The organism is Pseudomonas sp. zbq_18 (assembly GCF_043102245.1).
Lineage (GTDB): Bacteria > Pseudomonadota > Gammaproteobacteria > Pseudomonadales > Pseudomonadaceae > Aquipseudomonas.
Genome location: NZ_JBICIT010000005.1, coordinates 55,028 through 169,491 on the forward strand (window position 1 = coordinate 55,028; position 114,464 = coordinate 169,491).

Below are 114,464 nucleotides of genomic sequence, written 5' to 3' on the forward strand. Positions count from 1 at the left end.
AACTCCAAGCCGACCACCATCAGGCCGACTGAATAGATGCCTGCCAACGCCAACATGACCATCAGTTGGCCACGCATGAAAGCGCCCAGCACCTCATGACACTCACCGACCAACTGCACGATCAGTCGCTCGCGGGCACGTGGCAACAGGCTACGCAACCGGGCCATCATCAGGTCCCAATCGCGCAACAGATAGAAAGCCACCACGGGTATCAACAGCAGATTACCCAACCAGCCGAGCAGCGCCAGGCTCGAAGCCGTGGCTTGCGCCAGCAGGCCACCGACAATATCGGTGGTCTTGCCAAGCTGTCCGGAAAAGGCCTGCTTGAGCTGGTCGAAGCGCCAGAAACCCTCGGCCAGACCGAGCTGCGCCTGCATCCAGGGAAAAGCCTGGTGCTGCGCCCAGTCGAGCCCCTGTGGAACCAGTTCGTAGAGCCGCACCAGCTGCCGTCCCAGCATCGGGATCAGCACCAATAACAGAATCAGCAATAGCAGACTGAACACGGCGAACACCACGACCACGCCCCAGGTACGCGAGAGCCTGCGCCGCTCCAGGCGATCCACCAGCGGATCGCCCATGTAGGCCAGCAACATGGCGACCAAAAAGGGCGACAGGATCGGCATCAGCAGATAGATCAGCCAGCCACAGAGAAACAGCCCAGCCAGCCATAGCCAGCGCTGTGAATCGGTCATTTCAGGCACTCCGCCTAAAGGAAAGAGGCCGGGGCGTCACAACGCACCGGCAACAAGAGAGTAAACAGCAGCATTAGTGACAACGCGTCGACCGTTTGCTTACCAGCTGAAGCGCATCAGGTTGGCCGGAGCCTGAGCCGGCGTGGCCTGCAGCTCGCCAGTGGCATCCAGCGGAGCAGCCTCAACCGGTACTTCGCGCAAGCCTGCCAGCCCCAACTGGGCACGCAACTGCTCGGCGCTGGCATTGACCTGCCACACCAGCAGATCGCCGCTGACCCGCAGCAGGCGGGCACCAAACGGGTCGAGCAGACGCCCCAGCTCTGCGTAGCGCGACAGATCCGCGCCCTGCACTTCCAGCGTCATGGCTCCCGCCGCTCCCGGTTTCACCAGGAAACGCGGCGCCAAACGCTGGCTCACCGCCAACAGCACGGAATCGGCCAGGGCCTGCTGATCCGCGCCTTGTGCGCTGCCCTGCTCACGGGCATCGCCCAGCCACAGGCGCCAGTCGGCTTGCCACTGGCCATCCTGTTCGCGGGCATTGACCGCCAGCAGGGCATCGGCCGCATAACGCTCGGAGGCTGGCTGCAACGCATCCGGCTGGCTGGCACCAAGATTCTCGGGGGTGGCAACCAATTGCTCTTCAAGGTCAGCCAGCGGCAGGCGCAGCGGCAGACCACGATGCTGGGCGGCTTGACGCAGAGGTGTTGCAGCCTCCTGGCCATCGCCGATCAGGTTGCTGCTACCCTCGCTGTTATTCAGCCACCAGGTCAGGATCAACGGACGGTTGGCGCCCCAGATCGGCACACCGGCCTGACGCAACTTGTTCTCGGTGGTCAGCGGATCGAAATCCACCACCAGGCTATCGCCCTCGTACACGTACTGGCTGACCAGTTGCTGAGGATCCTTGCGCACACCCTCCAGCCCAGCACTCTGCACAGCCTTGGCATCGCCGGTCAGGCGCAGCATGAGGGTTTCCAGGGCGCGCCCGAGAGCGGCGCTGCGCTCTTCCGGCTGCTGGCTGGTAACGCTCTCGCGCACCTGATAAAGGTCGTCGACCTGAGCGGCCAGGGCCGGCAGGCTGAGCAGCGAAAGACAAACGGCGAACAGACGGGCGGACACGCGCATCGACAGACTCTCGGAAGGGGAAGCAAATGCCTGATCGGCCAGGCGAAGGGCTATACCTTAAACAGCCGTCTGTTCCCCGGCAACCGTCGGGGCTGGTGGCCGCTGCCGGGCAAGCCTGATAAAATCGCGCGCCTTCGCGCAGCGGCCCGCACAACGGCGCCCGCCCTCAGCATTCTCCCCTCTAAAGGCCTGATCCCATGAGCAAGCAACCCTCCATCAGCTACAAAGACGCCGGTGTAGACATCGACGCCGGTGAAGCCCTGGTCGAACGCATCAAAGGCGTGGCCAAGCGCACCGCGCGCCCGGAAGTCATGGGTGGCCTGGGGGGGTTCGGCGCCCTCTGTGAGATTCCTGCCGGCTACAAGCAGCCGGTTCTGGTCAGCGGCACCGACGGCGTCGGCACCAAGCTGCGCCTGGCGCTGAACCTGAACAAGCACGACAGCATCGGCCAGGACCTGGTCGCCATGTGCGTCAACGACCTGGTGGTGTGTGGCGCCGAGCCGCTGTTCTTCCTCGACTACTACGCCACCGGCAAACTCAACGTCGACGTAGCCGCCACCGTGGTTACCGGCATCGGCGCCGGTTGCGAGCTGGCCGGCTGCTCGCTGGTCGGCGGTGAAACCGCCGAGATGCCGGGCATGTACGAAGGCGAAGACTACGACCTGGCAGGCTTCTGCGTGGGCGTGGTGGAAAAGGCCGAGATCATCGACGGCTCCAAGGTCGCTACCGGCGATGCGCTGATCGCCCTGCCCTCCTCGGGCCCGCACTCCAACGGCTATTCGCTGATTCGCAAGATCATCGAAGTCTCCGGCGCCGATATCGAGGCCATCCAGCTCGATGGCAAGCCGCTGACCGAACTGCTGATGGCGCCGACCCGCATCTACGTCAAGCCGCTGCTCAAGCTGATCAAGGACACCGGCGCGGTAAAAGCCATGGCCCATATCACTGGCGGTGGCCTGCTCGACAATATCCCGCGCGTACTGCCGCAAGGCGCCCAGGCGGTGATCGATGTGGCCAGCTGGAACCGCCCGGCGGTCTTCGACTGGCTGCAGGAGAAAGGCAACGTCGACGAACACGAGATGCACCGCGTCCTCAACTGCGGTGTCGGCATGGTGATCTGCGTGGCCCAGGACCAGGTCGAAAGCGCCCTCGCCAACCTGCGCGCCTCCGGCGAAGCCCCGTGGGTCATCGGCAGCATCGCCCAGGCCGCCGAAGGCGCCGCCCAGGTTCAACTGAACAACCTGAAAGCCCACTGATGGCCGACTGCAATGTCGTGGTGCTGATCTCCGGCTCCGGCAGCAACCTGCAGGCGCTGATCGACAGCATCGCCCATGACGGCAATCCGGCCCGCATCGTCGCGGTGATTTCCAACCGCGCCGATGCCTACGGGCTGGAGCGGGCCAAGCAGGCCGGTATCGCCACCCGCGTGCTGGATCACAAGCAGTTCGACGGCCGTGAAGCGTTCGACGCCGCGCTGGTCGAAACCATCGACGGCTTCGATCCGCAACTGGTGGTACTCGCCGGCTTCATGCGCATCCTCACCGGCGGCTTCGTCCGCCACTACGAGGGACGCCTGCTGAACATCCATCCCTCGCTGCTGCCCAAGTACAAGGGCCTGCACACCCACCAGCGCGCGCTGGAGGCCGGTGACAGCGAGCATGGCTGCAGCGTGCACTTCGTCACCGAGGAACTCGATGGCGGCCCTCTGGTCGTACAGGCGGTAGTCCCGGTAGAGTCTGACGACACGCCGGAGTCACTGGCGCAACGGGTTCATGGCCAGGAGCACCACATCTATCCCCTGGCTATGCGCTGGTTCGCCGAAGGTCGCTTGCGCCTGGGCCAAACCGGCGCACAACTGGACGGCAAGGACCTGCCAGCCACCGGACACCTGATTCGCACATAGGAGATCACATGCCCCGCGCTCTGCTGATGTTGCTCGCCCTGCTGGCCCTGCCGGCACAGGCCCTGGAGATCAAGCCGTTCTCCGCCAGCTACACCGCCGACTGGAAGCAGGTACCGATCAGCGGCACCGCCGGCCGTAGCCTCAAGCAACTGGACAATGGCCGCTGGGAGCTGGATTTCGAAGCCTCCATGCTGGTCGCCAGCCTCAGCGAGAAAAGCACCTTCCGCGTGGAGAACGATGCCTTCCTGCCGCTGACCTATCGCTTCGACCGCAGCGGCCTGGGCAAAGGCAAGCAAATCGAGCTGGATTTCGACTGGACTGAAAAGCAGGTGATCGGCAACGACCGGGGCGATGCGGTGCGCGTACCGCTCAATCTCGGCCTGCAGGACAAGTCCACCTACCAGCTGGTCCTGCAGCACGATGTGGCCGCAGGCGAAAAAAGCATGAGCTACCAGGTGATCGACGGCGACGAGGTCGAAACCTACGACTTCCGTGTACTCGGCGAAGAGAACGTACGCACCAAAGCCGGCCTGCTCGCTGCGATCAAGGTCGAGCGCGTGCGCGATCCGACCCAGAGCAACCGCAAGACCGTGCTGTGGTTCGCCAAGGACTGGAACTACCTGCTGGTACGCCTGCACCAGGTCGAGAAGGACGGCAAGGAATACCAGATCATGCTCAAGGACGGCACAGTCGACGGCCGCACTGTCGAAGGCAAACGCGACTGAACGCAGATACCAACGGAAGCCGGGCGACGCCCGGCTTTTTCATGCCCGCAATTCGGCGCTAGGATAACTCTCTCCTCCCGGAGGGCCTTGCCATGAGTGACGCCTATCGCCCGCTGTCCTGCGACCTGTACGACTACCTGGAAATCGCCTGCATGCATCACTACCAGCTGCGCATCGAACTGGTCGGTGGCGGCGAGCTGACAGCCCAGGCCCTGACCACCCGTACCGAGAGCAGCAAGGAAGAGTTCTTTATCGTGCGCACCGAGAACGGCGAACAACCGCTACGCCTGGATCGCCTGCTGGCCATCACGCCACTCAACCACGGCGCCAGTTTCGGCCGGGTGCTGCTGGGCAATGCGCGCTGCTGAGCGCGCATGAAAAAGCCGGGCTTGGCCCGGCTTTTGTGCTTCACCACATCAGGTCGTCAGGCACCTGGTAGGCGGCATACGGATCATCCTCATCCGGCGCTTCGGTCGGCGTGTTGAGCAGCACGATGCGGCGCTCGTCACGCTCCTGGATCTTCAGCGCCGCTTCACGCGGGATCACCTCGTACCCACCACCATGACGGACAATGGCCAGCGAGCCACGGCTGAGCTTGTCGCGCATCAGGTTGTTCACCGACAGGCGCTTGACCTTCTTGTCGTCGACGAAGTTGTAGTAGTCCTCGGTGGTCAGCTTGGGCAGACGGGCGCTCTCGATCAGCTGCTTGATCTGAGCGGCGATGGCCTTCTGCTGTGCCTTCTCCTGCTGCTGGCGATTCAGCTCCTGATCCTTGGCAGCTTTCTCGGCCATGGCCTGCAGGGCGGCCTGCTTCTGCGAGTCATCCACCTCGGCCTGGCCCTTCTTTTCCAGGCGCTGCTGCTTCTGTTTCTGCTTGCCGGCCTGTTTAGCCTGCTTTTCATTGACCAGCCCGGCTTTCAGCAGCTGGTCACGGAGGGAAAGGCTCATCGGTACTCGCTCTCGTCGTCAGCAGCCCGGAGACTGCTTTTCCATCTTCTTGGCTTCGCCCCAGAGGGCATCCAGTTGTTCAAGGCTGCAATTCTCGATGGCTAGGCCGGCCTCGCGCAATGCCTGTTCGATATAACGGAAGCGTCGTTCGAACTTGCCATTGGCCGCGCGCAGGGCGGACTCCGGATCGACCTTGAGGTGCCGCGCCAGATTGGTGACGACGAACAGCAAATCGCCCACCTCCTCGGCAATCGCCTCAGGGTCGTTTTCGCTCATGGCCTCCAGCACCTCGTCCAGCTCCTCGCGCAGCTTGTCCACCACCGGCAGCGCCTCGGGCCAGTCGAAGCCTACCTGGGCCGCGCGTTTCTGTAGCTTCACCGCGCGGGACAACGCAGGCAGCGTGACGGGTACGTCATCGAGCAGGGACAGCTGCTCCGGCGCTGCGGCCTTTTCGGCGCGCTCCTCGGCCTTGATCTCTTCCCAGCGCTGCTTGATGGCGGCTTCTTCCAGGCGAGCCATATCCGGGGCGCCGTACAGATCGCCATCGGGAAACACATGGGGATGACGGCGCACCAGCTTGCGGGTGATGGCGTCGACCACCCTGGCGAAGTCGAAACGCCCCTCCTCACGCGCCAGCTGGCTGTAGTAGACGACCTGAAACAGCAGGTCACCCAGCTCGCCCGGCAGGTGGTCGAAGTCGCCCCGCTCGATGGCATCGGCCACCTCGTAGGCTTCCTCGAGGGTGTGCGGCACGATACTGGCGTAGTTCTGCTTGAGGTCCCACGGGCAGCCGTGTTGCGGATCACGCAGGCGGGCCATCAGGTAGAGCAGGTCGTCCAGGGTATAGATGTCTTTCATAGGCTCCAGCTTTCGCGTGGGAGCGGCTTCAGCCGCGAACAGCGGCGCTGAGATCATCGCGGCTGCAGCCACTCCCACGAACGCCCTTTGCGATATCTCACCTCAGCTGCCGTTGCGACTGCGACGCACCTCGATGATGTTGGGCAGCTGACTGATCCGCGCCAGCAAACGCGCCAGGGCGTCCAAGCCGGGAATTTCGACCGTCAGCAGCATGGAGGCGGTGTTGTCTTCCTTGTTCGAGTGGGTGTTCACCGCGAGCACATTGAGACGGTCGTTGAGCAGCACCTGGGAGACGTCACGCAGCAGACCGGAACGGTCGTAGGCCTTGATCACGATATCCACCGGATAGGTCTGCACCGGCACCGGGCCCCAGCTGACCTGGATGATACGCTCTGGCTCGCGGCCGGCCAGTTGCAGCACCGAGGCGCAATCCTGACGGTGAATGGACACGCCACGCCCCTGGGTGATGTAGCCGACGATGGGGTCGCCCGGTAGCGGCTGGCAGCAGCCAGCCATCTGCGTCAGCAGGTTGCCCACGCCCTCGATCTGGATATCGCCCCGCTTGCCCGGGCGCAGGCTCTGAGGCCGCCGCGGGATCAGCTCAAGCTGCTCGCTGCCGCGCTCCGGCTCCACCAGTTGCTGCGCCAGGTTGACCGCGTGGGCCAGGCGCAGGTCGCCGGCACCGAGGGCGGCATACATGTCCTCGGCGGTCTTCAGGTTGCACTTCTCGGCCAGCTTGGCGAAGTCCACCGAGGACAGCGCCAGGCGCGCCAAATCGCGCTCGAGCATGGCCTTGCCGGCGGCGACGTTCTGCTCGCGGTCCTGCAGCTTGAACCAGTGGACGATCTTGGCCCGCGAACGGCTGGTGGTGATGTAGCCGAGGTTGGGGTTGAGCCAGTCGCGGCTCGGCGCGCCCTGCTTGCTGGTGATGATTTCCACCTGCTCGCCGGTCTGCAGGCTGTAGGTCAGCGGCACGATGCGCCCGTTGACCTTGGCGCCGCGGCAGTTGTGGCCGATCTGGGTGTGCACGCGGTAGGCGAAGTCCAGCGGCGTGGCGCCCTTGGGCAGGTCGATGGCGTGGCCGTCCGGGGTGAACACGTAGACCCGGTCCGGCTCGATATCGACACGCAGCTGCTCGGCCAGGCCGCCGATATCGCCCAGTTCCTCGTGCCACTCGAGTACCTGGCGCAGCCAGGCCATCTTCTCTTCATAGTGGTCGGAACCACCCTTGACGTCGGTGCCCTTGTATTTCCAGTGGGCACACACGCCCAGCTCGGCTTCCTCGTGCATGGCGTGGGTGCGGATCTGCACTTCCAGCACCTTGCCGTCCGGGCCGATCACCGCCGTGTGCAGCGAGCGGTAACCATTCTCCTTGGGGTTGGCGATGTAGTCGTCGAACTCCTTGGGAATGTGCCTCCACAGGGTATGCACGATGCCGAGCGCGGTGTAGCAGTCGCGCACTTCCGGCACCAGCACGCGCACCGCGCGCACGTCATAGATCTGGCTGAACTGCAGGCCCTTGCGCTGCATCTTCCGCCAGATCGAATAGATATGTTTAGCCCGACCACTGATGTCCGGCTTGATGCCGGTGGCGGTGAGCTCGTCGCGCAGTTGCTGCATCACGTTGGCGATGTACTGCTCACGGTCCAGACGACGCTCGTGCAGCAACTTGGCGATCTGCTTGTACTGCTCAGGCTCCAGGTAGCGGAAGGACAAGTCCTCCAGCTCCCACTTGATATGACCGATGCCCAGGCGGTGAGCCAGCGGCGCGTAGATGTCGAACACCTCGCGAGCCACCCGATGGCGTTTCTCGTCATCCGCTTCCTTCACCGCGCGGATGGCGCAGGTGCGCTCGGCCAGTTTGATCAACGCCACACGTACGTCATCGACCATGGCCACCAGCATCTTGCGCAGGTTCTCCACCTGCGCCTGCGAGCCGAGCACCAGGGAGTCGCGCGGATTCAGCGAGGCGCTGATGGCCGCCATGCGCAGCACACCGTCGACCAGCTTGGCCACCACCGGGCCGAACCTGTCCTGTACCTCCTTGAGCGTGGTCTTGCCCTCGCGCACGGCGCGGTAGATCACCGCGGCCACCAGGCTGTCCTGATCCAGCTTGAGGTCGGCGAGGATCTCGGCGATCTCCAGGCCGGTCTGGAAGCTGGAGGCGCCCTCGACCCACAGGTTCTGCGCAGCGTTGGCCTGCTGTTCCACCTCACGGGCGAACTCGCAGGCCGCCTTGAGCGCCGCGCGATCCAGCGCCGGATCGACGCTGAGGGTGTGATCCAGCCAGGCCTCGAGGTTGATGCTGCCGTCGAGGTTGACGGGCTGGTGTGCTCTCACCTGTACCATCTTTCTGCCTTCCCTACGGCGGGCCGCAGCCCTGCCGGATGATCTCTGGCCTTCTATGGGCCAGTCGGATTAAGCGAGCGTCCTAGCTCGCCTCGAATAACGCCATCGCCTCCACATGTGCCGTCTGCGGGAACATGTCGAGAATCCCGGCCCGTTTCAACCGGTAACCCTGCGCCACCAGTTCGGCGGTATCGCGCGCCAAGGTTGCCGGGTTGCAGGACACATAGACCAGGCGCCGCGCACCCAGCCGATGAATCCCTTTGACCACCTCGAGCGCGCCGTCACGCGGCGGGTCGAGCAATATCGCGTCGAAGCCCCGGGATGCCCAGTGTGCCTCGGCCAGCGGCTTCGACAGATCGGCCTGGAAAAAGTGCGCATTGCCCAGACCATTATCCTCGGCGTTGGCCTGTGCCCGCTGCACCATGACCTCGACGCCCTCCACCGCCACCACTTCGGCCACCGTCTGCGCCAACGGCAGGGCGAAATTGCCCAGGCCGCAGAACAGATCCAGGACCCGCTCACCAGTGTGCGGCGCCATCCAGTCTAGCGCCTGTTCGACCATGGCCTGATTGACCTGCCCGTTGACCTGCACGAAATCCCCCGGCCGGTATTGCAGCTCCAGGTTCCAGGGCTCCAGGCGATAACCCAGTCTTTGCCCCTGCTGGTCGGCCTCCGGCTCACCACTCCCCTGCAGCCACAGCTGGGCGGCGTGCTCGCTGCAAAAGGCGCGCAGGCGCAGCAGATCGGCCTCGCCCAGCGACGCCGTATGGCGTACGAGCATGGCGGACCGGGTGCCGTGAAACAGTTCGACATGACCGATGGCCTGGGGCTTGTCCAAACCACGCAGCTGCGCCGGTAACGCGCGCAACAGTGTTTGCAAGGGCTGTACCAGTACCGGGCAGTCGCCAATAGCAACAATGTCCTGGCTGGAGGCGGCGCGGAAGCCAACGTCCAGATGCTTGTTCTTGACGTCCCAGCGCACGGCGATACGAGCGCGGCGGCGATAGGCGAATTCGGAACCGACCAGCGGCGCCGCCCATTCGTCGGGCTGCACACCGGCAACCCGCTGCAACTGCTCGGTCAGGCTGCGCTGTTTCAGGGCGAGCTGCTCGCCATGGGGCAGGTGCTGCAGGGTGCAACCGCCGCACTGGCCGGCATGGGCACAAGGCGGCTGACGGCGTTGTTCGACGGCGCGCAGCACGCGCTCGGTGCGCGCCTCCACGACCTGGGCGCGAGTAGCCAGTACGCGGGCCTCGACCTCTTCACCGGGCAACGCGCCAGCCACGAACCAGCTACGTCCATCGACGAAACCGATACCGCGGCCATCGTTAGCCAGGCGCTCGATGTCGAGCTTCTGCTTCTTGCCCACCGGCACCTGCGCCTTGCGTTCGCCACCACTGGGCTGGAAACGCAAACCGCCGCTGCGCTTGGCCATCTTCATTACCTATTTATCAGAGGGCGGCGGCTGCCATCCCGTACTTCATTATTGCTGCGGATCTTCGTAGACACCGGTAGACAGGTAGCGATCGCCACGGTCGCAGATGATCGCCACCAGCACCGCGTTCTCCACCTGCTGCGACAGCCGCAGCATGCCGGCCACCGAGCCACCCGAGGACACACCACAGAAGATGCCTTCCTCGCGCGCCAGGCGACGCATGACGTGCTCGGCCTCGGCCTGGGACATATCCATCACCTGGTCGACACGCTCGGCCTGGTAGATCTTCGGCAGGTATTCCTCCGGCCAGCGGCGGATACCCGGAATGGCCGAGCCTTCCTGTGGCTGCAGGCCGACGATCTGGATTGCCGGGTTCTGTTCCTTGAGGTAACGCGAGGTACCCATGATGGTGCCGGTGGTGCCCATCGAGCTGATGAAGTGGGTGATGCGCCCGCCGGTCTGCTGCCAGATTTCCGGGCCGGTGCCGTGATAGTGCGCCTCGGGGTTGTCGCCGTTGGCAAACTGGTCGAGCACCTTGCCCTTGCCCTCGGCCTGCATCTGCAGCGCCAGATCACGGGCGCCCTCCATGCCCTGCTCCTTGCTCACCAGGATCAGCTCGGCGCCGTAGGCGGTCATCGCCCACTTGCGTTCGGCGGTGGAGTTGTCCGGCATGATCAGGATCATCCGGTAGCCCTTGATCGCCGCTGCCATCGCCAGGGCGATGCCGGTGTTGCCACTGGTGGCCTCGATCAGGGTGTCGCCGGGCTGGATGTCCCCACGCAGTTCGGCACGGGTGATCATCGACAGTGCCGGGCGATCCTTCACCGAACCGGCCGGGTTGTTGCCCTCCAGCTTTACCAACAGGGTGTTGCTGGTGTTGCCGGGCAGGCGTTGCAGGCGAACCAGCGGGGTATTGCCGATGCAGTCGGCGATGGTGGGGAACTGCAAGGTCATGGCAAGGCGGCCATCCGTTCATCAAACAGGGCCGCCATGATACCGGCAAACCGCCGTCGACCATATCGGCACGGACACGCCGCTCAGCGGCGCCAACGTTCAGGCCACAGCCCGGCAACACCTGCCTCCACTGCTCCCCCAGCTCGCCGGCTGGGCATAGATAGTTTTTGCAGCCCCCGCACCCTACTGGCCAACCCGCCTCGATCAACACCAGAACCGTCACCGGCAGGCAGGCGTAAAGGGGCACGCAACGGCGAGCGCACCACACACCACTGCAGCTTCCCACTCGACTAATCGCTAAACTGCAGGCAACACCCGCAATGGAGAGTGCTGTGTTCAAGGATCTCGGCATCAAGGGCCGCGTGCTGCTGCTCACCCTGCTTCCCACCAGCCTGCTGGCACTGGTGCTTGGCGGCTACTTTACCTGGGTACAGCTGGCTGACCTGAATCACCAGCTGCAGGAGCGCGGCGAGCTGGCGGTACGCCATCTGGCCTCACTGGCGGCCCCTGCCCTGGCACGCAACGACGCCTCGCAGCTGGTGCGCCTGGCCAACGAGGCGCTGAACCAGCCAGACGTGCGTGCCGTCGGCTTTCTCTCGGCCAACCGCCAGCGCCTGGCCCAGGCCGGCCCGGACATGCTCAGCCCGCCGCCCCAGGCCACCGTGGAGCCGCTGACCAGCAGTAGCCTCGATGACACCACGCGCTTCCTGATGCCGGTCTTCGGTCGCCACCAGAGCCTGCCCGACACGGATCAGGCCGCCGGCGCCGACCGCCTACTGGGCTGGGTCGAGCTGGAGCTGTCGCATCATCGAACCCTGCTGCAGGGCTACCGCAACCTGCTGGTCAGCCTGCTGCTGATCCTCGCCGGCCTGACCATCACCGCCCTGCTCGCCCTGCGCCTGAGCCGCGCCATCAGCGACCCACTGCGCAGCATCCAGCAAGGCGTCAATCTATTGAAGGATGGCCAGCTGGAAACTCGTCTACCGGCCCTGGGCGACCACGAACTGGACGCCCTGGCCGCTGGCATCAACCGCATGGCCGAATCCCTGCAGAACGCCCAGGAAGAACTGCAGCACAGCATCGATCAGGCCACCGAGGACGTTCGCCAGAACCTGGAGACCATCGAAATCCAGAACATCGAGCTGGACATGGCGCGCAAGGAAGCCCTGGAGGCCAGCCGTATCAAGTCCGAGTTTCTGGCCAACATGAGCCACGAGATCCGCACCCCGCTCAACGGCATCATCGGCTTCACCGGTCTGTTGCAGAAGAGCGAGCTGACCTCGCGCCAGCGCGACTACCTGGGCACCATCGAGAACTCGGCGGAAAGCCTGCTGGGCATCATCAACGAGGTGCTCGACTTCTCCAAGATCGAGGCCGGCAAACTCATCCTGGAAAGCATCCCGTTCAACCTGCGCGACCTGATCCAGGATTGCCTGACCATCCTCGCCCCGGCCGCCCACGACAAACAGCTGGAGCTGGTCAGCCTGATCTACCGCGACACCCCGCTGAGCCTGCAGGGCGACCCGCTGCGCCTGCGCCAGGTGCTGACCAACCTGGTCAGCAATGCCATCAAGTTCACCCACGCAGGCAGCATCGTGGTGCGCGCCATGGTCGAGGACGAAAGTGCCGACCGCGCCCAGCTGCGCATCAGCGTGCAGGACACCGGCGTCGGCCTCTCCGACGAAGACCTGCGCGCGCTGTTCCAGGCCTTTAGTCAGGCCGACAACTCGCTGAGCCGCCAGGCCGGCGGCACCGGGCTCGGCCTGGTGATCTCCAAACGCCTGATCGAACAGATGGGCGGCGAGATCGGTGTCGACAGCACCCCGGACAGCGGCTCGGAGTTCTGGATCAGCCTGAGCCTGCCCAAGGCCCGTGACGATGGCGAAGATCTGCCCCGCGCCCCGCTGATGAACCGCCGCATTGCCCTGCTGGAGCCCCATGAACTGACCCGCCAGGCCCTGCGTCATCAGCTCGAAGACTGCGAACTGAAAGTGCTCGAATGCGCCGATCTCGAACAATTGCTGGAGCAGGTCAGCCAGGCCCGTCACACCGAGGCGATAGAGCTGGCAGTGATCTCCGCCAGCCTGGCGGAACTCCCCCCCCAACAGCTGGCGCCACGCCTGTGGGATCTCGAACGCCTGGGCTGCAAGGCCCTGGTGCTCTGCCCCACCACCGAGCAGGCGAGCTACCACGAAGCCTTACCGGGTAGTCATCTGCAACTGCAGGCCAAACCGGCCTGCACGCGCAAGTTGCTGCGCGGCCTTGCCGAGTTGCTCGGCCCGCGCCAGCCAACTGCCCAGTCCCAAGCCATACCGCCCAGCCGCGCACCGCAGATTCTCTGTGTCGACGACAACCCGGCCAACCTGCTGCTGGTCCGGACCCTGCTCGACGACCTGGGCGCCGAAGTACTGGCCGTCGACAGCGGCCAGGCGGCGGTCGACGCCGTCCAGCAGCAAGCCTTCGATCTGGTGTTCATGGACGTGCAGATGCCAGGCATGGACGGTCGCCAGGCCACCGAGGCGATTCGCCGCTGGGAACAGGAGCGCGAGCGCAGTCCGTTGCCGATCGTAGCCCTGACCGCCCATGCCCTGGCCAATGAAAAGCGCGCCCTGCTGCAAAGCGGCATGGATGACTACCTGACCAAACCGATCAACGAGCGCCAACTGGCCCAGGTGGTACTCAAGTGGACCGGTCTGCCGCTGCGCGACCAGCAACGTCCGGCTCGCCCCGTCCAGCCCATCAGCAGCAGCCTGCAGGTACTCGATCCCGAGGAAGGCCTGCGTTTGGCAGCCGGCAAGGCTGACCTGGCCGCCGACATGCTGAGCATGCTGCTGGCTGGTCTGCCGGCCGATCGCCAGGCCATCCGCCAGGCTCGGGAAAGCGGCGAGCGCAACGCCCTGATCGAGCGCGTGCACCGCCTGCACGGTGCTACCCGTTACTGTGGCGTGCCGCAGTTGCGGGCTGCCTGCCAGCGCAGCGAGACCCTGCTCAAGCAGGAAGATCCCGATGCCGCGGCGGCTCTCGACGAGCTGGACGCCGCCATCGCTCGTCTGGCCGAGCAGGCCTTGGTCGACGCCTGAAGGAGCCCCCATGCGCATCGTCCTGTTCAGCAGCAAGCCCTACGACCGCAGCAGCTTCCTCGCTCACCCCCTGGCTGAGGGCTGGCAACTGGAGTTTCAGGAGTGCCTGCTGCGCTACGACTCCGCCGCTCTGGCCGAAGGGGCCGAGGTAGTCTGCGCCTTTATCAACGACGACCTCTCCGCCCCCGTACTGGAGCGCCTGGCCGCCGCTGGCACGCGCCTGATCGCCCTGCGCTCGGCCGGCTACAACCACGTCGACCTGCAGGCCGCCGAACGCCTGGGTTTGTGCGTGGTACGCGTCCCCGCCTACTCGCCCTATGCCGTGGCCGAGCACGCCGTGGCGCTGATCCTGGCCCTCAACCGGCGCATCCACCGCGCCTTCAACCGTACCCGCGAAGGCGACTTCAGCCTGCACGGGCTGACCGGTTTCGACCTGCATGGCAAGATCGTCGGGATCATCGGCTGCGGGCAGATCGGCCAGGCCTTCGCCCGCATCATGACCGGCTTCGGCTGCCAGTTACGGGTATACGATCCGTACCCCCTGGGCGAGCTGCCAGGACTGACCATCCATCAGGTGCTCCTGGAGCAGTTGGTGAGCGAAAGCGACATCATCAGCCTGCACTGCCCCCTGAACGACGGCAGCCGCCACCTCATCAACACCCAGCGCCTGGCGCAGATGAAACGCGGCGCCATGCTGATCAACACCGGGCGCGGTGCCCTGGTCGATACGCCGGCGCTGATCGGCGCCCTGAAAAGCGGCCAGCTTGGCTACCTGGGCCTGGACGTCTATGAAGAGGAAGCCGAGCTGTTCTTCGAGGATCGCTCCGACCTGCCGCTGCAGGACGACGTACTGGCCCGCCTGCTGACCTTCCCCAATGTCATCGTCACCGCCCACCAGGCCTTCCTCACCCGGGAAGCCCTGGCTGCCATTGCCGCCACCACACTGAGCAACGTCGCCGCCTGGCTCGCCGGCACGCCGAGCTATCGGGTGAGCAGCAACGCGTGATAGCATCGCCGCCAACTCAGGAGGCTTCATGACCACCCACGATTTCCGCTACTCCCTGCTTAGCCCGCAGCACACCCTCACCGAATGCCGCGCCCTGGCTCCCGGTCGCTATCAGGTCACCGGCAACGGTGGCGCCATCCAGGCTGGCGACACCCTGTTGGTCACTCTCAAGGGCAGCCGCGACCTGTCGATGAGCCTGGCGGTGGAAAAAGTCCGCCACCTGATCAACCCACCAGGACAGTGGATGGCCGTGGCCAGCGGCCCGGCCTTCCGCGAGCTGGCCATCCTCAATTGGCAAGTGGCCTGCGATGGCTGCGACCAACGCATCGAACTGGAATTCGCCGCCGACGCCAGTCTGGGCGAAAAAGCCTACCCAGCCGCCGCCGAAGCCCGCCTGCAAGAGCTAGGCTGGGCAAGTCAGCGCGGCCAACACCTCTGCCCCGCGTGCAAGGAGCAAAGCGCATGAAACACCCCCTGATCGCCACCCTGCTACTGGCCGGCCTGAGCGCCTGCGCCAGCGGCCCGCAACTTGAAAGCGACAAGGCCTACCGAGTGGAATGGATCGGCGAGCGACCGTTGATCGACCGCAGCCACCTGACCATCACCCTCGGCGCGGACGGCCGTGCCTATGGTAGCGCCGGCTGCAACCACTGGTTCGCCGGCTACCAGCGCGACGGCGACACACTAAGGTTCGAGCAGGCCGGATCTACCCGCAAGATGTGCCCACCAGCGTTGATGGAGCAGGAGCAGCGCTTCCTCCAAGCCCTCGGCCAGGTACAGCGCTGGGACTTCTCCGCCACCGGCCAACTGCAACTCTGGCCCGCCAGCGGCAAACCGATCCGCCTGTGGCCGGAAGAAGGCTGAGAATCCCGCGTAACCACAAGCTGGGCTGAGCAAGGCGAAGCCCCGCGCGCAGAACAGCAGTAGCCCGCATGCAATCCGGGAAAGCCGGCAACCCGCCGATTACATCCGCGCTACTGCCCTACTCGAACAGCACCAACTGCTCCTGCCGGCCGCGCAGATCGAGCAGGCGAACCCCCACGCCCAGCAGCCGCACCGGCTTGTTGCCGCGCGCAAAGGCGGCGCTCAACAGCCGCCGATAGCTGTCCAGTTCACGACTGGCGCCGGCCTGTTCCAGGGTGGTCTGACTGAAGTCGTGGAACTTCACTTTGACGAACGGTTTGTCCGGCCGGTAGCTGCTATCCAGTCGCGACAGCCGTCCATTGAGCTCTTCCAGCAGCGTCGGGAGCTGTTCCAGGCAGGCCGCCAAATCCGGCAGATCCTGGTCGAATGTGTTCTCAACGCTCAGCGACTGGCGCCGGCTGTTGACCTGCACGGGACGCTCGTCCACGCCCCTTGCCAGACTCCACAGGCGCTCACCGAAACTGCCGAACTCGCGGGCCAGGGCCAGCTTGCTCCAATCCCGCAGATCCAGACAGGTGCCTATGCCCAGGCGCCCCAATTTGTCCGCGGTGACCTTGCCCACACCATGCAGCTTGCTCACGGGGAGCTCGGCGACGAACGCCTCGACCTGCTCCGGGGTGATCACGAACAGCCCATTGGGTTTGCGCCAGTCGCTGGCGATCTTGGCCAGGAATTTGTTTGGTGCCACCCCGGCGGACACGGTGATATGCAGCTCCTGCGACACCCGCCGGCGGATCTCCTGGGCAATGCGTGTAGCACTACCGGCGAAATGCGGGCTGGCGGAAACATCCAGATAGGCCTCGTCCAGCGATAGAGGCTCAATGATCTCGGTGTAATCGCGGAAGATTGCGTGAATATCCCGGGAGGCCGCCTTGTAGGCATCGAACCTCGGCCTGACCACCAGCAGATCCGGGCAGAGCTTAAGCGCCTGCCCGGTGGGCATCGCCGAACGCACCCCCCAGGCCCGCGCCTCGTAGTTGCAGGTGGCGATCACCCCACGCCGGTCTGCCGCCCCGCCAACCGCCAGCGGCTTGCCGGCCAGGCGCGGATCGTCGCGCATTTCGATGGCGGCGTAAAAACAGTCGCAGTCGATGTGGATGATCTTGCGCACGAATGCCGCAAAGCCCCGTGTGGCATGCCCTGAAAGCCTGGAGTCTATCACCCGCCACGCGCTAAGCATCTGAACGAAAAACACTTTTTCTGAAAAACCGGTTGACATGAAGTCGTTCGACAGTAGAATGGCGGCCGCGGGATGGAGCAGTCTGGTAGCTCGTCGGGCTCATAACCCGAAGGTCGTCGGTTCAAATCCGGCTCCCGCAACCAGCTACCAAAAGGCCACTCAACTGAGTGGCCTTTTTCTTTGCCTGCGATTTAACGTTTTGATTAAAAAGCAGAAATTGATTGACACAGCCTTCCAAATACATAGAATGGCGGCCGCGGGATGGAGCAGTCTGGTAGCTCGTCGGGCTCATAACCCGAAGGTCGTCGGTTCAAATCCGGCTCCCGCAACCAGCTACCAAACGCCCTGATCAGACAACTGATCGGGGCGTTTTCTTTTGCGTCGAGAAAAGTGTCCTCAGCCTTTCTTAAGAAAGGCTGCCTATGCTGCACACATCAAAGCCACCCTCGAGGACGCAGCATGAGCTGGAAGAATACCGAACACCGCTATGGCAGCCTGTCCATTGCCCTGCACTGGCTGATGCTGGTACTGATCGTCGCCGTGTACTGCACCATGGAATTCCGCAGCCTCTTCCCGAAGGGCAGTGACGGACGCACCTTGATGGTACAAGCCCACTTCATGTTTGGCCTGACCGTCTTTGCCCTGGTCTGGCTGCGTCTTCTGGCCCGCGTGATCGCGCCCACACCGCAGATAGTGCCGGCTGTACCGCTGTGGCAAGCCATCCCGGCCAAGCTCATGCACCTGGCGCTGTATGCACTGATGATCGGTCTACCCCTGGCCGGCTGGCTGATCCTCAGTGCCAAGGGCAAGCCCATTCCTTTCTATGGTCTGGAACTGCCGGCATTGATCGGCAAGAACCCCGACCTGGCCGAGCAGATCGAGCACTGGCACGTACTGATCGCCGAAGCCGGCTACTGGCTGATCGGCCTGCATGCGGCGGCAGCGCTGTTCCACCACTACATCAGCCGTGACAACACCCTGACCCGCATGCTGCCGCGTCGCTCCTAAGCGCAATGCCGAGCGGCAGCCACTGGCCAGCCGCTCAATCCGCTACCATGCGCGGACAGCCCGTCATGCGTATCCCTATGTCGTACTCCGTCAATCCCATCGGTTTCATGCGCTCCTGCTTCAAGGAGAAATTCGCCATTCCCCGCCAGCCGCAGCTGGCTCCTGCCGCCCGCGGCGTATTGGAGCTGGTTGCACCCTTTGACCGGGCGGAGGCAGTACAAGGGCTGGAGCAGGTCAGCCATGTCTGGCTGCTGTTTCTCTTCCACCAGGCGCTGGAGGACAAGCCGCGCCTCAAGGTGCGTCCGCCGCGCCTGGGCGGCAATGCCTCGCTGGGGGTGTTCGCCAGCCGGGCCACCCATCGCCCGAACGGCATCGGCCAGTCGGTGGTGAAGCTGGAGCGCGTCGAGCCGGGCCGCCTGTGGTTATCCGGCATCGACTTGCTGGACGGCACCCCGGTGCTGGATATCAAGCCCTACGTACCCTACGCCGACTACGTTGCCACCGCGCACAACGCCATTGCCGACAGCGCCCCTCCGCTGGTCGCGGTGAGCTGGGACGATACGGCGCTGCAACAAGCGCAGCAGCACGCCCAGCGTCTGGGCGAGCCACTGGTCGAGCTGATCGAGCAGTGTCTGGCTCAGGACCCGCGCCCGGCCTACCAGCAGCCAGAGCCGCAGCGACGCTACGGCGTGCAGCTATGGGATGTGCAGGTGCGCTGGCACTATCCGACGCCGGAGCAGATTCACATCCTGGAAGTCGCCCCGGCCTGAGCCACTAGCGCCGCTCGCGACCGACAAACGCCTGCAGTTCGGGATAGAAGGCACGAAAATCCTCACCCAGCGGTTCGTATAGCGACTCCAGCTCGGCCATGGCGCCGTCCAGCAACGCGGGGCGCGACAGGCGCCGCCCCATGCCGAGCAAGACCTGCTCCAGCACGGCGAAGTCCCGATAACTGCCCAGCCAGTCCTGCGCCGCCATGCGCGGGGCAATGAAGGCCAGGCGCTGCGGCAGATCCGGCTGTACCGTCAGCAGCCGATAGACCCGCTCGGTGAACAGCGACAGCGGCTCGTGCGCGTAATCCGCCCAGTCCCGCGCCAGGCAGTGGTCGAAGAACAGATCCAGCAGAATCCCCGATGTGCGCCGGCGCTCACGGGGAAAGCGCGCCCGCGCGCGTTCGACCAGAGGATGTTGATCGGTAAAGGCATCGATGCGCCGGTGCAGACGAATTGCCGCCTCGACCTGCGCCGGGAAGCGCCCGTCCAGGCGCCCTTTGACGAAATCGCCATACAGGCTGCCGAGCAGCTGCGCCGGTGCAGGGCCGCCCAGGTGCAGGTGGGCCAGGTAGTTCACGCCGCCCCCTGGCGCCAGGCCCTGGGCGTGACGCCCAGCCAGCGACGGAAGATGCGACTGAAATTGCTGCTGTCCTGATAGCCGACCCGCTCAGCAATCGCCTCCACGCTCATGGGGGTGTTCTGCAGCAACCAGCAGGCCAGCTCCTGGCGCACCTCGTCGAGCAGTTGCTGGTAGTGCACGCCCTCCTCGCGCAAACGGCGGATCAGGGTGCGTTCCGACAGATTGAGCTCACCGGCCAGCTGCTCCAGGGTCGGATAACGGCCCTCGCACGCCAGCAGACGCAGCTGTACCCGCCGCGTCCATTCGCCACCGCGCTGCGCACCCTGCAGTAATTGTTCGCAATCGCGCAGCGCCGTACGCGCGGCCAGCGGATCGGCACTCAGGCTGGGGCGATCCAGCCACTGCAGTGGCAGGCTGACGCCATAGGCGGGCGCGGCGAAGGTCACCTGCCCCAGACGTTCACGGTAGCGCTCGGCCCAGGGCGGCTCGGCGAAGGGAAAGCTGAATTCCAGCTCCGCCAGCGCCAGCCCACCGCATACGGCATCCAGCAGACGCAGCGCGGTGCCGGCCATGGTAGCCAGGATGTGTTCGCGGGCATCGCCCAGATCGAACGCCTCATCACCGGTCATGCAGTAGCGCCCGTCCCGCGCCTGCCCGGTCAGGCGTATTCCGCTCATGCGCAACACACTGAAGCGCTCGACCACCTGCAGCACCCCGCGCAAATCAGCGCAGGCCACCGCCGCGTAGCCCACCGGACCATGGGCCGAGACCTGGGTGGCGCAGCCGATCTCCAAGCCCAGCCAAGGGCAGTCGGTCAGCTGAATGGCGCGCCGGATCAGGCGCTGTATCTGGGCAAAGCACAGGCTGCGGTTGTCGCCGTGCAGCTGCGACCAGTCCAGCCCGGTGCCGGCAAGAATCTGCTCAGGGGTGAAACCGCGCTGCTGCAACGCGGCGCACAGCATGCGCGCGTAGATCGGGTGCAGGCAGGGTTGCAGGGAATCTTCGGTCGAGGGCATGGCAGCCTCCGCATCCAGCAAGGCTGTCACCATAAGACGATTTATTGCCCACCTCAACGGTTACCACACCCGCCGAGGCGGCGCATGCTGGCATCAGGTCGAAGAACCGAGGAGAGAACAACAATGGATGCCCAAGCTGCTGCCCTGCCCTACCGTGATCGCAAACGCCCGCTGTGGCTGCTGTCACTGTTCGTCCCCACGCTGGGTCTGGTCGGCCCGGCGTTATACCTGCTGGTGTCGCCCAATGAACTGTGGCTGTGGCTGTCGCCGCTGTTCTTCTACTTCGGCATTCCGCTGCTCGATGCGCTGATCGGCGAGGACCCGAGCAACCCGCCAGAGTCCGAAGTGCCGCAGCTGGAGGCCGATCCCTACTACCGCTGGATCACCTACCTGCTGGTTCCGGTGCTGTGGCTGTCGTTCATCGCGGTGGTCACGTTCGTTGCCAGCCAGCCACTGAGCTGGAGCGGCGTGCTGGCGATGATCATCAATACCGGCGGCGGCCTGGGCTTCGCCATCAACCTCGGCCATGAGATGGGCCACAAGAAGCCGCCACTGGAGCGCTGGCTGGGCAAGCTGGCGCTGGCCCTGAGCTGCTATGGGCACTTCTACATCGAACACAACCGCGGCCACCACCGCGACGTCGCCACCCCTGAAGACAGCGCCTCATCGCGCATGGGTGAATCCATCTACCGCTTCGCCCTGCGCGAGCTGCCGGGCGGCCTGCTGCGCGCCTGGCACCTGGAGAAGGAACGTCTGGCCCGCTGCGGCAAAAGTCCCTGGTCGCTGCGCAACGAGATCCTGCAAACCGCGCTGATCAGCCTGGGTCTGTACGGCGGTCTGGTGCTGGCCCTGGGCATCGGCATTCTGCCCTTCCTGCTGCTCAGTGCTTTCTGGGGCGCCTTCCAGCTGACCTCGGCCAACTACCTGGAACACTACGGCCTGCTGCGGCGCCGCCTGGACAGCGGGCGCTACGAGGTGTGCCAGCCCCATCACTCCTGGAACAGCAATCACCTGTTCTCAAACTGGGCGCTGTTCCACCTGCAGCGTCACTCTGATCATCACGCCCATCCCACCCGGCGTTACCAGTCGCTGCGCAATTTCCCCGACCTGCCGCGCCTGCCCAGCGGCTACTTCGGCATGTACTTGGTGGCCTATGTGCCGCCACTGTGGTTCCACCTGATGAATCCCCGGCTGATCAGCGCCGTGGACGGCGACGTCACGCGCATCAACTTCCAGCCCGGCCTGCGCGCGCCGCTCATGCGCCGCTACGGCCTGCAGGAGCAGCTGGCATGAGCCGCTACCAGTGCCCGGAGTGCGGTTACTGCTACGACGAAGCGGCAGGCGAACCCCACGAAGGCCATCCGCCGGACACGCGCTGGGAAGCGCTGCCCGAGGACTTCGTCTGCCCGGACTGTGCCGTACGGGCCAAGGCCGACTTCGTCGCGCTGCCCGACTGAGGCGGCCTTCGCTCACTCCCGCCCAGGGAAACATCACCTCCGTCGATGATCGGTATCGGCACAAACGATCTGCATATCGGGCAAACCCGATATAGAGTTCGCCTCAACCCGATACACGACCCGCGGCCATGAACGACCTCGACGACATCATCAAGGCCCTCGCCCATCCCGTGCGGCGCGAGATTCTGCAGTGGCTGAAGGAGCCGGAAAAGCACTTCGCCGACCAGGACCACCCGCTGGAACTCGGCGTCTGCGCTGGCAAGTTCGAGCGCTGCGGCCTGTCGCAGTCGAGTGTTTCCGCGCACCTGGCCACCCTGCAGCGCGCCGGCCTGGTGACCTGCCGCAAGGTCGGTCAGTGGAGCTTCTACAAACGCAACGAGGACGCCATCCAGGCCTTCCTGCACGACCTCGACGCCCAACTCTAAGAACGACCTGCTGCGGCAGGACAACTTACCCGAATCACTCAGGAGCCGGCCCGATGCCGTTACCGCTTCTCGTCCTCGCGCTGTCCGCGTTTGCCATCGGCACCACGGAATTCGTCATCATGGGCCTGCTGCCCGAAGTCGCCGCCGACCTCGGCGTGACCATCCCCGGCGCCGGCTGGCTGGTCACCGGCTACGCACTGGGCGTGGCCCTCGGCGCGCCGTTCATGGCCCTGGTCACGGCCAACTGGCCACGCAAGCTGGCACTGCTGGTACTGATGGCGATCTTCGTGCTGGGCAACCTGCTGTGCGCCACCGCCGCCGACTATGAACTGCTGATGTTCGCCCGTGTCGTCACCGCCCTGTGCCACGGTGCCTTCTTCGGCATCGGCTCGGTGGTTGCCGCCAGCCTGGTGCCGGAGAACCGCCGCGCCTCGGCCGTGGCCCTGATGTTCACCGGCCTGACCCTGGCCAACGTGCTCGGCGTGCCACTGGGCACCGCGCTCGGCCAATACGCCGGCTGGCGCGCCACCTTCTGGGCGGTGACCGGCATCGGCCTGCTGGCCTTCGCCGGCCTGTTCTGGGCGCTGCCCAAACCACGCGAACAGCATCGCAGCGACATACGCAGCGAGCTGCGCGCCCTGCGCGGCAGCGGCCTGTGGCTGGCGCTGCTGACCACGGTGCTGTTCTCCGCCACCATGTTCGCCCTGTTTACCTACATCGCCCCGCTGCTGGGCGACGTCACCGGCGTATCGCCGCGCGGCATCACCTGGACGCTGCTGCTGATCGGCCTGGGCCTGACCCTCGGCAACGTCATCGGCGGGCGCCTGGCCGACCGCAACCTGGCCGCCGCCCTGGTCGGCGTGCTGCTGGCGCTGGCTATCTTCAGCGCCCTAGTGCGCTGGAGCAGCCCGCACCTGATTCCCCTGGAACTCAACCTGCTGCTGTGGGCCATGGCTGCCTTCGCCGCCGTGCCGGCACTGCAGATCAATGTAATGAATTTCGGCCACAGCGCTCCAAACCTGGTCGCCACCCTGAATATCGGCGCCTTCAACCTGGGCAATGCCCTTGGTGCCTGGGTGGGCGGCGTAGTGATCGCCCAGGGCCTGGGCCTGACGGCCGTGCCCATCGCTGCTGCCGCGCTTGGCGCCGCCGCGCTGATCGTCGCTTTGCTCAACCTTTCCCGCAGCGGCGACAACCTCGCCAATGCCGTGTTTGACTGACCCGGAGGCTTCACCATGACTACCCTGTTCGACCCCATCAAGATCGGCAGCCTGGAGCTGCCCAACCGCATCATCATGGCCCCGCTGACCCGCTGCCGCGCCGACGAAGGTCGCGTGCCCAACGCGCTGATGGCCGAGTACTACGTGCAGCGTGCCAGCGCCGGCCTGATTCTCAGCGAGGCCACCTCGGTCACGCCGATGGGTGTCGGCTACCCGGACACCCCCGGCATCTGGTCCGAAGATCAGGTGCGCGGCTGGCTCAACGTCACCCGTGCCGTCCATGCCAATGGCGGGCGCATCTTCCTGCAGCTGTGGCACGTCGGCCGGGTGTCCGACCCGGTTTACCTGAACGGTGAACTGCCGGTCGCCCCCAGCGCGATCAAGCCAGCCGGACACGTCAGCCTGATCCGACCGATGAAGGAGTTCGTCACCCCCCGCGCCCTGGAAACCGAGGAAATCGCCGACATCGTCGAGGCTTATCGCCACGGTGCCGAAAACGCCAAGGCCGCCGGCTTCGACGGTGTCGAGATCCACGGTGCCAACGGCTACCTGCTCGACCAGTTCCTGCAAAGCAGTACCAACCAGCGCACTGACCAGTACGGCGGCTCGGTGGAGAACCGCGCACGCCTGCTGCTGGAAGTCACCGATGCCGTGGTCGGCGTCTGGGGCGCGGACCGAGTTGGCGTGCACCTGGCGCCACGCCAGGACGCCCACGACATGGGCGACGCCAACCCGCGCGAGACCTTCGGTTACGTGGCCCGCGAACTGGGCAAGCGCGGCATCGCCTTCATCTGCACCCGTGAAAAGCAAGGCGAGGACAGCCTGACGCCGTTCATCAAGGAACAGTTCGGCGGCCTGGTGATCGCCAACGAGCGTTTCACCAAGGAGCAGGCCAACGCCTGGCTGAGTGAAGGCAAGGCCGATGCCGTGGCCTTCGGCATCCCCTTCATCGCCAACCCGGATCTGCCTGCACGCCTGGCCCAGGATGCACCGCTCAACGAGCCACGTCCCGAGCTGTTCTACGCTCAGGGCCCGGTCGGCTATATCGACTACCCACGCCTGTAATAGGCCACGGCCGGTGCACCGCACCGGCCCACAGCCCACTCAAGGAAAGACCAATGCAGAACATTCTGATCACCGGTGCCTCCCGCGGCATCGGCCTGGGTCTGGCGCAGGCCTACCTGAACAGTGGCGCACGCGTGCACGCCGTCGTGCGCAACGCCGACTCGCCGGCGCTGCGCCAATTGCAGCAGACCCATCACGATCGGCTGCACCTGATCGCCTGCGACCTCAACCACGATGACGCAGCCGCACAGATCACCCAAGCGCTGAACGGGCAGTCCCTGGATATCGCCATCTTCAATGCCGGGATCATGGGCCCCAGCCATCAGGACGTGGCCCGGGCCAGCCCCAGCGAAATCGCCGAGCTGTTCCTCTGCAACGCCATCGCCCCGCTGCGCCTGGCCCGACAGCTGGCCGCGCAGGTCGTCGAGGGCGGCGTGCTCGCCTTCATGAGTTCGCAGATGGGCAGCGTGCAGCTCGCCCGCGCCAGCGATATGCCGCTGTATGGTGCCAGCAAGGCTGCGCTCAACAGCCTGCTGCGCAGCTGGAGTGAAGCCGAGGACCGCCCCGCCGCCAGCCTGCTGGCCCTGCATCCGGGCTGGGTGCGCACCGACATGGGCGGCAGCGCCGCCGACCTGGATGTGGCCACCAGCGCCGCCGGTCTGGTCGCGACCATCGCCAGTCAGCTCGGCACCCGCAATTGCCTGTTCCTCGACTATCAGCAACAACCGCTGGCCTGGTAAGGGGCCAAGGCTCTTGCACAAAGGGCTATCAGGCTGGCTATGATCGGAGCCCATGACTGCCGCTCCCCAGCTTCGCCAACCCTGCCCGCCCGGCGCCTGCGACTGTGATCGCGAGCGCCTGCTGGAGGCTCCCGGCGCCGACCTGCGCATCCTCCTGCTGACCCGCAACGAGGAAAAGCGCCTGCTCGAGCGCCTGGAGCAGCTGCGCGACCTGAACGACCTGCGCCACCTGCAGCAGCGCATGTACCAGCAGCTCGGTATCCGCGTCGAGGTCGCCCCCGGCTTCAATGAAGTACGCAGCATGCGCGGCATCGCCATCCACATCGAGCCGCACCCGGGCCTGTGCCGCAAAACCCGCCAGTCGATCCCCGCCGCGATCCGCCGTGGCCTGGAGCACAAGCCGGAAATCGCCTGGCGCCTGCTCGACGAGCATGACCTGCTGCGCGATGCCTGAATAAAGTTGTCGCGGCGACTAAAGTGCTACCTTGCAGGTGAGGCACAAGGAACGCCCCATCGCCCACAGCTTCGCGAGGCTTACTGGATGCACGTCATGATCGTGGACGACGACCCCTGGCTGACGGGACTGCTGCAGCAACTGGTATTGAATACGAGACCCACGGCTACCATCGACTGCTTTGGTGATCTACACAGCGCCCTGAGTGCCTGGAAACTGAATAGCTACCAGCTGGTGCTGGCCGACTGGAATTTACCGGATGGCTCAGGGCTCAGCTTGCTGCAAAGCATTCGCCAGCAGGACCAAAGCCCCCCCCTGGTCATGATTACCGGCCGTGCCGATCGAGACAGCGTGCTCGCAGCCAGACCACTGGGGATCAGTGCCTACATCACCAAACCTTTCGAGGTGCCCAAGGTGATCGCCTGTATCGACCGGCTGTTGCCGGCGGTCGAAGCGCAAACCCCGCAGCAGCCGACGCCAAGTGATTTCCTCGACCACCTCGCCGGACTCTGCGCCGCCGACCTCGATCTCCCCCTATTGAGCGGAATCAAGGACAAGCTCCAACAAGCCTACCAGGGCACGCCCTTGGATTTTCGCAAACTGGCCGAAGAGTGGCAGCGTGATCCGGCGCTCTGCGCCTACCTGATCTCGGCTGCCAACAGCCCGGCCTACAAAGTCGACGGCCAGCCGTGCAACAGCCTGCAGGAAGCGCTGATACGCCTGGGCGGGCGCACCAGCCTCAACCTGGCCATCGCCCAGGCATTGCGCCAGGCCTGCACCAGCAACGATCCCATACTGTCCTCGCTGATCCAGGAGCACCTCAATGCCGCCGAACGGATAGCCGAACAGGTGATCGGCCTGGCGCGCCAGTGTGGCATCGACCACGGCGCTCTGCATGCCGCGGCCCTGTTACACCGCATGGGCGAGTTGAGCGTATTGCTCCAGGCACAGCAGTGGAGCGCGCAAGGTAGATCGCTCGACACGACACTGATCGACAAAGCCATCAGCGACTACGCCACCTCTTTCGCTATTGCCCTGAAAGCCCAGTGGGGACTGCCCATGGCGCTGCGCCAGTTGATCGGTGCCACCTATGCGCTGCCCAAGACCCAGGTCCGCCGCGAACAGGTGCTGATGCGTCTGGCAGCCGCCCTGTTCAATAACGAGCCAGAGGAAACCACCGAGCGCCTGAAGAGCCTGGCAGGCACGGCATGAGCCGGCGCCCAGGCAGAAACCTACACTCCGGATACATCCGTACCTCCCATCGTCGGCTTTCACCACTGCGACATGCGGGCTACGGCAGCGCCGGATAAGCGCCGGCAGCATGCGATCGCCTCCTGGGACAAGCTCGCCTATGAAGAAAAACCTCTCGGCAAGATGGAGCATCGCCTGGATCCTGCTGGCGGGTCTGGCCACCACCGGACTGATCGCCGAATGGCTGCACAACACCAACCAGCAAAAGCTGCACAGCGCACTGGCAAACGCGACCACGCATGCCGCAGACGCCATCATCGAACGCGTCAACATTTACCAGTACGGTCTACGCGGCACACGAGGTGCCGTGCTCTCCAGCGGTGCAGATGGCATCAACCGGGAAACCTTCCAGCGCTACAGTCAGACGCGTAATCTCGAACAGGAATTCCCCGGCGCCGCCGGCTTCGGCTTTATCCGCCGCGTGCCGCAGGCAGAGGAAAGCGTCTTCCTTGCCCGGGCCAGGACCGATAGCCACTCCACGTTCAACATCCAGCAGCTTGCACCGCACGAGGGCGACCGTTATGTCATCCAGTACATCGAGCCGCTGGAGCGCAACCTGCCGGCCGTAGGGCTGGATATTGCCTCGGACGCCACCCTGCGCAGCGTCGCCCTGGCCGCCATGCAAAGTGGCGAAGCGCGCCTGACCGGGCTGATCAACCTGCCCCGGATCAAGGGCGAACCGCAGCAATCGCTCCTGATACTGATGCCCATCTACCTTACCGGCAGCACTCCGCCCAGCCTGGACGAGCGCATGAGTAATGGCTTGGGCTGGAGCTACGCGCCCTTGTCGCCTTCGGCAATGATCCAGGACTTGCACCTGCACAACCAGGCCGTGCACCTGCGCCTGCTCGACATCACCGAACCCAATTACAGCCCCGTGCTGTACGAGGCCGGCAACCAGCCGGAGAGTGCGACCACAATCGCCACGCACCTCGTGGAGCGGGACATTTTTGGCCGTCGCTGGCAAATCGAACTAGGCGCCTATCCGGGCTTCGCCAAGAGCTTGCACCTGACCTCGCCGAAGATGATCTATATCGCCGGTGGCCTGCTCAGCCTGATGCTGGCAGCGCTGGCCGGGATATCCAGCATCAATCGCCAACGCCGCCGGCAGATCTTCGCCGGGCAGGCGCGTCTGGCGGCCATCGTCGAGAGCTCCAACGACGCCATCATCGGCAAGACCCTGGACGGCACCGTTACCAGCTGGAACAGAGGTGCCGAGAAGATGTTCGGCTACAGCGCCAAAGAAGCCATCGGGCTGCGGCTGGTCCAACTGATCGTGCCACCGCAACTGGCTCATGAAGAAACCATGATCCTGCAAAAGGTCGGCGCCGGCGAAACGATCAACGCCTTCGAGACCCTGAGAAAGTGCAAGGATGGCAGGATGCTCGATGTCTCGGCAGTGATCTCGCCGATACATGACGAGGCCGGCCAGGTAGTGGGGATATCCAAGACCGTGCGCGACATCACCGAGCGCAAGGCCATCGAAGGCAGGATCCTTGAACTCAATGCCAGCCTGGAACAGCAGGTAGCGGCACGAACCGCCGAACTGAGCGAGCTCAATGTACTGCTTACCAGCGTGCTGGACTCGGCCTCGGAGGTGGCGATCATCGCCACGGACACCGCGGGCACCATCACCGTCTTCAATTACGGCGCGCAGAATCTGCTGGATTACAGCGCCACGGACATGGTCGGCAAGCAGAGCCCGACCTTGCTCCATCAGCAAGACGAACTGGCTCGCCGCAGCACGGAGCTGAGCAGCACCTACGGCACCTCGATCAGCGGTTTTCGCACACTGGTTTACCTGGCGGAGACCCAGGGCGCCGACATCCGCGAGTGGACCTATGTACGCAAGGATGGCAGCACGTTCCTGGTCAGTCTGGCAGTCAATGCCATACGTGACCGACAAGACCGACTGGTGGGCTACCTGTGCATCGCCGTTGACGTTACCGAGCACAGAGAGGCTGCACGGCGCCTGGCAGACAGCCTGGAGACCACCCGCGCGATACTGGACACAGCAGTAAACCCAGTGATCACCTTCCATGCCGACGGTCGCGTGCAGAGCTTCAACCCTGCCGCACAACAGGCCTTCGGCTACAGCGCCGATGAAATGGGGGAGCGCGTCCTGTATGACCTGATCAGTCCGAGTTCACGAGAGCGCCTGAAAGACATGATCGAGAGCCATGTCAGCCAAGGCAATTCGCAGCAGGGCAAAGCCGTCGAGCTGACCGCACTGAACAAAAGAGGTACGGAATTTCCCATTCACCTGTCGATCGGCTCCATGCCATCGACTGATCGATCGCTGCTGGTGGGAGTCATTACCGATCTCAGCGAGCAGCTAGCCCTACGCAAGGAGCTGCTCGCGACCCGAGACCAACTGACGGTGGCTGCCAAAGTGGCGCAGCTCGGCATCTGGTCCTGGGATCTGGCAGACAACAGCCTGCACTGGAACGACCGGATGTTCGAGCTGTACGAACAACCTCTGCAACTTGGCGAGCAGGGCTTGCGCTACGAGCACTGGCTGTGCCGGATTCACCCCGATGACCGCGAAGCCGTGATGGCCGACCTGCTCAGGGCCATAGCCAACGAGAATAGCTACGCCCCGATTCTTCGCGTCGTGCGCAGCAATGGGCAACTGCGCTTCATTCAGGCGGGAGCACACGTAGAACGCAATGCTGAGGGCAAGCCCACCAGGGTTATCGGGATCAACATCGATATCAGCGCCCAGCATGAGGTAGAGGCCTATCTGCGCTATGCCAAGGAACAGGCGGACGCCGCCAATGCCGCCAAGAGCACGTTCCTCGCCAACATGAGTCACGAAATACGCACGCCGCTGAATGCGGTGCTGGGCATGTTGCAGCTGGTTCAGGCAACGGAGCTGACGCCACGCCAGCTCGACTATGTGCGCAAGGCCCATGGCGCGGCAAAGTCCCTGCTCGGCCTGCTCAACGACATCCTCGACTACTCGAAGATCGAGGCCGGCAAACTGCAACTCGAACTGCATCCCTTCGAGCTGGAGCCGCTGATGCGTGATCTGGCGGTGATACTGGCCGGTAACCAGGGCCTCAAGGACGTGGAGGTGATGTTCGACCTCGACCCCAACCTGCCAGAGGCCTTGCTGGGTGACAGCCTGCGCCTGCAGCAGATCCTCATTAACCTGGCCGGTAACGCGCTCAAGTTCACGGAGCATGGCCAGGTGGTCGTCAGCCTGCGCCAGCTCGGCAGAATCGGCCAGCGAGTGCAGTTGCGCGTCGCCATCAACGACACCGGTATCGGTATCAGCGAAGAACAGCTCGGCCGCATTTTCGAAGGTTTCACCCAGGCCGAAGCCTCCACCAGCCGCCGCTTTGGTGGCACCGGGCTCGGCCTGGTGATCTGCAAGCGCCTGATCGCGCTGATGGGCGGCGAGTTGCAGGTCACCAGCCAGATTGGCAAGGGCAGTCGCTTCTGGTTCGACATCGAGCTGGACATGGCCACCCAGAGTTCCCTGCGCACCTCCTGCAGCGCCATCGACAGTGCACTACGCCTGCTGGTGGTAGACGACAACGCGGTGGCCGGCGAACTGCTGCTGCAGCTCGCCGCCGAACTTGGCTGGCACGCCAGCTACGTTGACAGTGGCGAACGGGCGCTAGCGGCCATCGAGAGCGCAGCGCAGCAGGGCCAACCCTTCCAGATCGTGCTGATGGACTGGCGCATGCCCGATATGGACGGTATCGACACGGCCCGCCAACTGAACACCTGTCACCTTGAGCGGCCACCACTGGTCGTGATGATTACCGCCCACGGCCGCGAGGTGATGAGCGATATCCAGCACGAAGGCAACGCGCCCTTCGCCGCCTTCCTGAGCAAACCCGTAACCCCCATGCAACTGTCCAGCACCATCCAGCGTGTACTGGCAGGGCAAGCGGAAACCGGCGAACCAGTGCGCAACGTACAAACCGAACGTCTCGTCGGCCTGAACCTGTTGGTGGTCGAGGACAACGCCCTGAACCGTCAGGTCGCCCAGGAACTGCTGCAGGCTGAGGGCGCCCGCGTGCACTTGGCCGAGGATGGGCAGGCCGGTGTGGATGCCGTGCTGCGCGCAGCGCCTCAGTACGACGCCGTGCTGATGGACATCCAGATGCCGGGCATGGACGGCCTGCAAGCCACACGCGCTCTGCGCAGCCACGCACAGCTCAGCGCCCTGCCGATCATCGCCATGACGGCCAACGCCTCGCAAAGTGACAGACAGAACTGCCTGGAGGCAGGCATGAACGAGCACGTGGGCAAACCCATAGACCTCGAACAACTGGTACAGGCTCTGCTGCACTGGACAGGCCGGGCAGTGCCGGACAGCCCCACCCGCACGCTGACAGATAGCGCTGGCGGCCTGATCGAATCGCGTGAGTCGGTGTTGCGCCGCTTCGGCAACAACCTGCAGCTGCTACGCCACATGCTGAGCAGTTTCGACACGCAGATGAGCAGGCAGCTCGAGCAGTTGGCGGCCTGTGCGACCAACAATGACCGCCCCGGTGTGCTGATGGCCTTGCACACGCTCAAGGGCAGTGCCGGCACCATGGGGGCCAGTGGCCTGGCAGCGGAAGCGGCGCGATGGGAGCAATCGTTCAAGCACAGCGAGGACAGCACTCTTGCCACCCTACTGGCCGAGCCAACCTGGCTGGAAGGACTGACCACACTGCTCGCCAGCAGCGTGCGCGAGCTGAACGAGACATTTGCCGACAGCGAGCCGGCCACCTCGCCGCTGCCCGCAAGCAGCGACAATGACTGGATCTCGGAGCTGCAACACCTGCACGACCTGCTGGCCAGCGGCAACCTGCAGGCACTCGAACAAGCACAGACCCTGGAGGCGGCAGTGCCCGAGTCCTGGCGCGACAGCTACAGCCAACTGCTGCAAGCCAGCGAACTGCTAGAGTTCGAGCAGGCACGACACGTCTGCCATGCGATCCTCACCGCCGTTCAAGGAGCCTGAGATGGAGTCCTGGATAGAGCACCGCAAGATTCGCCCCAAACTATTGGTGGTCGACGATCAGCCCCTGAACATCCGGGTGCTGAACGAACTCTTTCGCCATGACCACGATGTTTTCATGGCCACCCGCGGCGAGCAGGCCATCGCCATCTGCCGGGAGCAGCGCCCCGACCTGGTATTGCTCGACGTGGTCATGGAGGGCATGGACGGCTATCAGGTGTGCCGTGAGCTGCAAGCCGACCCGGTAACCCGCGACATTCCCATCATTTTCGTCAGCGCCAAGGGCGAGGAGGAGGACGAGGCGTTCGGCCTGGAACTGGGTGCTGTCGACTACATCAGCAAACCTTTCAACTCGAACATCGTACGCGCCAGAGCCAAGACTCACCTCACCCTCAAGCTACAGAGCGACTACCTGCGCAGCCTGACCCGGCTCGACGGCCTGACCGGAATTGCCAACCGCCGCTGCTTCGACGACAACCTCAACAATGCTTGGGCCCAGGCTTGCCGTAGTGGTAGCCCGCTGTCATTGCTGATGATCGATATCGACTACTTCAAGCGCTACAACGACCATTACGGCCATCAGCAGGGTGATCTGTGCCTCAAGCAGGTTGCCATGGCCCTCGCTGGCGCCACCAGCCGCCCTTCTGATCTGGTGGCGCGCTACGGTGGCGAAGAATTCGCCTGCCTCCTGCCAGATACCAAGCAGGAGGGCGCCATCTTGATCGCCAGCAAAATGCTCTCGGAAGTCGAGGCGCTCGCAATAACGCACCCCCTCTCGGACGTGGGCGACAGGGTCAGCCTATCCATCGGCGTGGCCACGCTACTGCCATCGGCACAGGCCGATCCGACCCAACTGGTACGCGATGCCGACGAGCAGCTCTACAAAGCCAAGCACGCTGGTCGCGGGCGAATGAACGTAGACGCCGGCTAGCTCACAGCGAGTCCAGGTAACGCTCCACATCCAGCGCCGCCATGCAGCCGGCGCCGGCCGAGGTAATGGCCTGGCGGTAGACCGAGTCGGCCACGTCGCCGGCGGCGAACACGCCAGGCACGCTGGTCGCGGTGGCATTGCCGTCGCGGCCGCCGTTGACCACCAGATAGCCATCCTTGAGTGCCAGCTGGCCCTCGAACAAAGAGGTGTTGGGCGTGTGGCCGATGGCGACGAACAGGCCATCGACCCTGAGTTCGCTACCGGCGCCGTCGCTGTGCTTGAGCCGCACGCCGGTGACGCCACCGGCATCGCCCAGCACCTCGTCCACCTCGGCATTCAGGCGCAACTCGATCTTGCCCTCGGCGATGCGCGCACGCATCTTGTCCTGCAGGATCTTCTCGGCGCGGAAGGTCTCGCGGCGGTGCACCAGGGTCACCTTGCTGGCGATATTGGCCAGATACAGCGCCTCTTCAACCGCCGTGTTGCCACCGCCGACCACCGCCACTTCGCGGTTGCGGTAGAAAAAGCCATCGCAGGTGGCGCATGCGGACACGCCCTTGCCCATGAAGGCTTCCTCGGACGGCAGGCCCAGATAGCGCGCACTGGCGCCGGTGGCGATGATCAGCGCGTCAGCCGTGTAGGTGCCGCTGTCGCCGACCAGGGTGAAGGGCTGGCCGGCCAGGTCCACGGCATTGATGTGGTCGAAGACGATCTCGGTCTCGAAACGCTCGGCATGCTCCTGCATGCGCTGCATCAGCGCCGGCCCGGTCAGGCCGTGGGCATCGCCCGGCCAGTTGTCGACCTCGGTGGTGGTGGTCAGCTGGCCGCCGGCCTGGATGCCGGTGATCAGCAGCGGCTTGAGATTGGCACGGGCGGCGTACACGGCGGCGCTATAGCCGGCAGGGCCGGAACCGAGAATGATGACGCGGGCGTGACGGGTAGCGCTCATGGCCAACTCCTGAAGAAAAAGGGGCCGTCCGGAAGCACTTGGGGAAGGCTTGGGATCAATCGAACAGCCCCGGTAAAGGGAATTGCCGGCAAGGCTACCCAGCGCGCGGCCACCTGGAAAATGCCCAATGCCAATATGCTCGATAGAGCGGCACTATGCGGCCGGGAGGCCTGAGGGCATTGGCTATACTCGGCACATTCCCACCTTAGCGGTGCGACCAGCATGACCCTGCGCAAACGTCTGTTCTGGCTGTTCGCCCCATTGCTGGTGCTGGCCCTGCTGTTTGCCTATGGCCTGTCGCAAAGCCTGATTCTCAGCCGCTTCGACCGCCAGGACGCCCAGCTGCTGGAGGGCGAGGCAGTGCGTTTGCAGAACCTGTTGGAACAGAATCTGCGGCGTAATCTCGATCTGGTGCAAAGCTATGCGCAGTGGGACACCAGCTACGAATTCATGCAAGGCCAGCATCCGGACTACCTGCGCCGCAATGCCGACCCCGAAGCCCTGAGCGAGATGAACTTCGACTTCATGGTGTTCCTCGACCTGCAGGGTCGCGTGCATGCCGAGCAGTGGTTGCCGCCCACCCTGACGGACATGTTCGTGCTCGACGGCCAGCCCCCCAGGAGTCTGGAAGCACTGCGCCGGGCAATACTGGAGCAAGCCAGGAGCCTGATACAGGCGAGCGATGTGGATCTCTATGGCGCGCTGATCGCTGTACAGGGCGTACCCCTGATCCTGGCCATGGGCAGCATCCAGGACAACCAGAGCACCCTGCCCAGCGCCGGCACCCTGATCGCCGGACACTTCCTCGACGGCGAGCGTGGCGAGAATCTGCAACAACAGATCAATGGCACCCTGCGCCTGCTGGCAGCGGATCACTCGGTCGAGCGCTGGACCCCACTCCCCTCCCCCGGGGTGTTCAGCCTCAATCGCGCGGAACTGAGCCAGCGCCGCCTGCCGAATGAGGAACAGCAACAGATCCTTCTGCGCTTCAGCAACAGCCTGGGCCAGCCGCAGATGCTGTTCGAGCTGACCCGCGACCGCCGCCTCTATCATGAAGGCCGCAAGGCCATCGCTATCTTCCTGGCCCAGGCCACGGGTGTCAGCCTGCTGGCTTTGCTGCTCATCTACCTGGGCCTGGAGTTCGCCATCCTGCGCCGTGTCTCGCGCATGCACCAGGACATCGCCGCCATTGGCCCGGACTCCAGCCAGCAGCGCCTGCAGGATCGCGGCACGGACGAACTGGGCCGCCTCGCCTGCGAGGTCAACCGCATGCTCGAACGCCTGGAGCAAAGCGAGACACGCGACCGTGAAATTCTCGACGCGATTCAGGACGGCTATTTCGAGATCGCACCCGATGGCCAGGTACAGGCCGTCAACAGAGCCCTGTGCAACCTGCTCGACTACCCGGCCGAAGCCATGCTTGGCCAAAGCTACGAAAGGTTGCTGAGCCGCGAGGATGCCGAGCGGGCCCGCCAGGACTTCGCCCTGGCCCTGGCCAATAACGAACAGATCCGCTTCAGCGCGCCCCTGCGCCGTGGCGACGGCAGCCTTGGCCACTATGAAACGCGCTTCTCGCTGATTCGCGACAGCCAGGGCCATTTCGCCGGCTTTCGCGGCATCCTGCGCGATATCAGCGAACAGGTGGCCTATCAGAACCAGTTGCTCGATCTGGCCTATCGCGACTCGCTGACCGGCCTGGGCAACCGCAAGGCCTTCAGCGAACAACTGCGCCATGCCCTGGACAAGGCGCAGCGCGAGCAGGGCCGGCTGGCCCTGCTCTATCTGGACCTGGATCGGTTCAAGGAGGTCAACGATCGCTACGGTCACGATGTCGGCGACGCCCTGCTGCAGGACATTGCCGAGCGCCTGCGCCGCACGGTACGGCAACCGGACCGGGTGTATCGCCTGGGTGGCGACGAATTCACCCTGGTGCTACCGGACAGCAACAGCGTCGCAGCGCAAAAGCTTGCAGAGCGCCTGCTCGCCGAGCTGCAAAACGCCGCACAGGTCGGCGCACTGAGCATCGACTTTGTTACGCCGAGTATCGGCATCGCTCTCTACCCGGACCACGCACAGAACCCGGAGGCTTTGATCAAGGCCGCCGACAGTGCCATGTACGAGGCCAAGCGCGAACGCAACCGCGTCTACCTCTTCCACCCGCGGCTGCTTTCCTCGTCCACGCAAAGTGGTTAAGGTCGGCGCGTTTGTCACTGCGCGGAGCCGCCTGTCATGCCCACACCCGCCCTGTCTGGCCCCCAATACCTCGGCGAAGGCCTGAAACTGGTCCTCAGCCCAGGCCTACGCCTGTTCGTGCTGCTACCCCTGGCGATCAACACGCTGCTGTTCATTGGCCTGATCGCCCTGGCCATGCAGCAGTTTGGCGGCTGGGTCGACACCTTCATGCCCAGCCTGCCCAGTTGGCTGAGCTTTCTCGAATACCTCATCTGGCCGCTGTTCGTGCTCATGGTGCTGGTGATCATGTTCTTCAGCTTCACCCTGCTGGCCAACATCATCGCCGCGCCCTTCAACGGCTTCCTCGCCGAGAAAGTGGAAGTGGTGGTGCGCGGTCGCGATGATTTCCCACCCTTCAGCTGGGCCGAGCTGATGGCCATGGTGCCGCGCACCCTCGGCCGCGAACTGCGCAAGCTGGCCTATTTTCTGCCACGCGCCATTCCGCTGCTGATCCTCACCTTCATCCCTGGTCTGAACCTGATTGCCGCACCGCTGTGGATTCTGTTTGGCGTATGGATGATGGCCGTGCAGTACATCGACTACCCGGCGGACAACAACAAGCTGGGCTGGAACGAGATGCTCGCCTGGCTGCGCGAGAAGCGCTGGCAGAGCCTGGGCTTCGGCGGCGCCACCTACCTGGCGCTGATGATCCCCTTCGTCAACATCCTGGTGATGCCCGCCGCAGTGGCCGGCGCCACCCTGTTCTGGGTGCGCGAACGCAGCGTCATCGCTCAGTAACAATCACGTCACCCAGGCTTCATGGCGCCGTCGCAGACTGGCGTCATGAATGTCACATCCCTGCATATCGCCCTGGTCAGCGAAACCTTTCCACCGGAAATCAACGGTGTGGCCAACACGCTTGGGCGCCTGTGCCAGGGCCTGCGCGAGCGCGGTCATCGCCTGCAGCTGATACGCCCGCGCCAGGAAGGCGACACCCGATCACACACCGATGACGAGTTGCTGCTGACCCGTGGCTGGCCACTGCCCGGCTATGCCGGTCTGCAGTGGGGCCAGTCGGCGCTGCACAAGCTGCTGCGCCGCTGGCAGCAGCAGCGGCCCGATGTGCTGTACATCGCCACCGAAGGCCCGCTGGGCCTCTCTGCCCTGCGCGCCGCAAGGCGCCTGGGCATCCCGGTGGTCAGCGGCTTCCATACCAACTTTCAGCAGTACACCGGCCACTACGGCATGGGCCTGCTGACCCGTCTGCTGACCGGCTACCTGCGCTGGTTCCACAACCGCACGCGGATGACCCTGGTGCCCAGCCTCAGCCAGCGCATGGAACTGCAACGCCGCGGTTTCGAGCGCCTGGAACTGCTCGCGCGCGGGGTCGACGGCCAGCTGTTTCACCCCTGCCGCCGCTCGGCCGAGCTACGCGCCGCCTGGGGCCTGAGCGAGGCCGATATCGCCGTACTGCATGTCGGTCGCCTGGCCGCGGAAAAGAACCTGCCCCTGCTGGTGCGCAGCTTCCGCACCCTGCAACAGCAGAACCCACAACACAATCTGCGCCTGGTGCTGGTGGGTGACGGCCCGCAACGCCTACAACTGCAGGCCGAACTGCCCGGGGCCGTGTTCTGCGGCATCCAGCGCGGTGAGCAGCTGGCTGAGCACTATGCCAGCGGCGACCTGTTTCTGTTTCCCAGCCTGTCCGAAACCTTCGGCAACGTGGTGCTGGAAGCCCTGGCCGCCGGCCTGGCCGTGGTCGCCTACGACCAGGCCGCCGCCGCCCAGCACATCCGTCACGGGCATAACGGCGCCCTGGCCAGCCCGGGTGACGAACAGGCCTTCATCGATGCCGCCCAGTGGCTGCTGGAAGATGCCGAAAGCCTGCGCCGGGTTCGCCTCAACGCCCGCCAGCATGCCGGCCGCCAGGGCTGGCCGGCGATCGTCGAGCAGTTCGAACAGCATCTGCTGGTCGCCTGCACCCCACCCTTGCCACTCGCCCAGACATAAAAAAAGCCCCGGTGTGCCGGGGCTGAAAAGACTCGCCGAAGCGAATCAGGGGTAATGCATCAAACCAGGGTCATCAGCGCCTCGCGGCTGAACGGCAGGATGTCCTGCTCGCGGCTGTCGCGCACCTTCACCGCCCAGTCCGGGTCGACCAGCAGGGCGCGGCCGACGGCCACCAGGTCGAATTCCTGCTTGTTCAGGCGTTCCAGCAGGTTCTCGATGCTGGCCGGCTGCGCCACCTTGTCGGTGTTGACCATGAACTGCAGGAACTCGCCGTCCAGGCCGACGCTGCCGACGGTGATGGTCGGCTTGCCGGTGAGCTGGCGGGTCCAGCCGGCCAGATTGAGGTCGGAGCCTTCGAACTCAGGCTCCCAGAAGCGGCGGGTCGAGCAGTGGAAGATGTCCACGCCGGCATCGCTCAGCGGCTTGAGGAAGGTGCCCAGCTCTTCCGGGGTCTGCACCAGGCGCGCGGTGTAGTCCTGCTGCTTCCACTGCGAGAAGCGGAAGATGATCGGGAAGTCCGGGCCAACGGCGGCACGCACGGCCTGGATCAACTCGATGGCGAAGCGCGAGCGCTGGGCCAGGTCACCACCGTACTCGTCGGTGCGCTTGTTGCTGCCTTCCCAGAAGAACTGGTCGATCAGGTAACCGTGCGCGCCGTGGATTTCCACGCCATCCATGCCGATGGCCTTGGCGTCGCGGGCGGCCTGGGCGAAGGCGGCGATGACCTCGGCGATGTCGTCCTGGGTCATGCCGTGCACGATAACGTTGCCGTCCTTGACCTTCTCGCTCGGGCCGTAGCCCGGCACGCTGGCGTCCGGCTCGGTACCGGCCTTGCGCACATTGCCCACATGCCACAGCTGCGGAACGATCTTGCCGCCTTCGGCGTGCACCGCGTCGACCACCTGCTTCCAGCCGGCCAGGGCGTCGTCACCGTAGAAGCGCGGTACGTTCGGGTAGCCGTTGGCCGCCTTGTGGCCGACGGTGGTGCCCTCGGTAACGATCAGGCCGACACCGGCCGCGGCGCGGCGACGGTAGTACTCGACCACCTTCGCGTTGGGCACGCCGCCCGGCGAGAAGGAACGGGTCATCGGTGCCATGACCACGCGGGTCGGCAGCTCCAGGTTACCCAGGCGGAAGGGTTCGAACAGGGCTTGTACGGGGGCGCTCATGCGGTCTCCTTGGGCCGGCCAGATGACCGGTCGTCTCATTAATGGATGTAAAAAATTCAGGGTCGCAGCAGCAGCTGCAAACGGGCGATGAAGGCATCCAGCACCTGGATATTGCCGCCGACCTTGAGCCGCGCCAGCACGCCTTGCCAGGCATTGCTGATGAAGATGGCCAGGTTGGCGCAGTCTTCCTCTGCGTTCAGTTCACCGGCCTGCTGAGCCTGTTCCAGACACGCCTGAAGAATGTCCACCGACGCCTGCTGGATCTTCTCGACCTGCTCGCCGATGGCCGGCAACAGCTCGGCCATCTCGAAACTCAGGCTGCCGATGAAGCAGTGGTACTGGGCCTTTTCCTGGCGGCTGAAGTGCTGCTGCAGCTCGCGGTAATAGCCGAGGATGCGCTCGCGCGGGCTCAGCGCCGTATTGCCGAGGGCCTCGGCATAACGCGCCAGGCGCGGCTGATAGACGAAGTCCAGGGCCTGCAGGGCGAAGTCTTCCTTGCTGGCGAAGTAGTGATAGAAGCTGCCCTTGGGAATGCCGGCGGCCTGGACGATTTCCAGCACACCGGTGCCGTGGTAACCGCGACGGGTCATCACGTCCGAGCCCTTGGCCAGGATCAGGTCACGCTTGTCGAGTCGGATGCGGCTGTTCATGCTGGCAAGAATATGACCGGTCGTCTCGCCTCGCCCAGCATTATTGTTTCTGGTGATTCAAGGGTATGGAAAAGGAGCAACGTCTCTCTGGCTTTCTGCCTCCTGCGAGACGAAGATTGCGACGCTTCAAACGTCGAACCGAAGCTAGCTTTGCTGCGTTAACGATGCTTCCCGGCGAAGCACATATCAGGTGACTTCGCCGCTGGGTTACGGCCGTTGGCGTAACCCAGCCTCCGCAGGGATTACAGCCACTCCACCTGCTGCTCCAGGGGAAACCGCAGGCGCGGGTTGTACACGCCCTTCTCGCCCTGGCGCCCGACCGCCAGCAGCATGATCGGGATGGCCTGACGCGGAATATCCAGCACCTGGCGCAGGCGCACCTCGTCGAAGCCCTCCATCGGGCAGGTGGCGTAGCCGTGGCTCTGGAAGGCCAGCATCAGGTTCTCGGCCGCCAGCGCCGTGGATTTCACCGCCCAGATGCGCATATCGGCCTTGCTGTTGGGTTTGCGCATCAGCGGCTTGCGCAGGGCCAGCAGGCGCACCAGTTGACGCTTGAACAGACCGAGCAGGCCCAGCGGCCCCTGGTTGTACTGGAACGGCGCCGTCTTGGCGTAGAAGTGACGAATGCGAGCCGGCACCTCCGGCTCCGGCCAGTACTCGACCATATTGGCGCAGGCCTGATTCCAGGTATCCGGGCGCGCCAGCACGGCGATAATCAGCGGCGCCTTGGCCGCATTCTGACTCATGCAGACCGGATGCAGGCGCGCCAGCAACGCCGGATCGCGCACCACCTGAAAACTCCAGGGCTGCAGGTTGCAGGAGTTGGGCGCCAGCACCGCCAGTTCCAGGCTATCGCGGATTACCTGCTCCGGCACTGGCTCATCGGTAAAGCGGCGCACCGCTCGGCGGCTCTCGATCAACGCGCGCAAAGCCGCCGGTGAAGCTGCGGCAGGAAAATCATCAGGTGAGAAACTGCTCATCGCCTACCTCCTCGGCAGAATGGCTCGATTAAGCAATCGAGGTGCCGAGGGGGCAAGGTGGCAGGCGGGGATGACCGGACTTTGGCGCAATCGCCGCTTAGTCGAGGGCCTTTTCGATGGCTTGCACCAGGGCGGGATCGTCCGGCGCCGTACGTGGCGAGAAGCGCGCCAGCACACGACCATCGCGGCCGACCAGAAACTTCTCGAAGTTCCAGGTAATGTCCCCGGGGAACTCGGCGCCCTCGCCCGCCAGCAGGCGGTACAGCGGGTGGCGCTCGGGGCCGTTGACGTCCAGCTTGCTGCCCAGCGGAAAGGTCACGCCATAGTTGAGGCTGCAGAACTCGCGAATCTCGTCCTCGCTGCCCGGCTCCTGGCCGGCGAACTGATTGCAAGGCAGGCCCAGCACCGTGAAACCGCGCGCCTGATACTGCTGGTGCAGCGCCTCCAGACCGGCGTATTGCGGGGTGAGCCCGCATTTGGAGGCCACGTTAACGACCAGCACTATCTGGCCCTTGTAGGGCGCCAGCGGCAGATCCTGGCCGTCCAACGCACGTAAATTGAGATCATGAAAGGCACTCATGAGTAGCTCCTTGAGCAGGCCGCAGCGGACAAAAAAGGCGCCCGTAGGCGCCTTTTTCGGTTACCTGAGCTTAGCAGCCACTGCGCAATTTGAGACGACCATAAGTCGTATTGCGCGGCCGCCAATCAGGTGATCTATCAGTGGTGGTGACCACCTTCGCCGTGGATATGGCCGTGGGCCACTTCTTCGGCACTGGCCTCACGAACGTTGACGATCTTGACCTGGAAGTTCAGGCGCTGACCGGCCAGCGGGTGGTTGCCGTCGACGATCACGTCGTCGCCGTCGATGTCGCGGATGGTGACGATCTGCATGCCGCCATCCGGACCGGAAGCATGGAACTGCATGCCCACTTCCAGTTGGTCGACGCCTTCGAACATGCTGCGGTTCAGGGTGGCGACCAGCTCGGCGCTATATTCACCGTAGGCTTCGCCCGGCTCGATGGCCACGGTGACTTCGTCACCGACCTGCTTGCCCACCAGGGCCTTTTCCAGGCCGACGATGATGTTGCCGGCACCGTGCAGGTAGACCAGCGGCGCGCCGCCCGCAGAGCTATCGATTACCTCGCCGGCATCGTTGGTGAGGGTATAGTCGATGGACACGGCCTTGTTGGCGGCGATCTGCATGGAGGAAGAACCTTTTGCTGGAGAATGGAAAGGAACCAAGTCTACCCGTCACGCCCGGCGAATGCGACCGCGCGCCTGACAGACGGCCCCGACTGCTGGGCTTTCACCAGGACGAAGATGGCCACTGGGTGGCCGAATTGTCCTGCGGCCATACGCAGCACCTGCGCCATCAGCCACCGTGGCAGAATCGCGCCTGGGTGCTCGATCCGCAGCAGCGGCAGCAGCACCTGGGCCAGCCCTTTCCCTGCGGCTGGTGTGCAGCCCAGGCGCCCCTCACGGATAAGGAATAGTCATGTCGGCACGCAACATTCTGGTCATCAACTGCGGCAGCTCATCGATCAAGTTCGCCCTGGTCAACGAGGCCCACGCACATTTCACCCTGAGCGGCCTGGCCGAGCGCCTGGGCAGCCCTGAGGCGGTGTTGCACTGGCAGCACAACGGCGAGAAAGACAGCCTGCTGTTGCAAGGTGGTGACCACCGCACCGCCCTGCAGCATCTGTTGCCCCTGGTACAGCGGGCTACCGGCGGCCAGCTGCACGGCATCGGCCACCGCGTCGTGCATGGTGGCGAGCAGTTCACCGCCGCCTGCCGCATCGACGCCGTAAGTCTGCTGGCGATCCGTGCCACCGCGCCGCTGGCACCGCTGCACAACCCGGCCAACCTGCTGGGCATCGAGGCGGCGCTCAAGCTGTTCCCCGAGCTGCCGCAGGTGGCGGTATTCGACACCGCCTTCCATCAGAGCCTGCCCGAGCACGCCTACCGCTATGCCGTGCCGGAGGTGCTGTACCGCGAGCACGGCGTGCGCCGCTATGGCTTCCATGGCACCAGCCACCGCTACGTCAGTCAGCTCGCCGCTGAAATGGCCGGGCTGGACTACACCGGAAGCAGCTGGCTCTCGGCGCACCTGGGCAACGGCTGCTCCACATGCGCCATAGTCGATGGCCAGAGCCGCGACACCAGCATGGGCCTAACCCCGCTGGAGGGCCTGGTGATGGGCACCCGCAGCGGCGATGTCGACCCCAACCTGCACGGCCACCTGGCCCGCACCCTGGGCTGGAGCCTGGAGCAGATCGACGCCATGCTCAACAAGGACAGCGGCCTGCTCGGCCTGTCCGGCCTGTCCAACGACATGCGCAGCCTGGAACAGGCCCGCGAGCAGGGCCACCCCGGCGCGACCCTGGCCATCGAGGTGTTCTGCTACCGCCTGGCCAAATCCCTGGCCGCCATGAGCTGCGCCCTGCCGCAGCTGGACGGTCTGATCTTCACCGGCGGCATCGGCGAGAACTCGCCGTTGATCCGCAGCAAGACGGTGAGTCACCTGAAGCTGTTCAAGCTTGCCCTCGACCAGGACGCCAACGCCCGCTGCATCCGCGGCGTGGCAGGCAATATTCACGCCCCGGGACACCCGCGTGTGCTGGTGGTACCGACCAACGAGGAGCGGCAGATCGCCCTCGACACCCTGGCCCTGCTCAGCGCCTGATTTCATCAAGGACAGCCCATGCATACCTTCTTCATCGCCCCTACCGGTTTCGGTGTCGGTCTCACCTCCATCAGCCTGGGCCTGGTTCGCGCCCTGCAACGCGCCGGGCTCAAGGTCGGCTTCTTCAAGCCGATCGCCCAACCGCATCAGGGCGACGAGGGCCCGGAACGCTCCAGCGAACTGATCGCCCGCACTCACGGCCTGACCCCACCCAAGCCATTGCCGCTGGCCCAGGTCGAGCGCATGCTCGGCGATGGCCAGCTGGACGAACTGCTGGAGGAGATCATCAGCCTGCACCAGCAGGCCGCCGAGGGCATGGACGTGCTGATCGTCGAAGGCATGGTGCCGACGCGCCACGCCAGCTACGCGGCGCGGGTCAATGTGCACCTGGCCAAGAGCCTGGACGCCGACGTGTTGCTGGTCTCCGCCCCGGAAGGCGAGGAAAGCGAGAACCTCACCGAGCTGTCCGACCGCATCGAGATCCAGGCCCAGCTGTTCGGCGGCCCGCAGGACCCCAAGGTGGTCGGCGTGATCCTCAACAAGGTGCGCCACCCACAGGGCATCGAGGTATTCACCGAGCAGCTCGGCCAGCTGTCGCCGCTGCTGCGTGGTGACAGCTTCCGCCTGCTCGGCTGCATTCCCTGGCAGGACGAGCTGAACGCGCCGCGCACCCGTGATGTGGCCGACCTGCTCAATGCCCGGGTGATCAACGCCGGCGACTTCGAACAGCGCCGGGTGCAGAAGATCGTCCTCTGCGCCCGCGCCGTGCCCAACACCGTGGCCCTGCTCAAACCCGGCGTGCTGGTGGTAACCCCCGGCGACCGCGACGACATCATCCTCGCCACCAGCCTGGCCGCGATGAACGGTGTGCCACTGGCCGGCCTGCTGCTGTGCAGCGACTTCCCGCCGGACCCGCGCATCCTCGAACTGTGCCAGGGCGCCCTGCAGGGCGGCCTGCCGGTGCTCAGCGTCAGCACCGGCTCCTACGACACGGCGACCAACCTCAACCGGATGAACAAGGAAATCCCGGTGGATGACCGCGAGCGCGCGGAAAAAGTCACCGAGTTCGTCGCCGGGCATCTCGACCTGGACTGGCTCAAGCTGCGCTGCGGCGCCCCGCGTGAGTTGCGCCTGTCGCCGCCGGCGTTCCGCTACCAGCTGGTGCGCCGCGCCCAGGCGGCGGACAAGCGCATCGTCCTGCCGGAGGGCAGCGAGCCGCGCACCGTGCAGGCCGCTGCCATCTGCCAGGCACGCGGCATCGCCCGCTGCGTGCTGCTGGCCAAACCGGAAGAGGTGCAGAGCGTCGCCAAGTCCCAGGGCATCGAACTGCCGGCCGGCCTGGAAATCCTCGACCCGGACCTGATCCGCGAGCGCTATGTCGAGCCCATGGTCGAGCTGCGCAAGGGCAAGGGCCTCAACGCCCCGATGGCCCTGGCCCAGCTGGAAGACACCGTAGTGCTGGGTACCATGATGCTGGCTTTGGATGAGGTCGACGGTCTGGTCTCCGGCGCCATCCACACCACCGCCAACACCATCCGCCCCGCCCTGCAGCTGATCAAGACCGCACCGGGCTACAACCTGGTGTCCTCGGTGTTTTTCATGCTCCTGCCCGAACAGGTGCTGGTGTATGGCGACTGCGCGGTGAACCCGGAGCCCAATGCCGCCGAGCTGGCCGAGATTGCCAGGCAGAGCGCCGCCTCGGCGGAAGCCTTCGGCGTACCGGCGCGGGTGGCGATGATCAGCTATTCGACCGGCGACTCCGGCAGCGGCGCCGAAGTGGAGAAAGTCCGCGAGGCCACCCGCCTGGCCCGCGAAGCCAACCCGGCCATGCTGGTGGACGGCCCACTGCAATACGACGCCGCCGCCATCGCCAGCGTAGGCTTGCAGAAGGCGCCCAACAGTCCGGTGGCCGGCCGTGCCACGGTGTTCATCTTCCCCGACCTGAACACCGGCAACACCACCTACAAGGCCGTGCAGCGCAGCGCCGACTGCGTCAGCGTCGGCCCCATGCTGCAGGGCCTGCGCAAGCCGGTGAACGACCTGTCGCGCGGCGCGCTGGTGGACGACATCGTCTACACCATCGCCCTGACCGCGATTCAGGCCGCCGCCAAAGGCTGAGTCGGGTCTTATGTAGGAGGGGTCTTGGCCGCAACCCAGGCAGCACAGACAGTCGCGGCCAAGGTCCCTCCTACAGGTTGCGCCAGGCTTGAGTAGGAGCGGCTTTAGCCGCGATGAGCGCCGCTCAAAGGCATCGCGGCTAAAGCCGCTCCCACAAAAAGCCTTCCTCCTGCATGTGCTCGCTGCTGCGATCGGTGCAAGCCAGACCCAACTCGGGACAGTTGCCCCCGCAGATGCCTCGCCGCAGTGGCAACTAGGCTAGAATCCGCCGCGCTCTGCCAGGCATGGACGACGGAGCTGACCGCCGAGTCGGTCATGACACTTGCCGTTCAGTGTACAAGCGTTAACCTTTGCGCCGGAGCCGCTTGCCGCAGGGAGTGCTGCAGGTATCCCAAACCACGGGGCAGACCATAAGCCCCCAGACCTGGAGCTGTCCGAGCCCATGCTGCACTTTCTGCCTGCCCCGCTGCGCGGCATCATCAGCGCCCTGCTGCTGGCCCTCAACACGCTGGTCATGTGCTGGCCACTGTTCCTCACTGCCCTGCTCAAGCTGCTGCTGCCGTTTCCCAGCGCCCAACGCGCGCTGCGCTTCGTCATGCACGGCATCGCCGAAGCCTGGATCGACATCAATAAGTTCTGGATGCGTCTGGCCCGCAAAACCCAGTGGGATGTCGAAGGCATCCAGGGCCTGGACATGCGCCACTCCTACCTGGTGACCAGCAACCACCAGAGCTGGGTCGACATCCTGGTGCTGCAGTACCTGCTCAACCGGCGCATGCCGCTGCTCAAGTTCTTCCTCAAGCAGGAGCTGATCTGGGTGCCGGTGATCGGCCTGTGCTGGTGGGCGCTCGAATTCCCCTTCATGAAGCGCTACAGCAAGGAATACCTGGCCAAGCACCCGGAGAAGCGCGGCCAGGACCTGGCCACCACGCGCAAGGCCTGCGAGCGCTACAAGAGCAACCCGGTGTCAGTGTTCAACTTCCTCGAAGGCACGCGCCTGACGCCGCAGAAGCATGCGCAGCAGCAATCGCCCTTCCAGCATCTGCTCAAACCCAAGGCCGGCGGCATCGCCTTCGTCCTGGATGCCATGGGCGAGCAGCTGGACGCGCTGGTCAATGTCACTGTCCACTACCCGGGCGGCAACCCCGGTTTCTGGGACCTGCTCTGCGGGCGCCTCGGTGAGGTCGTGGTGCGTTTCGAGAAGATGGACATTCCCGCCGAATTCATCGGCAAGAACTACGACCAGGATGAAACCTACCGCCTGCAGTTTCAGCAGTGGGTCAACCAGTTGTGGCAGGCCAAGGATGCCCAGCTGGCTGAGCTGCACCGCCAGTTCCCGGGCTGAACAGCGGCACGACAGCCCCAAGTCGCATACGGGCTATTGTCACAGTGGCGGCGCGCCCTCTTGCCGACACGCCGTTCGCAATCGCCACAAAGACTGCGGAGCTCCCCCAGAAACGCCAAAGGCCCCTTGCGGAGCCTTTGGTTTGGAGCCTCTAACTCAGTACTGCGCGCCGGGCAGTGGGCGCAGGGTGACTTCCACCCGACGGTTCTGTGCACGACCATCGGCCGTGGCGTTGCTGGCCACCGGCTGATCCGGGCCGGCGCCACGAGTGCTCAGGCGCGAAGCATCGACGCCCTGAGCCGACAGGTAGTTGGCCACGCTCTGCGCACGACGCTGCGAGAGGCTCATGTTGTAAGCATGGCTGCCGGTGCTGTCGGTGTGACCGACGATCTCGATACTGTTCTGGTTGTACTGGCGGAAGGACGCGGCCAGGTTGTTCAGCGGTGCGTAGAAGCTGCTGGCGATGTCCGCGGAATCAGTGGCGAAGGTAATGTTGCCAGGCATGATCAGCTGGATGTTGTCGCCCTGGCGCTGCACTTCCACACCAGTGCCCTGCATGCTGCGGCGTAGCTCTTCTTCCTGCTTGTCGACGTAATAGCCGTAGCCGGCACCCGCGGCACCCGCGACTGCGGCGCCAATCAGCGCGCCCTTGCCCCGGTTGTCATGGTTGATCGCCGCGCCGGCCACGGCGCCCGCCAGCGCGCCCAGCCCGCCATACTTGGCAGTTTTGCTCATGCCACCGCTCTGGCCACCGGCCTGGGCATCATAAGGGTTCTGCGAGGCACAGCCTGTCACCAAGGCAACCAGTACTGCGGCAAGGGTCAGGCGTGAAGTGTTGAACATGTTATTGGCTCCTGAAGCAGAGTTGACGGCCGGCAATACCGGCTAGAACTTAGATCGGCGGGAGTGGGAAAGATTCCTCAGCCCCGAACAAAGGGATTCTCGCGCATCTCGTCGCCCAGTCGAGTTTCCGGGCCATGGCCTGTGACCACGGTAGCATCCTCGTCCAGGGTATACAGGCGCTTGATCGAGCGCACGATGGTAGCCTGGTCGCCGCCCCACAGATCGGTGCGTCCGATACCGCGTCGAAACAGGGTATCGCCGGCGATCAGCAGCTTGGCCTCGGGGAACCAGAAGCTGGTGGAGCCCGGCGTGTGCCCCGGTGTGTGCAGCGCCACGCCGCAGCCACAGGCCAGCTCTTCATCGTCGGCCAACCACTGGTCCGGCGCCGGCACTGGCGTGTAGGGCACGCCGAACATGCGGCACTGCATCTCCAGATTGTCCCAGAGGAACTGATCGTCCTTGTGCAGGTGCAGGGTGGCGCCGGTCTTCTCCTTCATCTGCCCCGACGCGAGAAAATGATCCAGGTGCGCATGGGTATGAATGATGCTCACCACCTTGAGGCCATGAGCCTCCAGGCGCGCCATGATCAGCTCGGGATTGCCGCCCGGGTCGACGACGATGGCCTTCTTGCTGACGGGGTCGCCAATAATGGTGCAGTTGCACTGCAAAGGTCCGACGGGAAAAGTTTCGCGGATCAGGCTGGGCTGGGCAGTCTCGCTCATGGGGTGCTCCTCGTCGCTGGCACAGGGGCGGCACGATAATCGCTCGGCGCCCTGCCCGTCCATTTGCGGAACGCCCGGCGAAAGTTGGACGGGTCGCTGAAACCCAACAAGTGCGCGATTTCGAACAGCGGCAGGTGGGTGGTGCTCAGGTACTGCAGGGCCAGGCTGCGTCGCACCTCATCCAGCACTTGCTGATAGCTGGTACCGCTGGCTGCCAGATGCCGGCGCAAACTGCGCTCACTGGTGTGCAAGGCCCGCGCGGCAGCGGCCAGGTCGGGGAAATCTCCCGGGCGCGCCAGCAGCAAACGTCGTACCCGACTGAGCAGCCCCTCCTGCAGGTCCAGACTGGCCAGCAACGCCTCGCACTGCTGCTCGCACATTTGCATGGTGGCCGGGTTGGCCAACGCCATGGGGTGCGCCAGATAAGCCCGTGGCAGACGAAACCAGTGCCAGGGTTGATCGAAGCAGGCGGCGACGCCAAATGCCTGGCGGTAGCGCCCGGCATGCGCCGGCTCGGGAAAGGTAAAGCCGATCTCGATGCCCTGCGGCGGCTCGCCGAGGAGGAACTCGGCAATGCTGAACAGGCTGCCAAACAGGCCTTCTGCGGAAAAGCGACTGAGCGCTCCCAGCGGCACCGACTCGCTGGCGCGCAGTTCCAGGCTGTCAGGCTGCTCCACCAGCTGCAACTCGAAGGTCAGTCCGAGCACCCGGTAATAACGCAACGCGAAGTGGATGGCCTTGCCCAGATCGGCGCTCGATAGCAGGGCATAGCCGAGAATACCGTGGGCCGAAGCATTCAGACGCAGGCCAAGCAGCAACCCCAGTGCCGGCTCGTCGCACAGCGTCAGGGCGCTGCTGGCCAGCAGGTGGAAGTCGGCCAGGGCTAGGCGCCCCGTGGGGTTTTGCAGGATCTCGGCACGCAGCCCGGCACTGGCCAACAGCGCGGCGCGGCTGACACCGTATTCCTCAGCCAGCTGCAACAGAGCCTCGGCATAGGCCAACGGAGCCAGTTCGGCGGTGAGGATCGTGGTTTTGCTCATGACAGGCATTGGCCGGATATGACCTGAAGAATGGCTGAAGATAACCTTGTCCGGAAATGACCGACAAGACCATAGTCCCGACAAATCATAAGAATGAATCGGGAGGCCGCATGCCCAGCACGACCCCGCAGGATTTGCAGATCAAGCCACGCCAGCCGGAGTTCGAGCTGCCCGCACCCTGGGCACGCCACTGGCATGGCGACAACGCATTCAAGAGCCACTTCTTCGATGCCATGTCGCTGCTGTTTCCGGACGGCGAGCGTTTCTTCATCGACTCGGTACGGGCCTTCCGCGACCAGGTGAGTGACCCTCTGCAACAGGCGCAGATCCGCGGATTCATTGGTCAGGAGGCGCATCACAGCCGCGAGCACGAACACTACAGCGAGGCCCTGCGTGCCAGTGGCTACGACCTCGACTACCTGGAGAAGCGCCTGAAAAAGCGCCTGGCCTTCGTGCGCAAGCATCTGCCCGCCAAGGTGCATCTGGCGGCAACCGTGTCGGTCGAGCATCTGACCGCGATCATGGCCGATGCCATTTTGCAGAACCCGGACTGGCTGGCCGGCGCCGACCCGCAGATGGCGCGTCTTTGGCGCTGGCATGCCCTGGAGGAGAGCGAGCACAAGGCCGTGGCCTTCGACCTCTATCAGCAGGTCTGCGGCAACGTCTGGCTACGGCGCCGGGCCATGTTGCAGAGCACGTTCTTCTTCAGCCTGGATACCTTCAAGGGCCTGGTGCACATGCTGCGGCGCGACGGACTCCTGTGGAACTGGCGCGTATGGCGCGACGGCCTGGCCTGGTTATGGGGCAGTCGCGGCATCCTGCGGCCGTTGGTGCGGGTGTACTGCGATTACTACCGCGCCGACTTCCACCCCTGGCAACACGACAACCTGCAACTGATCCATGCCACCCGGCGCGAGTTCGACCCCGAACTCAGTTGAGCAGCCCCAGGCTCTTGGCCCGCGCGACGGCCTGGGTGCGCCGCTCCACGCCCAGCTTGCCGTTGATGTGGCGGGCGTGAGTCTTGACCGTGTGCAGGGAGATGAACAGCTTGTCGCTGATTTCCTGGTTGGAACAGCCCTGAGCGATCAGACGCAGCACCGCCAGCTCGCGACTGCTCAACGCTTCGGCGAGAACGGAAGCGTCATGCACTGGCTCGTCCAGGCCTTGCGGCAGATGTTGGCGCAGCGCTTCGGTAAGCGGCGTACGGGGTGCACTCAGCAACTGTTCATGCAACCAGGCTGGCTGATGCATCAGCAACTCATGGAAAGGCAGCAGAGCACCACCGGAGCTGATCTCGAAAGCGCCATGCAACTGCAACTGGGCCTCACGCTCACGCCCCGCAGCATGCAGCAACAGGCTCAATTGCACCTGAGCGAAGCTACTCAACAGCTGCGCCCCTCGCCCCTGAGCGCGCAGGATCAGAGCCCGCAGACGCCGCTCGGCCGCCTCGCCCTCACCCTTGCGCCGCTCCAGGGCCGCCTGCTGCAACTCGATATGCAAAGAAAGCTGCGGGTGGAACTCCGGCGCCGTGGCCGCCTGCTCGCCAGAATAGGTATCTGCCAGACGAAGCAGCCAGGCACCTGCCAGGTCGATCTGTCCCTGACTGAGCCACAGCTCACACTTGGTCAGGGTGATCATCGACAGGTAATACACCGGCGGCACATCCCAGATATGCATCAGCCGTTCAGCTTCGGCTAGAAAGGCAAAAGCTTCGTTCAGACGCCCCGCACGCCCCTCCTGGCTGGCCAGCAGGCAATAGCCGACCAGCAGACTGATATCGCGGCAGTTGCGCGCCTCGGCAATGCCTTCGAGTAGACGCTGGCGCGCGTCCTGCGGACGCATCCGCAGCGCCAGCAAGAAGCCCTCGTACAACGCCAGTCGCGCGCGCACCGCATACATCCGCTGAGGCGGCAGCCCGCGCAAGCGTTCCAGTCCGGCCTGTACTTCTTCCTGACCACGCAGTACTTCCCCACGCACCAGCAGTACCCGGGCTCTGTCGTAGTGGCAGAAGGCTTCAAACAATGGATTGGCTTGGCGCTGGGCCAGTTCCAGGGCTTCACGGTTGAGACCCCGGGCACGCCACAGGTCGCCATGCACCATGGCCAGGTTGGCCAGTGTGGACAGGCACAGCAGACGAGAGCCGTAATGCTCCGCAGGCATTGCCGCCAACGCCTCGCCACAATAGGCCTCGGCACGCTGACTATCACCGCGTCCGCGGGCGATGACGCCACTGACCGATAGCCACTGAGCCAGCAAGGACTGTTGCTCGGCCTGGCTGGGAGCCGGCAGGAAACGCACCAACTGGCTGGCCAACTCTTCTGCCGCATCGAGCTGACAGGCCAGGGCCAGCGCCCAGCTGTACAGCAGGATCAACCGAGGCGTGCTGCTCAGCAGGCTGTCGGGCAAGTCCATTTTCCAGCGCAGTAGCAAGGCTACGTTCTGCTCGGCCAGCAGATGCTCTTCAGAAAAATTCTGTACCAGGCTGGCAGCCACATCGGGCTGGCCGGCGCGCAGTGCCTGTTCCACTGCCTCATCGAGTATGCCCTGCTCGCTGTACCAACGACAGGCGCGCAAATGCAGACGCGCCGTCGGTTGCGACTGGTGCTGTTGCGGATTGGCACGCAACAGGTCGGAGAACAGATGGTGGTAACGGAACCAGCGCCCCTGCTCGTCAAGCGGCACCAGAAAGACCTGATGCGCCTGCAGGTGCTGGAGCATGGCCGCACTGTCATGACTGTCGCGCAAGGCATCACACAACTCGGCACAGAAGCGCTCCAGGCAGGCCGTGTCGTAGAGAAAGGCCTGCAGTTCGGCCGACTGACGCTCGATCACTTCTTCCAGTAGGTATTCGCGAATCATGCCCCGCGCGCCATGCAGGCTTTCTTCGCCTTCGCTCGCGGTCAGCAACCACAGGCGCAACCCAGCTATCCACCCCTCGCTACGCTCGAGCAGGTTATCCAGGGTAGCCTGAGGCAGATCTGCCCCCTGCGCTCCCAGTAGTGCTCGCGTCTCTTCGGCATTGAGGCGCAGGTCCTGCTCCTGCAGCTCCAGCAGCTGACGCGACAGGCGCAGACGTGCCAGATGCCAATCTGGGCGCTGGCGGCTGGTCACCAGCACCAGCATACTCGCAGGCAGATGATTGAGGAAAAACTGCAGGCAGCGATCCAGCACCGCGCCCTGAGCCAGGTGATAGTCATCCAGCACGACCAGCAAAGGGCACTCGGGATCGAGACGATCATTGAGTTCATCAAGCATGCTGCCCAGCCACTCTTCGAAGGCGAATGGCTGATGACGCTGGCGCAGCTTGAGCATGCCCATGGCCTCCTCGCCGATGCCCGGGAAGTGCTCGCGCAAGCCTTCAAGCAGGCGCTCAAGGAAGCGCCCTGGGTCACTGTCACGCCGACTGAGGCCCAACCAGAGACTCTGCCAGTTGTCAGGCAGTCGCTCACAGAACTCCACCGCCAGCGAGCTCTTGCCGAAGCCGGCCGGCGCGCTGATCAGCAGCAGGCGCCCACCCATGCCATCCTCCAGGCGCTCGCACAGGCGCGGCCTGCGGACATGCCCGGCCGGCAATGGGGGACGATAGAAGCGGACATCGCCAGCAGTGTCTGGGGAGGCGTGAGTCAGAGAGGAACGGGAAAGATCGGTCACAAGCAGGATGAGTCTTCAGCTGACGCGAAATGACCGCAGCCTATCCCCTCATGGCCATGAAAAGAAGCCCATAGCGACAGGCAAACACAAAAAAGCCGGCACTAGGCCGGCTTCTTCGTGCAACGTGTAGCTTAGCGAACGCCAGCCTGACGCAGAGCGGCAGGGGTGTAGTCGCTGCTGGAGGCCTTGTAGTTGAAGTCGTAGGACTGTTTCTCCTCGTTCTTCATACCCAGAGCCAGGTAACGGCCGGAGATGATGTCGTGCAGGGTTTCCACGGTGTACCACGGCACTTGCTTGTCGTAGTAGTACTGGGAGTGAGCCTCGGCGACACGCCACAGGGCACCGCGACCGTCGTAGTGGTCGATCACCGCGGCCTGCCAGGTATCCTCATCAATGAACACATCACGCTTGGCGTAGATGTGGCGCTCGCCGGCCTTCAGGGTACCGGTGACATGCCAGACGCGGTGCAGCTCGTAGCGAGTGTGCTCCGGGTTCAGGTGACCGGCCTTGATGATGTCGGAGTACTTGAGGTTCGGCGAGTCCAGCTTGTAGGAGTTGTACGGAATGTAGATCTCCTTCTTGCCGTTCAGCTTCCAGTCGTAACGGTCAGGCGCACCGTTGTACATGTCGAAGTTGTCGGAAGTCCGCAGACCGTCGGCCGCGGTACCCGGACCGTCGTAGGACACCTGCGGGGCACGACGCACACGACGCTGACCGGCGTTGTACAGCCAGGCCAGACGCGGCTCCTTCACCTGGTTCAGAGTCTCATGAACCAGCAGTACGTTACCGGCCAGACGCGCCGGAGCGGTCACTCGCTGCTTGAAGTAGAACAGGATGTTGGTCGGCTTGCTCGGATCGTAGTCGGTCAGGCTGGTCGGGAAGGTGAACTCATCCTGGAAGTACACCAGGCTGTAGGAACCGTTGGCCTGCGGAGTAGCCTGGGTCACCAGGCGACGCACGCTGCCGCCGCGGTAGCGGGTGATCTGGTTCCAGATCGCTTCCAGACCGTTCTGCGGGATCGGGAAGGGGTAGGCAGTCTTGAAGTTCTCCAGACCGTTACCGCCTTCGACCAGCTTGGTGTTGGTGGCGTTGATCTTCACATCATCCAAAACGCTCTGCGGAGCAGTGGCGCTGCGGTGAGTGGTATACACCGGGATCTTGAAGCTGTCCGGGTAGCGCTTGAACATGGCCTGCTGACCGGGGGTCAGCTTGTCCTTGTACTGGTCGACGTTCTGCGCGGTGATGGTGAACAGCGGCTGCTCGTTCGGGAACGGGTTGGACAGGAAGCCACGAGCGTCGGCGGTGCCGGCGTTCTGCGGCAGGCCGCCGGTCCACTCGGGAATGGAGCCATCCGCATTACCGGCCTTCTCCGCGCCCAGTGGAGTCAAGGTGGTGCCCAGCTTGGCTGCTTCCTCGGCGGAAACGGCAGCCATCACGCTGGTGGCCAGCAGAGACATTGCCAGGGCACCGGTTTGCATCAGTAGTTTTGTAGTTTTCATCTGCATACGTTCCTGTTGATCCCGATCCTTAGAAGTTCACGCCGAGGCTGAGTGCAACAAAGTCACGATCAATGTTGGTGTTGTACTCGCCACCGAAAAAGTCGGTGTAAGACAGGCTGGCGGTGTAGGTGTTCTGGTACTCGGCATCCAAACCAAGACTGATGGCCTTATTACCCTCGTTAAAGGTCGGACCATAACCATCCACGTCGTGCGACCAGGACAGATTCGGCTTCAGGTTCACGCCGGCGAACACATCCGGGTAATCGAGGATAGCGCGAGCGCGGTAGCCCCAGGATGTGTTGGTGAAATAGCCCTTGCTATTGCACTCGTCGGGGTTAGCAGTGTTGGCAATACCGGTGCAGAGGCTATTAGTCGGCAGCTCGCCGGAGCCGAACTCAGCAGCACGGCCAAAGCGCAGCTCGTTCTTACCCAGGTCACTGACATGGCTGTAACCCACCTCACCCACGAGGGTCAGACGCGAGGCACCCATGACCTGATCGACAAACTGAGTGACTGTGAGCTGGGCCTGGGTCAGCGGCTTGCGTACATAGCCTTTGAGAACCTCACCAGAGCCGAAGGCTGCTTGGCCGCTGGTAAAGATCGGACTATTGGTGTCAACACCCAATGCATCAGAGGTTGGCCCCTGGGCGATAGAGGCCAGTGTCAGGTCAAAGGTGTTGATCTGCATTGGCATGTTGGGCCGATAGCTCAACTCACCGGCTACCGCAGTCGAGCCAATATTGGTGGAGAAGCTAACGCCATGCAGACGGATGTCTTCCGGATAATCCAGATAATACTTGGCAAACAGCTCGCCAGTTGCTGGATCTTCCACTGCGCCAGGGCTCAGGTAGATATCCTGACCAGCGATGTACGACAGAATCGGCGTGCGACTGTGGTAGTTCATGGTGTAGAAGCCGAACTCGGTATCGTTGAGTTCGGGCGAGTACCAGCGCAGAGCAACACCCCATTGGCCGCTATCACGCGCGTCTTGATCTCCTGCACGCCCAACGTAGCGATAACCGGTACTGCCTGGCCCACCCAGGTCACTGCCCAGAACGGCCAAACGATCAGTACAGCCATCAGCTACAGGGTCAACAGAGAAGAAGGTCCCGCAGTTATCCACTACGGTCTGGTCCCACTCCAGTTGATAGAAGGCCTCGGCCGACAGGTTATCGGTCAGGCTCTGCGACACATAGAACATGTTGACCGGAATCAGACCTTCTTTGATCTCCGCGCCAGGACGGCGGAAAGCGGCCACGTCAACCGGGTTAATCGAGTTGATCGAGTTGAAAATGAAGGTACTTTCACCCCAGCTCACCACCTGCTTACCGAAACGCGCAGAACCCGGCTGATCGGCGATGGAGTAGTTGTGATAGATGAAGGCGTCGAGGATCTGCGCACCGGAGGCCTGGGCAGCTTCCTTGCGATTGTGATCATCGATGTCATAGAGCAGGCGGCTCTCGTCCTTCAGCTCGAAGTCGTACCAGTATTTGCCGCGCACGAACACGCCGGTGTCGCCGTACTTCAGTTCAAGGTCGTGGATGCCCTTGAAGATCTTGGAGAAGGTCTCGCCCTTCTTGAAGTTCAGACGACCATCATCGCCGGTCTGAGAGGACGCGGAACCGCCATTGCGCTGACCGACCAGATCTGGATCGGCACCGCGCACAGCCCAGCTGGCACCAACAGACAGAGAGGAATCGAACTGGCCTTCGATCTCACCGATTTCAAAAGTGATACCGAAGGCCGGGGCAGCGAGAGTGGAGGCAAGGCTGACTGCCAGAGGCAGCTTGGCCAGTCGCCAGAACGGTTTTTGGGTTGTCATCGACGCTACTCCATGTGTTTTTTGTTATGGATGCGGCGGACTATAGTCACCCCCCTTTAGAGCTAGATCCCCCTAAAGTGTGATTTCAAGCCAGCAGCCTCTCTAGACCGGCCAGTCACGCAATCAAGAGACCGGCCAAGCACACCTGGAATAGCAATTAACAAGCCAAACATTTAACCGGATTTGCGGGTATTAACCGCAAATCCGGGCCCATTCAGCCTAAAGAGTGGAAAGAAATGCGCTGCCGGAGGCCTGCCACTGGGCGATATCCAGGCGGATTCGCTTCTTATCCAGTTTCCCCACACTGGTCTTGGGAATTTCAGTAACAATCGCAATCTGACTGGGAATGGCCCACTTGTTGATGTTGCCCTGCTCGACAAAGGGCTTGAGGTGTTCCTTCAAGCCTTTGGCATCCAGTTCCTGACCATCACGCAGCACCAAGAGCGCGAAGGGACGCTCGCCCCACTGCGGATCGGGAATACCCACCACCGCCACTTCGCGCACGGCCGCATGGCGACTGATCAGATCCTCCAACTCCAGCGAGGACAACCATTCGCCACCGGTCTTGATCACATCCTTGATACGGTCGCGGATATCGATGAATCCGAAATCATCCAGGGTGGCAACGTCACCGGTATGCAGCCAGCCGTGCTCCCACAGCTCGGCACTTTTCTGCGGCTCGTTGAAGTAGCCCATGGTCAGCCAGGGCGCGCGCAGCACCAATTCACCCTGGGTCTCACCGTCGGCCGGCAGCAACTGGCCGTCCGCTCCCATCAGCGCAGCTTCCACCAGCGGCACCGGCACGCCAGCCTTGATGCGGTAGGTGGTGCGCTCATCCTCGGAGCCAGCCATCAACTCATCGTTGATATGTGCACAGGAAATCAGCGGGCAGGTTTCGGACATGCCGTAAGCAGCGGTCAGTTGAATGCCGCGGGCCTTGGACGCCTCATACAGCGCGCGGTTGAGCGCACTACCACCAATGATCACTTTGAGCCCGCCGAAGTCGTAACCCTGCGCCGTCGGCGCATTGAGCATCATCTGCAGAATGGTCGGTACGCAGTGGGAGAAGGTGACCTTTTCCTCACGGATCAGCCGGCACAGCATGTCCGGCTCGTAACGCCCCGGATAGACCTGCTTGATGCCGAGCATGGTGGCCACATAGGGAATGCCCCAGGCATGCACGTGGAACATCGGCGTGATCGGCATGTAGACATCGGCGGTACCCAGCAGACGTACGCTGTCCAGGCTGCCCAGCACACTGGCCTCGGCCAGGGTGTGCAGCACCAGTTGCCGGTGGGTGAAGTACACGCCCTTGGGGTTGCCGGTGGTGCCGGTGGTATAGAAGGTGGTGGCCACCGAGTTTTCGTCGAAATCGGCGAAGTCATACTGGGTACTGGCGGCAGCCAACAGGCTCTCGTACTCACCTACCAGATTAGCCAGATCCGCTGTTTTACTGGCCTCATCGGTAAGCAGCAGGGTCTTCTCCACCGTAGTCAGCTGACTTTCGATGCTCTTGTACAGGCCCACGAACTCGCTGTTGATCAGGACGAATTTGTCCTCGGCGTGATTCATGGTGTAGAGGATCTGGTCGGCGGACAGGCGAATGTTGATGGTGTGCAGTACCGCCCCGATCATCGGAATGGCGAACATGCATTCCAGATAACGATGGCTGTCCCAGTCCATCACAGCCACGGTGTCACCAGCCTTGACCCCGGCATCCGTCAACACATTGGCCAGGCGGGCCACTCGCTCATTGAAGGTCGCGTAGCTATAGCGCAGCTTGTCGCGGTAGACGATCTCCCGGGTCTTCTCATAGCGGCTGCCGGACAGCAAAAGACGCTTGATCAGCAGGGGGGCCTGGTTGGCGTTTTCAGTTGGCGGAATGACACGGGTCTGCAGCATGGCGATCACCTGATTGTTTGAAGTTGTTGTTGAGCGACAATCTAGAACCGTGCCGGCATGGCTTAATCAACCCAAAGAATGATTTTCCAGGTGACCCTTTGGCCACTTTCGGTCACACAGTAGAATCGGTGCGTTACGCCGCTCCGGCTTCACTCTTCAGAGGTAATACCGATGTCCGATATCGTCATCGTCAGCGCCGCCCGCACCCCCATGGGCGGCTTCCAGGGCAGCCTGTCCAGTGTTCCGGCCGTAGAACTGGGCGCCATCGCCATTCGCGAGGCGGTGGCCCGCGCCGGCATCGCGCCGGCTGACGTGCAGGAAGTAATCATGGGTTGTGTGCTGCCCGCCGGCCTCAAGCAGGGCCCAGCCCGCCAGGCCTCGCTGAACGCGGGCCTGCCGGCCACCACCGGCTGCACCACCATCAACAAGCTGTGCGGTTCAGGCATGAAGGCCGTGATGCAGGCCTTTGACGCCCTCAAGGCCGGCAGCAACGAGGTGATGGTCGCTGGCGGCATGGAAAGCATGTCCAACGCCCCCTACATCATCGAGAAGGCCCGTACCGGCCTGCGCATGGGCCACGGCGAGATCAAGGACCACATGTTCTTCGACGGCCTGGAAGATGCCCGCACCGGCCGCCTGATGGGCTCCTTCGCCCAGGAAACCGCCGACAAGTACGGCATCACCCGTGAGGAAATGGACGCCTACGCCATCGAGTCGCTGAAGCGCGCCCAGGCCGCCATCCAGAACGGCGAACTGGCCAGTGAGATCGTCCCGGTCACCGTCACCAGCCGTAAAGGCGAAGTGGTGGTGAAGGACGACGAACAGCCGCTGACCGCCAATCTGGACAAGATTCCGACCCTCAAGCCGGCGTTCAAGAAGGACGGCACCATCACCGCCGCCAACGCCAGTTCGATCTCCGACGGCGCCAGCGCGCTGGTCCTTATGACCGCCGAGGAAGCAGCCAAGCGCGGCCTCAAGCCGCTGGCGAAGATCGTCGCCCACGCCACCCAGAGCCAGGACCCGAGCGAGTTCACCATCGCGCCGATCGGCGCCATGAGCAACCTGCTCAAGAAGACCGGCTGGAGCAAGGCCGACGTTGACCTGTACGAGATCAACGAAGCCTTCGCCATGGTCACCATGCTGGCCATGCGTGAGCACGGCCTGGACCACGCCAAGGTCAACGTCTACGGCGGCGCCTGCGCCCAGGGCCACCCGGTGGGCTCCACTGGCTCGCGCCTGATCGTCACCCTGATCAACGCCCTGCAGAAGAAGGGCGGCAAGCGCGGCGTGGCCTCGCTGTGCATCGGCGGCGGCGAAGCGACTGCCGTGGCCATCGAACTGCTGTAACCAGCACGCGAATGAAAAGCCCCGCCTAGGCGGGGCTTTTTTATAGGCGACGCTCTTATCGAAGCTCGGTAAAGGCCAGCTTGACGCCCAACCCCACCAGGACCGCGCCCATCAACCGGTCGAACCAATGCCCCAGACGCGCGAAGCCGGCGCGCACGCGGCGCTGGCTGAACAACAGTGCCACCAGGCAGAACCAGGTGGCCGTGGCGAAGGCCAGGTAGACGCCGTAACCCGCTTGCACCGTCAGCGGCGTATGCGGGTTGATCACCACGGTGAACAGCGAGAGGAAGAACAGCGTGGCTTTGGGGTTCAGACCGTTGGTAACAAAACCAGTCATGAAGGCACCGCGTGGCGAGCGCTCGGCGCCATCCACAGCCACGTCCATGCCACCCGGCGCCGCCGGCTTGGCGCGCAGGGCCTTGATGCCGATGTAGAACAGGTAGGCCGCTGCCAGCCACTTCAGCGCGTTGAACAGCACGATGGACTGCGACACGATCAGGCCGATGCCCAGCAGCGAGTAGGCGACATGGACGAAGATGCCGGTACCCACGCCCAGCGCCGTCCAGGTGCCTGCGCGGCGACCATGAGCCACGCTCTCGCGCACCACGACAGCGAAGTCCGGTCCCGGGCTGGCCACTGCCAGCAAGTGGATCAACGCCACAGTCAAAAACTCCGCCCAGTACATGCGACCTCCGAAGGGTGGGAATCGGTGAGACAGGCTGGCAACCTTACGCCACTGCAACGCATCCAGACAGGTACAGCTGATGAGCAACAGCACCCGCGCGGTCTTCCTCGACCACGCTTCTCTTGATCTTGGCGACCTCGACATGTCGCCGCTGCGCCAGGTATTCGGCGAACTGACTCTGCATGCCACCAGCACTGCCGCCGAGGCGACCGAGCGCCTGCAGGGCGCCCAGGTGGCGATCAGCAACAAGGTGCGCCTGGACGCGGACACCCTGGCCGCCTGCCCCGAGCTGAAGCTGATCCTGGTGTCCGCCACGGGCACCAACAACATTGACCTGGCCGCCGCCTGCGAGCACGGCATCACCGTCGCCAACTGCCAGGGCTACGGCACCGCCTCGGTGGCGCAGCACGCGCTGATGCTGCTGCTTGCCCTGGCCACACGCCTGCCCGACTACCAGGACGCGGTTCGTAACGGGGCCTGGCAGCGCGCCAGCCAGTTCTGTCTGCTGGACTTCCCGATCATCGAGCTGACAGGCAAGACCCTCGGCATCCTCGGCCATGGCGAACTGGGCGGTGCCTTCGCCCGCCTGGCCGAAGCCCTGGGCATGCGCGTGCTGTATGGCGCCCTGCCCGGTCGCCCGCCACGCGCCGATCGCCTGCCACTGAGCGAACTGCTGCCGCAAGTCGATGCCCTCAGCCTGCACTGCCCACTGACCGAGCAGACCCGCCATCTGATCGGCGCCGCCGAACTGGCGCTGCTGAAACCCCAGGCACTGCTGCTCAACACCGCCCGCGGTGGCCTGGTCGACGAGCAGGCGCTGGCCGACTGCCTGCGTGCCGGCCATCTGGGTGGCGCGGCGTTCGACGTGCTCAGCGAGGAACCGCCGCGCCATGGCAACCCGCTGCTGGCGAACGATATCCCGCGCCTGATCATCACCCCGCACAACGCCTGGGGCAGCCGCGAGGCCCGCCAGCGCATCGTCGGCCAATTGTCGGAGAATGCCCGCGCGTTCTTCTCCGGCGCCCCCATCCGCGTGGTCAACGGGTAAACTACGCGGCTTTTTGACCCGGAGATCGCCATGGACCCACGAAGCGAAGTGCTGCTGCGCCAGCCAGAGCTGTTCCAGGGCGATCTGTTGCTGGCCGGTCTGCCGGCCGATGACCTGCTGGGCCAGTTGCCCCGTGCACAGGGCTGGAGCTGGCATGCCGGCGAACACAACAGGCTCGAAACCCGCTTCGCCGGGCGTTGCCAGTTCGGCACCCGAGCTCCCGAGCGCCACTTCGACGGTGCCGTGTTGTTCCTGCCGAAATCGCGCGAACTGACCGACTATCTGCTGCAGGCCCTGGCCACGCGCCTGGCCGGTCGCGCGCTGTATCTGGTCGGCGAGAAACGCGGCGGCATCGAACGCGCCGCCAAACAGCTGAGCGCGTTCGGCAAACCGCGCAAGCTGGACAGCGCCCGCCACTGCCAGCTGTGGCAGGTGACGATAGAGAACGCACCGGCAGCCCCCGATTTGCACGCCCTCGCCCAGCGCTTCGAGCTGCAACTGGCCGACGGCCCGCTGCAGGTGCTGAGCCTGCCCGGGGTGTTCAGCCATGGTCGCCTGGACCGCGGCAGCGCCTTGCTGCTGGAGCACCTGGACAACCTGCCGCCAGGCCACCTGCTCGACTTCGGTTGCGGCGCCGGCGTGCTGGGCGCCACGCTCAAACGCCGCTATCCGCAGAGTCAGGTCAGCATGCTCGATGTCGATGCCTTCGCCGTCGAGAGCAGCCGCCTGACCCTGGCCGCCAACGGCCTGGATGCCGAGGTTATCGCCGGTGACGGTATCGATGCGGCACCCAAGGGCCTGGCCGCCATCATCAGCAACCCGCCCTTCCATACCGGCGTGCACACCGACTACCAGGCCAGCGAACACCTGCTGCGCCAGGCCGCACGGCATCTGGACAAAGGCGGCGAGCTGCGCCTGGTGGCCAACAGTTTCCTCAAGTACCCACCGCTGATCGAACAACACCTGGGGCCTTGCACGATCCTCAACGAAGGCGACGGCTTTCGTATCTACAACGCCCACCGCCGCTAAGCACACGCCCTGAATCAGACTCAGGCGTCGGCCAAGCCGAACGCCCTGGAGCCCATTTGTGACCGAAAACACCCAACCTCATCTGCATCGCGTCCTGAAACCGCGCCATCTGAACATGATTGCCATCGGCGGCTCGATCGGTACCGGTCTGTTCGTTGCCTCCGGTGCCACGGTCGCCAGTGCCGGCCCCGGCGGCGCCCTGCTGGCCTACGCGCTGATCGGAGTAATGGTGTATTTCCTCATGACCAGCCTCGGCGAGATGGCCGCGCACATCCCGGTTTCCGGCTCGTTCAGCACCTATGGCAGCCGCTTCGTCGACGATGGCTTCGGCTTCGCCCTGGGCTGGAACTACTGGTACAACTGGGCGGTGACCATCGCCGCCGAACTGGTCGCGGCGCAGCTGATCATGAGCTTCTGGCTGCCCGATGTACCCGGCATCTACTGGAGCGCCCTGTTCCTCGGCCTGATGTTCCTGCTCAATGTGTTTTCAGTGAAAGGCTTCGGCGAGAGCGAGTTCTGGTTCGCCCTGATCAAAGTAGTCACCGTGGTCGTGTTCATCGGCATCGGCCTGGCCACCATCTTCGGCATCATGAGCGGCATCGAGTCACCGGGCTTCAGCAACTTCACCACCGGTGAAGCGCCGTTCGTAGGCGGCCTGCAGGCCATGGTCGGGGTGATGATGATCGCCGGCTTCTCCTTCCAGGGCACCGAGCTGATCGGTATCGCCGCCGGCGAGTCGGAGAACCCGAAGAAGAACATCCCCATCGCCATCCGTCAGGTGTTCTGGCGCATCCTGATGTTCTACATTCTGGCGATCTTCGTGATCGGCATGCTGATCCCCTACAACGAGCCGAGCCTGCTGCAGAACGACGCCAGCGACATCAGCGTGTCGCCCTTCACCCTGCTGTTCGAGCGCGCCGGCTTTGCCGCGGCGGCCAGCGTGATGAATGCCGTGATCCTCACCGCCATCCTCTCCGCCGGCACTTCGGGCATGTACGCCTCGACCCGCATGCTCTACAACCTGGCGACTCAAGGTAAAGCCCCCCGGCTGTTCGCTCGCCTGTCCGCCAGGGGTGTGCCGCGCAACGCGCTCTACGCCACGACGCTGGTTGGCGCGCTGTGCTTTTTCACTTCCATCGTCGGTGATAGCACCCTGTACACCTGGCTGCTCAATACCTCAGGCATGTGCGGCTTCATCGCCTGGCTCGGCATCGCCGTGTCGCACTACCGTTTCCGCAAGGGCTACCAGGCACAGGGCGGGCGCCTGCAAGACCTGCCCTATCGCGCCAAGCTGTTCCCCTTCGGTCCCCTGTTCGCCTTTGCCCTGTGCCTGCTGATCACCCTGGGGCAGAACTACCAGGCCTTCGTCGGCGTAACCATCGACTGGGCCGGGCTGGTCGCCACCTACATCAGCCTGCCGCTGTTCCTCGCCATCTGGCTGGGTTATCGGCTGAAAAATGGCAGCAGACTGGTTTCCTACCGCGACATGGATGTGCGCGGCAGCGAAGACTGAGGTTGCCCCACCGGCGCGCTTTGGGCACAATGCGCGCCGTCCTAGGGGAGTAGTCTCCCGTGAGCGCCCTGCTCACCCGGCATGCGTCAACACACTTGCTCCGCAGAGCATGGCGCATGCGACCCAAGGCCCACAGAGGCACGGGTTTGACAAGACCTATGACACGCACACCTCACCCGGGGCGGGAAGGTCGTACGTGTCATAGCTAACCGTCGAACCCGCCCCTGTAGGAACGCCTGATGATGTTGGAATCCCTGCTCGTCCCCACCGGTATCGTGGCCCTCGCCGAAATCGGCGACAAAACGCAGCTGCTCGCGCTGTTGCTCGCTGCGCGCTTTCGCCGCCCCTGGCCCATCATCTGGGGCATAGTCGTCGCCACCTTGGCCAACCACTTCGCCGCAGGCGCGGTAGGCAACTGGGTAGCCGGATTCTTCTCTCCCAGCACCCTGAGCTGGATTCTCGCCGCCAGCTTCGCTGCTGTCGCGCTGTGGACGCTGGTTCCGGACAAACTCGACGATGACGAGGAGTCCAACCTCAAGCGTTTCGGCCCCTTCCTCACCACCCTGGTCGCCTTCTTCCTCGCCGAAATGGGCGACAAGACCCAGGTCGCCACTGTGATGCTGGCCGCCCAATACCCTGATTTTGTACTGGTGGTGATTGGCACGACCCTGGGCATGCTGATTGCCAACGTCCCCGTGGTACTGGCCAGCCACTTCGCCGCCGATCGTCTGCCGCTGACGCTCATTCGTCGCCTGGCAGCCCTGGCTTTCGCCGCTCTGGCCATCTACGCAGCCTGCCAGGCACTGGGTTTGGGCGCGTAGCTGCAGTCACCGCTTGTATGAACGGCTTCACAGCCAGAGGCTGAATCAGGTCTCAGTGCTGGTATTCTGTGCAGCGGATTGCACAATCCCGTCAAAGGAGCAGTACATGTCAATGGACGAAATGAAACGACGCGTGCGCCAGCACATCGACCTGACCTGGAACAAGGGCCGCCTGGCCCTGGCCGAGCAGATGCACGGTGCGGATTTCCTCTACAAAAGCTCATTCATCGGCCGCCCGCTGAACAGCGCGGCCTTCACCCAGATGGTGCAGGAAATCCGCAGCGCCATGCCGGACATGGAGGTCGTGGTCGAGGAATGTATCGCCGAGGGCTACAAGGTGGTGACCTGGAGCACCCTGATCGGCACCATCGAAAAGCCCGCGCTCGGCTACCCGCCGAGCGACAAGGTGCTGAGCATTTCGGCCATGGCCTTCTGGACCCTGGCACCGAATGGCGATATTCGTGAGATCTGCACCATGTTTGACATGGAGAGCTTCCGCGCCCAACTGGGTCTGGAGACTCGTCCCTACGCAGAAAAAGCCCTGCCCTGATATGAAAACGGCGCCTACTGGCGCCGTTTTCATTATTTCCGAGCCTGCTGATAGAGCGGCATCACCTTCGGGATCGCCGCCCGCAGCGCCGCTATACGCGAACTGGAAGACGGGTGAGTGCTCATGAACTCGGGCGGCGCACCACCGCCAGCCTGGCTCATTTTCTGCCACAGGCTGATCGCCGCATTCGGGTCATAGCCGGCGCGCGCCGACAGTTCCAGGCCGATGATGTCCGCCTCGTTTTCATTGGAACGACTGTTCGGCAACGTCATCAGGTACTCCACCCCGGTATCCGCCATCTGCTTACCGGCCTCCCCCAACCCCAGCAATGCCGAGCCAAGCTGAGTGGCCATCTGCGTACCGTAGGCCTTGGACATGGCCTCGCGGCTGTGTTCGCGCAAGGCATGGGCGATCTCATGGCCCATCACCGCGGCCAGTTCGGCGTCGCTGAGCTGTAACTGCTCGATCAGCCCGCTATAGACAATGATCTTGCCGCCTGGCCCACAGTTGGCATTCAGCTCGGGGCTGTCGATCAGGTTGACCTGCCAGTCCCACTGCGCGGCATCAGCCCGGAATACCGGGGCTTGAGCGATCAGACGCTTGGCGATGGCCTGCACGCGCCGGGCATTTTGGCTGCTCTTGTCCAGCAACCCTTTGCTCGACGCCTCGCTGAGGGTCTGCTGATAGGCCTGGGCGTACATTTTGTCCACTTCCTGAGCGGAGAGCATGCTGAACATGTACTGCTTACGCTCCACACCCACCGCGCCACCACTCGTAGTATTCACAGCCTGACAGGCCGTGAGCAGGGAAAGGCCGGCCAGGGCTGTCAGGCGAAACAGGCTGTGCATAACGAATCTCCGGGTAAGACAAGCGCCGTATGCTAGGACGCCCTCAGACGCAGAGCAACGCCCCACTTGCACTATGACCCTCGGGCAACTTTGCTAGTTGCATAGACCAGCTCATGCTTTGGCATGTATCGGCCGATAAGCCAGGGACAGGCACAACCCAATGTTGTGGAGTCACTATGCGCTTCAAGTCGATTCAGTTCTCCGTGGTTCTCCTGGCCGGAGCGAGCATTCTCGCCGTGGTCATCGCCCTGGTGCTATACGCCCTGTTCGCCAACACCCGCGCCCAGCAACTGGTGCAGCAACGCACCCAGGAGCTGCTGCAGAACACCATCAATCAGCGCCTGCAGGCCATGGCCGATGCCCAGGTCGGCGAACTGCAGCGCAAGTTCGAGCAGCCCATGCTGCTGGCCAAGTCCATCGCCACGCTGAACAGCCGAATTGGCCAAACCCTGCCTGACGGCACCGTACTAGGCACCAGCCGAGAAGAACTGAGTGCACTGCTCGGTGAATACCTGAAGGACAACCCGGACTTGATCGACCTGTATATCGGCTGGGAAGCCAATGCGTTCGATCAGGATGACGACCTCTATGCCGGCCAGCAGGATATCGGCTACGACGCCTCGGGCCGCTTCATGCCCTGGTGGTATCGCGACGGTGGCCAGTTCAAGCGTGAGGCGCTGACCCTTGAGCAGATGGAAAGCCAGGAGCGCCAGCCCAGCGGCGTGCGTACCGGCGAGTACTACCTGTGCCCAAAGGAAACCGGCAAACCCTGCGTCATCGACCCAGCCTCCTACGACTTCGGCGGCAAGCAGGTCCTGGTCGCCTCCTTCAACGCGCCCATCATGGTCGACGGCCAATTCAAAGGCACTGTCGGCAACGACCTGGCCCTGGACTTCATCCAGGAGTTGCTCAACCAGGCCAAACAACAACTCTATGACGGAGCCGGTGAGCTGGCACTGATCTCCGCCAACGGCAGCCTGATCGCCGCTACCAAGGACGCCAACCTGGTCAACCAGCCTGCGGAAAAGGCAGTAAATAGCCAATTGCTGCAGCAATTGCAGCAGAGCGGCAGTGAAGACCCCATCTTGCGGCTGGATGAGCAGAGCCAGCAGATCCAGCTGATCCAGCAGTTTCGCGTGGCCGGCACCGAAACACGCTGGGCCCTGGCCATCGAGTTGCCCACCCAGGCCGTCATGGCCGAACTGCGCCAGCTGCAGGGTGAGCTGACCGAGCAGGCCAACCAGGATACTGTTGGCATGACATTGGTTGGCCTGCTGGTGGCTGCCCTGGGCCTGCTGGTGATCTGGTTCGTTGGCTACGGCATCGCCCGCCCCCTGCGGCAGATGGTTGGCATGCTCGACGATATTGCCAAAGGCGACGGCGATCTCACCGTACGCCTGCAAGTCGATCGCGCCGACGAACTGGGACAGATCGCCGGCGGTTTCAACACCTTCCTCAACAAGCTGCAGGGCATGATCCGCGATGTGGTCACCTCGGTGCAGAAGGTCAGCGACTCCTCCGAATACACGGCCGACATTGCCATCCGCACCAACCAGGGTGTGCAGCGGCAGATGGCCGAGATTGACCAGGTCGCCACTGCGGTGCAGGAAATGAGCGCCACCGCCCAGGACGTGGCGCGCAACGCCACCCAGGCAGCCGAAGCCGCAAATCACGCCGACCGTTCGGCCAACGACGGCAAGCGCATCGTCGAGAATACCGCCAAGGCGATATCCGGGCTCGCCGGTGAAATTGGCCGCGCCGTGGGCGTGGTGCAGACCCTGGCCAAGGACAGCGAGAACATCAACGCCATTCTGGTAGCGATTCGTGGCATCGCCGAGCAGACCAACCTGCTGGCGCTCAATGCCGCCATCGAGGCGGCACGGGCCGGGGAACAGGGCCGCGGCTTCGCCGTGGTGGCCGACGAGGTACGCAACCTGGCGCAAAAGACCCAGCAGGCCACCGAAGAAATCCAGAGCATGATCCAACAGCTGCAGAACGGCACCCGCGAGGTGGTCAGCGTGATGGAGCAGAGCCAGACACGCACCGACGACAGCGTACAGCAGGCGCAGATCGCCGCCGAAGCGCTGGAGAACATCACCCAGGCGGTGTCTGTGATCAACGACATGAACACCCAGATTGCCAGCGCCGCCGAGGAGCAGAGCGCGGTGGCCGAGGACATCAACCGTAACGTCACCAATATCGGCCAGGTCGCGGCCGAAGTGGCGGGCGGCGCCGACGAGGCCAGCCAGGCCAGCGCCGAGCTGACCAAGCTGGCCGAGCAGCAGCGGCGGTTGATTAATCAGTTCAAGGTGTGATCGCGCACTCCGGGAGCGAGCATGGTAGCCCGGGCTTCAGCCCGGGGAGCGGCGAAATCCCGGACTGAAGTCCGGGCTACACCGCTGTCAGTGTTTGTGCGCCCAGCGCTGGCGCAGCCACTCTAGGTCTTCGGGGCGAGTGATCTTAAGGTTGTCCGCCCGGCCTTCCACCAGTTTCGGCGCCTGTCCGGCCCACTCCAGGGCAGAGGCCTCATCGGTGATCGCCACACCCGCCACCCGCGCATCGGCCAGCGCCTGATGCAAGGCGGCGAAGCGGAACATCTGCGGCGTATAGGCTTGCCAGATCACGCTGCGGTCCACCGTTTCAGCGACCCGGCCGTCCGCCCCGACCCGCTTGAGGGTGTCGCGGGCCGGCACGGCCAGCAGGCCGCCGACTGGGTCGCCCGCCAGCTCCTGCAGCAACTTGTCCAGGTCTTCAGCGGCCAGATTGGGCCGTGCCGCATCGTGCACCAGCACCCAGTCGTCGGGCTGCGCGCCCAGCTCCAGCAGGCGCAGCAGGCCGGCCAGCACCGAATCGGCACGCTCCGCCCCGCCATTGGCGCGCTGTACCCTTGGATCGGCTGCACCCGGCAGGGTCGGCCAGAACGGATCGTCCGCCGCCAGGCTCAGCACCAGGCCCTTGAGCTGGGGATGCTCGAGAAAACAGTCGAGGGTGTGTTCGAGGATGGTCTTGCCGGCCAGCTGCAGATATTGCTTGGGACGGTCGGCACGCATGCGCGAGCCGATGCCGGCGGCGGGAATTACCACCCAGAACGAGGGATTTGCGAAAGCGCTCATTCGGCGAGCTGATAGAGGGTTTCGCCCTCTTTGACCATGCCCAGCTCATGACGAGCACGCTCTTCGACCGTTTCCATACCCTTCTTCAACTCGACCACTTCGGCCTCAAGGATACGGTTACGTTCGAGCAGACGCTCATTCTCGCCTTGCTGCTCGGCAATCTGCTGCTTCAGTTCGCTGACCTGGGCCAGGCTGCCCTCGCCCACCCACAGGCGATACTGCAGGCCGGCAAGAACCAGAATGAGCGCAACGAACAGCCAGTAAGGCGCCTTTGACATGTTGTTCAGGGTATCCATACGAAAAGGGCAGCTTGCGCTGCCCTTTTACCATTCCCGGCTTAGCCGCGGAACTCGGCGCGGCCACGATACGGGGCCTTTCCGCCGAGCTGCTCTTCGATACGCAGCAGCTGGTTGTACTTGGACACGCGATCCGAACGGCACAGCGAACCGGTCTTGATCTGGCCAGCAGCGGTGCCGACGGCCAGGTCGGCGATGGTGCTGTCCTCGGTCTCACCCGAGCGGTGCGAGATCACCGCGGTGAAGCCGGCGGCCTTGGCCATCTGGATGGCTTCCAGGGTCTCGGTCAGCGAGCCGATCTGGTTGAACTTGATCAGGATCGAGTTGCCGATTTTCTCTTCGATGCCGCGCTTGAGGATCTTGGTGTTGGTCACGAACAGGTCGTCGCCGACCAGCTGCACCTTCTCGCCGATCTTGTCGGTCAGCACTTTCCAGCCAGCCCAGTCGGATTCGTCCATGCCGTCTTCGATGGAGATGATCGGGTAACGCTGGGTCAGACCAGCCAGGTAGTCGGCGAAACCTTCGGCGCTGAACACCTTGCCTTCGCCGGCCAGGTCGTACTGACCGTCCTTGAAGAACTCGGAAGAAGCACAGTCCAGCGCCAGGGTCACGTCCTCGCCCAGCTTGTAGCCAGCATTGGCCACGGCTTCGGCGATGGCGGCCAGGGCATCTTCGTTGGAAGCCAGGTTCGGCGCGAAGCCACCTTCGTCACCCACGGCAGTGTTCAGGCCACGGGCCTTCAGCACGGCTTTGAGGTGATGGAAAATCTCGGCGCCCATGCGCAGGGCGTCGGCGAAGTTCCTGGCGCCGACCGGCTGCACCATGAACTCCTGAATGTCGACGTTGTTATCGGCGTGCTCGCCACCGTTGATGATGTTCATCATCGGTACCGGCATCGAGTACTGACCTGGGGTACCGTTGAGGTCGGCGATGTGCGCATACAGCGGCACGCCCTTGGCCTGGGCAGCAGCCTTGGCGGCGGCCAGGGACACGGCGAGGATGGCGTTGGCGCCCAGCTTGCCTTTGTTCTCGGTGCCGTCCAGTTCGATCATGGCGCGGTCGAGCGCCTTCTGATCCAGCGCATCTTTGCCCAGCAGCAGGTCACGGATCGGGCCGTTGACGTTGGCAACAGCCTTCAACACGCCCTTGCCCAGGTAACGGCTCTTGTCGCCGTCACGCAGTTCCAGTGCTTCACGGGAGCCGGTGGAGGCACCGGACGGCGCGCAAGCGCTGCCGACAATGCCACCCTCGAGGATCACATCGGCTTCAACGGTGGGGTTGCCACGGGAGTCGAGAACTTCACGACCCTTGATATCGATGATTTTTGCCATCGCGTTTAACACTCCAAATGTTCACGAGAGAGGATGCCTGCCGGTCACGGCCAACGGGCGCGCACTTTACCGGAGAACTGCTCGATCAGGCAGTCTCGATCGCCGGGAAACTCTTCACCAGGTCGTCCAGCTGCTTGAGCTGGCTGAGGAAGGGCTCCAGCTTGTCCAGGCGCAAGGCACAGGGGCCGTCGCACTTGGCGTTATTCGGATCCGGATGGGCCTCGAGGAACAGGCCTGCCAGGCCCTGGCTCATGCCAGCCTTGGCCAGGTCCGTGACCTGGGCACGGCGGCCACCGGCGGAGTCGGCACGACCACCCGGCATCTGCAGGGCGTGAGTGACGTCGAAGAACACCGGATACTCGAACTGCTTCATGATGCCGAAGCCGAGCATGTCCACCACCAGGTTGTTGTACCCGAAGGAGGAACCGCGCTCGCAGAGGATCAGTTGGTCGTTACCGGCTTCCTCGCACTTCTTGAGGATGTGCTTCATTTCCTGCGGGGCGAGGAACTGAGCCTTCTTGATGTTGATCACCGCACCGGTCTTGGCCATGGCCACCACCAGGTCGGTCTGCCGGGAGAGGAAGGCCGGCAGCTGGATGATGTCGCACACCTCGGCCACCGGAGCGGCCTGATAGGGCTCGTGCACGTCGGTGATTACCGGCACGCCGAAGGTCTTCTTCACTTCCTCGAAGATCTTCATGCCCTCTTCCAGGCCCGGGCCGCGGAAGGAGGTAACGGAGGAACGATTGGCCTTGTCGAAGCTGGCCTTGAACACGTAGGGGATGCCGAGTTTCTCGGTGACCCGCACGTACTCTTCGCAGGCCTGCATGGCCAGGTCACGGGACTCCAGCACGTTGATGCCGCCGAACAGCACGAAGGGTTTGTCGTTGGCGATTTCGATATCGCCAACCTTGATGATCTTCTGAGCCATGAGCGTTCCTTATGCCTTGCCGGCTTGCTTCAGTGCAGCCTTGACGAAGCCACTGAACAGCGGGTGGCCGTCACGCGGAGTGGAGGTGAATTCGGGGTGGAACTGGCAGGCGACAAACCACGGATGATCCGGAGCCTCGACCACTTCGACCAGTGCCCCGTCAGCGGAGCGGCCGGTGATCTTCAGCCCGGCCTCTTCCAGCTGCGGCAGCAGATTGTTGTTCACCTCGTAGCGATGGCGGTGGCGCTCGACGATCACGTCCTTGCCGTAGCACTCACGCACATTGGAACCGGCCATCAGCTGGCAATCCTGGGCACCCAGACGCATGGTGCCACCCAGATCCGAGGCATCGGTACGGATTTCCGTGGCGCCGGTAGCGTCTTGCCACTCGGTGATCAGGCCGACCACCGGATGACCGCTGTCCTGCGTGAACTCGGTGGAGTTGGCATCTTTCCAGCCCACTACGTTACGGGCGTACTCGATCACCGCGACCTGCATACCCAGGCAGATACCCAGGTAGGGAATCTTGTTCTCGCGGGCGAACTGCACAGTCTTGATCTTGCCTTCCACGCCGCGCAGACCGAAACCGCCCGGCACCAGGATGGCATCGACACCGGCCAGCAGGTCGGTGCCCTGATTCTCGATGTCTTCGGAGTCGATGTAGCGCAGGTTAACCTTGGTGCGGTTCTGGATGCCGGCATGACTCATCGCTTCGATCAGCGACTTGTAAGCGTCCAGCAGCTCCATGTACTTGCCGACCATGGCGATGGTGACTTCCTTCTCCGGGTGTAGCTTGGCATCTACCACGCGATCCCATTCGGAGAGGTCAGCCGGCTGGCACTGCAGGCCGAAACGCTCGACGACGATGTCGTCCAGGCCCTGGGCGTGTAGCACGGATGGAATCTTGTAAATGGTGTCGACGTCTTCCAGACCGATCACCGCACGTTCTTCAACGTTGGTGAACAGCGCGATCTTGCGGCGCGAGGACAGGTCGATCTCATGATCGGAGCGGCACACCAGTACGTCAGGCTGCACGCCGATGGAGCGCAGTTCCTTGACCGAATGCTGGGTCGGCTTGGTCTTGGTTTCGCCGGCGGTGGCGATGTACGGCACCAGAGTCAGGTGCATGAACATGGCACGCTTGGCGCCCAGCTCCACACGCAGCTGACGGGCTGCCTCGAGGAACGGCTGCGATTCGATATCGCCCACGGTGCCGCCGATCTCGACCATGGCAACGTCGGCGTCACCGGCGCCCTTGATCACGCGGCGCTTGATCTCGTCGGTGATGTGCGGGATGACCTGGATGGTCGCGCCCAGGTAATCACCACGGCGCTCCTTGCGCAGCACGTCTTCGTAGACGCGGCCAGTGGTGAAGTTGTTGTTCTTGGTCATGGTCGTGCGGATGAACCGCTCGTAGTGACCCAGATCGAGATCGGTCTCGGCGCCGTCGTGGGTGACGAACACCTCACCGTGCTGGAATGGGCTCATGGTGCCCGGATCGACGTTGATATAGGGGTCCAGCTTGAGCATGGTGACCTTCAGGCCACGTGCCTCCAGGATGGCTGCCAAGGAAGCCGAGGCAATGCCTTTCCCCAATGAAGAAACAACACCACCCGTGACGAAGATGTAGCGCGTCATGAAAAATCCTAGAAGTCTGCGTTCAAGCGGTCGGCGCCGCCGGGGTAAGAGCGCAGGCTGGCGTTCGCCAACCTGAAATAAGCAAAGCACTGCGGGTTCCGGAGGGAGCCCACAGAAGCAGTAACAAGACGGGAGCGTAGTCTACGCGAAAGGGTCTAGCAGCTCAAACCTTGTACGCCGGTCGGAGGGTACCAGTGCAGGCGCCACTCTCCCGAGCGCGGACCGTCCAGCCCCTCGACACCCGCGACCGCAACCAGCTCCGAGTCGCGGTACAGCAAGGGCACGCGGCCACGCACGAATGCCGGCAAGCCGGACTCATTGAGCAGACGCTTTAGGTCGCGCCGCCCGCGCCCCGGCACAATTATTTGCTCCCCACCCTGGCGGTAGCGCAGCGCCAATTCACCCAAGGGCGGTTGTCCCAGCAATTGCGCTGCACCATTGCCCGGCAGTGCCAGCGCCGCTTGCGGATCAAGCCAGGGCGGGGGCGGTAAAGGGCTCTGCAGCCACTCGTCGGCCAGCCACCACAACCGCCCGTCGGCACGCCTTAGCTCTCCCTGGCCGAGCCGCCAGATCGGCTCGGCATCAACTGCGGCGTCCCTTAGGTCGCACCAGCCGGCCCAGTGCTCGCGGTCCGGCATCGGCGTCAGCGGTGCCAGCCAGTGACGCAGGGCATTGCGCTGACGCGCCTCGGACAGATCAAGTAGTGGCGCCAGCTCAAGGGAAGGCAAACCCAGCCAGGTGAAAGGGTGTGCACTGCGGGCAGGCACCAGGTCCTGCTCGGCCAGCTCGCCGAGCAACTGCTCGGCCTCGGCCATCTGCCCGGCCGTGCGCGCCAGGGTGGCGCCTACCTGCGGCCATTGCCGGGCAAGCGCCGGCAGTATCTCGTGACGCAGAAAATTGCGCGCCAGTCCAGTGTCGGCGTTGGAGGGATCCTCCACCCAACTCAGCCGCTGCTCGCTGGCGTAACGCGCCAGCTCGGCGCGCGCCACCCCAAGCAGCGGACGCACCAGCTGCCCGCTGCCCAGAGGCCGAGCAATAGGCATACCCGCCAAGCCACGCACACCAGCGCCTCGCAGCAGACGAAAAAACAGCGTCTCAGCCTGATCGTCACGGTGCTGCGCGGTAAGAAGCAGCTCGCCGACGCCCAGCCTGCGCGCGCACGCCGCATAGCGCGCCTCCCGCGCGGCACGCTCCAGGCTCGCGCCAGCGGCCACCTGCACGAACTCGACCTGCAGCGGCACGCCCAGGCGATCACACAGCTCCCGACACTGCGCCGGCCAGGCGTCGGCCGCCGATTGAAGTCCATGGTGAACATGGATGGCTTTCAGCGCTGGCAACCTTTCTTGCTCGCGCAGGCGCACCAGCAGATGCAGCAACACACTGGAGTCCAGGCCGCCGGACAGGGCGACATGCCAGGCGGGCGCGTCACGCCAGGGCTGCAAGGCAGCCAATAACTGTCGTTCGAGGATGTTCATCGGCCAAGCTTAAAACAACAACGGGCCCGAAGGCCCGTTGTCTCTATCCACCTAGAATCAGGCTACACCGAAGCTCATGAGTTTCTCATAACGGCGCGCCAGCAGTTGCTCGCTATCGAGCTTGAGCAGCTCATCCAACTGACCTTCCAGCTCCTTGCGGATGCTGGCCGCAGCAGCGGCCGGATCACGATGAGCACCACCCAGCGGCTCGCCGATCACCTTGTCGACGATGCCCAGGCCCTTCAGGCGTTCGGCGGTAATGCCCATGGCCTCGGCGGCGTCCGGCGCCTTCTCGGCGGTTTTCCACAGGATGGAGGCGCAACCTTCCGGCGAGATCACCGAGTAGGTGGAGTACTGCAGCATGTTCAGCTGATCGCACACGCCAATGGCCAGCGCACCGCCGGAACCACCCTCACCAATGACGGTGGCAATGATCGGCGTCTTCAGGCGAGACATGACACGCAGATTCCAGGCGATGGCTTCGCTCTGGTTACGCTCCTCGGCATCGATGCCCGGATAGGCGCCCGGCGTGTCGATGAAAGTCAGGATCGGCAGCTTGAAGCGCTCGGCCATTTCCATCAGCCGGCAGGCCTTGCGATAGCCTTCCGGACGCGGCATACCGAAGTTGCGGCGCACCTTCTCGCGCACCTCACGGCCTTTCTGGTGACCGATGACCATCACCGGCCTGTCGCCCATGCGGGCCACCCCCCCGACGATGGCGGCATCGTCGGAGAAATGACGGTCGCCGTGCAGTTCGTCGAACTCGGTGAAGAGGTGCTCGATGTAATCCAAGGTGTAAGGGCGGCGCGGGTGGCGCGAGAGCTGGGAGATCTGCCAGCTGCTGAGATTGCCGAAGATGCTTTTGGTCAGCTCGCTGCTCTTGTCTTGCAGCCGGGCAATCTCGTCGGTGATGTTCAGCGCGTTGTCGTTACCGACCAGACGCAACTCTTCGATCTTGGCTTGCAGGTCGGCGATCGGCTGTTCGAAGTCGAGAAAGTTCGGGTTCATAGGCATCCGTTTGCGTCAGCGGCCTGGCGGCCGGGGGCGGCTGATTCCATATGGCGCCCTACCTTACGGGATAGAACGCCAGCGGTCGAGGCCAAGGGCAGATACCTGCCGCTCAGCGATATTGGAGGAAGACGTTGTCTTTACCGAACTGGTCACGCAGGGCCTGGATCAGGTTGTCAGCCGGGTCGACGCACCATTGCTCACCGAACTGCAACACCGCCTTGGCCTCGCTGCCGCTGTAGTCGAGGGTCAATGGACAGGCGCCCTTGTGCTTGCCGAACAGCTCGCCCAGCCAACGCAGGCGGTCGCCCGCCAGGGCCTCACGCGGGGCACGGATACGCAGGCTCTCGGCCAGGCCGGTGCGCGCCTCCTCCAGGCTCATCACCCGCTTGGCACGCAGGCGCAGACCGCCGGAAAACTCGTCATTGCTCACCTCGCCCTCGACCACCACCAGCGCATCGGTCTGCAGCAACGCCTGGGCGCCGGCAAAGGCGTCGGCGAACAGCGAGGCCTCGATTCGTCCGGAGCGGTCGTCCAGGGTGATGAAGCCCATTTTGTCGCCCTTCTTGTTCTTCATGACCCGCAGGTTGACGATCAGTCCGGCGATGGTCTGGGTATCGCGCGCCGCGCGCAGCTCGACGATGCGCTGGCGGGCGAAGCGGCGGATCTCGCCTTCGTATTCGTCAATCGGATGCCCGGTCAGGTACAAGCCGAGAGTGTCCTTTTCGCCCTTGAGACGCTCCTTGATCGACAGCTCGCGCGCCTTGCGGTGCTTGGCGTAGACATCCAGCTCGGGCTCGGCAAACACGCCGCCGAACAGGTCCATGTGACCGCTGTCGTGGCTGCGCGCGGTCTGCTCGGCGGCCTGCACGGCCTCCTCCATGGACGCCAGCAGCACCGCACGGTTGAGGTCCACCGTCGCCTGGTAGGCCTTGAGCTCGTCCTGGTAGTAAGGACCGAGGCGGTCCAGCGCACCAGAGCGGATCAGTGCCTCCAGGGTGCGTTTGTTGATGCGCTTGAGGTCGACGCGATTGCAGAAGTCGAACAGATCCTTGAACGGACCGCCCTCGGTACGGCACTCGACAATGGCCTCCACCGGCCCTTCACCCACGCCCTTGACCGCGCCCAGGCCGTAGACGATACGACCGTCGTCGTTGACGGTGAACTTGTACTCCGAGGTATTCACGTCAGGCGCGTCGATGCGCAGCTTCATGCTGCGGCATTCCTCGATGAGGATCACCACCTTGTCGGTGTTGTGCATATCCGCCGACAGCACTGCGGCCATGAATGGCGCCGGGTAATGCGCCTTGAGCCAGGCGGTTTGGTAGGACACCAGGCCGTAGGCGGCGGAGTGGGACTTGTTGAAACCGTAGCCGGCGAACTTTTCCACCAGATCGAAGATGTTGCCCGCCAAGTCGGCATCGATGCCGTTCTGCGCGCAGCCTTCAATGAAGCCACCACGCTGCTTGGCCATCTCCTCGGGCTTCTTCTTGCCCATGGCGCGACGCAGCATGTCCGCGCCGCCCAGGGTATAGCCCGCCATGACCTGAGCGATCTGCATCACCTGTTCCTGATACAGGATGATGCCGTAGGTGGGCTTGAGCACCGGTTCGAGACCGGCGTACTGGTAGTCCGGGTGCGGGTAGGACAGCGGTTCGCGACCGTGCTTACGGTTGATGAAGTCGTCCACCATACCCGACTGCAGCGGGCCGGGGCGGAACAGCGCCACCAGTGCGATCATGTCCTCCAGGCAGTCGGGCTTGAGCTTCTTGATCAGCTCCTTCATGCCGCGCGATTCGAGCTGGAACACCGCCGTGGTCTCGGCCTTCTGCAGCATGGCGTAGGTCGGCTTGTCATCCAGCGGGATGAAGTCGATGTTGATCAGCTCGTCATCCGAGGCACCATCACGTTTCTGGATGCGGTGGATGGTTTCCATCGCCCACTTGATGATGGTCAGGGTGCGCAGGCCGAGGAAGTCGAACTTGACCAGGCCGGCCTGCTCGACGTCGTCCTTGTCGAACTGGGTCACCAGGCCGGCGCCCTCCTCGTCACAGGAGGTCGGCGCAAAGTCGGTCAACTTGGTCGGCGCGATCACCACCCCCCCGGCGTGCTTGCCGGTACCGCGCACCACGCCTTCGAGCTTGAGGGCCATGTCCCAGATTTCCTGGGCCTCCTCGTCACTCTTGAGGAAGTCGCGCAGTACTTCCTCCTGGTTGTAAGCAGCCTCCAGGGTCATGCCCACTTCGAAGGGGATCATCTTCGACAGGCGATCGGCCAGGCCATAGGACTTGCCCTGCACCCGCGCCACGTCGCGCACTACCGCCTTGGCCGCCATGGAGCCGAAAGTGATGATCTGGCTCACCGCATTGCGGCCGTACTTGTCGGCCACGTAATCGATCACCCGGTCGCGACCGTCCATGCAGAAGTCGACGTCGAAGTCGGGCATGGAAACCCGCTCGGGGTTGAGGAAGCGTTCGAACAGCAGGTCATAGGCCAGCGGGTCGAGGTCAGTGATCTTCAGCACGTAGGCCACCAGCGAGCCAGCACCCGAACCCCGCCCCGGGCCAACCGGCACGCCGTTACTTTTCGCCCACTGAATGAAGTCCATCACGATGAGGAAGTAACCGGGGAAACCCATCTGGATGATGATGTCGAGTTCGAAGTTCAGGCGGTCGACATAGACCTGGCGCTTTTCCTCGTAATTTGGCGTGGTTTCCTTCGGCAGCAGGACCGCCAGGCGCTCCTCCAGGCCCTCGAAGGAGGCGTGGCGCAGGTAATCGTCAATCCCCATGCCATTGGGCGTGGGGAAGTCCGGCAGGAAGTACTTGCCCAGCTGCACCTCGATGTTGCAGCGCTTGGCGATCTCGACGGTGTTCTCCAGTGCCTCGGGCAGGTCGGAAAACAGCTCGGCCATCTCTTCCGGGCTCTTGAGGTACTGCTCCTCGGAGTAGTTGCGCGGCCGGCGTGGATCATCGAGAGTACGCCCCTCACCGATGCATACCCGGGTTTCATGGGCCTCGAAATCCCCCTTCTTGAGGAAGCGCACATCGTTGGTCGCCACCAGCGGTGCACCGGTACGCGCCGCCAGTTCGACAGCTGCATGCAGATGCTCCTCGTCCCCCACCCGATTGGTACGCTGCACCTCCAGATAGAAGCGCTCGGGGAAAACCTCCAACCACTCGCCAAGGAAAGCCTCGGCACGGGTGAGGTCGCCCGACAGCAGGGCCATACCCACCTCGCCCTCGCGGGCACCGGAAAGTGCGATCAGGCCTTCGGCTGCGCCCTTGACCCAGTCGCGCTGGATGATCACCAGGCCATTGTCCTGGCCCTCGGCCCAGCCACGGGAAATCAGCTCGGTCAGGTTACGGTAGCCCTTGGCGTTCATGGCCAGCAGGGTCAAACGCGACAACGGGCCGTCTTCCTCCGGGCTTGCCAGCCAGATATCGGCACCGCAGATCGGCTTGATGCCGCCGCCCATGGCGGCCTTGTAGAACTTCACCAGCGAACACATGTTGCTCATGTCGGTGACGGCCACGGCCGGCATGCCGGCAGCGGCCACCGCCTTGACCAGCGGCTTGACCCGCACCAAGCCATCGACCAGGGAGAACTCGGTGTGCAGGCGCAGATGGACGAACGTGGCGGTCATGGCAATCCCGTTGGTGACACAGAAACGATAAGGCCCGGATTGTACCGGGCCTGGTTACAAAGGACAGCCGCAGCCATCTACTGCTGAGCGGCCGCTTCCAGCGCCTGACGCACCGGCGCGAAGGAGCGCCGATGGATGGGCGTGGCCCCCAGGCGCTTGAGAGCCTCCAGATGTACCGGCGTGGGATAACCCTTGTGCCCGGCGATGCCGTAGCCTGGGTAGAGCGCATCCAGCTCGGCCATCTCGCGGTCGCGACTGACTTTGGCAAGGATCGATGCGGCGGCAATGGCCGGCACCTGCGCGTCGCCACCCACCACCGGTGCGCTGGGCACCGCCAGCTTTGGGCAGCGGTTACCGTCAATCAGCGCCAGCCTCGGCGTGACCTGCAGCCCCTCCACCGCACGCTGCATGGCCAGCATGGTGGCATGCAGGATGTTGAGGCGATCGATCTCTTCCACCTCGGCGCGGGCGATACACCAGGCCAGAGCCTTCTCGCGAATCTCATCGAACAGCTTGTCGCGGCGCGCTTCGCTGAGCTTCTTCGAGTCGTTGAGACCGGCTATCGGCCGGGCCGGATCGAGAATCACCGCAGCAGTCACTACCGGGCCGCAGAGCGGGCCACGGCCCACTTCGTCGACGCCGGCGACCAGTTGTTCGACCAGAGCAAAGTCCAGCCCCAGTTGCATCAGGCCCGCCCTACCAGCTTGAGCACGGCGTCCGCAGCCTGCTGCGAGGCATCCTGACGCAGGGCGCGGTGAATGGTGTCGAAACCTTCGGTCTGCACGGCGCCATTATCCAGCAGGGGGGCCAGCGCCTGAGCCAGGGCATCAGGGGTGGCAGCGTCCTGGATCAGCTCGGGTACCAGCATGCGTTCAGCCAGCAGGTTGGGCAGCGAGATGTACGGGCTCTTCACCAGATGCTTGAGAATGCGGTAGGTCAGTGGCGCGACCTTGTAGGCCACCACCATCGGCCGCTTGTGCAGCAGCGCCTCGAGGGTGGCGGTACCGGAAGCGATCAGCACCGCGTCGCAGGCCGTCAGCGCCTCGTGGGAGCGGCCGTCGAGCAGCAACAGCGGCAGATCACGATCGACCAGCATGGCCTCCAGCTGGGCGCGGCGCTCGGCATTGGCACAAGGGAGCACGAAGCGCACGCCCGGACGCAGGGCGCGCAGACGCTCAGCAGCATCGAGGAACAACTCGCCCAGGCGCGCCACCTCACCGCCACGACTGCCGGGCAGCAAGGCAACCACTGCGTCCTCCAAGCCCATGCCCAGCGCCTCGCGAGCACCTGCACGATCGGCCTGCAGAGGAATGGTATTGGCCAGCGGATGACCGACGAAGCGCACCGGTACCTGATGATCCAGGTAGAAGCGCGCCTCAAAGGGGAACAGGGTCAGCATCAGATCGCAGGCCTGACGAATCTTCAGCACCCGCTTCTGGCGCCAGGCCCAGACGGACGGGCTGACGTAATGCACGGTCTTGATCCCTGCCTCACGCAGCTTGAGTTCGAGGGTCAGGTTGAAGTCGGGGGCATCGATGCCGATGAAGACATCCGGCTTGGCGGCAATCAGCTCGGCAATCAGTCGCTTGCGCCGCCCGAGCAGCTCGCGCAGGCGACCAAGCACCTCGATCAGCCCCATCACGGCGAGGCGCTCCATGGGAAACTTAGAAACCAGGCCTTCGGCCTCCATGCGCGGCCCGCCAACACCGAGGAATTCGACTTGTGGATAGCGCATCTTGAGCGCCAGCATCAGACCGGCGCCTAGAATGTCGCCGGACGCTTCGCCAGCGACCAGCGCGACACGTAACGTAGCCGCCATATCAGCGCGTGATGCCGCGGGTCGAAGCCTGGATCGAGTCACGGAACACCGCGACTTCGGGGAACTGCGCCGCGGACTCGGCCATCTCGGCGAGCGCCTGCTCGACGGTGAGCCCCTGTCGATAGACCACCTTGTAGGCGCGACGCAGCGCGGCGATGGCCTCGGTGCTGAAGCCACGGCGACGCATGCCCTCGAAGTTCATGCTGCGCGCTTCGGCAGGATTGCCGAACACGGTGACATAGGCTGGAACATCCTTGCCGATGGCGGTGCCCATACCGGAAAAGCTGTGCGCGCCAATACGGCAGAACTGATGCACCAGGGTGAAGCCGGAAAGAATCGCCCAGTCATCCATGTGAACGTGACCGGCGAGAGCGGTGTTGTTGACCAGAATGCAGTGATTACCGATCACGCTGTCATGACCGATATGGACATAGGCCATCAGCAGGTTGTGATCGCCAATGGTGGTCTCACTTCGGTCCTGCACCGTGCCACGGTGAATGGTGACACCCTCGCGGATCACATTGTGATCGCCTATGACCAGGCGGGTCGGCTCGCCCTTGTACTTGAGATCTGGGGTGTCCTCGCCCACCGAGGAAAACTGGTAGATCTTGTTATGTCGACCGATCACGGTGGGCCCCTTGAGCACCACATGCGGGCCGACCACTGTACCCTCACCAATTTCCACATCGGGCCCGATGATCGACCAGGGGCCGACCTGGACATCCGCAGCCAGCTTGGCCGACGGATCGATGATGGCGCGAGGGTCAATCAAACTCATAGCTTGCGTTCCGCACAGATGATTTCGGCCGAGCAGACTTCCTTGCCATCGACACTGGCACGGCACTCGAACTTCCAGATACTGCGTTTGACGCTGAGAAACTTGGCCTCAAGGATCAGCTGATCACCGGGCAGCACTGGCTGGCGAAAGCGCAGCTTGTCCGAACCGACGAAATAGTAAAGGGTGCCATCGGCCGGCTTCACATCCAGCATCTTGAAACCCAGGATGCCGGCAGCCTGGGCCATGGCTTCAATGATCAGCACGCCCGGCATAATCGGATGCTCGGGGAAATGGCCGTTGAAGAAAGGCTCGTTGATGCTGACATTCTTGTAAGCGCGAATGCTCTTGCCTTCGATATCCAGCTCGGCGACCCGATCCACCAACAGGAAAGGGTAGCGGTGCGGCAGATATTCGCGAATCTCGTTGATGTCCATCATGTGCGGAAAGCCTTTACTAAATAGGGGGGCGTGCCTCGGGCACGATCAGGCATCTGATGAGGCCTGATCGTTAGAGGTCACGGCGGCAAGGCGCTTTTCCAGCTCGCGCAGACGCTTTGCCATGTCATCCAGTTGACGTATGCGAGCCGCGCTCTTCTTCCAGTCGGCTGCGGTCTGCATGGCCGTACCGGAAGAGTAGGCGCCCGGCTCGGTGATCGAACGGGTCACCATAGTCATGCCAGTGACGAACACGTTGTCGCACACCTCGATGTGCCCAACCATGCCGACACCGCCAGCGATCATGCAGTGTTTGCCGATCTTTGTACTGCCGGAAATGCCCACGCAGCCAGCCATCGCGGTGTGCTCGCCGACCTGTACGTTGTGCGCAATCATGATCTGGTTATCCAGCTTCACACCGTTGCCGATCACGGTGTCAGCCAAGGCACCTCTATCGATGGTGGTATTGGCGCCGACTTCCACATCGTCGCCCAGCACCACGCCACCAATCTGTGCAATCTTCTGCCAGACGCCCTTCTCATTGGCAAAACCGAAACCTTCACCGCCGAGCACTGCGCCGGATTGAATCACTACACGTTTGCCGAGTTTGACGTCGTGATACAAGGTCACACGTGGCGCCAGCCAGCTGTCTTCGCCTACTTCGCTGCGGGCACCGATCACACAATGTGCACCGATACGAACACCAGCGCCTATCCGCGCCTCACTCTCGATAACCGCGTACGCACCGACACTGGCGCTCGGATCAACCTGAGCGTCGTCAGCGATCACAGCAGTCGAGTGCACCCCCGCGGGCGCGACGGGCTTAGGATCAAACAAATGGGATATACGGGCAAAAGCCAGATAGGGATTCGCCACCAGCAACACATCGCCGGCATAACCCTCAGCATCGGCCTCAGTCAGCAGCACTACACCAGCACGGGTTTCGGGGAGAAACTTGCGGTACTGGGCATTGGCCAGAAAACTCAGCTGATCCGGACCGGCGTCCTGCAAGGTCGCCAGGCCGCGAATCGGCTTGTCCGCAGCACCACGCAGGGTGGCGCCGAGACGCTCGGCCAATTGGCCGAGGGTAAAGAACGGAGCGTTCATCTTCAGCGCAGCGAGTTCATGCGCTGAATGACCTGGCGGGTGATCTCGTACTGCGGCTTGACGTCCACAACGGCGCCACGCTCCAGCACCAGATCGTAGTTACCCTGCTTGATCACTTCCTCAACCGCTTTATCCAGCTTCGGCTTGAGCTGCTTGAGCATGTCACGGTCGGAAATGGCCTTGGCTTCGTTCAGCTCCTTGGACTGGAACTGAAAATCGCGGGCTTTCTGCTTGAACTCGAGCTCCAGGCGCTCACGCTCGGCCTGCTGCATCTTCTCGCCATCTTTGACCAAGCGATCCTGGATACGCTTGGCATCGCCTTCCAACTGCTTGAGCTTGTTCAGTTGCGGGCCGAACTTCTTCTCGGCGTCGACGGCGTACTTCTTCGCAGCATCCGACTCAAGCAAGGCCATCTGATAGTTCATCACCGCGATCTTCATCTCGGCGAAGGCCGGGGTTGCCAGCATGGTGGCAGCAACCAGAACCAATTGAGTCAACTTACGCACGATGCACTCCTGCAACAAACACTGTTGTCTAGCAAATTAGAAAGTTTGGCCCAGGGAGAACTGGAATACCTGGGTATCCGCGTCATCCGGTTTCTTCACCGGCATCGCCAAACTGAAGCTCAGCGGGCCGAGAGCGGTAATCCAGGTCACACCAACACCCACCGAGCTGGCCAGGTTGCCAAAGTCGATATCGCAGCTGTCGCTAAGCGCCTTTTGGCTGTCAGTGCAATTGGTATCGAAGACGCTACCCACGTCCCAGAACAGCGAGGTACGCAGCGAGCGCTGATCCTTGACAAATGGCAAGGGGAACAGCAGCTCGGCACCACCCTGAATCAATACGTTACCACCGAACGGCAACGGATCCTGATCCGGGTCTGTAAAGCGGCCGTACTTGTCCTCGGTGTCGAAGACGATTTCACCCTGCGAGTTGCGGACAACACTCGGCGTGCTGCGAGGACCAAGACTGCTGTCCTCGAAACCCCGTACCGAGTTGAAGCCACCCGCATAGTAGTGCTCGTAGAATGGCAGTTCAGACGTCGAACCATAGCTATCGCCATAACCCAGCTCGGTATGGAAACGCATGGTGTAGTCCTTCGACAGCGGCGCAAAAATCTGGCCACGGTAGTCCAGCTTGAAGAACGACAGATCACTACCCGGAACAGTCGATTCCAGTACCAGGCTCTGCGAGTGACCGCGATTTGCCAGCACACCTCGATTGAGAGTCGACTCCGACCAACCGATGGAGGCTTTCAGGTTGAGGAAGTCGTCACCCTCCTCTTCGATGAAATCAACGATTTCGTCGACGGTGTAGAAACCGGTGTCCAGGCTGTCCTGCTGGATGGTCAGACCGTAGGTCAGGCGCGAGGTCTCGCTGATCGGGTAGCCGATGCTGACACCCGCACCATAACTGTCAACCGAGTAGCTGGAGACATCTACGTCCAGTTCATCGTAGTCAGTGGTGCGATAGAAGGCGTTGTAACCCAGGCTGACGCCATCCACTGTCCAGTAGGGATCGACGAAGCCGAAGTTATAGCGAGTCTGGTACTCCGAACGGGTCAGACCCAGGCTGACCTTGTTACCGGTACCGAGGAAGTTGTTCTGACTGATAGAACCACCCAGGATCAAACCGGCATTCTGCGCAAAACCAACGCTGGCAGTGATGGAGCCGGACGGCTGCTCTTCCACGCTGTAGTTGACGTCGATCTGATCGTCGCTACCCGGCACTTGCGGGGTTTCAACATTGACTTCCTTGAAGTAACCCAGACGCTCCAGACGGGTCTTGGACTGATCGATCAGGTAGGTCGACGCCCAGCCACCTTCCATCTGGCGCATTTCGCGGCGCAGTACTTCATCTTCGGTCTTGGTATTGCCACGGAAGTTGATGCGATTGACATAGGCACGCTTGCCCGGATCGACCACAAAGGTGATGGCAACAGTCTTGTCTGCGTCATTGGCCTGAGGCACGCCGTTAACGTTGGCGAAGGTGTAACCTTCGTTGCCCAGGCGGCGAGTAATCAACTCAGAGGTGGTAGTCATCACCTTGCGCGAGAAGACCTGACCTTGTTTCACCAGCATCAGCTTCTCGATTTCTGCCTGCGGCACTTTCAGATCGCCGGACAGCTTGACCTCGCTGACACTGTACTTTTCACCCTCATCGACGTTGACGGTGATGTACACGTGCTTCTTGTCAGGCGTGATGGATACCTGAGTAGAGGAGATATCCATGTTGATGTAGCCGCGATCCAAGTAATAGGAGCGCAGACGCTCCAAGTCACCGGAGAGCTTCTCGCGAGCGTACTTGTCATCATTCTTGAAGAAAGACAGCCAGTTGGAGGTCTTCAGCTCGAACAGGCCGACCAGATCTTCATCCGGGAAAACGCTGTTACCCACCACGTTGATGTGCTGGATCGCTGCGACCGAGCCTTCGTTGATGTCAATCTTCAGCGCAACGCGGTTACGCGGCTGCGGAATAACTTCTGCTTCGATCTCTGCGGAATAACGGCCCTGCGCCACATACTGGCGCAGCAGCTCGTTACGCACACCTTCGAGGGTAGCGCGCTGGAAGATCTCACCCTCGGCCAGACCGGATTGCTCCAGGCCCTTCATCAGGTCTTCAGTACTGATCGCCTTGTTGCCTTCGATTTCAATGGTGGAAATCGACGGACGCTCAACCACACTGATTACCAGCACATCGCCATCGCGGCCCAGCTGGATATCCTGGAAGAAACCCGTTTTGAACAGCGAACGAGTCGCCTCGACCAAACGGCCATCGTCGACCTGATCGCCCACGTTCAGCGGCAAGGCGCCGAACAGGCTGCCAGCGGAAACCCGCTGCAGGCCGTTGACCTGAATGTCAGTGATAGTGAAGGACTCGGCGTGAACTTCGGCGATCATCAGTGCGGAGAGCACCGCGGGTAGCAGCAGACGTTTCATGAAGTCCTTTCTTATTCCAACTGATAATAAAGAAACTGCCGCAAAGCGCGGCAGATTCGGAATTCAGCTATTCGTTACAGACGACTCAGATCATTCACCAGGGCCAGCAACATGACCCCCAGCACCAGACTGATACCGATCTGAATACCCCAGCCCTGTACCCGCTCGGACAGTGGGCGACCACGCACCCATTCGACCAGGTAAAACAGCAAATGCCCCCCATCCAGCACAGGAATGGGCAGCAAATTGAGAACCCCCAGGCTAATGCTCAGATAGGCGAGGAAATTCAGGAAATCCGCGACGCCCGACTGAGCTGAAGCGCCCGCCACTTTAGCAATGGTTATCGGCCCACTCAAGTTTTTTACCGAGAGCTCGCCGAACAGCATTTTCTTCAGCGAATCAAGGGTTAGCACCGTCATACCCCAGGTACGACGCATGCCTTCAAGCACCGCCTCGGCGGGACCATAGCTGACCTCGTGCAACATGTCGGCAGGCCACTCGCCACCCTTCACGCCCACCCCGAGATAACCACTACGCGCCTGCCCCTCACCACGCTCGGCCAGAGTCAGCGGCAACTCGACCTGTCGGCCATCGCGATCCAGGCGCAATGTCGCCGACTCGCCCGGGCGCTGACGCACCCAGTCAACCACCTGCTGCCAGTCATCCAACATCTGATCATCGAGGGCCAACAATCGATCCCCCAACTGAACGCCCGCCGCCTGGGCCGGACCGTCCGGATCAAGCTCACTGACCACCGGCAACACCGCAGGCCGCCAAGGCACTAGCCCGAGCGATGCCAACGGCTCAGGCTCGTCGACGCCCTTCTGCCAGTCATTCAGCACCACCTGACGGGACATTACCTGCAGAGCACCATGCTCACGCACCTGCAACTCCAAGGTGCCGCTTTCACCCAAGCGGCGCACCAGCTGCAGATTGACCGCCGCCCAGCCTGCCGTGGCCTCGCCATCCACGGCGACGATCTCCTGGCCAGCCTGCAAACCTGCGGCAGCCGCGAGACTATCCGGCTCGACCTTGCCTATTACCGGCCGCACCTGCTGGCTGCCGAGCATGGCAATCGCCCAAAAGAACGCGATAGCAAGCAGGAAGTTGGCAATCGGCCCTGCTGCGACAATGGCAATACGCTGCAATACCGGTTTGCGATTGAACGCTTGATCGAGCTGCTCGGGCGCTACATCACCCTCACGCTCATCAAGCATCTTGACGTAGCCACCCAGCGGGATGGCGGCCACCATGAACTCCGTTCCATGCCGGTCATGCCAGCGCACCAACGGACTGCCAAAACCAACGGAAAAGCGCAGCACCCTTACCCCACAGCGCCGCGCCACCCAGAAATGACCGAACTCGTGAAAGGTCACCAGCACCCCGAGGGCGATCAGCGTACCGAACAGCATGTACAGCCCGCTCATTGCATACTCCTCCGAACTCAGGCCGGATAGCGACTCAGCCAGTTGTGGGCAAGAACCCTGGCCCGGGCATCAGCCGCGAACACCGCATCCAGGGACTCTACCGCAGTGACTGCCTCGCGCTGCAAGACCTCTTCGATCATACTCGCGATATCGGGAAAGCGAATGCGCTGCTCAAGAAAAGCCGCCACTGCCACTTCATTGGCCGCATTGAGCATGGCCGGCGCACTGCCACCCACCTCGGCAGCCTGTCGCGCCAGGCGCAGACAAGGGAAACGCTGCTCATCCGGGCGCTGGAAGTCCAGCCGGGCCACCGCAAACAGATCCAGCGGCGCGACGCCGGAATCGATCCGCTCAGGCCAAGCCAGGGCATTGGCGATTGGCGTGCGCATATCCGGATTGCCCAACTGAGCCAGCACCGAACCATCCACATAATCGACCAGGGAATGAATCACGCTTTGCGGATGGATCACCACTTCGACCTGATCAGGATTCGCCGCAAACAGCCAGCAAGCCTCGATAAGCTCCAGGCCCTTGTTCATCATGCTGGCAGAGTCGACCGAGATCTTGCGCCCCATGGACCAATTCGGGTGCGCACAAGCCTGCTCAGGCGATACATGCGCCAACTCAGCCAGCGGCGTTTCGCGAAAAGGCCCGCCTGAGGCCGTCAACAGAATGCGCCGCACCCCAACGGCCTTCAGCCCACGCGCATGATCGACCGGCAGACACTGGAAAATGGCATTGTGCTCGCTGTCGATCGGCAACAAGGTGGCACCATTTTCCTGCACGGCCTGCATAAAGAGGTCGCCCGACATAACCAGCGCCTCTTTGTTGGCCAACAGCACCTTCTTGCCGGCACGCACGGCAGCCAGCGTCGGCCTGAGCCCCGCCGCACCGACGATGGCCGCCATCACCGCATCTACCGCTGGATGCGCCGCCACCTCACACAACCCAGCCTCGCCGGCCAGCACCTCAGTATTCAGACCTGCCGCCCGCAGCGCTTCGCGCAGCACTCGCGCCGAAGCCTCGTCAGCCGTCACCGCAAAAGCAGGCCGATGTTGCAGGCAAAGCACCTTCAACTCGGCCACACGGGAAAACCCGGTCAGGGCGAACACCTGATAGCGTTCAGGATGACGAGCGATCACATCGAGCGTGCTGAGACCAATGGAACCCGTCGCACCCAGCACGCAGATCTGCTGAGGCATGCTCACAAAGCCCCCCACCCTGCCAACCACAACAGCACGGCAAACAGGGGAATGGCCGCCGTCAGGCTGTCGATGCGATCCAGCACGCCTCCATGACCAGGCAACAGATTACTGCTGTCCTTGATCCCGGACTGACGCTTGAACATGCTTTCGGTCAGATCGCCAATCACCGATGCAGCCACCACCAAGGCAGCACCCGCCAGCCCCAACAGCACAGCGGCAACTGACCACCCCTGCTGCACGGCGACAACCAGGGTCAGCAGCAGACTGAACGCCAGGCCGCCAAAGAAACCTTCCCAACTCTTGCCAGGGCTAACCCTGGGCGCCAACTTGCGCTTGCCGAAGGCCTTCCCGGAAAAATAGGCCCCTACATCGGCCCCCCACACCAACACCATCACAGCGATGATCAGGGCATTGGCCTGTGGCCACTGTTTGAGCAGCACCAACCCCTGCCAGGCCGGCAGCAAAATCACCAACCCGATCAGCAATTTGCCGGGTAAACCACCCCAATAGCGACTGCTTTGCGGGTACGTCATCACCAACCCTGTGGCCAGCAGCCACCACAACACCGCACCGCCCAGCAGCCAGGGCGCCAACTGCGGCAGCAGGTAGAGTGCATAAAGCAGTGCCGCCACCGCACCGGCGTAAGTAACGCGCAAAGCCTGGCTTGCGAAGCCCGCCAGACGCGCCCACTCCCACGCCCCCAGACAGACAACAGCCGCAATAAACAGGGCAAAAGCGCCGCCATCGAGCAGAAAGAAACCACCCAAGGCGATGGGCAGCAGAATCAGCGCCGTAATAACGCGTTGTTTCAGCATTGACTGCGAGCCTCGGCATCCACCTGATCACCAGTCTTGCCGAAGCGACGCTGACGAGTGGCAAAGTCGGCCAGCGCATTGCGCATGGCCTCGTGTTTGAAATCCGGCCAGAACAGGTCGGAGAAGTACAGCTCCGAGTAAGCCAGCTGCCAGAGCAGGAAATTGCTGATTCGATGCTCGCCACCAGTACGGATGCACAGATCAGGCAACGGCAGATCACCGGTTGCCAGGCAACCCTGCAGCAGCCCCGGGGTAATGTCCTCGGGCCGCAGATGCCCCGCCTGCACCTCACGCGCCAGGCGCTGGGCAGCCTGCACGACATCCCACTGGCCACCGTAGTTGGCCGCGATTTGCAACACGAAACGGTTGTCGCCAGCAGTCTGCAACTCGGCCTCACGCATCGCCGCCTGCAGCTCCGGATGAAAGCGCGAACGATCACCGATGATGCGCAGGCTGATGGCGTTCTCCTTGAGCTTGCGCGCCTCGCGACGCAAAGCACTGAGGAACAACTCCATCAGCGCGCCCACCTCTTCGGCCGGGCGCTGCCAGTTTTCACTGGAGAAGGCGAACAGGGTCAGCACTTCAACACCAGCCTCGGCGCACACCTCGATCACGGCACGCACCGCATCGACACCCGCCTTGTGACCGGCAACACCAGGCAGCAAGCGCTTTTTCGCCCAGCGATTATTGCCATCCATGATGATGGCAACATGACGCGGTATCGCCGCCGAGGCTTCCTGCTTGGCCTTGCTCACATCACACCGCCATCAGATCGGCTTCTTTGGCTTCCAGAGCCTTGTCGACTTCGGCAACGAACTTGTCGGTAAGCTTCTGCACTTCATCAGCAGCGCGGCGCTCTTCGTCTTCGCTGATTTCCTTGTCCTTGGACAGCTTCTTCAACTCAGCCAGAGCATCGCGACGCACGTTGCGCACGGCCACCTTGGCATCCTCGGCAACGCCGCGGGCCTGCTTGGTGTAGCCCTTGCGCGTTTCCTCGGTCAGGGCCGGCATCGGCACGCGGATGGTGGCGCCGGCACTGCTCGGGTTCAGGCCAAGGTCAGAAATCATGATGGCCTTCTCGATCGCCGCACTCAGGGTCTTGTCGTGGGCCACGATTTTCAGGGTGCGCGCATCCTCCACGGTAATCGCCGCCACCTGATTCAGCGGCATTTCGCTGCCATAGGCCGGCACGCGAATGCTGTCCAGAATGCTCGGGTGCGCACGACCGGTACGAATGGAGGCCAGATTACGCCCAAGGGACTCAAGGGACTTGCTCATGCGCTCCTGAGCGTCTTTCTTGATCTCGTTGATCATTGTGCTTCCTCCTCGATCAGGGTTCCTTCGGCGCCACCTACCACGATATTCAGCAGGGCACCGGGCTTGTTCATGTTGAAGACCCGCAACGGCATCTTGTGATCGCGCACCAGACAGATGGCCGTCAGGTCCATCACGCCCAGCTTGCGGTCGAGCACCTCGTCGTAGGTCAGACGCTCGAACTTCTCCGCATTGGGATCCTTGAAAGGATCGGCAGTGTACACGCCATCAACCTTGGTGGCTTTCAGCACCAGATCGGCATCGATTTCGATGGCGCGCAGGCAGGCGGCAGAGTCCGTAGTGAAGAAGGGGTTGCCGGTACCGGCAGCGAAAATCACCACCTCACCGGAATTCAGGTGGCGCATGGCCTTGCGCCGATCGTAGTGATCGGTCACACCCACCATGGAAATGGCCGACATCACGATGGCCGGGATATTGGAACGCTCCAGCGCATCACGCATCGCCAGCGCATTCATCACGGTAGCCAACATCCCCATGTGGTCGCCAGTGACACGATCCATACCGGCAGCAGACAAGGCCGCGCCACGGAACAGGTTGCCACCACCGATCACCAGACCGACCTGCACGCCAATGCCAACCAGTTGGCCGACTTCCAGCGCCATGCGATCCAGCACCTTGGGATCGATACCGAACTCTTCGGAGCCCATCAGGGCCTCGCCGCTTAACTTGAGCAGAATGCGTTTATAGCGTGCTTGACGACCACTCATCTGCTGAGCCATTGCTTGTCTCTCCTGCGGCGTTTATTTGGCTAATCAGTTTACCCGGCAGTCAGACCACTGCCCGGTGAATTGGTGCAGCGCGCCACAATTGTGTCTCGCGCTTTGCAAAAGAGGCCGCACGCAGGAGCGGGCAGCCTCTTTCTTTACTGCTGTAACGACTGCCTTATTGCTTGGCAGCAGCTACCTGAGCGGCAACTTCGTCAGCGAAGTTGTCAACCGGCTTCTCGATGCCTTCGCCCACTTCAAAGCGGATGAAGGAAACGATTTCAGCACCGGCTTTCTTGGCCAGCTCACCAACCTTGACTTCCGGATCCATGATGAAGGCTTGCTCAACCAGGCTAGCTTCGGACAGGAACTTGGCGATACGGCCTTTGACCATGTTTTCGACGATGTTTTCCGGCTTGCCGGCGATCTTCTCGGCGTTCAGCTGCAAGAAGATTTCCTTTTCCTTGGCAATCAGCTCTTCGGAAACGTCGGCCGGGCTCAGTACGGCCGGGTTGGAAGCAGCGACGTGCATGGCAACGTGCTTGGCCAGCTCTTCGTTGCCGCCTTTCAGGACAACCAGAACACCGATGCGGTGGCCGTGCAGGTAGGAACCTACAACGTCGCCCTCAACGGCAGCCAGACGACGGATGTTGACGTTTTCGCCACACTTGGCAACCAGCGCCTCACGAGCGGATTCACGGGAAGCGATCAGCGGGGCGGCTTCGGTCAGCTTCTGAGCGAAGGCTTCGTCCAGACTCTCCTTGACGAAGGTCTTGAAGTCGTCCTGCAGGGCCAGGAAGTCGGTCTGCGAGTTGACTTCGATCAGCAGGCCACGACCACCCTCGACACGAGCGGCGATAGCGCCTTCGGCGGCGACGTTACCGGCTTTCTTGGCGGCCTTGATGGCACCGGAAGCGCGCATATCGTCAATGGCCTTCTCGATGTCGCCACCAGCGGCAACCAGAGCCTTCTTGCACTCCATCATGCCTTGGCCAGTACGCTCGCGCAGTTCTTTAACCAGGGCTGCAGTAATCTCTGCCATGTTCCTAATCCTCTTGAAGTGGTGTTCAACCATTCAACCCGGCCACGCCGGGCATAAAATTCTCAAGTGGCAAAAAGGGGGCCTAGCCCCCTTCTTGCGCAACGGGAAACCTGAGGTTACCCGCTATCAGCCTTCGCTGGCCTCGGCTGCAGCTTCTTCGACGAACTCATCGGTAGCGCCGCCGGCATTGCTACGACCACGGATCACAGCGTCAGCCATGGCACCCATGTACAGCTGGATGGCGCGAATGGCGTCATCGTTGCCAGGGATAATGTAGTCAACGCCTTCCGGGCTGCTGTTGGTATCGACGATGCCGATAACCGGGATGCCCAGCTTATTGGCTTCGGTGATAGCAATGCGCTCGTGGTCAACGTCGATCACGAACAGAGCGTCCGGCAGACCGCCCATGTCCTTGATACCGCCCAGACTGCGATCCAGTTTTTCCAGGTCGCGGGAGCGCATCAGGGCTTCTTTCTTGGTCAGCTTGGCAAAGGTGCCGTCCTGGGACTGGGTTTCCAGATCGCGCAGGCGCTTGATCGAAGCACGGATGGTCTTGTAGTTGGTCAGCATGCCGCCGAGCCAGCGGTGGTCAACGTAGGGAGAACCGCAACGCGCTGCTTCTTCAGCAACGATCTTGCCGGCGGAACGCTTGGTGCCTACGAACAGGATCTTGTTCTTGCCGGCAGCCAGCTTCTCAACGAACGACAGAGCGTCGTTGAACATCGGCAGGGTTTTTTCCAGGTTGATGATGTGAATCTTGTTGCGAGCACCGAAAATGAACTTGCCCATTTTCGGGTTCCAGTAACGGGTCTGGTGGCCGAAGTGCACACCGGCCTTCAGCATATCGCGCATGTTGACTTGGGACATGATAGTTCCTTGATAAGTCGGGTTAGGCCTCCACGCATCCCGCTATCCAACCCTTGCGGGCACCCAGGATAAACGTGTCGATACGTGTGCGGATTTAAGCCTTGCGGGCAGCACTGCCCACAAAGCGGCGCGTTTTATACCACACAAGCCATGACTAAGCTAGAAAAACACTGCACCGACTTAACCTTGCTGGCGCATTGCAGCTTCAAGCTTGCCGTACGCAGCTGTTACCATTGCCACCTTTATGGATTCGCCCGAGAGCCGCTATGACCGTCACCATCAAGACTCCCGCTGAAATCGAAAAAATGCGCGTCGCCGGCCGCCTGGCAGCCGAAGTGCTGGAGATGATCGGCGAGCACGTCAAGCCGGGCGTCACCACCGAGGAAATCGACCGCATCTGCCACGACTATATCGTCAACGTGCAGAAGGCCATCCCTGCCCCGCTGAACTATGGCGCCGCACCCGGCCGGCCCGGCTTTCCCAAATCGATCTGCACCTCGATCAACCACGTGGTCTGCCACGGCATCCCCAACGACAAGCCCTTGAAGGACGGTGACGTGCTCAACATCGACGTCACCGTGATCAAGGATGGCTACCACGGCGACACCAGCAAGATGTTCATGGTCGGCAAGGTGCCGGAATGGGCCCAGCGCCTGGCCCAGGTCACCCAGGAGTGCATGTACAAGGGCATCGAGATGGTCAAGCCGGGCGCACGCCTGGGCGATATCGGTGAAGTGATCCAGAAGCACGCGGAAAAACAGGGCTTCTCGGTGGTGCGCGAATACTGCGGCCACGGCATCGGCGCCGTCTTCCACGAAGAACCGCAGATCCTGCACTACGGCCGCGCCGGCACCGGCATGGAACTGAAGGAAGGCATGACCTTCACCATCGAGCCGATGATCAACCAGGGCCGCCCGGAGACCCGCCTGCTCGGCGACGGCTGGACCGCCATCACCAAGGACCGCAAGCTGTCCGCCCAGTGGGAGCACACCGTGCTGGTCACCGAGACCGGCTACGAAATCCTCACCCTGCGCAGCGACGACACCCTGCCGCGCACCTCCGCCTGAGCCCACATATATAGAAGGTAGGTCCGCATGCCGCAGATGGATCCGGAGTTGTTTGATCGCGGCCAGTTCCAGGCGGAACTGGCGCTCAAGTCCAGCCCCATCCCTGCCTTCAAGAAGGCCATCAAGCAGGCCCGCGAGGTGCTCGACGGGCGTTTTCGCAGCGGCCGCGACATCCGCCGCCTGATCGAAGACCGCGCCTGGTTCGTCGACCAGATTCTGCAGGAGGCCTGGAAGCGCTTCGCCTGGAGCGAGGATGCCGACATCGCCCTGCTGGCGGTTGGCGGTTATGGCCGCGGTGAGCTGCACCCCTTCTCCGACATCGACCTGTTGATCCTGCTCGACAGTGCCGACCATGAGGTCTTCCGAGAGCCCATCGAAGGCTTTCTCACCCTGCTCTGGGATATCGGTCTGGAAGTCGGCCAGAGCGTACGCAGCGTGGGCGAATGCGCCGAAGAGGCGCGCGCCGACCTGACAGTCATCACCAACCTGATGGAAAGCCGCACCATCGCCGGCCCGGAACACCTACGCCTGCGTATGCAGGAGGTGACCAGCACTGCACAAATGTGGCCCAGCCAGGAGTTCTTCCTGGCCAAGCGCAAGGAAAGCAAGGCACGCCACGCCAAGTACAACGATACCGAGTACAACCTGGAGCCCAACGTCAAAGGCTCGCCTGGCGGCCTGCGCGATATCCAGACCATCCTGTGGGTTGCCCGCCGCCAGTTCGCCAGCCTGGATCTGCACGCCCTGGTCAAGCAGGGCTTTCTGGTGGAAAGCGAATACAGCATGCTCGCCTCCAGCCAGGAGTTCCTGTGGAAGGTCCGCTACGCCCTGCACATGCTGGCCGGCCGCGCCGAAGACCGCCTGCTGTTCGACCACCAGCGCAAGATCGCCGGCATCCTCGGCTTCGAAGATGGCGACGGCAAACTCGCCGTCGAGCGCTTCATGCAGAAGTATTACCGGGTGGTGATGGCGGTTGCCGAGCTATCCGACCTGATCACCCAGCACTTCGAGGAAGTCCTGCTGCGCACCGATGAGGCCGCACCGGCGCAGCCGCTCAATAGTCGCTTCCAGGTACGCGACGGCTATATCGAAGTCACCCACGCCAATGTCTTCAAACGCACGCCTTTCGCCATCCTCGAAGTCTTCGTACTGATGGCCCAGCACCCCGAGCTCAAAGGGGTGCGCGCCGACACCATCCGCCTGTTGCGCGACAGCCGGCACCTGATCGACGACGATTTCCGCTCGGATATCCGCAATACCAGCCTGTTCATCGAGCTGTTCAAATCCGCGCAAGGCATCCATCGCAACCTGCGCCGCATGAACCGCTACGGCATCCTCGGCCGTTACCTGCCAGAGTTCGGTCATATCGTCGGCCAGATGCAGCACGACCTGTTCCACATCTACACCGTCGACGCGCACACCCTTCACCTGATCAAGCACCTGCGCAAGTTCAAGTGGCCAGAGCTGGCGGAAAAATTCCCCCTCGCCAGCAGCCTGATCGACAAGCTGCCCAAGCCCGAATTGATCTACATCGCCGGCCTCTACCACGATATCGGCAAGGGTCGCGGCGGCGACCATTCCGAGCTGGGCGCCGTGGACGCGGAAGCCTTCTGTGTCCGCCACCAACTCCCCACCTGGGACAGCCAGCTGGTCGTCTGGCTGGTCCAGCAGCATCTGGTGATGTCGACCACTGCCCAGCGCAAGGACCTGTCCGACCCGCAGGTGATCCTCGACTTCGCCCGCCTGGTTGGCGACCAGACCCACCTGGACTACCTCTACGTGCTGACCGTGGCCGATATCAACGCCACCAACCCCAGCCTGTGGAACTCCTGGCGCGCCAGCCTGTTGCGCCAGCTCTATACAGAGACCAAACGCGCCCTGCGCCGTGGCCTGGAGAACCCACTGGACCGCGAGGAACAGATCCGCACCACGCAGAGCGCGGCCATCGACATCCTGGTGCGCGGCGGTATCGACCAGGACGATGCCGAACAACTATGGAGCCAGCTGGGCGACGACTATTTCCTGCGCCACACCGCCGCAGATGTCGCCTGGCATACCGAGGCCATCCTGCAGCACCCGGCCAGCAAGGGCCCGCTGGTGCTGATTCGCGAAACCGCCCAGCGCGAATTCGAAGGTGCCACGCAGATCTTCATCTACGCTCCGGACCAGCACGACTTCTTCGCCGTGACCGTGGCCGCGATGAGCCAGCTCAACCTGAACATCCACGACGCGCGGATCATCACCTCCACCAGCCAGTTCACCCTCGACACCTATATCGTGCTGGATGCCGAGGGCGGGCGCATCGGCGACAACCCGGCGCGCATCAAGCAGATCCGCGAAGGCCTGATTGAAGTACTGAAGAACCCGGACGCCTACCCGGACATCATCCAGCGCCGCGTACCGCGCCAGCTCAAGCACTTCGCCTTCGCACCCAAGGTCACCATCCACAACGACGCCCAGCGCCCGGTGACGGTACTGGAAATCACCGCGCCGGACCGCCCTGGTCTACTGGCACGCATCGGCAAGATCTTCCTCGACTTCGACCTGTCGCTGCAGAACGCCAAGATCGCCACCCTCGGCGAGCGGGTGGAAGACGTGTTCTTCATCACCGACGCCAACAACCAGCCGCTGTCCGACCCGGAGCTGTGTGCCCGCCTGCAGGACGAGATCACCCGTCAGCTGTCGCCCTCCGGCGGCGAAACCGCCACGCCCAGCTCGCTGAGCATCTGAGTACGCAAGTAGAGACCGCATGAACCACGCCCTCACCCAGCTGCAGCCCTACCCCTTCGAGAAACTGCGCGCCCTGCTCGCCGGCATCACCCCGCCCTCGGACAAGCCCCCCATCGCCCTGTCCATCGGCGAGCCCAAGCACAAATCGCCGGAATTCGTGGCCAAGGCCCTGGCGGACAATCTCGATCAGCTGGCCGTGTATCCGACCACCCTGGGCATTCCCGCGCTGCGCGAAGCCATTGCCGCCTGGTGCGAGCGCCGCTTCGGCGTACCGCAAGGTTGGCTGGACGCCGCCCGCCACGTGTTGCCGGTCAACGGCACACGCGAGGCGCTGTTCGCCTTCACCCAGACCGTGGTGCAGCGTGCCGAACCTACACAAGAGCGCGGCCTGGTGGTTAGCCCAAATCCGTTCTACCAGATCTACGAAGGCGCAGCCCTGCTCGCCGGTGCCGCGCCGCACTACCTGCCGTGCCTGGAAGACAATGGCTTCAACCCGGACTTCGACGCCGTGCCGGCCGAGGTCTGGCAGCGCTGCCAGATCCTCTTCCTCTGCTCGCCGGGCAACCCTACCGGTGCGCTGGTGCCGATGGCGCAGCTGAAGAAGCTGATCGCCCTGGCCGATGAGCACGACTTCGTGATCGCCGCCGACGAGTGCTACAGCGAGCTGTACTTCGACGAAGAGAATCCGCCGCCCGGCCTGCTGACCGCCTGCGCCGAACTGGGCCGCAGCGACTTCAAACGCTGCGTGGTGTTCCACAGCCTGTCCAAGCGCTCCAACCTGCCGGGCCTGCGCTCCGGCTTCGTTGCCGGCGATGCCGACATCCTCAAGGCCTTTCTGCTCTACCGCACCTACCATGGCTGTGCCATGCCGGTGCAGACCCAGCTGGCCAGCATCGCCGCCTGGCAGGACGAAGACCACGTGCGCGCCAACCGCGACCAGTACCGTGCCAAGTACGACGCCGTGCTGGAAATCCTGCAGCCGGTGCTGGACGTGCAGCGCCCGGACGGCAGCTTCTACCTGTGGGCCAAAACCCCGGGGGACGACGCCACCTTCACCCGCGAACTGTTCGCCCGCGAACACGTCACCGTGGTGCCCGGCTCCTACCTATCACGCGAAGTAAACGGCGAGAATCCGGGCGCCGGCCGCATCCGTATGGCCCTGGTCGCGCCGCTGGCCGAATGCATCGAGGCCGCCAAGCGGATTCGCGCCTTCGTACAGGGCTGAACAGCGGATAAAAGAAACCCGGCACTGGGCCGGGCAGGAGGAGGAGCATCACAACCTCACCCTGCCCAGCCACAAGTGAAAAGATCGTGAAACGATCGTCCGCCAGCATGCAGGGCTATCGTCGGTGCCGACATGGCATAATCGCCGGCCAATCTTGACGGAACACGCTATTCGGTCTGCCCCTCAGACCCGTGAGGAACGCCCATGTCCTGCACCCTCTACGGCATCAAAGCCTGTGACACCATGAAGAAGGCCCGCACCTGGCTCGACGAGCATCAGGTCGAATACGCCTTCCACGATTACAAGACGGCCGCCATCGACCGCGCCAACCTGCAGAAGTGGTGCGCCGAGCATGGCTGGCAAACCGTGCTGAACCGTGCCGGCACCACCTTCCGTAAGCTGGATGATGCGCAGAAGGCCGACCTGGACGAGGCCAAAGCCATCGAGCTGATGCTGGCCCAGCCTTCGATGATCAAACGCCCGGTACTTGACCTGGGCGACCGCACGCTGGTCGGTTTCAAGCCTGACCTCTATGCCCAAGCGCTGGCCTGACCCGGCCCAACACGAATTGAAAGAAAAGGAATCCAACATGACAACCTCCTCCCTGTTCAGCCTGGCCTTTGGCGTCGGCACCCAGAACCGCCAGGGCGCCTGGCTGGAAGTCTTCTACGCGCAGCCGCTGCTCAACCCGGCCGCCGAACTGGTCAGCGCCGTGACCGCCAAGCTGGGCTACACCGGTGGCAACCAGGCCATCGCCATCAGCACCAATCAGGCGGCTGAGCTGGCCAACGAGCTGCGTAACATCGACCCGCTGCAGTCCGCCCTGCTGACCCGTCTGGCCGAGAGCACCAAGCCGCTGGTCGCCACCCTGCTGGCCGAAGACAAGGAGCTGTCCTCCACCCCCGAGGCCTACCTCAAACTGCACCTGATCTCCCACCGTCTGGTCAAACCGCACGGCCTGAGCCTGGCCGGCGTGTTCCCGCTGCTGCCGAACGTGGCCTGGACCAGCCAGGGCGCCGTCGACCTCAGCGAGCTGGCCGAGCGCCAGCTGGAAGCGCGCCTGAAGGGCGATCTGCTGGAAGTGTTCTCGGTGGACAAGTTCCCCAAGATGACCGACTACGTGGTGCCGGCCGGCGTGCGTATCGCCGACAGCGCCCGCGTGCGCCTGGGCGCCTACATCGGCGAAGGCACCACCGTGATGCACGAAGGCTTCGTCAACTTCAACGCCGGCACCGCCGGCCCAGGCATGATCGAAGGCCGCGTCTCCGCCGGCGTGTTCGTCGGCAAGGGTTCCGACCTGGGCGGCGGCTGCTCGACCATGGGCACCCTGTCCGGTGGCGGCAACATCGTCATTTCCGTCGGCGAAGGCTGCCTGATCGGCGCCAACGCCGGCATCGGCATCCCGCTGGGCGACCGCAACACCGTGGAATCCGGCCTGTATATCACCGCCGGCACCAAAGTGGCGCTGCTAGACGAAGCCAACAACCTGGTCAAAGTGGTCAAGGCCCGCGAGCTGGCCGGCCAGGCCGACCTGCTGTTCCGCCGCAACTCGCAGAGCGGCGCGGTGGAATGCAAGACCAACAAGACCGCCATCGAGCTGAACGAGGCACTGCACGCGCACAACTAAGCGCAGGGTGTTAAAGAAGGCCGGGCTCATGCCCGGCCTCTCTATTTATACTGAGCACATTTCCCAGCAGTGCCATCGCCCATGTCTCTGATCTCTCCCTGGCGCGCCGACTTTCCCGGCATCCTCGCCCTCGAAGCCGAAGGCCAGACCTATCTGGACAGCGCCGCCACCGCGCAAAAGCCGCAAGCTGTGCTGAATAGCCTGCTTGGCTACTACGCCAGCGGCGCGGCCAATGTGCACCGCGCCCAGCACCTGCCGGGCGAGCGTGCCACTCGCGCCTTCGAAGCCACACGCGACAAGGCTGCCGCCTGGCTGAATGCCGCCAGTCGCGAGGAAATCGTCTTCACCCGAGGCAGCACCGAATCGCTGAACCTGCTCGCCTACGGCCTGGAGCACCTGCTGCAACCCGGCGATGAAATAGCCGTCAGCGCCCTGGAGCACCACGCCAACCTGCTGCCCTGGCAACAACTGGCAGAACGCCGCGGCTTGCACCTGGTGATCCTGCCGCTCGACACCGAGGGCCAGATAGACCTGGCGCAAGCTGGCGAGCTGATCGGCCCGCATACTCGCTTGCTCGCCGTGTCGCAGCTCTCCAACGTCCTCGGTCGCTGGCAACCGCTGGCCGAGCTGCTGGCCATGGCCCAGGCACATGGCGCGCTAACCGTGGTCGACGGCGCCCAGGGCGTGGTGCATGGCCGCCATGATCTGCAAGCGCTGGGCTGCGACTTCTACATTTGCTCCAGCCACAAGCTCTATGGCCCGGACGGGGTGGGCCTGCTCTACGGCCGACGCGCCGCGCTGGAGCAGCTGCGCCCCTGGCAGTTTGGCGGCGAGATGGTGCTGGAAGCCGATTATCAGCACGCCCGTTTTCGTCCGGCGCCGCTGGGGTACGAGGCTGGCACGCCAGCCGTCTCCAGCGTGATAGCCCTGGGCGCAGCACTGGACTATCTGAACGGACTGGATCAGGCCGCCGTCAACGGCCACGAAGCCGCCCTGCATGCCAAGCTGCTGGCTGGCCTGAGCATCCGCGACGGCATTCGGCTGCTGGGCACGCCGCAGGTGGCCCTGGCCAGCTTTACCGTGGACGGCGTGCACGGCGCCGACCTGGCCCACCTGCTCACTGATCAGGGGATTGCGGTGCGCAACGGCCATCACTGCGCCATGCCGCTGCTCAAGCGCCTCGGACTGCCTGGCGCGATCCGGGTCTCGCTGGCCCTGTACAACAATGGCGAGGATCTGGAGCGCTTCTTCAGTGCCCTGGACAAGGCCCTGGAGTTGCTGCGATGAGTCTGCCCGGCAACGCCCAGGAGGCGCTCGACGCCTTCTCCGCCTGCCCCGGCTGGGAGCAACGTGCACGCCTGCTGATGCAGTGGGGCGAACGCCTGCAACCACTGTGCGAGGCGGAACGCTGCGAAGCCAACCGCGTCAACGGCTGCGAGAGCCTGGTCTGGCTGGTCGGCGACTGCCACCAGGGCGTCTGGCAGTTTCGCGCCGCCAGCGATGCTCGCCTGATCCGCGGCCTGCTGGCCCTGTTGCTGGCGCGTATCGACGGGCTGGAAACTCAGGCCTTGCAGAGCCTGGACCTGGCCGAGTGGTTCAGCCAGCTGGGGTTGAGCCGGCAGCTCTCGCCCTCGCGCAGCAACGGCCTCAACGCCGTGCTGCAGCGCATGCGCGAACTCACCCGAGCCTAGCCACGCTGGCGCTCGGTCAGCCCACGCAGGAAATTGCGCAATACCTGATCGCCGCAGGCGCGGTAGTTCTTGTGCTCCGGGCTACGGAACAACGCACTCAGCTCGGCCTTGGTCATCGGCAGGTCGGCCAGACGCAGGATCTCGTGCAGATCATCGTCGCGCAGCTCGAAGGCCACTCGCAGCTTCTTGAGGATGATGTTGTTGGTCAGGCGCTTCTCCACCGGCAGCGGCGGGCGACTTTCGTCGCGACCGCGCTTGTGCAACACCAGGCCAGCCAGGAAATGCGCCAGCACTGCGTCGGTGCACGGCTGGAACCCCTCCTCGTCATCCTTCTTCAGCAAAGCGGGCACGAGTGCCGGGTCGAGGTCGAAATCGGCCAACCCGCAGATACCTGCCAGCTCGGCATCATTGATATCCAGCAGATAGCGCAGGCTGCGCAGTACGTCGTTGTTGTTCATAGCACACTCTTATGCAGGCGCCGGCGGCGCAAGTGATCGGGTAATGGAGTGATCGCGGTCGAAGCCGCTACCACGGCTCCTGCGTGTTAAACAGGCTTGGCGCTGCGCTCTGACGGGCGCCGTGCGCCAGCCACCAGCTTGTCGATGATGCGCGCGGCCGCCGCCATGCCGAAGCTGGCGGTGACCATCATCACCGCGCCGAAGCCGCCAGCGCAGTCGAGTTTCACACCCTCACCAACGAAACCCTTGGCCTGGCACACGGTACCGTCGGGCTTGGGATAGCGCAGCTGCTCGGTGGAAAACACGCAAGGTACGCTGTAAGTACGCCCCGGCGTGCGCGAGAAGTTGTAGTCGCGGCGCAGGGTGCTGCGCACCTTGGCCGCCAGCGGGTCATTGAAGGTCTTGTTGAGGTCGGCCACCTGGATCTGTGTCGGGTCGACCTGGCCACCGGCACCACCGGTGGTGACGATCTGAATCTTGCGCCGTTTGCACCAGGCGATCAGCGCGGCCTTGGCCGCCACGCTGTCGATACAGTCGATCACCGCGTCGAGCTCCTCGGTGATGTACTCGGCCATGGTCTCGCGGGTGACGAAGTCGGCCACCGCGTGCACCGTGCAGGCCGGGTTGATGGCATGGATGCGCGCGGCCATCTCGTCGACCTTGGCCTTGCCCACGGCCCCCTCGATGGCATGCACCTGGCGGTTGGTGTTGGTGATGCACACGTCGTCCAGGTCGAACAGCGAGATCTCGCCCACCCCGGAACGGGCCAGCGCCTCGGCCGCCCAGGAGCCTACGCCGCCAATACCCACCACCGCCACATGGGCCGCGCCCAGGCGCTCCAGCCCCTCACGCCCATAAAGCCGGGCGATGCCGCCGAAGCGCTGTTCGTCTGTCATTTGCCGTACACCCTCGAAATCAGGGCGGCATTATACGGCTACAACGCGCTTTCGTTATGCACACGCCGACATCGTGCACGCCAATCGCTCAGCTGATGTTCTCCCTCTGCAACTGTTCGCACCGGGCTCGCCTTCGCCAGTCAGCGCCTGCGCCCCGGCTGCAAAAACAACGAACTTTCCGACGCCTGTAAGGCCCAAGCGAAGGGCGCTCCAGGCGCCGCTATACAGGCATCGGGAGGCGGAGTAGCATGCGCGCCGACCGGTGTTCACCGGGCCTTCCTCGTTCCTCCTTACGGAACCCACAAGCAAGATGCCAACGCGCAAATTCGGACTCAATCTGGTGGTCATCGTCGCGGTCGCCGCGCTGTTCACCGGCCTCTGGGCGCTCTACAACCGCCCCGTCAGCGCCCCCGACTGGCCGGAGCAGATCGCCGGTTACTCCTTCTCGCCTTTCCGCGTCGGGCAGAACCCGCAGACCGGTGTTTACCCGGACGACGCACAGATCCGTCAGGACCTGGAACTGCTCAGCCGGCAGACCGACAACATCCGGACCTACTCGGTGGACGGCAAGCTGGCCGATATTCCACGCATCGCCGAAGAGTTCGGCCTGCGCGTGACCCTGGGCATCTGGATCAGCACCGACCTGGAGCGCAACGAGCGCGAAATCGCCAAGGCCATCGAACTGGCCAACACCTCGCGCAGCGTGGTGCGCGTGGCCGTGGGTAACGAGGCTCTGTACCGCAACGAAATCAAGGTGCCGGAGCTGGTTGCCTACATCGACCGGGTGCGCGCCGCGGTCAAGGTACCGGTCACCACCTCCGAGCAATGGCACATCTGGCAGGAGCACCCGGAACTCGGTGACCACGTCGACCTGATCGCCGCCCACGTCCTGCCCTACTGGGAATTCGTGCCGATGGAAGACTCCACCGAGTTCGTCCTCGAACGTGCCAAGGACCTGAAGAAGCTGTTCCCGAAGAAGCCGCTGCTGCTCTCCGAAGTGGGTTGGCCAAGCAACGGCCGTACCCGTGGCGGCGCCGAGGCGGATCAGGCCGAACAGGCGGTGTACCTGCGCACCCTGGTCAACGCATTGAACGCCAAGGGCTACAACTATTTCGTCATCGAAGCCTTCGACCAGCCGTGGAAGGCCAGCGACGAAGGTTCGGTCGGCGCTTACTGGGGCGTGTACAACCTCGATCGCCAGCCCAAGTTCGCCTTCGAGGGCCCGGTGATCGCCATTCCGCAATGGCGCCTGCTGGCCGTCGCTTCGGTGGTCATGGGCCTGCTGGCCCTGGCCCTGATGCTCATCGACGGCAGCTCGTTGCGTCAGCGCGGGCGCACCTTCCTCACCTTCGTCGCCTTCGTTGGCGGCTCGGCTCTGGTGTGGATTGCCTACGACTACAGCCAGCAGTACAGCACCTGGTTCAGCCTGACCGTCGGCGGCCTGCTCGGCATCGGCGCGCTGGGCGTGTTCATCGTCCTGCTCACCGAGGCCCATGAGCTGGCCGAAACGGCCTGGGTCAGAAAACGTCGCCGGGCCTTCCTGCCCGTCCTCGGCGACAGCGCCTACCGGCCCAAGGTGTCGATCCACGTGCCCTGCTATAACGAGCCGCCGGAGATGGTGAAGCAGACCCTGGATGCCCTGGCCGCCCTGGACTATCCGGACTTCGAAGTCATTGTCATCGATAACAACACCAAGGATCCGAAGGTCTGGGAGCCGGTCGAGGCTTACTGCCAGCAACTGGGCGAGCGCTTCCGCTTCTTCCATGTCGCGCCCATCGAGGGCTTCAAGGGCGGCGCGCTGAACTACATCCTGCCGCACACCGCGCCCGATGCCGAAGTGGTGGCGGTGATCGACTCCGACTACTGCGTCGACCCCAACTGGCTCAAGCACATGGTGCCGCACTTCGCCGACCCGAAGATCGCCGTGGTGCAGTCGCCGCAGGACTACCGCGACGGTGACGAGAGCAGCTTCAAGAAGCTCTGCTACGCCGAGTACAAGGGCTTCTTCCACATCGGCATGGTCACCCGCAACGACCGCGACGCGATCATCCAGCACGGCACCATGACCATGATTCGGCGCAGCGTGATGGACCAGCTGAAATGGGCCGACTGGACCATCTGCGAGGACGCCGAGCTGGGCCTGCGGGTGTTCGAGCATGGTTACTCGGCGGCCTACGCGCACCAGAGCTACGGCCGTGGGCTGATGCCGGACACCTTCATCGACTACAAGAAACAGCGCTTCCGCTGGGCCTACGGCGCCATCCAGATCATGAAGGGCCACGCCCGCTCGTTGTTCCGTGGCGAAGGCTCGCAGCTGACCCGCGGCCAGCGCTATCACTTCATCGCCGGCTGGCTGCCGTGGATCGCCGATGGCCTGAACATCTTCTTCACCATCGGCGCCCTGCTCTGGTCGGCGGCCATGATCATCGTGCCCAACCGGGTCGATCCGCCGCTGATGATCTTCGCCATCCCGCCGCTGGCGCTGTTCTTCTTCAAGTTCGGCAAGATCATGTACCTCTACCACAAGGCCGTGGGGGTCGACATCAAGCGTGCGTTCCAGGCGGCGATCGCCGGCCTCGCGCTGTCGCACACCATTGCCAAGGCTGTGCTGTACGGGGCGTTCACCAAGACCATCCCGTTCTTCCGCACGCCGAAGATGGCCAGCAACCACGGCATCCTGGTCGCCCTGGCCGAGGCCCGCGAGGAGGTGTTCGTCATGCTCCTGCTGTGGGGCGCGGCCATCGGCATCAGCTTCGCCCAGGACATCGGCAACGCCGACGTGAAGTTCTGGGTCGCCACCCTGCTGGTGCAGTCGCTGCCCTATCTGGCGGCCTTGCTGATGGCTCTGCTGTCGTCGCTGCCCAAGCCGCAGGAACAGGCCGCTAACGAGCCGGCCAGCGCCACCTGAACCGGGCACATCCCATCGAAACGGCGGCCTTGAGGCCGCCGTTTTGCTTTAGAATGGCCGCCTTTTCGCCTAACGCCGTACCGGAGCCGCAATGACTGCCCTCACCCCGACTCTCGAGCTCGCCTGCGACCTGATCCGCCGTCCCTCCGTCACCCCGGTCGACGAAGGCTGTCAGGAGCTGATGATGCGCCGCCTGGCCGCCTGCGGCTTCGAGGTCGAGCGCATGCGCATCGAGGAAGTGGAGAACTTCTGGGCCAAACGCGGTGGCGACGGCCCCGTACTGTGCTTCGCCGGCCATACCGACGTGGTGCCGACCGGTCCGCTGGACGCCTGGCAGTACCAGCCGTTCGACGTGCGCGTGGACGACGAAGGCATGCTCTGCGGCCGCGGCGCGGCGGACATGAAGGGCAGCCTGGCGTCGATGATCATCGCCGTGGAACGCTTCGTTGCCGACCACCCGAACCACAAGGGCGCGATCAGCTTCCTGATCACCAGCGACGAGGAAGGCCCGGCCCAGCACGGCACCAAGGCCGTGGTCGAGCGCCTGCGCGAGCGCAACGAGCGCCTGGACTGGTGCATTGTCGGCGAGCCCTCCAGCACCACCCTGCTCGGCGACGTGGTGAAGAACGGCCGCCGCGGCTCACTCGGCTGCACCCTGACCGTATACGGCAAACAGGGCCACGTGGCCTACCCGCACCTGGCCAAGAACCCCATCCACCTGGCCGCCCCGGCTCTGGCCGAACTGGCCGCCGAGCACTGGGACGACGGCAATGCCTACTTCCCGCCGACCAGCTTTCAGGTGTCCAACCTCAACGCGGGTACCGGCGCGACCAACGTCATTCCGGGCGAGCTGAAAGCCGTGTTCAACTTCCGCTTTTCCACCGAGTCGACGGTCGAAGGCCTGCAGCAGCGCGTCAGTGAAATTCTCGACAAGCACGGCCTGGACTATCACCTGGAGTGGGCGCTGTCCGGCCTGCCCTTCCTCACCCAGCCGGGAGAGCTGCTTGACGGAGTGGCCGCCGCCATCCGCGCCGTCACCGGTCGCGAAACCACGCCATCCACTTCCGGCGGCACCTCGGACGGGCGCTTTATCGCCACCCTGGGTACGCAAGTGGTTGAACTCGGCCCGGTCAACGCCACCATTCACCAGATCAACGAGCGCGTACTGGCCAGCGATCTGGACCTGCTCACTGAGGTTTACTACCAAACTTTGGTGAACTTGCTCGCATGAGCCTGATCTGCCCGATCTGCCAGGAGCCGCTGAACCCCAGTGACAGCGGCCTGGCCTGCAGCAACCGGCACAGCTTCGACCGCGCCCGCCAGGGCTACTACAACCTGTTGCCGGTGCAGCACAAGAACAGCCGCGACCCAGGCGACAACGCCGCCATGGTCGAGGCGCGCCGGCGCTTCCTCGGTGCCGGCCACTATGCGCCGCTGGCCAGGCGCCTGGCCGAACTGGCTGCCGAGCGTAAGCCGGCCCGCTGGCTGGATATCGGCTGCGGCGAAGGCAATTACACCGCCCAGCTGGCCAAGGCCCTGCCGGACGCCCAGGGCTATGCCCTGGACATCTCCCGCGAGGCGGTCAAGCGCGCCGCGCGCCTGGCCCCAGAGCTGACCTGGATGGTCGCCAGCATGGCCCGTGTGCCCCTGACCGACGCCAGCTGTGACCTGCTGGCCAGCGTGTTCAGCCCGCTGGACTGGCAGGAAGCCCTGCGCCTGCTCAAGCCAGGCGGAGGCCTGCTGCGCATGGGCCCGACCCGCGAGCACCTGATGCAGCTACGCCAGAAGCTGTACGACGAAGTCCGCGACTACGATGACCAGAAGCATCTGGAGCTGATTCCTGCCGGCATGCGCCTGGCGCACAGCGAAACACTCAGCTTCCCGTTAATGCTGAGCGATGCCCAGGCCCGCGCCGACCTGCTGGCCATGACCCCGCACGGCTGGCGCGCCAGCGCCGAGCGCCGCGCCGCGGTGATCGCCGAAGACTTCGAAGTCACTGTCTCCATCCGCTACGATTGGATCGAAAAGATCTAGAGAGCCCGCCATGCGCCAACCCGATATCGAGATCTACCTCAAGGACGCCAGCCAGCAAGCCGTAGCCGACTGGCTGAGCGAGGCACTGGGCCCATGCAGCGCCTGGCAGCAACGCGGCCAGACCTTCAAGTGCCACGCTGGCGACATCCCGGTCACCTTCCTGCCCAAGGCGGTAGGCAAATGGCACAGCATTCTGCTGGAAAGCGACGCCACGCCCTGGGCCGACGATGTCGCCTGCGCCGAAGCCGCCTTCGCCGCGCTGGGCGTGGAAGTGCGCTGCGCGCCGGGTGGCTGGAGCGAGGAACAGGGCGAGGAAAACGCCGACCTGTGGATCAAGGTCAATGCCGAGGGCACCCAGGAATTTATCTGGCGTACCGACTGAGGCAGTCGCGGCCAAAGCCCCTCCTACAGAAGCCCAAAAACAAAAGGCCCGTCGATGACGGGCCTTTTGTTGTAACCGCGCGGGTCTTCAGACCTTGGCCACGTCTTCCGCCTGCAGGCCTTTCTGGCCCTGGATCACGGAAAACTCCACCTGCTGACCTTCGATCAGCGAGCGATGACCTTCGCCACGGATGGCGCGGTAGTGGACGAACACATCCGGACCGCTTTCGCGTTGAATGAAGCCATACCCCTTGGAATCATTGAACCACTTCACGGTTCCGACCTCACGATCAGCCATTACCACTTCCCTCGATTCTCGATTTTGTTTTTGCCCCTTGGGGGCTTCGACGTTCGGCGCAGTCATCGCTCTGTGCATCCTTTCCTGGCCAGGCCAGGAAGGCGTCCGGGGCGACGGCCGGTCGAGTATAAAACAAGTGTTCGCTCTGCCAAGGGATATTTTAGGCCAGCCGTAAAGGCCGTCACACAAGGCCTGCAGCCGGATTTCAGGGTTTTGCCGAAAGCAAATCGGTCAGCTTTTTCGCCAGGCTCTGATACTGGTACGGCTCGATGCGATAAGCCCAGTCAGTGCGCCCCGGAACGTTCTCCGCGGCCAGATCGCTGTCCTTACCTAGCAGCAGCCAGTGCTGGTCGGCCTTTAGATAGAAACGGCCCTCCAGCTTCTTGCCGGCAAAGGTCTCCAGGCTGAAGATCAGGCTGGGTTTGCCCTCGAACGTCAGCTGATCGAGCGGCGCCGCGTCGGCGAACTGCAGGTCGGCAAACACTCGGGCCATGCCATCGGCGGCGCCGTCGAACGCCAGCTTGCCGTTCTTGGGCAGATTGCGCAGCTGCAGATTAGTCTCCTCGGCCTTGTCGCGGAACAGTTGCACTTGCTGGCCATCGGCGTGCTCCACCTGCAGCGCCTTGACCTCGGCAAATGGCACGGCGGTCACCCGGCGATCCAGCCAGTCCAACTCGGTAGCCGGCAGTTCGATGCGCCGATCGATCAACCAGCTCTGCGCCTCGCTGGCGCCACGCACCAGCTGACCGTTCTGTTGTCCCGGATTACCGATCAGTAGCGGCAGTGACGGCAACTCTCCACGCAGCAGCGTGACCTTGAGCGCTTGCGGCTCCACCAGACCAAGACGCGCGTAGAGTTCGGGGTTACGGGTACGCGGCTCGACCTTGCGCGCCTCGTTCAGCACCTTGAGCAAACCAGACACCTGCGCCTGGTTGGCCGGGTAATTCGCCTTGGCCGGCAGCACCCAGCCCTGCTCCTGACGCTGCAGCCGGACCAATGGCTGGCCGGCACGCTGCACTTCAATGGCCTCGACCTGGGACGGCTGCAGCTCTGGCAACCAGCGTTGCGCTTCCGGCAGCGCCTGCGGCTGCTCGGCCTTGCGGGTGAAATGCCAGGCAGCCAGGAGCGCCACCACCAGCACTGCCAGGATGATCAGGGTCTTGCGATTCATAGCGGTGTTCTCCTCGATCAAGGAGTCGTTGTATACGGAAGGGAACAGCATGGGAAAGGGCAACGCCCCTTCCCCTTGCCGATATCAGGCCGACTTGCGGCGACGCCACAGCCACAGGGCCAGTACGCCCAGGGTCAGCAGCAGCGGCACCAGCAGGATATTGGCCAGTTTCAGGGTACGGCCCAGATCCTCGATATTGGCATTTAGCTGGTAACGCACCTCGCGCAGCTCCTTGCGGATGCGCAGCTTCTCGTCGACAAACTGCTGCAGCGCGGTCTGCTGCTCGGCGGTCAGCTCCAGCGGCTTGCTCGGGTCCTGCTGTTGCAGGGCAGCGAGTTTCTGCTCGGTCTCGGCCAGGCGCTTCTGCAGGTCTTCTTCCTTGACCCGGAACTGCGCCTCGGCCTCACGCTGCAGCGCCTCGACCACCTCGAACGGGCGACTGAAACGACCGCGCGAGCGCACGCTGATCAGCGCGTCGCTGCCGGACAGGTTGTCCAGGGCGTTGATGGCAAAGCCGGCATTGTCGGCGAACGGCTGCGGCACGCGCTGGCCGAAGAAGTCCTGCACCTGCACCCACATGCGATCGCCCAGCAGGTCGGTGTCGGCCACGGCGATCACGTTGATGTTCTCCGCCGACTTCAGGCCGTCCTTCTGCCCCTCGATACCGTCAGGAAACGCCGTCTGTGCCGGGCCGCTGATACGCGCAGCAATCGCATAACGCTCGCCGGTCGGGTTGAGATCGGCCATCAGCTCTTCCGGGTTGGCCAGCATGGCGAAACGCGCGGCGTCCAGTGGCATGGCGTACTCGGAGCTTTGCAGCAGCGGGGTGAACTGGGTCTTGGCCCCTTCAACCGGCTCGAGAATGCCACTGGTGGCGACGTTGATGCTCTCCAGACCCGAGGTCACCACATCGTCCTGATCCATGGCCCGCTGCGGCAGCGCCAGCCAGGCGGCGTGACGAACCGGACGCTGGCCCTGCCCCATACCCACGGACAGCGCGTAGGAACCGTCGCCGAGCACCTTGTTCGGCAGCATGCGCACGCCCCAGGCCTTGAACAGCGGCTCCAGGTCACTGGCCTTGTCCATCTCGTCGCCCGGCAGCATCGGCGCGGCATTGTCGGCCTCGGCATAGGGGTCGACGAATACCAGCAACTTGCCACCACGCAGGACGAACTGGTCGATGGCGTACAGGCTGGCCTGCGGCAGGTTCTTCGGGTGCACCAGCAGCAGCACCGAGACCTCGTCCGGAATCTTGTCGACGCCGGCCTTGAGGCTGTCGATCTTGAACAGCTGGCGGATCTCCTCCATCACCATCCACGGCGCGGTCGGCTGGCGCGCGGCCATGTCGAAGCCGCCGTTGATCTGCAGGCCACTGAGCAGGCCAATCACCGGCTTCTGCGGCTTGGCCAGGCCCTGCACCAACTGACTGATCTGGTACTCGAGGAACTCTTCCTGATCCAGCGGGAAGAACGGGATCACCTGCTTGTCGTCCACCGCGTTGGTGCCGGCCAGGCCGAAGTAGATCGAATCGCCGTTCTGGCTCGCCGGCACGGCCTGCAGGCCGAATGCCGCGGCCTTGTCCTCGTCCTCGGAGAACGGCTCGGGGTCGACGATGTGCAGCTTGATCTTGCCGCCGGCTGCACGCTCGTAGGCCTTGAGCATTTCCTCCACGCGGGTGGCGTAGTTGCGCAGCACGGCCAGGTCGCGGGCACTCTTGTCGGAGTAGAAGAAGTACAGGTTGATCGGCTCTTCCAGCTCGCCAAGGATGCGCTCGGTGCCCTCGGAGATGGTGTAGAGCTTCTGCTCGGTCAGGTCCAGGCGGGCATTGCCCAGGCCCAGGCTGGTGAGCATGTTGAAGGCCAGGAAGGCCACGGCGATCAGCAGCAGGCCGGCGCCGGAATACATCAGTTTTTTCATCGTCAGTCAGCCTTCTTCAGATCGACCACGATGGCGGTGGCAGCAAGCCAGGCGGCCATCAGGGAGATGAAATAGAGCAGGTCGCGCAGGTCGATCACGCCCTTGCTGATCGCGTTGAAGCGCGTCAGGAAGGACAGCGACGACACTGCGTCGATGGCCCATTGCGGTGCCCAGGCCAGGGCGTCGAGCACCATGGGGAAGCCGCTGACGATGAACAGGAAGCAGGCGCTGACGGCGAGGATGAAGGCGATCACCTGGTTCTTGGCCAGCGCCGACATGCACGAGCCGATGGCCAGGTAGGAGCCGGCCAGCAGCCAGCTGCCGAAGTAGCCGGTGAAGATCGCGCCGTTGTCCGGCTGGCCCAGGTAGTTGACCGTGATGATCATCGGGAAGGTCAGCAACAGTGCGATGCCGGCGAACACCCAGGCGGCGAGGAACTTGCCCAGCACCGCGTCAAAACGGGTGATCGGCAGGGTCATCAGCAACTCGATGGAGCCGGATTTGCGCTCCTCGGCCCACAGGCGCATGGCAATCGCCGGCACCAGGAACAGGTACAGCCAGGGGTGGAAGTTGAAGAACGGCGCCAGGTCCGCCTGGCCGCTCTCGTAGAAGCCACCGAGGTAGAAGGTGAAGACCCCGGACAGCACCAGGAAGATCAGGATGAATACATAGGCAAGCGGCGTGGCGAAATAGCTGCGCAGCTCGCGCTTGAAGACCACCGGCAACTGCGTCATGCCGCTTCTCCTCGGGTCAGGGTGCGGAATACCTCATCGAGGCGGCCGCGCTCCACGTCCAGTTCCTTGATCTGCCAGCCACGCTGGCGAATCAGCTCGTTGACCTGCGGGAAGATCACCTCGCCCGCCTTGGCCAGCACGGTCAGGCTGTGCTCGCGCTCGTTGCGCTCGACGCCGGCCACCCCCGGCAGGGCGGACAGGGCTTCGACGTCCAGTTCGCTGGTGCCGACCAGGGTCACCGCCTGGTGGTAGCGCGAACGCCCTTCCAGCTCCAGCGGCGTGGCATCAGCGACCAGCTTGCCGCCGGCGATCACCACGGCGCGGGTGCATACGGCGGACACTTCTTCGAGGATGTGGGTGGAGATGATGACGATCTTGTCCTTGGCCAGGCTCTGGATCAGCTGGCGCACCTGGTGCTTCTGGTTGGGGTCGAGGCCGTCGGTGGGCTCGTCGAGGATCAGCACCTGCGGATCATGCAGGATCGCCTGGGCCAGGCCGACGCGGCGCTTGAAGCCCTTGGACAGGGTCTCGATGCTCTGTTCCAGCACCTTGTCCAACTCGACCTGCTGCACCGCGCGCAGCACCCGCTGCTTTTTCTCGGCGCCGCGGAAGCCGCGCACCTCAGCGATGAACTCAAGGAAGCCGCGCACGGTCATGTCGCCATAGCTCGGCGCACCTTCCGGCAAATAGCCAATCAAACGCTGTGCGGCGAGCGTATCGCTCTGCACGTCATGACCGAGAATGCTCGCCGTACCCGAGGTTGGCGCCAGGAAGCCCGTGAGCATCTTCATGGTGGTGGATTTACCGGCCCCGTTCGGGCCAAGGAAGCCCAGCACTTCCCCCTGCTGGACTTTGAAGCTGAGGCCATCAACGGCCGCATGCCCCGCAAAACGCTTGGTCAGGTTTCTTATCTCTATCATGGCCTCTCACCATCGCGATGGAAGCCCGCAGCCTGCGAT

General features: G+C 63.5%; 101 protein-coding genes, 2 tRNA genes, 2 pseudogenes and 1 riboswitch (1 of these 106 cut by a window edge). Of the genes and pseudogenes, 50 read left to right on the forward strand and 55 right to left on the reverse strand.

Translation table 11 applies throughout. From position 1 onward, the window contains the following. Nucleotides 1-692, reverse strand: partial view of an AI-2E family transporter gene (locus tag ACF8C6_RS03410; RefSeq protein WP_277688687.1) — the 5' portion only. The gene continues 403 nt to the left of window position 1, outside the view; the window shows 692 of its 1,095 coding nt (coding positions 1-692); the start codon lies at nucleotides 690-692; its stop codon lies beyond the left edge, outside the window. A 99-nt stretch (nucleotides 693-791) separates the two neighbouring features. Further along, entirely contained in the window at nucleotides 792-1,817 is a 1,026-nt protein-coding gene (locus ACF8C6_RS03415; protein ID WP_392498006.1) for a DUF2066 domain-containing protein, read from the reverse strand. Between the two features lie 197 nt (nucleotides 1,818-2,014). Here ACF8C6_RS03415 and purM point away from each other — a divergent pair, with 197 nt between their 5' ends. The 4 genes from purM (at nucleotide 2,015) to ACF8C6_RS03435 (ending at nucleotide 4,813) form a co-directional block, all read left to right on the forward strand. Continuing rightward, entirely contained in the window at nucleotides 2,015-3,073 is a 1,059-nt protein-coding gene (gene purM, locus ACF8C6_RS03420; RefSeq protein WP_392498007.1) for a phosphoribosylformylglycinamidine cyclo-ligase, read from the forward strand. Next, nucleotides 3,073-3,720 (forward strand): phosphoribosylglycinamide formyltransferase, encoded by a 648-nt coding sequence (gene purN, locus ACF8C6_RS03425; RefSeq protein WP_392498008.1) that lies wholly within the window; start codon nucleotides 3,073-3,075, stop codon nucleotides 3,718-3,720. The genes purM and purN overlap by 1 nt, the downstream gene beginning before the upstream one ends. A gap of 8 nt (nucleotides 3,721-3,728) precedes the next feature. After that, nucleotides 3,729-4,445, forward strand: a complete 717-nt coding sequence (locus tag ACF8C6_RS03430; RefSeq protein WP_277688684.1) for a DUF3108 domain-containing protein — start codon at nucleotides 3,729-3,731, stop codon at nucleotides 4,443-4,445. A gap of 92 nt (nucleotides 4,446-4,537) precedes the next feature. After that, entirely contained in the window at nucleotides 4,538-4,813 is a 276-nt protein-coding gene (locus ACF8C6_RS03435; RefSeq protein ID WP_277688683.1) for a Rho-binding antiterminator, read from the forward strand. A gap of 40 nt (nucleotides 4,814-4,853) precedes the next feature. On the opposite strand, the gene ACF8C6_RS03440 is transcribed toward ACF8C6_RS03435, so the two are convergent. The 5 genes from ACF8C6_RS03440 to cysM all read right to left on the reverse strand — a co-directional run bounded on the left by ACF8C6_RS03440 (nucleotide 4,854) and on the right by cysM (nucleotide 10,989). After that, the gene (locus tag ACF8C6_RS03440) at nucleotides 4,854-5,393 is read right to left on the reverse strand and encodes a DUF2058 domain-containing protein (protein ID WP_341690328.1); all 540 of its coding nucleotides are present in this window, start codon (nucleotides 5,391-5,393) and stop codon (nucleotides 4,854-4,856) included. A gap of 18 nt (nucleotides 5,394-5,411) precedes the next feature. Further along, nucleotides 5,412-6,242 carry a nucleoside triphosphate pyrophosphohydrolase gene (mazG, locus tag ACF8C6_RS03445; RefSeq protein WP_392498174.1) on the reverse strand — a complete coding sequence of 277 codons (831 nt, stop codon included), beginning with the start codon at nucleotides 6,240-6,242 and terminating at the stop codon, nucleotides 5,412-5,414. A gap of 111 nt (nucleotides 6,243-6,353) precedes the next feature. Continuing rightward, entirely contained in the window at nucleotides 6,354-8,600 is a 2,247-nt protein-coding gene (gene relA, locus ACF8C6_RS03450; RefSeq protein ID WP_392498009.1) for a GTP diphosphokinase, read from the reverse strand. Between the two features lie 82 nt (nucleotides 8,601-8,682). Then, entirely contained in the window at nucleotides 8,683-10,035 is a 1,353-nt protein-coding gene (gene rlmD, locus ACF8C6_RS03455; protein WP_392498010.1) for a 23S rRNA (uracil(1939)-C(5))-methyltransferase RlmD, read from the reverse strand. 48 nt (nucleotides 10,036-10,083) lie between these two features. Continuing rightward, a complete protein-coding gene (gene cysM / locus ACF8C6_RS03460; RefSeq protein ID WP_277688679.1) occupies nucleotides 10,084-10,989 on the reverse strand; it encodes a cysteine synthase CysM in 906 nt (301 codons plus the stop codon). Between the two features lie 332 nt (nucleotides 10,990-11,321). Between cysM and ACF8C6_RS03465 the strand changes: the two genes are divergently transcribed. The 4 genes from ACF8C6_RS03465 to ACF8C6_RS03480 are packed head-to-tail and all read left to right on the forward strand — an operon-like array spanning nucleotide 11,322 to nucleotide 15,939. Further along, nucleotides 11,322-14,069, forward strand: a complete 2,748-nt coding sequence (locus tag ACF8C6_RS03465) for a response regulator (RefSeq protein ID WP_392498011.1) — start codon at nucleotides 11,322-11,324, stop codon at nucleotides 14,067-14,069. A 10-nt stretch (nucleotides 14,070-14,079) separates the two neighbouring features. Next, nucleotides 14,080-15,075, forward strand: coding sequence for a 2-hydroxyacid dehydrogenase (locus ACF8C6_RS03470; RefSeq protein WP_392498012.1), 996 nt, complete (start codon nucleotides 14,080-14,082; stop codon nucleotides 15,073-15,075). 28 nt (nucleotides 15,076-15,103) lie between these two features. Continuing rightward, complete coding sequence (locus ACF8C6_RS03475) at nucleotides 15,104-15,541, forward strand: hypothetical protein (RefSeq protein ID WP_392498013.1); 438 nt, start codon at nucleotides 15,104-15,106, stop codon at nucleotides 15,539-15,541. Then, nucleotides 15,538-15,939: an META domain-containing protein gene (locus tag ACF8C6_RS03480; protein ID WP_277688675.1), complete on the forward strand. Its 402-nt coding sequence runs from the start codon at nucleotides 15,538-15,540 to the stop codon at nucleotides 15,937-15,939. Before ACF8C6_RS03475 ends, ACF8C6_RS03480 begins: the two co-directional genes overlap by 4 nt. 118 nt (nucleotides 15,940-16,057) lie before the next feature. Here ACF8C6_RS03480 and dinB read toward each other — a convergent pair whose 3' ends face one another. Beyond that, nucleotides 16,058-17,110, reverse strand: coding sequence for a DNA polymerase IV (gene dinB / locus ACF8C6_RS03485; protein ID WP_392498014.1), 1,053 nt, complete (start codon nucleotides 17,108-17,110; stop codon nucleotides 16,058-16,060). 135 nt (nucleotides 17,111-17,245) lie between these two features. Here dinB and ACF8C6_RS03490 point away from each other — a divergent pair. The 4 genes from ACF8C6_RS03490 to tsaA all read left to right on the forward strand — a co-directional run bounded on the left by ACF8C6_RS03490 (nucleotide 17,246) and on the right by tsaA (nucleotide 18,957). Next, nucleotides 17,246-17,322: transfer RNA gene (locus tag ACF8C6_RS03490), tRNA-Met, on the forward strand. Nucleotides 17,323-17,434: 112 nt separating this feature from the next. Beyond that, a tRNA-Met gene (locus tag ACF8C6_RS03495) sits at nucleotides 17,435-17,511 on the forward strand. A 127-nt stretch (nucleotides 17,512-17,638) separates the two neighbouring features. Continuing rightward, entirely contained in the window at nucleotides 17,639-18,187 is a 549-nt protein-coding gene (locus tag ACF8C6_RS03500) for a cytochrome b (protein ID WP_277688673.1), read from the forward strand. A 77-nt stretch (nucleotides 18,188-18,264) separates the two neighbouring features. After that, nucleotides 18,265-18,957 carry a tRNA (N6-threonylcarbamoyladenosine(37)-N6)-methyltransferase TrmO gene (tsaA, locus tag ACF8C6_RS03505; RefSeq protein ID WP_392498015.1) on the forward strand — a complete coding sequence of 231 codons (693 nt, stop codon included), beginning with the start codon at nucleotides 18,265-18,267 and terminating at the stop codon, nucleotides 18,955-18,957. Between the two features lie 4 nt (nucleotides 18,958-18,961). Here tsaA and ACF8C6_RS03510 read toward each other — a convergent pair whose 3' ends face one another. Next, the gene (locus ACF8C6_RS03510) at nucleotides 18,962-19,537 is read right to left on the reverse strand and encodes an ACP phosphodiesterase (protein ID WP_392498016.1); all 576 of its coding nucleotides are present in this window, start codon (nucleotides 19,535-19,537) and stop codon (nucleotides 18,962-18,964) included. Beyond that, the gene (locus ACF8C6_RS03515) at nucleotides 19,534-20,556 is read right to left on the reverse strand and encodes an AraC family transcriptional regulator (RefSeq protein ID WP_392498017.1); all 1,023 of its coding nucleotides are present in this window, start codon (nucleotides 20,554-20,556) and stop codon (nucleotides 19,534-19,536) included. Before ACF8C6_RS03515 ends, ACF8C6_RS03510 begins: the two co-directional genes overlap by 4 nt. Nucleotides 20,557-20,679: 123 nt before the next feature. On the opposite strand from ACF8C6_RS03515, the gene ACF8C6_RS03520 reads away from it, so the two are divergent. From ACF8C6_RS03520 to ACF8C6_RS03565, 10 genes are all read left to right on the forward strand, one after another. Further along, nucleotides 20,680-21,849 carry an alkane 1-monooxygenase gene (locus ACF8C6_RS03520; protein ID WP_392498018.1) on the forward strand — a complete coding sequence of 390 codons (1,170 nt, stop codon included), beginning with the start codon at nucleotides 20,680-20,682 and terminating at the stop codon, nucleotides 21,847-21,849. Next, complete coding sequence (locus tag ACF8C6_RS03525; RefSeq protein ID WP_392498019.1) at nucleotides 21,846-22,013, forward strand: rubredoxin; 168 nt, start codon at nucleotides 21,846-21,848, stop codon at nucleotides 22,011-22,013. The genes ACF8C6_RS03520 and ACF8C6_RS03525 overlap by 4 nt, the downstream gene beginning before the upstream one ends. Before the next feature lie 128 nt (nucleotides 22,014-22,141). Beyond that, nucleotides 22,142-22,438, forward strand: a complete 297-nt coding sequence (locus ACF8C6_RS03530; protein ID WP_277688667.1) for a helix-turn-helix transcriptional regulator — start codon at nucleotides 22,142-22,144, stop codon at nucleotides 22,436-22,438. A gap of 53 nt (nucleotides 22,439-22,491) precedes the next feature. Beyond that, a complete protein-coding gene (locus ACF8C6_RS03535) occupies nucleotides 22,492-23,658 on the forward strand; it encodes an MFS transporter (RefSeq protein WP_392498020.1) in 1,167 nt (388 codons plus the stop codon). Nucleotides 23,659-23,673: 15 nt separating this feature from the next. Next, nucleotides 23,674-24,723 (forward strand): alkene reductase, encoded by a 1,050-nt coding sequence (locus ACF8C6_RS03540; protein ID WP_392498021.1) that lies wholly within the window; start codon nucleotides 23,674-23,676, stop codon nucleotides 24,721-24,723. 53 nt (nucleotides 24,724-24,776) lie between these two features. Next, a complete protein-coding gene (locus ACF8C6_RS03545; protein ID WP_392498022.1) occupies nucleotides 24,777-25,463 on the forward strand; it encodes an SDR family oxidoreductase in 687 nt (228 codons plus the stop codon). 52 nt (nucleotides 25,464-25,515) lie between these two features. Next, the gene (locus ACF8C6_RS03550) at nucleotides 25,516-25,917 is read left to right on the forward strand and encodes a hypothetical protein (protein ID WP_277688663.1); all 402 of its coding nucleotides are present in this window, start codon (nucleotides 25,516-25,518) and stop codon (nucleotides 25,915-25,917) included. Nucleotides 25,918-26,004: 87 nt separating this feature from the next. After that, nucleotides 26,005-27,129: an HDOD domain-containing protein gene (locus ACF8C6_RS03555; protein ID WP_392498023.1), complete on the forward strand. Its 1,125-nt coding sequence runs from the start codon at nucleotides 26,005-26,007 to the stop codon at nucleotides 27,127-27,129. Between the two features lie 139 nt (nucleotides 27,130-27,268). Continuing rightward, the gene (locus tag ACF8C6_RS03560; RefSeq protein ID WP_392498024.1) at nucleotides 27,269-32,134 is read left to right on the forward strand and encodes a PAS domain S-box protein; all 4,866 of its coding nucleotides are present in this window, start codon (nucleotides 27,269-27,271) and stop codon (nucleotides 32,132-32,134) included. A 1-nt stretch (nucleotide 32,135) separates the two neighbouring features. Next, a complete protein-coding gene (locus ACF8C6_RS03565; protein WP_392498025.1) occupies nucleotides 32,136-33,062 on the forward strand; it encodes a diguanylate cyclase domain-containing protein in 927 nt (308 codons plus the stop codon). 1 nt (nucleotide 33,063) lies between these two features. Here ACF8C6_RS03565 and trxB read toward each other — a convergent pair whose 3' ends face one another. Then, entirely contained in the window at nucleotides 33,064-34,011 is a 948-nt protein-coding gene (gene trxB, locus ACF8C6_RS03570; protein ID WP_392498026.1) for a thioredoxin-disulfide reductase, read from the reverse strand. Between the two features lie 222 nt (nucleotides 34,012-34,233). Here trxB and ACF8C6_RS03575 point away from each other — a divergent pair, with 222 nt between their 5' ends. From ACF8C6_RS03575 to ACF8C6_RS03585, 3 genes are read left to right on the forward strand one after another with little or no spacing between them, the layout of a single operon-like run. Then, nucleotides 34,234-36,204, forward strand: a complete 1,971-nt coding sequence (locus tag ACF8C6_RS03575; RefSeq protein WP_392498027.1) for a diguanylate cyclase domain-containing protein — start codon at nucleotides 34,234-34,236, stop codon at nucleotides 36,202-36,204. Nucleotides 36,205-36,240: 36 nt separating this feature from the next. Further along, on the forward strand, nucleotides 36,241-36,981 hold the full coding sequence (gene cysZ, locus ACF8C6_RS03580) for a sulfate transporter CysZ (RefSeq protein WP_392498028.1): 741 nt from the start codon (nucleotides 36,241-36,243) through the stop codon (nucleotides 36,979-36,981). 45 nt (nucleotides 36,982-37,026) lie between these two features. After that, complete coding sequence (locus tag ACF8C6_RS03585) at nucleotides 37,027-38,193, forward strand: glycosyltransferase family 4 protein (RefSeq protein WP_392498029.1); 1,167 nt, start codon at nucleotides 37,027-37,029, stop codon at nucleotides 38,191-38,193. Between the two features lie 59 nt (nucleotides 38,194-38,252). Here ACF8C6_RS03585 and ACF8C6_RS03590 read toward each other — a convergent pair whose 3' ends face one another. From ACF8C6_RS03590 to ACF8C6_RS03610, 5 genes are all read right to left on the reverse strand, one after another. Then, the gene (locus tag ACF8C6_RS03590; RefSeq protein ID WP_392498030.1) at nucleotides 38,253-39,362 is read right to left on the reverse strand and encodes an NADH:flavin oxidoreductase; all 1,110 of its coding nucleotides are present in this window, start codon (nucleotides 39,360-39,362) and stop codon (nucleotides 38,253-38,255) included. Between the two features lie 56 nt (nucleotides 39,363-39,418). Beyond that, entirely contained in the window at nucleotides 39,419-40,012 is a 594-nt protein-coding gene (locus ACF8C6_RS03595) for a TetR/AcrR family transcriptional regulator (protein ID WP_277688654.1), read from the reverse strand. Between the two features lie 242 nt (nucleotides 40,013-40,254). Next, complete coding sequence (locus ACF8C6_RS03600) at nucleotides 40,255-40,992, reverse strand: nitroreductase family protein (RefSeq protein ID WP_392498031.1); 738 nt, start codon at nucleotides 40,990-40,992, stop codon at nucleotides 40,255-40,257. A 97-nt stretch (nucleotides 40,993-41,089) separates the two neighbouring features. Next, a complete protein-coding gene (locus tag ACF8C6_RS03605) occupies nucleotides 41,090-41,572 on the reverse strand; it encodes a glutathione peroxidase (RefSeq protein ID WP_392498032.1) in 483 nt (160 codons plus the stop codon). A 137-nt stretch (nucleotides 41,573-41,709) separates the two neighbouring features. Beyond that, nucleotides 41,710-42,195 (reverse strand): peptidylprolyl isomerase, encoded by a 486-nt coding sequence (locus tag ACF8C6_RS03610; RefSeq protein ID WP_277688650.1) that lies wholly within the window; start codon nucleotides 42,193-42,195, stop codon nucleotides 41,710-41,712. Between ACF8C6_RS03610 and ACF8C6_RS03615 the strand changes: the two are divergent. The 4 genes and pseudogenes from ACF8C6_RS03615 (at nucleotide 42,164) to ACF8C6_RS03630 (ending at nucleotide 47,138) form a co-directional block, all read left to right on the forward strand. Then, nucleotides 42,164-42,485 (forward strand): annotated as a pseudogene (locus tag ACF8C6_RS03615) (DUF3565 domain-containing protein). The gene ACF8C6_RS03610 and the pseudogene ACF8C6_RS03615 overlap by 32 nt on opposite strands. 2 nt (nucleotides 42,486-42,487) lie before the next feature. Continuing rightward, a complete protein-coding gene (locus tag ACF8C6_RS03620) occupies nucleotides 42,488-43,675 on the forward strand; it encodes an acetate kinase (RefSeq protein ID WP_277688649.1) in 1,188 nt (395 codons plus the stop codon). A gap of 18 nt (nucleotides 43,676-43,693) precedes the next feature. Continuing rightward, a complete protein-coding gene (pta, locus tag ACF8C6_RS03625; protein ID WP_392498033.1) occupies nucleotides 43,694-45,793 on the forward strand; it encodes a phosphate acetyltransferase in 2,100 nt (699 codons plus the stop codon). Between the two features lie 442 nt (nucleotides 45,794-46,235). After that, nucleotides 46,236-47,138, forward strand: a complete 903-nt coding sequence (locus ACF8C6_RS03630) for an acyltransferase (RefSeq protein WP_392498034.1) — start codon at nucleotides 46,236-46,238, stop codon at nucleotides 47,136-47,138. A gap of 156 nt (nucleotides 47,139-47,294) precedes the next feature. On the opposite strand, the gene ACF8C6_RS03635 is transcribed toward ACF8C6_RS03630, so the two are convergent. From ACF8C6_RS03635 to ACF8C6_RS03645, 3 genes are all read right to left on the reverse strand, one after another. Then, a complete protein-coding gene (locus ACF8C6_RS03635; protein WP_277688646.1) occupies nucleotides 47,295-47,981 on the reverse strand; it encodes an OmpA family protein in 687 nt (228 codons plus the stop codon). Between the two features lie 77 nt (nucleotides 47,982-48,058). Next, the gene (locus ACF8C6_RS03640) at nucleotides 48,059-48,703 is read right to left on the reverse strand and encodes an MBL fold metallo-hydrolase (protein WP_392498035.1); all 645 of its coding nucleotides are present in this window, start codon (nucleotides 48,701-48,703) and stop codon (nucleotides 48,059-48,061) included. After that, on the reverse strand, nucleotides 48,700-49,743 hold the full coding sequence (locus ACF8C6_RS03645; RefSeq protein ID WP_392498036.1) for an AraC family transcriptional regulator: 1,044 nt from the start codon (nucleotides 49,741-49,743) through the stop codon (nucleotides 48,700-48,702). Before ACF8C6_RS03645 ends, ACF8C6_RS03640 begins: the two co-directional genes overlap by 4 nt. Before the next feature lie 110 nt (nucleotides 49,744-49,853). Between ACF8C6_RS03645 and ACF8C6_RS03650 the strand changes: the two genes are divergently transcribed. Then, nucleotides 49,854-50,681: a metal-dependent hydrolase gene (locus ACF8C6_RS03650; RefSeq protein ID WP_392498037.1), complete on the forward strand. Its 828-nt coding sequence runs from the start codon at nucleotides 49,854-49,856 to the stop codon at nucleotides 50,679-50,681. Here the strand turns inward: ACF8C6_RS03650 and ACF8C6_RS03655 are convergent. Then, entirely contained in the window at nucleotides 50,674-52,998 is a 2,325-nt protein-coding gene (locus ACF8C6_RS03655; RefSeq protein ID WP_392498038.1) for a LuxR C-terminal-related transcriptional regulator, read from the reverse strand. The genes ACF8C6_RS03650 and ACF8C6_RS03655 overlap by 8 nt on opposite strands. Here ACF8C6_RS03655 and ACF8C6_RS03660 point away from each other — a divergent pair. Beyond that, entirely contained in the window at nucleotides 52,879-53,427 is a 549-nt protein-coding gene (locus ACF8C6_RS03660; protein ID WP_392498039.1) for a hypothetical protein, read from the forward strand. The genes ACF8C6_RS03655 and ACF8C6_RS03660 overlap by 120 nt on opposite strands. A gap of 98 nt (nucleotides 53,428-53,525) precedes the next feature. Here the strand turns inward: ACF8C6_RS03660 and ACF8C6_RS03665 are convergent, their stop codons facing one another. From ACF8C6_RS03665 to ACF8C6_RS03675, 3 genes are all read right to left on the reverse strand, one after another. Continuing rightward, nucleotides 53,526-54,893 carry a DUF1329 domain-containing protein gene (locus ACF8C6_RS03665; protein WP_392498040.1) on the reverse strand — a complete coding sequence of 456 codons (1,368 nt, stop codon included), beginning with the start codon at nucleotides 54,891-54,893 and terminating at the stop codon, nucleotides 53,526-53,528. Between the two features lie 28 nt (nucleotides 54,894-54,921). After that, nucleotides 54,922-56,715, reverse strand: a complete 1,794-nt coding sequence (locus ACF8C6_RS03670) for a DUF1302 domain-containing protein (protein WP_392498041.1) — start codon at nucleotides 56,713-56,715, stop codon at nucleotides 54,922-54,924. A 219-nt stretch (nucleotides 56,716-56,934) separates the two neighbouring features. Continuing rightward, nucleotides 56,935-58,617, reverse strand: coding sequence for a fatty acid--CoA ligase (locus tag ACF8C6_RS03675; protein ID WP_392498042.1), 1,683 nt, complete (start codon nucleotides 58,615-58,617; stop codon nucleotides 56,935-56,937). 171 nt (nucleotides 58,618-58,788) lie between these two features. Between ACF8C6_RS03675 and ACF8C6_RS03680 the strand changes: the two genes are divergently transcribed. Next, entirely contained in the window at nucleotides 58,789-59,964 is a 1,176-nt protein-coding gene (locus tag ACF8C6_RS03680; protein ID WP_392498043.1) for a thiolase family protein, read from the forward strand. Nucleotides 59,965-60,019: 55 nt separating this feature from the next. Here the strand turns inward: ACF8C6_RS03680 and ACF8C6_RS03685 are convergent, their stop codons facing one another. Continuing rightward, nucleotides 60,020-60,649 (reverse strand): LysE family transporter, encoded by a 630-nt coding sequence (locus ACF8C6_RS03685; protein WP_392498044.1) that lies wholly within the window; start codon nucleotides 60,647-60,649, stop codon nucleotides 60,020-60,022. Between the two features lie 79 nt (nucleotides 60,650-60,728). Here ACF8C6_RS03685 and ACF8C6_RS03690 point away from each other — a divergent pair, with 79 nt between their 5' ends. From ACF8C6_RS03690 to ACF8C6_RS03710, 5 genes are all read left to right on the forward strand, one after another. Then, nucleotides 60,729-61,697, forward strand: coding sequence for a 2-hydroxyacid dehydrogenase (locus ACF8C6_RS03690; protein ID WP_392498045.1), 969 nt, complete (start codon nucleotides 60,729-60,731; stop codon nucleotides 61,695-61,697). 30 nt (nucleotides 61,698-61,727) lie between these two features. Continuing rightward, the gene (locus ACF8C6_RS03695; RefSeq protein ID WP_392498046.1) at nucleotides 61,728-62,726 is read left to right on the forward strand and encodes a methyltransferase; all 999 of its coding nucleotides are present in this window, start codon (nucleotides 61,728-61,730) and stop codon (nucleotides 62,724-62,726) included. A 58-nt stretch (nucleotides 62,727-62,784) separates the two neighbouring features. Further along, nucleotides 62,785-64,239, forward strand: coding sequence for an amino acid permease (locus ACF8C6_RS03700; protein ID WP_392498047.1), 1,455 nt, complete (start codon nucleotides 62,785-62,787; stop codon nucleotides 64,237-64,239). Nucleotides 64,240-64,271: 32 nt separating this feature from the next. After that, a riboswitch (yybP-ykoY riboswitch) is annotated at nucleotides 64,272-64,386 on the forward strand. Nucleotides 64,387-64,484: 98 nt separating this feature from the next. After that, the gene (locus ACF8C6_RS03705) at nucleotides 64,485-65,060 is read left to right on the forward strand and encodes a TMEM165/GDT1 family protein (protein WP_392498175.1); all 576 of its coding nucleotides are present in this window, start codon (nucleotides 64,485-64,487) and stop codon (nucleotides 65,058-65,060) included. 106 nt (nucleotides 65,061-65,166) lie between these two features. Continuing rightward, entirely contained in the window at nucleotides 65,167-65,610 is a 444-nt protein-coding gene (locus ACF8C6_RS03710) for a ketosteroid isomerase-related protein (protein ID WP_392498048.1), read from the forward strand. 32 nt (nucleotides 65,611-65,642) lie between these two features. Here the strand turns inward: ACF8C6_RS03710 and ACF8C6_RS03715 are convergent, their stop codons facing one another. Further along, entirely contained in the window at nucleotides 65,643-66,458 is an 816-nt protein-coding gene (locus tag ACF8C6_RS03715; protein ID WP_392498049.1) for a M48 family metalloprotease, read from the reverse strand. A 1,256-nt stretch (nucleotides 66,459-67,714) separates the two neighbouring features. Here ACF8C6_RS03715 and ACF8C6_RS03720 point away from each other — a divergent pair. Next, nucleotides 67,715-67,915: pseudogene (locus tag ACF8C6_RS03720) on the forward strand (HAMP domain-containing protein); the annotation flags it as partial. A 114-nt stretch (nucleotides 67,916-68,029) separates the two neighbouring features. Further along, nucleotides 68,030-68,773 carry a methyl-accepting chemotaxis protein gene (locus ACF8C6_RS03725; protein ID WP_392498176.1) on the forward strand — a complete coding sequence of 248 codons (744 nt, stop codon included), beginning with the start codon at nucleotides 68,030-68,032 and terminating at the stop codon, nucleotides 68,771-68,773. Nucleotides 68,774-68,860: 87 nt separating this feature from the next. Here ACF8C6_RS03725 and ispD read toward each other — a convergent pair whose 3' ends face one another. From ispD to rpsB, 23 genes are all read right to left on the reverse strand, one after another. Then, complete coding sequence (gene ispD, locus ACF8C6_RS03730) at nucleotides 68,861-69,571, reverse strand: 2-C-methyl-D-erythritol 4-phosphate cytidylyltransferase (RefSeq protein WP_392498050.1); 711 nt, start codon at nucleotides 69,569-69,571, stop codon at nucleotides 68,861-68,863. Further along, entirely contained in the window at nucleotides 69,568-69,849 is a 282-nt protein-coding gene (gene ftsB, locus ACF8C6_RS03735) for a cell division protein FtsB (protein WP_277688629.1), read from the reverse strand. Before ftsB ends, ispD begins: the two co-directional genes overlap by 4 nt. A 59-nt stretch (nucleotides 69,850-69,908) precedes the next feature. Then, complete coding sequence (gene eno, locus ACF8C6_RS03740; protein ID WP_392498051.1) at nucleotides 69,909-71,198, reverse strand: phosphopyruvate hydratase; 1,290 nt, start codon at nucleotides 71,196-71,198, stop codon at nucleotides 69,909-69,911. Between the two features lie 85 nt (nucleotides 71,199-71,283). After that, on the reverse strand, nucleotides 71,284-72,129 hold the full coding sequence (kdsA, locus tag ACF8C6_RS03745) for a 3-deoxy-8-phosphooctulonate synthase (protein ID WP_392498052.1): 846 nt from the start codon (nucleotides 72,127-72,129) through the stop codon (nucleotides 71,284-71,286). Between the two features lie 9 nt (nucleotides 72,130-72,138). After that, entirely contained in the window at nucleotides 72,139-73,767 is a 1,629-nt protein-coding gene (locus tag ACF8C6_RS03750) for a CTP synthase (RefSeq protein ID WP_277688626.1), read from the reverse strand. A gap of 155 nt (nucleotides 73,768-73,922) precedes the next feature. Beyond that, nucleotides 73,923-75,242 carry a tRNA lysidine(34) synthetase TilS gene (tilS, locus tag ACF8C6_RS03755; protein ID WP_392498053.1) on the reverse strand — a complete coding sequence of 440 codons (1,320 nt, stop codon included), beginning with the start codon at nucleotides 75,240-75,242 and terminating at the stop codon, nucleotides 73,923-73,925. Nucleotides 75,243-75,299: 57 nt separating this feature from the next. Continuing rightward, on the reverse strand, nucleotides 75,300-76,250 hold the full coding sequence (locus tag ACF8C6_RS03760; protein WP_392498054.1) for an acetyl-CoA carboxylase carboxyltransferase subunit alpha: 951 nt from the start codon (nucleotides 76,248-76,250) through the stop codon (nucleotides 75,300-75,302). Nucleotides 76,251-76,362: 112 nt separating this feature from the next. Beyond that, complete coding sequence (gene dnaE, locus ACF8C6_RS03765; protein WP_392498055.1) at nucleotides 76,363-79,896, reverse strand: DNA polymerase III subunit alpha; 3,534 nt, start codon at nucleotides 79,894-79,896, stop codon at nucleotides 76,363-76,365. A 77-nt stretch (nucleotides 79,897-79,973) separates the two neighbouring features. Beyond that, nucleotides 79,974-80,582, reverse strand: coding sequence for a ribonuclease HII (gene rnhB / locus ACF8C6_RS03770; protein WP_277688622.1), 609 nt, complete (start codon nucleotides 80,580-80,582; stop codon nucleotides 79,974-79,976). After that, the gene (gene lpxB, locus ACF8C6_RS03775) at nucleotides 80,582-81,715 is read right to left on the reverse strand and encodes a lipid-A-disaccharide synthase (RefSeq protein WP_392498057.1); all 1,134 of its coding nucleotides are present in this window, start codon (nucleotides 81,713-81,715) and stop codon (nucleotides 80,582-80,584) included. The genes rnhB and lpxB overlap by 1 nt, the downstream gene beginning before the upstream one ends. A 1-nt stretch (nucleotide 81,716) precedes the next feature. Further along, nucleotides 81,717-82,493, reverse strand: coding sequence for an acyl-ACP--UDP-N-acetylglucosamine O-acyltransferase (lpxA, locus tag ACF8C6_RS03780; RefSeq protein ID WP_392498058.1), 777 nt, complete (start codon nucleotides 82,491-82,493; stop codon nucleotides 81,717-81,719). Continuing rightward, complete coding sequence (gene fabZ / locus ACF8C6_RS03785; protein WP_277688619.1) at nucleotides 82,490-82,930, reverse strand: 3-hydroxyacyl-ACP dehydratase FabZ; 441 nt, start codon at nucleotides 82,928-82,930, stop codon at nucleotides 82,490-82,492. The genes lpxA and fabZ overlap by 4 nt, the downstream gene beginning before the upstream one ends. Before the next feature lie 45 nt (nucleotides 82,931-82,975). Beyond that, nucleotides 82,976-84,034, reverse strand: a complete 1,059-nt coding sequence (gene lpxD, locus ACF8C6_RS03790) for a UDP-3-O-(3-hydroxymyristoyl)glucosamine N-acyltransferase (protein WP_392498059.1) — start codon at nucleotides 84,032-84,034, stop codon at nucleotides 82,976-82,978. A 2-nt stretch (nucleotides 84,035-84,036) separates the two neighbouring features. Beyond that, complete coding sequence (locus tag ACF8C6_RS03795; RefSeq protein WP_277688617.1) at nucleotides 84,037-84,540, reverse strand: OmpH family outer membrane protein; 504 nt, start codon at nucleotides 84,538-84,540, stop codon at nucleotides 84,037-84,039. Nucleotides 84,541-84,576: 36 nt separating this feature from the next. Next, nucleotides 84,577-86,973 carry an outer membrane protein assembly factor BamA gene (gene bamA, locus ACF8C6_RS03800; RefSeq protein WP_392498061.1) on the reverse strand — a complete coding sequence of 799 codons (2,397 nt, stop codon included), beginning with the start codon at nucleotides 86,971-86,973 and terminating at the stop codon, nucleotides 84,577-84,579. 74 nt (nucleotides 86,974-87,047) lie between these two features. Beyond that, nucleotides 87,048-88,400, reverse strand: a complete 1,353-nt coding sequence (gene rseP, locus ACF8C6_RS03805; protein ID WP_392498062.1) for a sigma E protease regulator RseP — start codon at nucleotides 88,398-88,400, stop codon at nucleotides 87,048-87,050. 17 nt (nucleotides 88,401-88,417) lie between these two features. Next, the gene (ispC, locus tag ACF8C6_RS03810; protein WP_392498063.1) at nucleotides 88,418-89,608 is read right to left on the reverse strand and encodes a 1-deoxy-D-xylulose-5-phosphate reductoisomerase; all 1,191 of its coding nucleotides are present in this window, start codon (nucleotides 89,606-89,608) and stop codon (nucleotides 88,418-88,420) included. Then, nucleotides 89,605-90,420: a phosphatidate cytidylyltransferase gene (locus ACF8C6_RS03815; protein ID WP_392498065.1), complete on the reverse strand. Its 816-nt coding sequence runs from the start codon at nucleotides 90,418-90,420 to the stop codon at nucleotides 89,605-89,607. Before ACF8C6_RS03815 ends, ispC begins: the two co-directional genes overlap by 4 nt. After that, nucleotides 90,414-91,175 (reverse strand): polyprenyl diphosphate synthase, encoded by a 762-nt coding sequence (gene uppS / locus ACF8C6_RS03820; RefSeq protein ID WP_277688612.1) that lies wholly within the window; start codon nucleotides 91,173-91,175, stop codon nucleotides 90,414-90,416. The genes ACF8C6_RS03815 and uppS overlap by 7 nt, the downstream gene beginning before the upstream one ends. 1 nt (nucleotide 91,176) lies before the next feature. Next, nucleotides 91,177-91,734 (reverse strand): ribosome recycling factor, encoded by a 558-nt coding sequence (frr, locus tag ACF8C6_RS03825; protein ID WP_277688611.1) that lies wholly within the window; start codon nucleotides 91,732-91,734, stop codon nucleotides 91,177-91,179. Then, on the reverse strand, nucleotides 91,731-92,474 hold the full coding sequence (pyrH, locus tag ACF8C6_RS03830; RefSeq protein ID WP_277688610.1) for a UMP kinase: 744 nt from the start codon (nucleotides 92,472-92,474) through the stop codon (nucleotides 91,731-91,733). The genes frr and pyrH overlap by 4 nt, the downstream gene beginning before the upstream one ends. 163 nt (nucleotides 92,475-92,637) lie before the next feature. Next, nucleotides 92,638-93,501, reverse strand: coding sequence for a translation elongation factor Ts (tsf, locus tag ACF8C6_RS03835; protein WP_277688609.1), 864 nt, complete (start codon nucleotides 93,499-93,501; stop codon nucleotides 92,638-92,640). Nucleotides 93,502-93,627: 126 nt separating this feature from the next. Continuing rightward, nucleotides 93,628-94,368 (reverse strand): 30S ribosomal protein S2, encoded by a 741-nt coding sequence (gene rpsB / locus ACF8C6_RS03840; protein WP_277688608.1) that lies wholly within the window; start codon nucleotides 94,366-94,368, stop codon nucleotides 93,628-93,630. A gap of 266 nt (nucleotides 94,369-94,634) precedes the next feature. On the opposite strand from rpsB, the gene map reads away from it, so the two are divergent. The 7 genes from map to ACF8C6_RS03875 all read left to right on the forward strand — a co-directional run bounded on the left by map (nucleotide 94,635) and on the right by ACF8C6_RS03875 (nucleotide 102,708). After that, nucleotides 94,635-95,435 carry a type I methionyl aminopeptidase gene (gene map / locus ACF8C6_RS03845; RefSeq protein ID WP_277688607.1) on the forward strand — a complete coding sequence of 267 codons (801 nt, stop codon included), beginning with the start codon at nucleotides 94,635-94,637 and terminating at the stop codon, nucleotides 95,433-95,435. A 27-nt stretch (nucleotides 95,436-95,462) separates the two neighbouring features. Beyond that, entirely contained in the window at nucleotides 95,463-98,165 is a 2,703-nt protein-coding gene (locus ACF8C6_RS03850) for a [protein-PII] uridylyltransferase (protein ID WP_277688606.1), read from the forward strand. A 19-nt stretch (nucleotides 98,166-98,184) separates the two neighbouring features. After that, nucleotides 98,185-99,390: a succinyldiaminopimelate transaminase gene (gene dapC / locus ACF8C6_RS03855; RefSeq protein WP_392498067.1), complete on the forward strand. Its 1,206-nt coding sequence runs from the start codon at nucleotides 98,185-98,187 to the stop codon at nucleotides 99,388-99,390. A gap of 204 nt (nucleotides 99,391-99,594) precedes the next feature. Beyond that, complete coding sequence (locus tag ACF8C6_RS03860; protein WP_392498068.1) at nucleotides 99,595-99,942, forward strand: ArsC family reductase; 348 nt, start codon at nucleotides 99,595-99,597, stop codon at nucleotides 99,940-99,942. 37 nt (nucleotides 99,943-99,979) lie between these two features. Then, on the forward strand, nucleotides 99,980-101,017 hold the full coding sequence (dapD, locus tag ACF8C6_RS03865; RefSeq protein ID WP_392498069.1) for a 2,3,4,5-tetrahydropyridine-2,6-dicarboxylate N-succinyltransferase: 1,038 nt from the start codon (nucleotides 99,980-99,982) through the stop codon (nucleotides 101,015-101,017). 81 nt (nucleotides 101,018-101,098) lie between these two features. After that, nucleotides 101,099-102,304: an aminotransferase class V-fold PLP-dependent enzyme gene (locus tag ACF8C6_RS03870; RefSeq protein ID WP_392498070.1), complete on the forward strand. Its 1,206-nt coding sequence runs from the start codon at nucleotides 101,099-101,101 to the stop codon at nucleotides 102,302-102,304. Continuing rightward, a complete protein-coding gene (locus ACF8C6_RS03875) occupies nucleotides 102,301-102,708 on the forward strand; it encodes a SufE family protein (protein ID WP_392498071.1) in 408 nt (135 codons plus the stop codon). The genes ACF8C6_RS03870 and ACF8C6_RS03875 overlap by 4 nt, the downstream gene beginning before the upstream one ends. Here ACF8C6_RS03875 and ACF8C6_RS03880 read toward each other — a convergent pair. Together ACF8C6_RS03880 and tcdA are read right to left on the reverse strand one after the other, a co-directional pair. Continuing rightward, nucleotides 102,705-103,166: a DUF1456 family protein gene (locus ACF8C6_RS03880; protein ID WP_392498072.1), complete on the reverse strand. Its 462-nt coding sequence runs from the start codon at nucleotides 103,164-103,166 to the stop codon at nucleotides 102,705-102,707. The genes ACF8C6_RS03875 and ACF8C6_RS03880 overlap by 4 nt on opposite strands. Before the next feature lie 86 nt (nucleotides 103,167-103,252). Further along, nucleotides 103,253-104,062, reverse strand: coding sequence for a tRNA cyclic N6-threonylcarbamoyladenosine(37) synthase TcdA (gene tcdA, locus ACF8C6_RS03885; protein WP_392498073.1), 810 nt, complete (start codon nucleotides 104,060-104,062; stop codon nucleotides 103,253-103,255). A gap of 310 nt (nucleotides 104,063-104,372) precedes the next feature. Between tcdA and ACF8C6_RS03890 the strand changes: the two genes are divergently transcribed. The 4 genes from ACF8C6_RS03890 (at nucleotide 104,373) to ACF8C6_RS03905 (ending at nucleotide 109,386) form a co-directional block, all read left to right on the forward strand. Beyond that, the gene (locus tag ACF8C6_RS03890) at nucleotides 104,373-106,970 is read left to right on the forward strand and encodes a glycosyltransferase (protein ID WP_392498074.1); all 2,598 of its coding nucleotides are present in this window, start codon (nucleotides 104,373-104,375) and stop codon (nucleotides 106,968-106,970) included. Nucleotides 106,971-107,061: 91 nt separating this feature from the next. Next, nucleotides 107,062-108,201, forward strand: coding sequence for a succinyl-diaminopimelate desuccinylase (gene dapE / locus ACF8C6_RS03895; RefSeq protein ID WP_392498075.1), 1,140 nt, complete (start codon nucleotides 107,062-107,064; stop codon nucleotides 108,199-108,201). Continuing rightward, nucleotides 108,198-109,004 carry a putative RNA methyltransferase gene (locus ACF8C6_RS03900; RefSeq protein WP_392498077.1) on the forward strand — a complete coding sequence of 269 codons (807 nt, stop codon included), beginning with the start codon at nucleotides 108,198-108,200 and terminating at the stop codon, nucleotides 109,002-109,004. Before dapE ends, ACF8C6_RS03900 begins: the two co-directional genes overlap by 4 nt. Nucleotides 109,005-109,014: 10 nt before the next feature. After that, complete coding sequence (locus ACF8C6_RS03905) at nucleotides 109,015-109,386, forward strand: hypothetical protein (protein WP_392498078.1); 372 nt, start codon at nucleotides 109,015-109,017, stop codon at nucleotides 109,384-109,386. A gap of 87 nt (nucleotides 109,387-109,473) precedes the next feature. Here the strand turns inward: ACF8C6_RS03905 and ACF8C6_RS03910 are convergent, their stop codons facing one another. The 5 genes from ACF8C6_RS03910 to ACF8C6_RS03930 form a co-directional block, all read right to left on the reverse strand. Next, the gene (locus ACF8C6_RS03910) at nucleotides 109,474-109,683 is read right to left on the reverse strand and encodes a cold-shock protein (RefSeq protein ID WP_277688594.1); all 210 of its coding nucleotides are present in this window, start codon (nucleotides 109,681-109,683) and stop codon (nucleotides 109,474-109,476) included. Nucleotides 109,684-109,888: 205 nt separating this feature from the next. Beyond that, a complete protein-coding gene (locus tag ACF8C6_RS03915) occupies nucleotides 109,889-110,854 on the reverse strand; it encodes a DUF4340 domain-containing protein (RefSeq protein WP_392498079.1) in 966 nt (321 codons plus the stop codon). Between the two features lie 84 nt (nucleotides 110,855-110,938). After that, nucleotides 110,939-112,771 (reverse strand): GldG family protein, encoded by a 1,833-nt coding sequence (locus ACF8C6_RS03920; RefSeq protein ID WP_392498080.1) that lies wholly within the window; start codon nucleotides 112,769-112,771, stop codon nucleotides 110,939-110,941. A 2-nt stretch (nucleotides 112,772-112,773) separates the two neighbouring features. Beyond that, nucleotides 112,774-113,505: an ABC transporter permease subunit gene (locus ACF8C6_RS03925; RefSeq protein ID WP_277688591.1), complete on the reverse strand. Its 732-nt coding sequence runs from the start codon at nucleotides 113,503-113,505 to the stop codon at nucleotides 112,774-112,776. Beyond that, entirely contained in the window at nucleotides 113,502-114,425 is a 924-nt protein-coding gene (locus ACF8C6_RS03930; RefSeq protein WP_392498081.1) for an ABC transporter ATP-binding protein, read from the reverse strand. The genes ACF8C6_RS03925 and ACF8C6_RS03930 overlap by 4 nt, the downstream gene beginning before the upstream one ends. Between the last annotated feature and the right edge of the window lie 39 nt (nucleotides 114,426-114,464).

Coding starts and splice junctions, on each gene's coding strand:
- ACF8C6_RS03415 (WP_392498006.1), bottom strand. CDS start 1,817: ATGCGCGTGTCCGCCCGTCTGTTCGCCGTTTGTCTTTCGCTGCTCAGC.
- purM (WP_392498007.1), top strand. CDS start 2,015: ATGAGCAAGCAACCCTCCATCAGCTACAAAGACGCCGGTGTAGACATC.
- purN (WP_392498008.1), top strand. CDS start 3,073: ATGGCCGACTGCAATGTCGTGGTGCTGATCTCCGGCTCCGGCAGCAAC.
- ACF8C6_RS03430 (WP_277688684.1), top strand. CDS start 3,729: ATGCCCCGCGCTCTGCTGATGTTGCTCGCCCTGCTGGCCCTGCCGGCA.
- ACF8C6_RS03435 (WP_277688683.1), top strand. CDS start 4,538: ATGAGTGACGCCTATCGCCCGCTGTCCTGCGACCTGTACGACTACCTG.
- ACF8C6_RS03440 (WP_341690328.1), bottom strand. CDS start 5,393: ATGAGCCTTTCCCTCCGTGACCAGCTGCTGAAAGCCGGGCTGGTCAAT.
- relA (WP_392498009.1), bottom strand. CDS start 8,600: ATGGTACAGGTGAGAGCACACCAGCCCGTCAACCTCGACGGCAGCATC.
- rlmD (WP_392498010.1), bottom strand. CDS start 10,035: ATGGCCAAGCGCAGCGGCGGTTTGCGTTTCCAGCCCAGTGGTGGCGAA.
- cysM (WP_277688679.1), bottom strand. CDS start 10,989: ATGACCTTGCAGTTCCCCACCATCGCCGACTGCATCGGCAATACCCCG.
- ACF8C6_RS03470 (WP_392498012.1), top strand. CDS start 14,080: ATGCGCATCGTCCTGTTCAGCAGCAAGCCCTACGACCGCAGCAGCTTC.
- ACF8C6_RS03475 (WP_392498013.1), top strand. CDS start 15,104: ATGACCACCCACGATTTCCGCTACTCCCTGCTTAGCCCGCAGCACACC.
- ACF8C6_RS03480 (WP_277688675.1), top strand. CDS start 15,538: ATGAAACACCCCCTGATCGCCACCCTGCTACTGGCCGGCCTGAGCGCC.
- ACF8C6_RS03500 (WP_277688673.1), top strand. CDS start 17,639: ATGAGCTGGAAGAATACCGAACACCGCTATGGCAGCCTGTCCATTGCC.
- tsaA (WP_392498015.1), top strand. CDS start 18,265: ATGTCGTACTCCGTCAATCCCATCGGTTTCATGCGCTCCTGCTTCAAG.
- ACF8C6_RS03515 (WP_392498017.1), bottom strand. CDS start 20,556: ATGCCCTCGACCGAAGATTCCCTGCAACCCTGCCTGCACCCGATCTAC.
- ACF8C6_RS03520 (WP_392498018.1), top strand. CDS start 20,680: ATGGATGCCCAAGCTGCTGCCCTGCCCTACCGTGATCGCAAACGCCCG.
- ACF8C6_RS03525 (WP_392498019.1), top strand. CDS start 21,846: ATGAGCCGCTACCAGTGCCCGGAGTGCGGTTACTGCTACGACGAAGCG.
- ACF8C6_RS03530 (WP_277688667.1), top strand. CDS start 22,142: ATGAACGACCTCGACGACATCATCAAGGCCCTCGCCCATCCCGTGCGG.
- ACF8C6_RS03535 (WP_392498020.1), top strand. CDS start 22,492: ATGCCGTTACCGCTTCTCGTCCTCGCGCTGTCCGCGTTTGCCATCGGC.
- ACF8C6_RS03540 (WP_392498021.1), top strand. CDS start 23,674: ATGACTACCCTGTTCGACCCCATCAAGATCGGCAGCCTGGAGCTGCCC.
- ACF8C6_RS03545 (WP_392498022.1), top strand. CDS start 24,777: ATGCAGAACATTCTGATCACCGGTGCCTCCCGCGGCATCGGCCTGGGT.
- ACF8C6_RS03550 (WP_277688663.1), top strand. CDS start 25,516: ATGACTGCCGCTCCCCAGCTTCGCCAACCCTGCCCGCCCGGCGCCTGC.
- ACF8C6_RS03555 (WP_392498023.1), top strand. CDS start 26,005: ATGCACGTCATGATCGTGGACGACGACCCCTGGCTGACGGGACTGCTG.
- ACF8C6_RS03560 (WP_392498024.1), top strand. CDS start 27,269: ATGAAGAAAAACCTCTCGGCAAGATGGAGCATCGCCTGGATCCTGCTG.
- ACF8C6_RS03565 (WP_392498025.1), top strand. CDS start 32,136: ATGGAGTCCTGGATAGAGCACCGCAAGATTCGCCCCAAACTATTGGTG.
- trxB (WP_392498026.1), bottom strand. CDS start 34,011: ATGAGCGCTACCCGTCACGCCCGCGTCATCATTCTCGGTTCCGGCCCT.
- ACF8C6_RS03575 (WP_392498027.1), top strand. CDS start 34,234: ATGACCCTGCGCAAACGTCTGTTCTGGCTGTTCGCCCCATTGCTGGTG.
- cysZ (WP_392498028.1), top strand. CDS start 36,241: ATGCCCACACCCGCCCTGTCTGGCCCCCAATACCTCGGCGAAGGCCTG.
- ACF8C6_RS03585 (WP_392498029.1), top strand. CDS start 37,027: ATGAATGTCACATCCCTGCATATCGCCCTGGTCAGCGAAACCTTTCCA.
- ACF8C6_RS03590 (WP_392498030.1), bottom strand. CDS start 39,362: ATGAGCGCCCCCGTACAAGCCCTGTTCGAACCCTTCCGCCTGGGTAAC.
- ACF8C6_RS03595 (WP_277688654.1), bottom strand. CDS start 40,012: ATGAACAGCCGCATCCGACTCGACAAGCGTGACCTGATCCTGGCCAAG.
- ACF8C6_RS03600 (WP_392498031.1), bottom strand. CDS start 40,992: ATGAGCAGTTTCTCACCTGATGATTTTCCTGCCGCAGCTTCACCGGCG.
- ACF8C6_RS03605 (WP_392498032.1), bottom strand. CDS start 41,572: ATGAGTGCCTTTCATGATCTCAATTTACGTGCGTTGGACGGCCAGGAT.
- ACF8C6_RS03610 (WP_277688650.1), bottom strand. CDS start 42,195: ATGCAGATCGCCGCCAACAAGGCCGTGTCCATCGACTATACCCTCACC.
- ACF8C6_RS03620 (WP_277688649.1), top strand. CDS start 42,488: ATGTCGGCACGCAACATTCTGGTCATCAACTGCGGCAGCTCATCGATC.
- pta (WP_392498033.1), top strand. CDS start 43,694: ATGCATACCTTCTTCATCGCCCCTACCGGTTTCGGTGTCGGTCTCACC.
- ACF8C6_RS03630 (WP_392498034.1), top strand. CDS start 46,236: ATGCTGCACTTTCTGCCTGCCCCGCTGCGCGGCATCATCAGCGCCCTG.
- ACF8C6_RS03635 (WP_277688646.1), bottom strand. CDS start 47,981: ATGTTCAACACTTCACGCCTGACCCTTGCCGCAGTACTGGTTGCCTTG.
- ACF8C6_RS03640 (WP_392498035.1), bottom strand. CDS start 48,703: ATGAGCGAGACTGCCCAGCCCAGCCTGATCCGCGAAACTTTTCCCGTC.
- ACF8C6_RS03645 (WP_392498036.1), bottom strand. CDS start 49,743: ATGAGCAAAACCACGATCCTCACCGCCGAACTGGCTCCGTTGGCCTAT.
- ACF8C6_RS03650 (WP_392498037.1), top strand. CDS start 49,854: ATGCCCAGCACGACCCCGCAGGATTTGCAGATCAAGCCACGCCAGCCG.
- ACF8C6_RS03660 (WP_392498039.1), top strand. CDS start 52,879: ATGATTGAGGAAAAACTGCAGGCAGCGATCCAGCACCGCGCCCTGAGC.
- ACF8C6_RS03655 (WP_392498038.1), bottom strand. CDS start 52,998: ATGCTTGATGAACTCAATGATCGTCTCGATCCCGAGTGCCCTTTGCTG.
- ACF8C6_RS03665 (WP_392498040.1), bottom strand. CDS start 54,893: ATGAAAACTACAAAACTACTGATGCAAACCGGTGCCCTGGCAATGTCT.
- ACF8C6_RS03670 (WP_392498041.1), bottom strand. CDS start 56,715: ATGACAACCCAAAAACCGTTCTGGCGACTGGCCAAGCTGCCTCTGGCA.
- ACF8C6_RS03675 (WP_392498042.1), bottom strand. CDS start 58,617: ATGCTGCAGACCCGTGTCATTCCGCCAACTGAAAACGCCAACCAGGCC.
- ACF8C6_RS03680 (WP_392498043.1), top strand. CDS start 58,789: ATGTCCGATATCGTCATCGTCAGCGCCGCCCGCACCCCCATGGGCGGC.
- ACF8C6_RS03685 (WP_392498044.1), bottom strand. CDS start 60,649: ATGTACTGGGCGGAGTTTTTGACTGTGGCGTTGATCCACTTGCTGGCA.
- ACF8C6_RS03690 (WP_392498045.1), top strand. CDS start 60,729: ATGAGCAACAGCACCCGCGCGGTCTTCCTCGACCACGCTTCTCTTGAT.
- ACF8C6_RS03695 (WP_392498046.1), top strand. CDS start 61,728: ATGGACCCACGAAGCGAAGTGCTGCTGCGCCAGCCAGAGCTGTTCCAG.
- ACF8C6_RS03710 (WP_392498048.1), top strand. CDS start 65,167: ATGTCAATGGACGAAATGAAACGACGCGTGCGCCAGCACATCGACCTG.
- ACF8C6_RS03715 (WP_392498049.1), bottom strand. CDS start 66,458: ATGCACAGCCTGTTTCGCCTGACAGCCCTGGCCGGCCTTTCCCTGCTC.
- ACF8C6_RS03725 (WP_392498176.1), top strand. CDS start 68,030: ATGGCCGAGATTGACCAGGTCGCCACTGCGGTGCAGGAAATGAGCGCC.
- ispD (WP_392498050.1), bottom strand. CDS start 69,571: ATGAGCGCTTTCGCAAATCCCTCGTTCTGGGTGGTAATTCCCGCCGCC.
- ftsB (WP_277688629.1), bottom strand. CDS start 69,849: ATGTCAAAGGCGCCTTACTGGCTGTTCGTTGCGCTCATTCTGGTTCTT.
- eno (WP_392498051.1), bottom strand. CDS start 71,198: ATGGCAAAAATCATCGATATCAAGGGTCGTGAAGTTCTCGACTCCCGT.
- kdsA (WP_392498052.1), bottom strand. CDS start 72,129: ATGGCTCAGAAGATCATCAAGGTTGGCGATATCGAAATCGCCAACGAC.
- ACF8C6_RS03750 (WP_277688626.1), bottom strand. CDS start 73,767: ATGACGCGCTACATCTTCGTCACGGGTGGTGTTGTTTCTTCATTGGGG.
- tilS (WP_392498053.1), bottom strand. CDS start 75,242: ATGAACATCCTCGAACGACAGTTATTGGCTGCCTTGCAGCCCTGGCGT.
- ACF8C6_RS03760 (WP_392498054.1), bottom strand. CDS start 76,250: ATGAACCCGAACTTTCTCGACTTCGAACAGCCGATCGCCGACCTGCAA.
- dnaE (WP_392498055.1), bottom strand. CDS start 79,896: ATGACCGCCACGTTCGTCCATCTGCGCCTGCACACCGAGTTCTCCCTG.
- rnhB (WP_277688622.1), bottom strand. CDS start 80,582: ATGCAACTGGGGCTGGACTTTGCTCTGGTCGAACAACTGGTCGCCGGC.
- lpxB (WP_392498057.1), bottom strand. CDS start 81,715: ATGGCGGCTACGTTACGTGTCGCGCTGGTCGCTGGCGAAGCGTCCGGC.
- lpxA (WP_392498058.1), bottom strand. CDS start 82,493: ATGAGTTTGATTGACCCTCGCGCCATCATCGATCCGTCGGCCAAGCTG.
- fabZ (WP_277688619.1), bottom strand. CDS start 82,930: ATGATGGACATCAACGAGATTCGCGAATATCTGCCGCACCGCTACCCT.
- lpxD (WP_392498059.1), bottom strand. CDS start 84,034: ATGAACGCTCCGTTCTTTACCCTCGGCCAATTGGCCGAGCGTCTCGGC.
- bamA (WP_392498061.1), bottom strand. CDS start 86,973: ATGAAACGTCTGCTGCTACCCGCGGTGCTCTCCGCACTGATGATCGCC.
- rseP (WP_392498062.1), bottom strand. CDS start 88,400: ATGAGCGGGCTGTACATGCTGTTCGGTACGCTGATCGCCCTCGGGGTG.
- ACF8C6_RS03815 (WP_392498065.1), bottom strand. CDS start 90,420: ATGCTGAAACAACGCGTTATTACGGCGCTGATTCTGCTGCCCATCGCC.
- frr (WP_277688611.1), bottom strand. CDS start 91,734: ATGATCAACGAGATCAAGAAAGACGCTCAGGAGCGCATGAGCAAGTCC.
- pyrH (WP_277688610.1), bottom strand. CDS start 92,474: ATGGCTCAGCAGATGAGTGGTCGTCAAGCACGCTATAAACGCATTCTG.
- tsf (WP_277688609.1), bottom strand. CDS start 93,501: ATGGCAGAGATTACTGCAGCCCTGGTTAAAGAACTGCGCGAGCGTACT.
- rpsB (WP_277688608.1), bottom strand. CDS start 94,368: ATGTCCCAAGTCAACATGCGCGATATGCTGAAGGCCGGTGTGCACTTC.
- map (WP_277688607.1), top strand. CDS start 94,635: ATGACCGTCACCATCAAGACTCCCGCTGAAATCGAAAAAATGCGCGTC.
- ACF8C6_RS03850 (WP_277688606.1), top strand. CDS start 95,463: ATGCCGCAGATGGATCCGGAGTTGTTTGATCGCGGCCAGTTCCAGGCG.
- dapC (WP_392498067.1), top strand. CDS start 98,185: ATGAACCACGCCCTCACCCAGCTGCAGCCCTACCCCTTCGAGAAACTG.
- ACF8C6_RS03860 (WP_392498068.1), top strand. CDS start 99,595: ATGTCCTGCACCCTCTACGGCATCAAAGCCTGTGACACCATGAAGAAG.
- dapD (WP_392498069.1), top strand. CDS start 99,980: ATGACAACCTCCTCCCTGTTCAGCCTGGCCTTTGGCGTCGGCACCCAG.
- ACF8C6_RS03870 (WP_392498070.1), top strand. CDS start 101,099: ATGTCTCTGATCTCTCCCTGGCGCGCCGACTTTCCCGGCATCCTCGCC.
- ACF8C6_RS03875 (WP_392498071.1), top strand. CDS start 102,301: ATGAGTCTGCCCGGCAACGCCCAGGAGGCGCTCGACGCCTTCTCCGCC.
- ACF8C6_RS03880 (WP_392498072.1), bottom strand. CDS start 103,166: ATGAACAACAACGACGTACTGCGCAGCCTGCGCTATCTGCTGGATATC.
- tcdA (WP_392498073.1), bottom strand. CDS start 104,062: ATGACAGACGAACAGCGCTTCGGCGGCATCGCCCGGCTTTATGGGCGT.
- ACF8C6_RS03890 (WP_392498074.1), top strand. CDS start 104,373: ATGCCAACGCGCAAATTCGGACTCAATCTGGTGGTCATCGTCGCGGTC.
- dapE (WP_392498075.1), top strand. CDS start 107,062: ATGACTGCCCTCACCCCGACTCTCGAGCTCGCCTGCGACCTGATCCGC.
- ACF8C6_RS03900 (WP_392498077.1), top strand. CDS start 108,198: ATGAGCCTGATCTGCCCGATCTGCCAGGAGCCGCTGAACCCCAGTGAC.
- ACF8C6_RS03905 (WP_392498078.1), top strand. CDS start 109,015: ATGCGCCAACCCGATATCGAGATCTACCTCAAGGACGCCAGCCAGCAA.
- ACF8C6_RS03910 (WP_277688594.1), bottom strand. CDS start 109,683: ATGGCTGATCGTGAGGTCGGAACCGTGAAGTGGTTCAATGATTCCAAG.
- ACF8C6_RS03915 (WP_392498079.1), bottom strand. CDS start 110,854: ATGAATCGCAAGACCCTGATCATCCTGGCAGTGCTGGTGGTGGCGCTC.
- ACF8C6_RS03920 (WP_392498080.1), bottom strand. CDS start 112,771: ATGAAAAAACTGATGTATTCCGGCGCCGGCCTGCTGCTGATCGCCGTG.
- ACF8C6_RS03925 (WP_277688591.1), bottom strand. CDS start 113,505: ATGACGCAGTTGCCGGTGGTCTTCAAGCGCGAGCTGCGCAGCTATTTC.
- ACF8C6_RS03930 (WP_392498081.1), bottom strand. CDS start 114,425: ATGATAGAGATAAGAAACCTGACCAAGCGTTTTGCGGGGCATGCGGCC.